Genomic DNA, 115,343 nt, shown 5'->3' with positions numbered 1-115,343 from the left:
AGTGGAATGCACAAATATGAAAATGTTAACTGTGGAAAACTTATCAAAATCATATGGAGAAAAACCGTTATTTGATGGATTATCATTTAGTATTGCAGAAGGACACCGTGCCGGAATTATCGGTGTAAACGGAACTGGTAAATCGACGTTATTAAAAATTATTGCAGGGGCAGAAATTCCTGATACAGGTGATATGACTCATTCTCGTGGGTATACAATTAGTTATTTATCACAGCAACCAGAGTTTGATGAACAACTAACAGTGCTAGAGCAAGTCTTCCATGGTGATACTCCTTTAATTCGTCTTCTTCGTGAGTATGAAAAGGCGCTATTACATATCGAAAAAGATCCAAGTAATGAAAAAGTACAGGAACAATTATTTGCAGTGCAGCAACGTATGGATGCAATGAGTGCATGGGAAGCAAATGCAAATGCGAAATCTCTTTTAACGAAATTAGGAATTACGGACTTCACTGCAACTGTTGGAAATTTATCTGGTGGACAGAAAAAACGTATTGCGATGGCGCAATGTTTTATTGAAACACCGGATCTATTAATTTTAGATGAGCCTACGAACCATCTTGATCATGAGACAGTGGAATGGTTAGAGGAATATTTAGCTCGATATAATGGCGCAGTATTACTTGTAACCCATGATCGTTATTTCTTAGATCGTGTGACGAATCGTATTTTCGAATTAGATAATGGAAAACTGTATAGTTATGAAGGGAATTACAGTACGTTTTTAGAAGCGAAAGCACTTCGTGAAGAACAAGAAATTGCGCAAGAATCAAAACGTCAAAACTTATATCGCCGCGAACTAGCATGGATCCGCCGCGGTGCAAAAGCCCGTTCAACAAAGCAAAAGGCACGTATTCAACGATTTGATGAGCTAAAGGGCCAAGAAGGGCCAGCTGCAAAACAGTCAGTTGATATTGCACTTAGCGGTAGCCGTCTTGGGAAAAAAGTACTTGAGTTAAAAGATGTGACGAAAAAATTTGGTGATAAAACGGTATTAAACAACTTTAATCATATCGTGAAACCAGGCGATCGCATCGGAATTATTGGAGCGAATGGAAGCGGGAAATCTTCGCTATTAAATATGCTTGCAGGTAAGTTATCTCCTGATAGTGGTGAAATTGAAGTTGGGCAAACTGTAAAAGTTGCTTATTATACGCAAGAAAATGAAGAGATGAATTTAAATCAGCGTATGATTGAATACATTAAAGAGATTGCAGAAGTTATTCATACAACAGATGGAAAAGTAATTGGTGCATCTCAAATGTTAGAACGTTTCTTATTCCCGACTCATTCACATGGTACACCGCTTGGTAAACTATCTGGTGGTGAAAGAAGACGTTTATATTTATTACGTATTTTAATGGGAGAACCAAACGTACTTTTACTTGATGAACCTACGAATGATCTAGATACACAAACATTAACAGTACTAGAAGATTATTTAGAAGATTTCCCAGGTGTCGTTTTAACTGTATCGCATGACCGTTACTTCTTAGATAAAGTAGTAGATGAACTGTTCATCTTTACTGGCGGAGGCGAAGTGCGTGAGTTCCTAGGTAGTTATACAGATTATTTAGAAATGGAAAAAACGAGAGAACTTATGGAGAAAGCGGAAGTTCAAAAAGAGAAAAAAGTAGTAGAAGAAGCTCCAAAACAACAACGTAAACGTAAACTTTCATACAATGAGCAGCGTGAATGGGAAACGATTGAAGATACAATTGCCGAACTTGAAGAAAAAATTGAGTCAATTGGAGAAGAACTTGCGAAAGTTGGATCTGACTTCACAAAGGCACAAGAATTATCTGAAGCACAGCAGAAAACAGAAGAAGAGCTAGAAAAAAAGATGGAAAGATGGAGTGAACTATCAGACATGGTTGAAGGATTAAAATAAAAACAAGCTGCATATATTGAAAAGTAAAGAGAAAAACTTTACACTATTGGTAGAACCTATTTTAGGAGGGAAAAAATGAGAACATCTAATCCAATGTTGAAAAAAGAGGCATTCCGTAAAGAGGGAGCAAGCGCTTCTGCGATGACAATTGGCGGAACAGTAGGCAAAACGTTCATTATGCTTATCTTGCTACTTGCAACGTCTGTCTATTCATACATACAGATGATGCAGGGGACGATGAAGATGCCAGTATTAATTGGTGCTTTAATCGTTGCGGCAATCATCGCATTTGCGTCTATGTTCTTCCCGCGTATTTCACCTTTTGGTGCACCAATCTATGCAGCGGTAGAAGGGGTTGTGTTAGGAAGTATTTCAGCAGTTTATACAATGAAATTTGGCGATTCTATCGTTTTAAATGCTGTATTACTAACAATCTCAATTCTATTTGCAATGTTAGTGTTATATGCAACACGCGTAGTAAAAGTAACGGATAAATTCCGTACAGGCGTTATGGCAGCAACACTCGGAATTCTGGTTATGTATTTAGTCGTATTCCTACTAAATATGTTTGGTGTAACTGTTCCATACATTCACCAAGGTGGTACAATCGGTATTATTATTAGTGCAGTTGTTATTGTAGTTGCTGCATTAAACTTATTACTAGATTTCGATTTAATCGAAAATGGTGTACGTAGTCAAGCTCCGAAATATATGGAGTGGTACACTGCAATGGGACTAATGCTTACATTAGTTTGGTTATACTTAGAAATTCTTCGTTTCGTTTCTTACTTTACGAAAAATGACTAATAAAAAAAACCTGCATGAAAAATGCAGGCCCTTTTTATTTTCAAAGATATATTGAACGTATGGTATAATATGGATGTTATCAACTTGAATTGAAGGAGATGGAATATGATGAAAGGGAAGAAGGGGATTATGAAAAAACTATTTTCTAAAAGTTTTTTCATAGAACTAGATGAAGCTTTAACGTATCCATCATCTGAAGTTATTACTTCAGCGATTGAAGGATATGCAACTGAATGCAATGAAAGACTAAAATTTGAGAGTAAAGTTAAACCGATTACTTTTTACTTAGAAAATGTAATGTACCGTGCTGAAATAAAGATGGCTCGCGGAGGATATTACATATCTTGTACTGAAGTGTAATAAATTTTGAAACCATACATGTTTGAACTATGTATGGTTTCTTTTTTTGTTTTGTAAGGCCTAAATTAATACTTTTTACTTACGGATACATCATTTTGTGCTTTTTACCATTCATCCATTTCTCCTTACAATGGAGAAAAATATGTGAGGTGGTATAACTTATGATGAATAGAGTTGTATTAATCGGTTATGAAAAGCTAGTGATTTGTACATAGATTAAGGGAATTATTGTTAATTTTTTTGTATAGTTTATACTTATGATAAGTGGAAGAATTGTTCAGCATGTTTAAACTACATAATAATAGTAGGGTGTTAAACCAGACAATGGTTAAAGGTGAGTACTGGGCATTTAAAATATATAGGGTTAATAATATTAATGCTTTTAGAGGAGGATGTAGTCCCGTAACGGTATCTGCAGAAAAAAAGTTCGAGGACCTTTAATTTAGGAGGAATCTATATGGGTGTTATTAGGGAAAAACAAACATCATTAGGAACTGTGTATGAACATTATGATAGCAATAATGATCTGATTCAGAGGTTTGGAGCAATTGGTTTTATAAAGAAATCAACAGAAAGAAAACTGACATATTTTATTGTTACTGACATTAATGGGAATTTAATAGAGGATGCCAATAAATATTTAAACAAAGAGATTGGTGATGCAAAGTATAAAAAAAGGGAAAAAGCTTTCTCTGCTTTAAAAGTTTTCTTTTCCTTTTTGCAACTGGTACATATTAATAATCCTACAGATTTAACAAACGATGATATTAGAGACCTTCGATTGTTTTTGGAAGGGGGAAAAAAAGAAGGTCAAACATGGGGTTTGGACTTTCAAGTTAGACGAGATAATCAAACATTTAACCACTATTTAAATGTGTACAGGGATTTTTTATCTAATATGTATGGTTTCTCAAACACAACGTTATTTGACACTATAAAAACAGGAGCATCAATTGGTAAGGGTTTTTTTGCACACGCAAAGAAAGAGACAACTGAACGGTACACGGCAAATAAAAATGTAGGTGACCCAGCAAAATCTGTCCCCAGATATATAAAATCTAACGAGTACAAAAAAATTATGGAAATCGTTGAGGAAAATTACGATTTGCGTGAAAAGGTTATTATCAACTTGATGTATGATTATGGACTGCGTTTAGGAGAGGTTTTAGGGGTTACTTTTGAAGATGTTGAGCCAACCAATAGTGGAAGTCATTATAGGCTTATTATTCGAAATAGAGTCTCTGACGAGCCTACACAGAGGGCTAAGGGAGTACTGGTTCCTAAAACCGTAGATGATTATAAAAGTCGCAGCTATAATACCGAAGGTAATGGTCTTGGATACCAAGTAGTTTTTATTTATGAAGATATGGCGGAACTTATCCAAGACTATATTGATGAATCGAGAGATGACATCGTATTAAGTCGAAGTTCTAAAAAAAGGGAAAACTTAAATAGGAAGGCAATTGCGGATAGGGTTGGAACCACCCTCCTTGTGAATGAGGAGAATCAATATATTTTTTTAAACCATCAACACTATACCCCATTATCTCAAGCAGGATGGAATTATATTCTTCGGAAAATTTTCGATGAAGCTGGGATTTCAATGGATAAAAACAAAAAAGAAACTAATTTAAGCCATAGATTTCGCCACGCTTTTGCCATGAAACTTGCAAAACAGGGTGCACATGAATACGAACTTCAAAAAGCACTTCGTCATAAAAGTCCAGAAAGCTGTAAAGCATACTATAATCCAGATGACGATGATAAGGTGGAACTATTAATGAAAAACAAAGAAAGGTCCTATTATAATGATTAGCACAAACAACTTTTATGATGAAAAAGAAATTAAGATTATTACAGTGTATATAGAGAAATATCAATTTGAAAATATACTAAAAATTCTTTTGTGGGAATGGCTACAAACAAGTGGAATGCAGAACATCCTGTTAGAAAGACCTTTTATAATGCATCCATCAAACAAAAAGGAAAATATAAAAGTTGCGATTATAAAGCGTTTTATAGAAATTTTGGGGAAGTTCATTCTTAAACAAGAGGACCTTACTTGGGGAAATTACTGTAGGATTATGCATGAAATACCACTTGGGAAAAGAAAAGGATTTCATTCACCTTTTAGGCAAATGACAAGAAGTTTTTATCTACATGCACTTGCTTCTGATACAATCACTAATTCACAAATTAAATCTTTTATTTCAAGGAATAGTAACCTTCTTTTAACTGAAGAATTTAAAAGAGTTGGGGACAAACAAAATTATACTCCTTATATAAATAATTGTATTCGTACTAATTTTCCAATTGATTCTAGTGCAGAACAAATTATTCAAGTGGAATATGTTCATAATGATGGTAGTGTACACCTTGCAAATTTTTATTTACCAACTCGTGGTCAATTTTTACTAAATACCATGAAAACATTCCTTGATCTTTTATCAAAAAGGAAACTAAATAAAGTCGATAATAGAATGATGGTTACTTTGTTTGAGAAAAGTTTAGGTGGTCAAAAAGTTAATAGATTCGAAGACTTTAATGAACAAACGTTTAAACAACAATTACTTTATTTTAATTCGTTCGTGGAATCCAATCATGTTCCCGTGCATGTATATTCTCGTCAATTTTTAGTCAAATTTTACAGATATATTGACGACATTTATTTAGGAGAAAATGGATTAAGATTATTCAATTCATTCTCATTCAATAGAGACCTTATTATTCATAAGCATTACTTTACCAGTATAGAGAAGGATTATAAAATTGTTAATCTTAATTCATTGGGAACCTACCCAAAATCGGATAAATGGTTTGTTGTTGCAGATGCGAATAAGCATGGTACTCATGTTGCAAACTCCAAAAATTCTCTAATGAATTTTGAATTAGTTCATAATATTGAGTTTAGAAATGTTTTAAAAGATTATATTTGGAAATCGGATTTGTCTTATATTAATATGTTTGGGGATTTTTGTATAATGATAGATTTTCTGAACGAAGCTGACACTTACTATCAACAGGAGCTACAAGTTCTACAATTAAATAATGCATTGTCAACTGATTTGAAGCCATTTTCAAGTAGATTTCTAATTTTCTACCATGCAGGTCTCGTGTCGAAAAAGAAATATACAGGATTTACTATTAATCATAATATCAAGGCTATTAGAAGCTTTATGAAGCGTATTCAACAGCAATATAATATTCCTGATATTACTATAGAACAATTTGTTACAATTGATGTGGATGATAAAGGTGGAACTCCAATTCCTCTTGAAGATTTCAAAGGAATACAAAAGGAATTTGAGAGGAAATTTAATAATGAAAATGAAATAATGTTAATTATTTTACAGTTGGCTATAGAAACAAAACTTCGTCCGGGTGAAATTTTTGCACTAGAAAGAGATTGTATTCTTTCGATTGATGATAGTAGGAAATTTGGAACTATTGAATACTACGCAAAGACATCAGGCAGAAAAAAGATAAAAGAAGTTCTTGTGATGGAACATATTAGATTATTACAAAAAGCTATAAAAATAACTCAATCATTAAATGAAATGGCAGAAAGCTCTTTAAAGAAATATATTTTTCTTTGTAGCCACTATCGTTATAAAAAACAAGTAATAGCAGCAATACATTCATTTAATAAAGCATTCACAACAATATCCAGGAACCTTTATGAGCAAGGGAAAATTAAATTCAAATATACACCTTATAATTTGAGACACACTTATATTGAAAAGGCTTGGCAAATGGTTGAGGATGGTCTTGTATCAACTTTAGAGGTTGGAGTTATTACAGGAAACTCAGCAGCTGTTGCTGCAAAGCATTATCGAAATAGGGAAAACACTAAACGATATGTAGAAGCACTTTATGGGGTTTCTATTTTGGATGATGAATTACCAGGATTTATCGTTGATAGCGAAACTGTTGAAAACCTCCCTCCTGTTCAAAGTGGTGCTGGTAACTGTGCAAGTGAATCATGTGTAAAGATTGATACAGACGAGGACAGCTTTTATAAATGCTTGACCTGTAAAAAGTTCGTAACAACAGTAGAACGAAATTCTATTTTTGAGCAACGAATGAAGATATACACGAACAAGAAAGAGAATTCTTCATCTGCTGCTGAAAGAAATTTTTATACTGGATTAATTGAGCTATATGGTAGCTACCTTGCTGAAATGTATGCCATTATGGAGGAAGAAGTATGACTATAACCACACCTACTGTAAAAAAAGAGATTGATTGGAACATCAATAATGCGAGTTTGTTAGTAGGAGAAGAATACTATCTAAAAGGTGATTATATTGATGAGCCTCCTCTTTTTATTACAACAGACATAAGATTCTCTGATAACAAATGGGATTTTTCCGATGAGGAACATAGAAATGTGGTAATAAATTTCTCATCTATTAAGTCAAAAATTTTCCGAGTGTTATCAAAAAAAGTAGCCCTTAGACAAATGTTCTTTGTAGGTAATAGGGGCATTACAGTCAGTCGGAAATGCTTACAAATAAATAGCTTTATTCGGTTTCTAGAGGAAGAAAAATATATGTATGATTTAAGATATTTAACACCTGAAATTATTAAGGAGTATATTGAAGGCTTTAAGAAAAAAGGTAGAACGAAGTTCACTTTGGTAAATAAACTGTCTCCGATAGGAGAGTTTCTTAAAGAGGTCGAAATGGCAGGATATGATATAGAGTTATCGCAATATCAAAATATTATTCGTAGCATTCCCTGGGAAGAAATAAAGGCTGAAATAGTTGCAAATAAAACACCAAATATTCCTATGAGAATTTTTAAGAAAGTTGTGCAGACCGCCTTAAAGGATATGGATGATGATCGCCTTACAATTGAGGACAGAATGATGGCTTGCTTGATTGTGATTTTATCCCATACAGGAATGAGAAAAGGAGAACTTCAGTTATTAGAAGTAAACAAATTACAAGATATTAGGATATTGAATAAAAAGGAAAAAGCCTATATTCTTGAATTTTTCACTTACAAAACAACTGGTAAGAAAAAAGGTCGTTGGACTAAAACGATTGCTTTTCCTAATACAATAAAAGCTTATCAAACTCTTGAAGAATTATCGGAAGAAAGAAGAATAAAAGGAAAAACCAATTACTTACTTCTTACTAAGAAGGGTAAAAAATATAGTGATACAGCCTTTGGAAATATGTTTGATTTCTTTTTTTATAGACATCAAGAATTATTCAATGGTCTAACGGATTTTGAACGAACCCAAGTTCATTGTCAGAAAGTAAGCTTATATTTAAGGAGCTACATAGAAAGAAGAAGATTTCCAAACAGCATAGGTGAAAATTTTTTTACTTTGAATTCTCATCAATTTCGGGTCGCGATTGCCAATGTTTTAAAGGACAAAGTGAGTTTACAATGGATACGGGAACACATGAATCACCTTGATGAAGAAATGACTAAACACTATTTTCGAGATGATGAAATTGTAAAAGAAACATTATATAGGCGGGCATCATCTGATGGAAACTCGTTAGAGTTGGATTCTGATAGTCAAAACAATTTTATAAAAAATGAACTATCGGAACTAGAACTAATAAAAGCATATGAGGAAATAAATAAATTTCTTAAAAAGAAAAAATTCAACATTTTCAAGGATATTGATCAAATTATAAACACCTTAAAATATAATCCATTGCGAGAAAATCTTGTTGGTGTTTGTACAAAACATCTGGGGATATTATGTGAGCGTCAATACCGTCTTGCGACCTTTGAAAAATGGTATTACCTTAGCCCGACTATTCCTAATATTGAATCCTTTGATTTTACCTATAAACGATTCTTAGACAAAGCTAAAATAGTTCAACATAATAAACAGTTAGTTCAAGAAGATTCAAAATACCAAAGAGATTATGAAAATGAATATGTTGCTTTAAATAAATTTTATCAGAACCGTCTTTTACCTGAATATGAGTTAGTCCTTGTTAAGTTGAAAGATGAAGGGAAAGAATCTCTCCTCTCTTCTTTTCCACAATTAGAAGGCATTATTTCCAATATAGATGAAATTGGTAAGGAGATTTCAAAATGGACATCTGCATTAACATTGAAGAATGTGTAAATGAAAACACTATTAAATTTGGGATTGGCGAATTGGAGGGAATTGGTAGTTTAACAGTTCAAAAACAGTTAGTTAAGATAGAAGAATTTCTACAAGATTTCTGTATGAATCAAAAACGATTGAGCGAACAATTAAAACAATTCAGCAAGCTGTCTATATCGTCAGTTTCAGCAGGAGCAAAGGTTCCGAGGAGTCAGATAAATTTAAATACCAATACTTTAAAGTTTTACATAGAAAACCGAATTATGGAAATTGAAAAGAAAGATATCTTCAACATAAAAAAACACGAAAGGCTTAAAAGTGAAAAGCGTGAACTTGAAACACACCTAGACGGTTTACGACAACAAATAGTGGATTCTTTTGAATTGAAGTTACGTCTTGAAATGTTAGAGTCTGAAAATAAACGACTTATTCTTCAAATGGAATCACGGCAAAAGGATGTTCAGAAACTTGAAGAAGAAAACAGCAAGCTACGCAAGGCTTTAAACGAACGGAACAAGAAAAAAATTGTGCCATTCAATTAAATAAATTGAAAAGGATCTAGAGTGTGATTTTGGATTATTAGTAGGTCGTGGATTTTCTTTATTTAAGCACCTAGTTATTTCTAAAATCACTGAGATAGATATGAATGAAAAGTTTAATATGAATCAGTATAAGAATAGGCTTTTCAGAGAAGGTGAGAACGGTATGATTTTTTACAATTAATACAGATAAAAAGGTGAAAAGCGTATCCGTATCATTGGGATATACCAGGATCTTGCAAAATTGTGCAGTCAGTTAGAAGTTTCCACTGGGGTACTGATGAGCCCAGAAGGACTGAATCAACGCTTTAATCCAGCAGCTGTCGCATTTCTTCGAGAAGTCTTTACTTCTCTTCTCACACAAAAACTCTGTTCAAATCACTCACTTTCTGCACACATGCTCTCTACTTTCAATCGCATCCGTATTTTAGATGCAACAGTGTTTCAACTGCCTGACCATTTCGCCACTGACTATCAAGGTTCAGGTGGGAGTAGTAATACGGCAGGTGTGAAAATCCAATTGGAATATGATTTACTTAGTGGTCAATTTCTTAACGTGCAACTTGGACCAGGAAAGAATAATGATAAAACATACGGTACCATCTGCCTTGAAACCGTAGAGGCGGGCGATTTGTGTTTACGTGATCTTGGTTACTTCGATTTAGGAGACTTACAAACCATTCATGATAAAGAGGCTTACTATATCTCTCGGTTGAAGTTAAATACACGCATTTATATCAAGAACCCAGAACCGGAATACTTCAACAATGGTACGTTAAAAAAACAAACAGAATACATCCAGCTTGATATGACACAAATGATGTCTGGTCTAACCCCATCGCCATCAAGCTAAGGTTTTAAAGTATCCCCTAAATGAAAATTTTCTTTCTCTACAGTTAGTTATTTTGAGAAGTCAGCTCATTTTTACAGGGAGATGCCAATTTTCTCATTTTGGGGTATTTGCTTTTCTTAGGTTGATGGCGATGTGGCGAGATCCCTGTTACAAGTTAGTACAAAATTTCGTTCTGAGGGTACTATAAAATTTTAGCTTGATGGGTATGTATGGTGACCCCTATTAGTGTGTAATTTACATTGATTTTTTTATAAAAAACAAACTTAAATATGCCAGATTACAAAAAAACCATCGTTTTCGATCTTTATTTCGATCTTTATATTGAATTTCTTTGGACATTCTTAGCGAAGTGCTACCCTTTTATTAATTTTTGTATTAACTCTTCTTTATCTTTTTGAGATTTGATAAAACATACTTTATCTTTATACGGTTCCAACTTTATAAGTAATTGTTCTCGCTCGTATGTTCGATAATCTTTTTCCCATTCAAACATATTTTTTAGTGCTTTTAAAGATGGTTTATATTTAGACTTCTCAAGCCCTAACTTTTGTTTAAGAAATCGCTTGATGATTTGGTAACGATTTTTCAGTTGAGAAACGTCTAGTACAATAATTACATCTGCTTCTTCAAAGCTATTATCAGACCATTTAAACTGTACACCTTCAATAACCCAATTATTTTGATTAACAATTTCTGTTAACAAGGCTAGCTTCTCATCCATAGGACGACGTGTATCTCCTTTTTGATCACGAATCCAATGGATATCATCTAGTTCATATCGAGGAATATTCAATTCCTTAGCTATTTTTTTAGAATATGTTGTTTTGCCACTCCCTGTAGATCCTGTAATGTGTATTTTCATAATTTAACTTCCTTTACATTAAAAATTCTTTTTAGGTTTAGTACCTAATAAACTGGGGTACAGACCCATCACAATCAGGCTAAGAAAAACAAATACCCCAAAACGAGAAAATATGTTAAATTCCCATAGATAACTATCTTATATTTAAGGGGGGGATTCAAATTGGTTAAAAACTTACCTTTACTAATAGTGATTTTAATACTAGGTGTAAGTTCTTCTACATTAAGTACGAACGGATACTTTTCTCCAGTTATAGAATGGTCTTTAATGATTATAAGTATTATTTTAAACATTACTGCAGTGATAGGTTTATCACTACACGTCCTTGTATATCAACCTATGAAAAGATTTGATAAAAATTTAAAAGAGACCTTCAAATAAAATAATTATATTTGAGGTAACACCACATCACCATCGAGCAAAAAAATGTATCCATAAAAAGAAAAAATACGCTATTCTTTCTGTAGAATCATAGGAAAGGATGGCGTTTTTTATGTCTGTTTCTGTGTCTGACGAATTGCAACTATTTGCTCAAGAGATTCAAAGTTCCCTATCTCCAAACACCTTACGGTCTGTTGCGCGAAGTGTTGGTTTTGTAAAGCGGATTAGTAAATATCAAGCACAAGATTTAGTCGCTTTATGTGTATGGATGAGTCAAAATGTCGCGACAACTTCTTTAGCTCAGCTATCTAGTTGTTTAGAGGCATCAACAGAAATACTTATCAGTCCTGAGGGACTGAATCAACGATTTAATCCAGCAGCTGTACAACTTTTACAACATATATTAGCTGAGCTCTTAAACAAAAAATTAACTTCATCTATGTCAATTGCTTCTCCATGTACTTCAATTTTTAAGCGTATTCGTATTCTAGATTCTACGGCTTTTCAACTTCCAAATATATTTTCTTCCGTTTATCCTGGTGCGGGAGGTTGCAGCCATACTGCAGGAATGAAAATTCAACTTGAGTATGATCTTTTAACATGATCGAACTTACGGTTCCCTTTGCGTACCCACTGTAAAAGAAGATGATTTGTGTATTCGGGATTTAGGCTATTTTCATCTGAAGGATCTTCAATATATACAGGATGAAAAGGCTTACTATATTTCTCGCATTAAATCTAATACACGTATTTATCAAAAAAATCCCAATCCTACTTATTATCAAAATGGAAAACTAAAGAAGGGAACAGAATATAAACAGGTAGATATGGAGGTAGTAATGAATTCTCTTCAACCAGGACAAACATATGAAATATATGATGCTTATGTAGGAATGGTCGATAAAGTACCAGCTCGTGTCATTGTTCATCGACTTACAGAAGAACAGCAACAAAAAAGATTGCGGGATCAAGCTATACGAGAAAAAAAGAAAGGAATGAAGTATTCTCCCCGTAGCAAACGACTCAGTGGTATCAATGTATATATGACAAACACGCCTATAGAGATTGTCCCGATGGGACAAGTGCATGATTGGTATTCTTTACATTGGCAAATCGAGATTTTATTTAAAACTTGGAAATCATTCTTTCATATTCACCATTGTAAAAAAATAAAACGAGAACGATTAGAATGCCATTTGTATGGGCAACTGATTGCCATTCTACTCTGTTCTTCTACTATGTTTCAAATGCGGCAATTACTTCTTATGAAAAAGAAACGAGAACTGAGCGAATATAAGGCCATATATATGATTAAAGATTACTTTCTTCTTCTTTTCCAAGCTATACAGAAAGACACCCAAGAGCTATCAAAGATTCTAATTCGCCTGTTCAACCTCCTACAGCAAAACGGGAGAAAATCTCATCGATATGAGAAGAAAACAGTCTTTGATATATTAGGTGTCGTTTACAATTGTACCATGTCTAATAATCAAGCGGCTTAATTCAAAAAAATGAAACCCGTTAGGGTTTATTTCGTATGCAAATCTTTAAATTCCTTACACATAACCTTTAGAAAAAAGAAACACTCTCTACTATAATTGACGTTGTATGAGCTTAGCTTGATAGCGATGTGGTCTAACCCCTGGTGATGGTGAAACGATGGAAATCCCGGAGGCATACATTGGCCAAAATCAGAAACTTCCAGCATGTGTTATTATCCATCATTTAACCGATGATCAAACACAAACACGTCTGAAAAACCAAGCGATACGTGAAAAGAAGAAAGGCATTGTCATGAAGGATAAAAGTAAACGTTTAATGGGCATGAATGTATATATCACGAACACGTCGCTAGAAGAAGTGTCGACGAACTACGTGCATTCATTGTATTCACTTCGTTGGCAGATTGAAATTTTGTTTAAAACGTGGAAGTCATTCTTTGAAATTGATGAATGTAAAAATATTAAAAGAGAACGCCTAGAGTGCCATTTATATGGACAACTCATCGGCATTCTCCTCTGTTCTTCTACGATGTTTCAAATGCGACAGTTTCTGCTTGAAAAGAAAAAGCAAGAGCTGAGTGAATACAAAGCGATTTATATGATTAAAGATTACTTTCCGTTACTGTTTCAAGCGATAGCCATTGGCACAAAAGAACTTTTAAAAATTTTGCATCGTCTTTATCTCCTGCTCAAAAAGAACGGTCGTAAATGTCATCGGTATAAGAAGGTGACCGTCTTTGATATTCTAGGGATTGTGTATAAAACGACGGTGAAGCATAAACAAGCTGCCTAACGAAAAAATCGCGTTTTCATAGGCTTCTTTGGCATGCCTACTTTTCTATCACTTGCTAGTTTTGAAACAAGGTTCATTTCGTATCTAGTAATTTACTTGGTTAGCTTGATGGGCATGGGGCGGTACCCCTATATGTTTAGTAGGATATGTTGTTGGGGCTTTCCTCTCATATTTCCGACACTCATAATTGATAGACCTGATGAAAGCGCGATTTAGTCAGGATGTTGAGAAGGCACAATGAATATTTAAGTACATTTACGGTTACGTTAATGAATGTTAAAAATATATACTTCTATTACTTAATATAAGATGAAAAGTTTATGGGGAAAGCTATTGAAGTTGCACTTCACGGAATTGTCGTCCTAGATACAAGAGGTGATGAAGATAATGATGAATTAGAAATTCGCCACACCCTTATTACACAGGCAGGATTTTCACCAAGCAATATTCAAGAAACACGTCAAATGTGGCATAAAGGGAATAATGATGGTGTAAGTATCGTTCAAGATGACAATCACGTACACCTAATTCGTAACTTCCAAACTATGGTTCTTAATGATTTTAAAGTATTAGTTATTGGGGGGCACATAGCGGAGGAAGATACATTCAACGCAGATAATTACATGGGACACAATTTCGTAACAATAACTCAGGATGAAATTGACAATTTCCATCCTACCGGAAAATATTTCCCTATATTTTTTTTAGAATCTCCCCAGCAAGTTCCAGTTAATTATACGGTAAAAAAGCTAAATCTTTAAGATATCCGTACATTTTTTTCAAAGAGAATAACATTTTCTTGCTTAACTACCATGAAAGAATAATGTATCCTTTCATACTGTGTGTTAGCTTCATGGGCAGCTAATGGGTGTGTTTGTATGACTGTTATCGCTAGCTTAAAAACTTGCCTTGCTAGTAAAAGGAGAGCTCAAGCAAGCCTAAGCTCTCTATCGTTAAATTCTACATACGATGAAGCAAAACGCGCACTTCATGAATGTATATTAGAAATGGACAGTGTCATCTCTGATTTAAAGGTTAGAGTTTCAATATTAGAACATGAAGAACCTTAATATAAAGGGTGTTAAGTAGATTGGAGGAAATGACTATGTCTCACCTACCCGAATGGACGCTTGTTATTCTCCGCTCTGTATTCATATTAATTGTTTTATTCACTATCACAAAATGTTTAGGAAAAAGGCAAATTTCTCACCTTTCCTTTTTTGAGTACATAGCGGGAATGACAATTGGTAGTATTGCAGCTCAAGTATCTACAGGGCTAGACCAAAAGTTTTTCCATGGCGTCTTTGCCATACTTACTTTCGCATCGTTACCTTTTTTTGTCGGAATTCTTTCTTTAAAAAACAAAACGGCTCGAGATTTTTTTGAAGGGAAGTCTACAGTTTTAATAAAGGATGGCAAAGTACTTGAAGATAATTTAAAGAAAGAAAAATATACGAGTGATGAGTTACTCGAACTTCTTAGAGGTAATGGTGCATTCAGTATAGCTGAAGTTGAATTTGCTGTCTTAGAACCGAGCGGAGAATTAAATGTGTTATTAAAGAAAGATTCTCAGCCACTTACTGCAAAAAATCTCGGTTTAAAAGTGCCAAATGAAAAAGAACCACAAAACGTTATTATGGATGGGAATGTACTAGATGAACCTCTTTCTGCAAGTGGGCATAACCGCGCTTGGTTACATTCTGAATTAGAAAAACTTGGTGTTGTCATTGAAAATGTGTTTCTCGGTCAAATTGACTCATACGGACAACTCACTATCGATATTTACAATGACAAACTCCAAATGCATTCTCCTCAAAACAAACCTTTATTATTAGCATCTTTAAAAAAATGTCATGCTGATCTTGAGCTATTTTCTTTAGAAACAAAATCGAAAAAGACAAGTGAAATGTATGCTAAAAATGCAAAAAAAATTGAAGCTATTATAAACAAGACAGCTTACCTTTTAAAGGAATAAAAAGGTAGGCTGTCATTTTTGTATATTTTAACGAATGAAAACAATATATAGGGAGAGTACCGCATGCACATCACGCTAATATTTTGAAGTGTCACCAAAAATGAAAATTTTATTGCTTTACAGTTATTTATGAGAATTTAACTCATTTTCTGCGTTTTGGGAAACTACTAGTTTCTTAAGTTTATGGGCATGTATGGTGACCCCTAATTGCGATGTGGAAGGCTAAAAAATACTAAAAACTAATACCATTCTTTTTAATAAGTTGATAACAAACATAAATCGTAATGATTATTATTTATTGCGAATTTCGAAAAGATGTATTATACTAGGTTCGCAAACTAAAACGTAATCATTACGTTTTGTGTCAAAACGATATTTTCTTCATAGAATTGGAGGAAATAAACTTGTAAAAAAGAAAAGAGGAGAATTTCATGCCAAAAAAATTAACTATGTTTTCATTCCTACTTATTTTTACTTTAATTTTTGCTGGATGTTCTAATAAAAAAGAAGGTGCAGTAAAAAAAGATGAGAAACTTTCTGTTTATACAACTATTTTCCCACTTGCTGATTTCGCAAAAAAAATCGGTGGTGACTATATAACTGTTAAAGCAATATATCCACCTGGTGCAGATTCTCATACATTTGAACCAAGCCAAAAACAAACAGTGAAAATTGCGAAAGCCGATTTATTCATTTATAACGGTGCAGAATTAGAACCGTTTGCTGAAAAAATGGAAAAAACATTACAAAAAGAAAATGTTAAAATTGTAAATGCATCAAAAGGCATCGAACTGCGCGCAGCAACCGAAGATGAACATCATGATCATGGAGATGGACATAAAGAAGATGAACATCATCACGATAAAGACCCACACGTGTGGTTAGATCCTATACTAGCGATGAAACAAGCTGAAAAAATCAAAAATGCTCTTGTAGAAATACAGCCTAATCATAAACAAGAATTCGAAAAGAATTTTGCAGCACTTCAAACTAAATTTACAGATTTAGATGATCAATTCAAAGCTGCTGTAGCAAATGCAAAAACGAAAGAAATTTTAGTTTCTCATGCAGCCTATGGTTACTGGGAAAAACGCTATGGTTTAAAACAAATTCCTATCGCTGGGATTTCAGCTTCTGATGAACCATCTCAAAAAGAGCTTGGTGAAATTACAAAAACAGTTAAAGAACACGGGTTAAAATACATCTTATTCGAAACGTTTTCTACTCCAAAAGTAGCATCAGTTATTCAGAAAGAAACTGGTACAAAAGTTTTACGCTTAAATCACCTTGCTACTATTTCTGAAGACGATGCGAAGAATAATAAAGATTACTTCACTTTAATGGAAGAAAATGTTAACACTTTAAAAGAAGCAACACAATTCGCATTAGTTGCAGAAAAACCTTCTGAAAAGCAAGAGCAAACAACTGAAAGTCATACACATGAAAATGAACACAATCACAATCACAATCACAGTCATAGTCATAGTCATAGTCATAGTCATGCTCATGATAAAGCAACAGAAAGAATTTATGAAGGATATTTTGAAGACAATCAAGTGAAGGATCGACCACTCTCCGATTGGAAAGGAGACTGGCAATCTGTATATCCGTATTTACAAGATGGAACGCTTGATGAGGTATTTGCTCACAAAGCGAAACATAAAGGTAAAATGTCAGCCAAAGAATACAAGGAGTATTATAATGAAGGATATCGAACAGATGTGGACCGTATCGTGATTCAAGGAGATACTGTAACATTCTACAAAAACAAAGAAAAATATTCTGGCAAGTATATCTATGATGGATACAAAATTTTGACATATGATGCAGGGAATAGAGGTGTAAGATACATATTTAAACTAGCAGATAAAACAGAAGGAGTTCCTCAGTATATTCAATTCAGTGATCATGGCATTTATCCGAATAAAGCTGATCACTACCACTTGTATTGGGGTGACAACCGTGAAGATTTATTCGATGAAGTTATACACTGGCCTACCTACTACCCATCGGATATGAATGGACATGATATTGCGCACGAGATGATGGCGCATTAAATTAGGAGTCACGATAATTACTTCTTTGAACAATATATAAAATTCAAATATTATCAATCTAGAATTATATTTTTATAGTAACAAATGATTTAATGAGATTAGGAGTATAAAATAACTAACTATTTAACGATAGTAAGAGCGTGTTTTAATAACAATTTTTAAAACACACTTTTTATTTACTCTGTTATTAAGTTTATTCCAGATGTATCATTTACGCTTGAAATGCTGCAAATTATTTTTTTATATTCAATCACTTTAGCAATTGTAGAGTAATTAGAATATAACTAATAGCATCTATCGTAAATGATATGACAGAACATTTGTGTATTTCGAATTCCTATAGAAAGTAACTTTTTGATTTTTTACAAAAGTTACCTATCTAACTATCCAACAGAGCAGCTAGTTAATAAAGCTAACTGCTCGTTGTACAAAAGAAACACTGCGCTTACAGAAATATTTTGTACATTAAAGTAGTTAAAGCAATTTGCTAATGACCTATTGTATAAAAATAATTAGCGCTTGAAAACAGTGAATTCTATCTTAAATTTTCAATTATAGAATAAAAGAAATTGGAAGAGTTATGTAGGAATAAGACTTAATAATAGCTTTATTCAAAAAGGGAGTGGTAATGAAAAAATTATATTTGTTCAAAGTGTTTAAAATGTTTTGTTGATCAATATGTAATGTACAGAATGATTTAGAGAATTTAGCTACAAACAATGTTCAGCAAATTATGTTAACGGAATGTTAAATTACAGAACCTAGTGATTAGTTTTTATGTATTTTGGAAAAATTAGCATACATTCTAGCTGGCATATAAATTGACTAATGTACTATTGGTGGAATTGTTATATTCTTTTCATTTCGCAAAGAAACATACAATTCAAGGTTGTAATTTACCGTAGCAAAAAAGATATCATTTATATTATTAACTCCTTGATCTGATAATTGTTGATTTAGCCAATCCTCGTTTAAATGTAATTTTTCTAAAATATTCAAACAAACTTTTCCTTCTAAGATAACAGGGAAGGAAATAGCAGACATTTTGTTTTGTATTTTAATATCTTCAAGTGTAATTGTATTTTTTGAGGGCTTTTTTAATACGCTTAATGCACCATTTGCTTCAATAATTGCTGTTTCAACATCATTAATATCAAATACGTTTTTTTCTCTTAACATCTGCAGAACATTATCGATAGAATAACGTATCTTTTTTAGATTTTTATCGAGAAATTTTCCGTCTTGAATAACGATTGTTGGTTCAAAAGTAAGTAATTTATCCAGTTTTCGATTTGATATTTTCCAACTAGCAACAATTTTTTGGAGAATACCCATTGCAATGATAGTTATTACCGTTGGGAAATGCTTAATACTAGGATCAGCTATATCAGCGCCAACGACAGCACCTAATGTAATAATAATGAGAAAATCGAATATAGGTAATTCACCAATTGCTCGTTTCCCCATATATAGAGTGACAAATAATAATAAAGGTAAGATGGTGATTATTCTTAATAGTACTAGTGATATTTCTTTAAAAAAATCAATCATAATTACACCTCTTTAGAAAACTTGTAATTGTGTTTGTGCTACTGTTATAACAGAGTATATATACTTGAAAATAGTGATCTGTAGCTAAATTGTAATAATCTTAATTTTGTGCAATAAAGCAATTAGTAAATGGAACTAACTGCTTTATTACACCTTACAACCCCACACTTACAGCAATGATTTGTAACTTTAAGTTACAAACTTACTATAAATCATATTAGAAATAGTATGGGAAATGAAAGTGGATTTAATGAGTATTTTATATCTTGTACTTCTATAGACAAAATATATTTATCATCAAATCATTTTTTTATTTTTTGTATAGACAGGGTGTACCTAATGGTAGTATTAAATATTTAATGAAATTGCATTAGCGATAGGATAATGCTTGTTTCCCTAATGCTTCCCACGATTGAATGAAAATCTCTTGGTTTACTTTGTGTGCTTTTTTCACAGTTAATGGGTCATTGATATAAATGTATTTGTCCTCCAAACCTACAATAACAACAGCGTGTAAATCCAAAGGAGCTGTAATTTTTTTGTCATCATGTTTCCAAGACTCCCATCTATCTGGAAGGCGATAATCTCCTGTAGTCCATACTAATACAGGTTTACCGAGCTTAATTTGAGCTAACACAGTATTAAAGGTTTTTCCTGTTAAGTTTACTGTGCGATTTGGTAGATAACGTTCCATCAATTCTTGTAACGGTTGAACGTGGACAGCGTACCCTTTATTTTTTCCAGTTATATCTCCGACAAAACCTTCTTTAGGATCTCCCCATTGAATGATGTCTCCACTTTTATTTGTAGACAGTGGAGTAGGATCTTTTTTTATCTCGTTAGCTAAATCCATTTTATTAACTTTAATGCCTGCATGCTGTAATACCATCGCTAAGCTTGTAACTTCGCATCCATATTTTAATTCTGGCTTTTGCGATATAAGTGGCACATCTAAAATTGTTTTTTTAGTGACTGGAGTGGGGGCTAATTGCAAAGATTTACTTTTGGGAATAGAATGTGTTGTATTTTGAATCAATTTGTTATCTTTTTGTTTAACTTGTAATTCATTCTTTTTAAGAGAGGGTGCTTTTTCAGAACATCCCGCTAAAATTAAAACTAAGGCATACAAAGTTAGAAACCTTTTCATAGCATTCACCTTTTTAATAGTACTTACTTGATACCATAATATTCTATTATCCGATATTTTTTAGATGTGTAGAACGTTTAATCAGCTTCCTTTTATGCAACAAAGTCCAACTAACTACGTTTAGTAAAAAGGAAGATCACGCGCACCGAGTAATAATTTGTGACTTTAAGTCACATTTATAGTATAAGCGAGTTGAGGTGAGCTATGCAGGGATAAAAAGTATTAGAAGCTTTATTGCAAAAATGACTGATGAACAAGGTATATATCTGTCTAAAATGTTTCGTTAATCAAAATGAACTTTTTTGAACAGTTTATGTTTTACGAAGAGAGAAATGTATATTGAATCCTTTCACAAAATAGGAAGTGAGTATATTTCTTTCTTTTTATACAAATTATTAATGGTGAAATACTTATGAAATCAGTAGCTTTTACTAAGAGATTATAAATTGTTGAGGTGATTCTATACATGCCAAAGTTAGCTGTAGAGGGATGTAGTCTTTACTACATAGTAAAAGGAGAAGGGACTCCTATCATTTTTATTCACCCGCCTACACTTACCTGTGAAAATTTTGAATATCAGATAGAAGAATTATCTAGAAATTTTAAAGTAATCGCTTTTGATGTTAGAGGACATGGAAACAGTCAGAGTTCAAGTCAGCCAATTACGTATTCACTAATTGCTAAAGATATAAAGAAATTACTGGAATATTTGGAAATTAAAAAGTCTTTTGTATGTGGGTATTCCACAGGAAGCTCAGTAGCCTTGGAATTTTTACTAACATATCCCGAAAATAGTTTAGGGGGAATTTTAATAGGTGGAATGTCAGAAGTGCGTAAAGGGTACTTAAAAAACAAGATTTCTCTTGGTGTCCAATTGGCGAAAGCAAGAGCAATTTCATTTTTAGCATTTGCCATTTCGTGGGGGAATTCTAATACAAAAAAAATATTTAAAAAAATGTTTCGAGAAGCTCGGAAAGGTAATGCCAAAAATATCGAACAATATTATCGTTATAGTTTGCACTATAATTGTACCAATCGCCTTAAAGACATTCATCTACCTATGTTATTGGTTTATGGACAAAATGACAAAACTTTTTATAGTCATGCAAACTTACTACATGAAGAATTGCCATATAATGAATTAAGATTTATTACTGGTACAAAACATCAAATACCAACAAAAGCGGCTACAGAGTTAAATCAAATGATTGAGCAGTTTGTTGGTACTCATTCTAAGGTGTCTAAAGAAGTTCTTAAATCATAAAGTATTATCTCAAATCTAAAAGGGATTTAAAATTAATATTTTCAAAAAGGATAACGGGATGAGTTTTGTTACCAACTTAAAAAATTATGATGAACAGTAGATCAATTAGAAATGAAATCGTGGAAACAGGGGATTTCGAAAATTAAAGGTAAAAAATTGACCATGAACCTAATGGACAATGAAGGTATGAGTTAGAAGATGTTAAAAAGTTAATTCGGATTACCATATCAAAAAAAGAAAATTGTACGTATTAAACCAGATTAGCCGATTTCCTTTAAAACAAGGAATCGGCTATCTGCTTTTTTATGGGGTTGTTGTCTTTTAATGGTGACAATTATTAGTTTGAATTACTTTGTTTCTTTTGTGTGTTAGGCGTAATTTCATCAGCAAACTCCATATTTGCCAAATTTACTTTGGATGGAATAAATGTTCTTGTTTTATTTTGAAAACCTTGAAACGTATGTTTTATAGGTCTTATCATACTTGAATTACGTGTTGCTAATACACCCAAAACTGTTCCTAGCCCTAATAAAGAACCCAAAATCCATCCTTTATTGTTCTTCTTTTTATTTCCGAATAACTCAAACATTTGTTGAGTTATTTTTTTAGAATTGAATAGTGACATCAAAAAGTTAAGGATATTCATTATTGTCCCCCCTGAAAAAAATGGTAAAAAGAAACACTCGTTTCAATTTCACATAATTTATAATGCGATATTTTATAGAGATTTATGATGCCAACTTATACTAATAATTCTTGTCTTTCAAACCAGGACTTTCTAATATTATCCAAGTGTTTTTTGCTGAAATAAGAAAAATAGTTTTATAAAAAAATCAAAAAGGAACTGAAAAGTTATGTATTATTAGATTGGAAATTTATCTATTCTTTTTCAATATTCGGTTATGTAATGTCGAAAGGGTGAGCAACGCAAGAATTGAGCCTACTAAGGCAAGTGACATATCCCATTGTGCATCCCATATATCGCCTTGCATACCTAAAAAGTCTTTTGCTGCTTTTCCTCCCTTTGCTATTTTAAAAGCTAACCATTCGATGATTTCGTATAATGCAGCAATAGCAAGTGAAATACTTATACTAATCGTAATTAACCAAAAGCCTTCGGTAAGTTGAGTTTTCCGTAATAAGATTTCTCTTATCACAATGATAAACAAACCTTTTATCAAATGTCCAAATCGATCATAGTGATTTCGTTTTAAATCCAAAACATCTTGTATCCAATTAAAAAGAGGCACCTCTGAGTATGTGTAATGACCACCGACAAACATTGTGATGGATAAGATTGTAATAATTATATAAGAGAGAGTGGTGAGATGAAATTTATTGTACGTTGCAATTACAATGGATAAACCGACAATAGCAGGAATAGCTTCTGCTGCCCATGTCGAGTATTTTGCGGGGTTAATAACAGACCATATAAAAACAGCGATAACAACCAATAATAAAAATAGGTGAATCACTGCACATTTGTTTCTTATCACTTTTTTCACTCCTATCGAAAGTATTTTAGCTTAAAGTATTTGAAAAAACACAATTTCGTATACAGAATAATTATGGTTGTTAACTGTATTTTCTATTTTAAGCTAGGCTTACGGATATCTAAGAATCCTGGTTTTTCGATAAATAGATTTAATTCTAATTGGATGTATAGGAAAAAAATACTGAAAAAACTTCAGCATATTCTCTTTTTAAAAGTAGATGATAATAGCATAAATACTTAACTGAAAGGAGCAATAATCCCATGAAGAAAAGAAAATATTTACTTGCTTTTATGTCTACTATTTTATCTGTAGGTTTGTTATGTGGTTGCAATGGCGTTGATGAAGATGAGCCAGATCCAACAGAAGAACCTTCTGAAGAAATTCGAGAAAATAATAATCAATAATAGGATATAATATAAGATTTATCATTAACGTACTGTTAGCTCATAAATATAAGATAGTCTACTTGAAGTAGAACACTATATATAGTGATTTAATGGAATAGAACAAGTAAAAAACACCTCTTACTATCGCATTTAAATAATACGATAGTAAGAGGTGTTTTTAGTTATAATAGTAGCATTTCAAAACTCGTGTACTTTTTGTTCTTTCTAACGATTATCATTCTACCATGCTATTTTATTATCATGATGGTACAACAAGAATTTTAATATAGACGCTACAGATTTTTCATTGTTTAAAGAGGATTGCTCATACGTAATTTTCAGAATTTGTATAATATTTCTTGGACATGTCGATAATGGGTATGGAATGAAAGGATGATAAACATGAAGTGGCTTGTAATTGGGATCGGAATTCTGTTATTGATTATTTTGTTTATGTTATTTTTGAAAATATCTTTGAAAGTTACTTTCTTATATACAGAAATAGAAAAACAATGTTTACTGCAAGTGAAAATATGGAAATTTAAATATACGTTTGATGTGTTAGAGAGAATAGAAAAGCAGAAAAAAAAGACTGAACAAAAAATTGAAAAAGCGGAAGAAGAGGGCGGTATTGAAAATAAAGTAATGGCACAGATTGATAGTATGGGAGAGATAGTAAAAAAGTTGCAAGAGATTCATTCTGTACTTAAAAAAAATCTAAAAAAAGTTAAAATCAATCAATGGAGATGGCATTCGCAAATTGGCACAGGGGACGCAGCTAGTACTGGAATTGTAACTGGTTTTGCGTGGTCAATAAAAGGAATGGTTGTCGGCGTTGCTGGAGAATATACGCATATTATTGATATACCAGAGCTTGAAATCACACCTGTATTTCAAGGGAAAGGTTTTGCATCTAGGTGTGAATTAACAGCGTCATTTCATATTTATCGTTCAATAATAACTGTACTTATGTTACTTATATTCATGAAAAAACAACAATCTGTTAGAACAGAAGAATCAGTTCAAACATAATGAGTGACAATAAAAAGGGAAAGTTACTTATCTCGTTCATTCTCAGCAACTTTTTAAATGTCTTTTACATTTAATAATTATGATAAGACTACATTTGAAAATGAAAGAGCACCTTTCAAGGTGTTCTCTGCAAAAAATTAATATTGAAAAAGAATATCACATGAATATTTCATATCTGCAATAAAAAAGTGTGTAGCTTTTGAATAAAGTTTGATTAAATTAACTTACTAAACCTTGATAAAAGAGCGAATAGAAAAAGCGTGTTTTGAAAAAAAAGATTGATCAAAACACGCTTTTTCTATATTCAATTGAATCATCCTTTTATAAAAAAGTTTGATAATTTTTGTGAACCTTACTCAATTAAAGCGCCCGATTGCGGAAAATATTTAACTTCCTTTTATATGTTGCTCCAAAGAAAGTAACTGAATTATTGATTTAAATCCATATATTATTTTCAGCAGTTTGTTTGGAGTTAGTTTCACCAGTGTTGACTACACCTTTAGGCTCTACCAGCATTATATGGCATTCCTTTTCAGCATAAGGCTTATGCTCCACACCTTTTGGTATCACATACATTTCTCCTTTGGAAAGTTTAACCTGTCCATCGCGGAATGAGATGGACATCTCGCCGTCTATCACGATGAATACCTCATCGGTGTCTTTATGCTCATGCCATACAAAATCCCCCAGAATCTTAACTAACTTAAACTGATAGTCATTCATTTCACCAATGACTTTGGGCGACCAGTGTTCACTGAATTTGGACAGTTTCTCGCTTAGATTAATAGCATTATAATTGATATAAATCCCCCCAGAACTATTCTTACCCTTATTTTACAACTTCGATAGATTAATTACTATTTTGATTAAGATTTCAAAAGTTTCTGCTGATCTTCCACAAAATGACCCGATTGTTGAACAAAGAAATACTCTACAAAACAGGTCTTTTTATCAATCTTTTTTATAAATTATCAATCTTTTTTAAAAATCATTGAACTTTATTACAAATTATCAAACTTTATTCTAAACCTACAAAGTGAACAAAAACGTTAGTTTGTACTTAATTAAATGGTGGTGTTTATTTAAATAATAAAGCAGCTAGTTCAATGAACTAGCTGCTTTATTGTTCAACAAGAACGATACCCACAACACGTTGTAACTTAAAGTTACAGCTATAGTATGAGCAGAAGCAAAAATGTTATACAAGAAAGTTAAATAAAAACTTTAGTAAGCTCAACAAAGCAGCTAGTTAATAAAACTAACTGCTCGTTGTACAAAAGAAACGCTGCGCTTACAGAAATAATTTGTAACCGATTGTTACAAAAATAGTGTATACGAGATTAAAAATGTTATGCAAGGTTATAACAAAATTACAGTTTACTAAATATTAAGTAAAGTATTAATTCGAGTAAACAAGGGAAATTTAAAATGGAGATTCTTTATTAGAGGGGGATTATATGAACTTTATTTGGGAATCATTTATTTTAATTTTGAGTGGTATTCTTTTATTACGAGTAGCAGGTAGAAAGTCTATTTCGCAGATGACATTAGCACAAACTGTAGTGATGATTTCTATTGGTACAATTATTGTACAACCTATTGTAGAAAAAAGTGTATTAAAGGCCGTTGTAAGTGCACTTATATTTGTCATTTCAGTAGTTATTATAGAATATCTACAATTAAAATCTAATGCATTTGAGAAGTTTATTACTGGTAAGTCTAAAACAGTGATCGAAAACGGTATTTTAAATGTTTCTAACTTGAAGAAAATGCGTTTAACAGTAGATCAATTAGAAATGAGATTACGTAACCAAGGAATTTCAAAAATTGGAGATGTAAAAACAGCAACTCTAGAACCTAATGGTCAAATAGGGTATGAATTAAAAGAGGATGCTAAGCCGTTAACAGTGGGAGACTTAAAAAGATTAATTCAACCTCAATTTTTGAATCAAAATATACTATCCAATAATCCAACAGATTTACAAGCAAAAAATAATAATTTAAATATATTTCAAGAAATTAATGCTCAATCTAATGTAAAACATCATGATTTGAAGTGAAAAATAAAAAGAGCAGCTGGCGAAACCTAACTGCTCTCACAAACACTGCAACAAAGGACTACTTTGGGGAAAAGTAGCTTGTACTTATCATTAACTGAATACTGAACTTTATTCAAAGAAATGAAAAGTTGAACTACTTCATAAAGTCCATGTACATACCAGTTCCTACGATTCCAATTAAAAAGGTAATCCCAATTATAAAGAAAAGAGTTTTAGGTATCGTAAATGTTACCTTCATTTTATTTACTCCTGTTAAAAATCAATAGAGCAGGCAGCAAAAACTAATTGTGCTCGCCATGCATGCCTATCAGGATAAGTTTGGATTTTCTATGAACTTTTTTTTGTATTGCCTATATACTTGTAATTATATTTATTAAAAAAATGATACCTAACTATGGTATACCCATTTTTAAAGGTAAATAGTGTTTGAAGATTTTTTAGTATGTGTAAACGAAAGTTCATATTGTTAAATATTTTATGTTTTATTATAAAAAACAATTTGTCGAGGTGACACTTCATATGGATCATATTGGGCAAATTACCATAGAACTTGTGGTTGGCTTTTTTGTACTATTAATTGCTGCTAAATTATTAGGAAAAACACAAATTTCTCAACTTACTCGCTTTGATTTTATTTCAAATTAACACGAAATACGGTTTTTTATTTTAGTTTTGATACAACCTTTCAGTTCAAGAATGTCCAAAATTTCATCCCTGTTTACTTGATGAAATTGCCGGATGTTAACACGCTTTTTGTCCAATTATAAAAAAACGGAATTCACATTACAAAAGGCTATTTATCAAGGGTTGATAGAATTTATACAAAAATACTACTTATCATAAAGTTGGTAGATTGACAAAGGAGCCAGAATTATACTACACAAAACAAGGCGTTGCTTATGCAAGAATATGTATTGCGGTGAATAGAGGATTTCGAAATAGTTTAGGTGAACAACAAGTCGATTTTATTAATTGTGTCGTTTGGCGAAAATCGGCTGAGAATGTAACTGAATATTGTAAGAAGGGATCACTTGTTGGGATTACAGGGCGTATTCAGACGAGTAATTACGATGATGAACAAGGCAAGAGAATATATAGAACTGAAGTTGTGATTGAGAGTATTACCTTTTTGGAGAGAAGGCGGGAGGGGGCATCGTAATAAAAGGTGATTTTAAGTAATAGCTACGGAAAAAATTGTGGAAAGTATTTTAATAAACTTAAAGAAGGAGTACCGCCAGCTTTTTTTGGAAAACAAGTAAAGAGTATACAAAATTTTATTACGTTTTTCGGCTAATCCAGTAACAATCGAGAACCGTAAAACCCATGCGAGGATAGGAATGTATAAAAAGAAGAATCGAGTGATAGAAAATAAAAAAGGGGATCCTTTCTGAGAGTAAGGAATCCCCCTTTTTATTGTTTCTTGCAAGTGAATTATTTAAATTCTTGTCTATATAATTTAAACGAATAAATAGCTCCAACGAAGAATACAAAGGCTTCAAATAATATGAAGATTTGACGGAAATTCTCAATATCTTTACCAACTAAAGAAATAAATATGCAATTCATTAGAATTTGAGTAGTAAACATACAAGAAATAATTTTAAAATGAATAGGAGTTGTTCTTTCATCTGGTTTACCAATTTTTTTGTAAATAATAATAAGTGTAATTACTGAACCCAAAAATAGAAGTGCTGTAAGTCCTACAACGATATTGAAATTTCCTGTACTTTCTAACATCCATTTATTTAATAAATCAATCATTATTATCTTCCTTTCCTACATAAGAGAATATTTCGTTCTTCTTTTTCACTATAATAAAAAAAGAAAAAGGAAAACATCGAACTTTCTTACAAATACTCGTGTATTCTTACAGTTTTGTCATTTTGCAAATGTATTCATCGCCTTGTCTTTCACTATTTTCTTTGGAAAACATAGTGAATTACGAGAAAGAGCGCTACAAGATCAACTTCCGAGAACGAAAAATATGTAAATAAGCTGTCTATATGGACAACTTATTATATTTTTTTGCTTAGCGTGTGTTTTTTTTAATACTGGCGGTACCTCAAGAAATGGATAAAAAATAAAAAGCATCGGAAACGAAAGCTTTTAAAACCTCATTCTTAATTTGAAATGTAAAAAGAATGAAATAGTATGGTAGCGGGAAGAAAGTAGTAAAATTAAGCATCCGAGTAGGAGTATAGAGTGATAACATGTTACAATACAGCTAAGAACACGCAATAAAGGAGAGTTTTTTACGTGAAGATTAAAGCAATTGAACCGACGCCAAGTCCAAATACAATGAAAGTTATTTTGAATGAAGTATTACCATCAGGAGCGCGTAATAATTATACAAATGAAAATAAAGAACAAGCACCAATGCAAGTGCAAGAAATTTTGAAAATTGAAGGCATTAAAGGTGTGTATCATGTAGCTGACTTTTTAGCAGTCGAGCGAAATGCAAAGTATGACTGGAAAGTATTATTACAACAAGTTCGTGCTGTTTTTGGCGAAGAAGTAGTGGAAGAAAGTGAAGAACAACAACTGTCTCATTTTGGAGAAGTGAAAGTGTTTGTTCAAATGTTCTTTACAATTCCAATGCAAGTAAAGTTAACAGATGGAACATCGGAAGAACGCGTTGGCTTACCAGATCGTTTCAAAGAATCAATTATGAAAGTACAAATGTCTGCACCAAACGTTGTAAAAGAGCGTAAATGGGTAGAACAAAGTACACGTTACGGTAATTTTGAAGAAATCGGGAAAGAAGTAGTAGAAGAGATTGTTGCTGCTTATTCAGAAGAACGTGTAAATGAAACGGTTAAAGAATTATTAAATCAAGCAGGTGCTGTTGAAGTAACGATTCAAAAGCGTGAGCCATATAAAGTAACAGAAGAGATGATGAAAGATTCTGACTGGAAAAACCGTTTTGCAGCATTAGAACAAATGGATCCTACTGAAGAAGATATTCCAGTGTTGAAGATGGCGTTAGATGATGAAAAAGTTTCAATACGCCGTTTAGCAACAGCGTATTTAGGTATGGTAAAAGGTGATGAAGTATTACCGTTATTATATAAAGCGTTGTTAGATCGCTCTGTAAGTGTTCGTCGTACTGCAGGAGATTGTTTATCAGATGTAGGTGATCCGGCTGCGATGTTCGTTATGATTAAATCTCTGAAAGATCCAAGTAAATTAGTACGCTGGCGTGCAGCGATGTTCTTATTTGAACTTGGAGATGAAAGTGCGATTCCAGCATTAAAAGCAGCGCAAGATGATTCAGAGTTTGAAGTAGCGATGCAAGCACGTCTAGCATTAGAGCGTATTGAAGGCGGAGAAGAAGCAAAAGGTTCTGTATGGAAACAAATGACGGAGTCTCGTAAAGGGGAATAATGTATGATTGTTTTCTATGATAGTTGGTGTCCGATGTGTACGGCCGTTGCAGAACGTACGAAAAAATTAGATAAAAAGGGTAAGATGAAATTTGTTTCATTTCGAAATGAAGATGTAGTTGAGAAATATAAGCTTTCTCAAGAACTACAAAGTAAAATGGAACAAAGACTGTATATTTTTAAAAATAATAAGTGGTATGACGGCATTCAGAGCATAGATGTATTAGCAAAGGCCGTTCCATCTTATTGGTTTGCAGTTCCTTTTATAAAGCTATCTATCGTACTTGGTTTTGGAAGTAAAGTATACGATTATATCGCTAATAATAGAAAACTTGTTCCAGTGGGACATTGCCGCGGTGGGGTTTGTGAAATCCCTACAAAAAAATGAAATCATCGTTATCTTTCTTTTGCACCTATTAATAGAGCGTGATATGATGAATTTGGAATGAAAGTTGAAGGAGAGATTACAAGATGTCAAATGCTTATGAAGAATACATGCGCCAAATGGTAATCCCAATGCGCCAAGAGTTAGTGCGTTCTGGGTTTGAAGAGTTAACTACAGAAGAAGCTGTAACAGAATTTATGGAAAATACATCAGGTACAACTTTAGTAGTTGTAAACTCTGTTTGTGGTTGTGCAGCTGGTTTAGCACGTCCATCAGCAGGTCAAGCGGTTGTTCGTGCTGAAAAACAACCTGATCATCTTGTAACTGTATTCGCAGGTCAAGATAAAGATGCTACTGCAAAAATGCGTGAATATTTCGGAGAAATTCCTCCATCTTCACCATCTATGGCATTATTAAAAGGAAAAGAAGTTGTTCACTTCATTCACCGTCATGAAATTGAAGGTGCAACTATGGACGAAATTATTACGAACTTAGAGCAAGCTTTCGAAAAGAATTGCTAAAGAAGGGGGAGAGTAAATCTCCCTCTTTTCTTTATATAGAGGTGAAACAATGATAGTAACAACAGCAGGAAGAACAAACAAAGAAATGACAGCATATGCAAAAAAGGTAGCAGAAGAATTAAATCGTTCTTTCATTTTACGTAATGATATACCAGTGCATAAATTACATGAGCAGTATGAACAAGATATACTTGTCGTAGGAAAGAACCGATTAGCTATTTATCCGAAAGGTACGGAAGAATCATTTTTCTTTCATCCGAACTCAGCGATGTTTCGTGTGAAAAGGTTAATGCGTGGAGAACACGATCCGTTTGTACAAGCTGCTAAATTAGAGAGCGGAATGACAGTGTTAGATTGTACGCTCGGGATGGCATCAGATAGTATTGTAGCTAGTTATGTTGTTGGTGAAAGTGGAAAAGTAACAGGACTTGAAGGCAATGAATCTATGGCTTATATCATGAGAAATGGTTTGAAAACATGGTCTTCATCTGTTTCTGAAATTGATGAAGCAATGCAAAGAATCCAAGTAAAGCAAACGGAGCATTTTTCATTTTTAGCGCAATGTGAAGACAATAGTTATGATGTCGTTTACCTTGATCCGATGTTTGAAGAAACTGTCATAGAATCTGACGGAATTAAAGGATTAAAACACTTCGCTTTGTATCATGATATTACTGACGAAACAATTGCGGAGGCAAAACGAGTGGCGAGAAAACGTGTCGTTTTAAAAGATCATTTTCGTAGTTCTAGATTTGAAAAACACAATTTTCATGTATACAAAAGAAAAAGTGCTAAGTTTCACTTTGGTGTAATTGACCCTTGCTAATTGTTTGAAAAGATGTATAATAAGCAATAATTAATTAAATATACTGTCTGTGATGAAGAGAGTAGTCTTTTTTAGAAGGAAAGCGAGCTAGGGATGGTGTGAGCCTAGTACGGAAGAAAAAGATGAAGCGCACTTCGGAGATGCTTCTTGAACGAATAGTAGAGAAAGCCGAGGCCCCCTGTCCTCGTTATAAACGGGAAAGTGGTTCGTAACGAACAACAAGGGTGGTACCACGGGTTCAAACTCGTCTCTTTTTTAGAGACGAGTTTTTTGTGTTTTAAAAAATAAGGAGGTTGTATCATGGATTATAAAATGGAGTTTGCGGAAAGTTTATCTAATATTTTCACGAATGAATTAACGCAAAAACAAATTTTAGATTTAATTGAAACACCGAAACAAGATGAATTTGGAGATGCAGCGTTCCCATGTTTTTCATTAGCGAAGCAATATAAAAAAGCACCAGCTCTTATCGCAAAGGAAGTTGCTGAGAAATTAAATGATCCGTTTTTTACGAAAGTAGAAGCCGTTGGTCCTTATGTAAATGTATTTTTCAATCGTGAAACTGTAAGTGATGCAGTATTAAAAACAGTTTTAGCGGAGAAAGAAGAGTTCGGTCAAAACCACTTTGGCTGTGAAAAAACAGTAGTAATTGATTATTCCTCTCCTAATATCGCGAAACCTTTTTCGATGGGGCATTTACGTTCTACAATGATAGGAAATTCGCTGAAACATATCGCTGAAAAATGTGGCTATGAAGTTGTAGGGATTAATTATATAGGAGATTGGGGAACACAGTTTGGAAAGTTAATTACGGCTTATAAAAAATGGGGAAATGAAGCAGTGGTGAAAGAGGATCCAATACGTGAGCTATTTAAGTTATATGTTCAGTTTCATGTAGAAGTAAAAGAGAATGATGAATTAGAAGAAGAAGGACGTGCTTGGTTTAAAAAGCTAGAAGAAGGCGATGAAGAAGCAGTTGAACTTTGGAATTGGTTCCGTCACGAATCATTAAAAGAATTTTCTCGTATTTATGAACTTCTCGGTGTGGAATTTACTAATTTTCAAGGCGAAGCTTTCTATAATGATAAAATGGAAGACTTTATTGGGATTTTAGAAGAGCACGACTTACTGGAAGAATCAGAAGGCGCATTAGTCGTTAATTTAGAAGAAGAAGGAATGCCGCCTTGCTTAATTAGAAAATCAGATGGTGCGACGATTTATGCAACGCGTGACTTAACGGCAGCTTTATATCGTCAAAACACTTATGGGTTTGATAAAGCGCTATATGTTGTTGGTCCAGAACAAAGCTTACATTTCAATCAATTTTTCACCGTATTAAAAAAACTTGGCTATACTTGGGTTGATGGTATGGAACACGTACCGTTTGGCTTCATTTTAAAAGATGGTAAGAAAATGTCAACACGTAAAGGAAGAGTTATTTTACTTGAAGAAGTACTCGAAGAAGCAATCGAACTTGCAAAACAAAATATTGAAGAGAAAAATCCAAACTTAAAACAAAAAGAAGTAGTAGCAAAGCAAGTCGGTGTTGGTGCAATCATCTTCCACGATTTAAAAAATGAGCGTATGCACAATATTGAATTCTCATTAGAAAACATGCTGAAATTTGAAGGAGAAACAGGCCCGTACGTACAGTACACACATGCACGTGCTTGCTCTATTTTAAGAAAAGAAAGTGTAGAATTTGAAACATGTACGTTTGCTTTAAAAGACGATCATAGCTGGAGTGTCGTAAAATTACTAAACAAATTCCCACAAGTAATTGAAGCAGCTTTCAATAAAAATGAGCCATCGATTATTTCGAAATATGTATTAGATGTAGCACAATCGTTCAATAAATATTACGGTAATGTTCGTATATTAGAAGAGAGTGAAGAAAAAGACAGCAGACTCGCATTGGTTTATGCTGTGACGGTTGTATTAAAAGAAGGATTACGTTTACTTGGGGTGGAGACTCCTGAGGAGATGTAGCATAAAAGGTGTATGTATCATTACAGATATGTATGCCTTTTTATTTGGTATAGGAGTCATGTAAGCAGTAATCTCACCTTATTAAAACCAATTTCTTGGGTAATTGTTAAAAATGTAGGAATGTTTTGTTAAATGGAGAATTGTAAGGGGTGTATATAAAAGGAGGCGTTAGAGGTTGGAAACATACGATTGGAACAGTAAACTAGCGTATTTAAAAAATACGAGAGATTTATATTACAATAGCGATTATGTAAGTTTTCTAGTGAATTCAGTTTGGAAGATTTCTGAGCCAGTCCATGTTGTTGATTATGGTTGTGGATATGGTTATTTAGGCTTATTATTAATGCCTTTACTTCCAGAAGGATCAAAGTATACAGGCATTGATAGTGGAGAAACATTATTAGCTGAAGCGAGAGAGTTGTTTCGTTCACTTCCGTACGAGTCAGAATTTCTGGAGGGAGATGCTATAGAAATTGAATTGAACGATACATACGATATAGCAATTTGTCATGCCTTCTTATTACATATGAGTTCACCAAAAACGATGCTACAAAAAATGATTCATTCAGTTAAAAGTGGCGGGAAAATAATCTGTTTTGAACCACATTGGATATCAAATATGTCTTCATACACTTTGGATGGAGAGAACCAATCGGAAATTATCCAGCTAGGCATTTTGCAGAATTTATTTGAAAGTGACACGCAGAGGAGTGGAAAAGATGGAAATATTGGTATGAAAATACCGATGTATTTAAGTGAATTAGGTGTGAAAAATATTGAGTGTAGAGTAAGTGATAAAGTGAACTTTTTAGATTCTAATATCCACCATAATGATAAACAAAGTTTGTATCATTCATTAAAAGAAGAGGGGATTGCAGGTAATCCGGGTGATAAGCAGCAATTTATAAAACGTTTAATAGACAGAGGATTAACATATGATAATGCGCTAGCTCAATATGAAGCTGAACTACGATTTTTTAAAATATTTCATGTGCATTCTTCTTTAGTGTACGCTCCGAATATGAAAATTACATTTGGTGATATAGTATGTTAAAAGATATGATATATAAGGATTGTCGTTTAATGTCGATAAGTCGATATTCGACATATAATCGCCGATAAATGTTAAGAATCGGTCGATATAATTTGAAAATCGCCGATATAATTTTATGTACTAATTTCAGCTTCTACAAGATTAAAACTGCATGTTACGTTATTCTATATAATTAAACAACATATGGAGAAAAACAATCATTTTTACTATATTTTGTTATGAATTTGAATAATATTAATTAATATCATCCATTATAAGAGATTTTAGTTGAATACATACTATATGGTGTGTAAAATCTAAGCAAGTAGCAGTTTAAATATAAATTCGAGGTGAATGCATGCTAGATTTTAAGCAGTTAGAAGCGTGTTTGAAAGATAAGAGATTTGTAGACGGATTACAGGAAATAAATAATGAAATTGCATATATAAAAGAAACGAATACTTTATCCTATGTGAAGAATTGGCTTGCTAATATTCCTTCGCATAAGGAGTTTGACATATTAATTCGCCTTACTGATGAAGGGCTTATGCACCAATACAGTTCATTCCTCATTCGCTACGCTTATAAAAAATTCCCAAATATGAGAACGCTCTCTTTATATTGTGATGAGCTAATTGATGAGCGAAAAATTCTTGAAGCAGAGCAGCTGTTAAAAGAAACTTTAGAAGAGAGTAATAAAGAAGAAATAGATGCAGATTTTTTAGCGAAAACATATTTTACGTTAGTACGATGTCTTTTAGAAATGAAAAGAAATGAAGAAGCGCTAATGTATATGCAAAAAGCAGAGGAGTACAGTACGCGCGTAGTGTTTGATAAATGGGGCTACGTTTATATGCATACAGGTGAATGGGAGAAAGCGGAAGAACAATTTATTGCTGGCATGCAGCATGAAGATTGTGAAGAGTTATCTACCTATTTATTATCACAATTGTATGCGAATAAAGGAGAACAAAAACGTGCGATACAGTTAATTGATGATGCGATTGTAAAGTTCCCACAAGTACCATATTTTCATTTTGAGAAGGTAAAGTATTTATTAGATTTAGAGCAATATGAAGAGATGTTAGCGGTAATAGATAACATAAATACTCAGCTGCCATATCATGCTTATAACACTTACTTTGTACATTTACGTGCAGAAGCGCTGTACAAAATGAATAAATTTGCAGATTTACAAAAGCTATTAAAAAAAGAAAAGAGTTTAAAAGAATCTTTATATCATAATTTAGAAAAAAATCCGGATGGAAAAAAGGTTCACTTGCCGATAGTTCCTATTGTACAAAAGGATAATTATTGTGTTCCGACAAGTTTAGAGATGATGTTGCGTATATGGGGAGAGACACGTACACAAGATGAAATAGCAGAGTTTATTTTTGATATGACAGGATCGAAGTTTTCAGATACTGTTTCTTATTTGGAAGAATTAGGTTATGAATATCGTTATTTTAAAGGGAATGAAGAGAATTATAAGAGACTGATTGATGAAGGAATTCCTGTTTTATTAAGTATAGATATTGAGCATGCTTCACACGTACAAGTTCTATCTGGATATGATGATACATTGCAAGCTTTCTATGTTCAAGATCCAAACTTTATAGAACCAGTTCTTGTAGAATATAGTAAATTACAAGAAAAATATCGTTATACAGGCTGTTTAGCAATCACGTTTGTTCCGAAAGAAAAGAAGGCGCAACTAGCGTTTCTAAGTGAGGAAGAAAATCGTTATTTTAAATCTATTTTTTCTCTTACGGATCATTTAGATGAACATGACAAAGAGGGAATTAGTAACTTAGTACAATTTTTAAAAGAAACGAGCGATAATCCAAATACGTGGCTATATACGATAAAGCACTTAGATGTTGAAGTAGATAAAGAATTTATTTTATATTGTATCGATAAGTTAATAGAAAAGTTTCCGAACTCGGACTTTGTTAAATTGCATGGTGCACAGTGTTTTATTCGTCTTCAGGAAGTAGAGAAAGCGGAGCAAATGCTGACAAGCGTTGAGAAGAAAAATAATCGTGCATTATATCATTTGATAAATGGAAGATATGCTTTTGAGCAGGAAAGTTATATAGAAGCGATTTCAAGCTTTCGTTCATCGTTACAATTAGACGCAGATCAGCCTATTGCTTGGAGTTTTCTCGCTTTATCCTATATGTATATTGATCAATCTGAAAAAGCATTGCAATACTCTCAAGTTGCGTTAGAGCGCAGTCCTGAAAGATTCACTTTAACGAATCACGGTTTAATATTAATAGATTTAGAAAGATATGAAGAAGCATATGAAATCTTTAATGACTTGTTAAAAGAGTATAAATATGAAGCACATGTATGGTATGAACGAGCGAGATGTGCACATCAACTAGGAAAATTATATTTAGCAATAAAAGGGCTTAAAGTAGCGATTCATTTGGATAGTAATGCACCTTACATTTATACGAAACTTTCGGAAATATACGAATCTGATTTGAAGGATGAGGAAAGTACGAAAGAAATTTTATTAAACGGTATTGAGAATTGTGATGATAAAGCACCTCTTTACGTAAAATTAGGTGACTATCATTTTCAAAATGATAGCTTGGAAGAAGCAGAAGTATTGTATAAGCGTGCTTTAGAAGAAAACGATGAGGATGTTTATTCTCACTTCGGACTTACACAAGTGTATATGGCAAGAGAACAATACAAGGAAGCAAAAGAATATATTCTTGGTCTTGAGAAGCAAATTGAAAAGAGCCAAGATTTCCTCATGAATGCAGGAATGGTTTTATGGGATGCTGAAATTGAACTTGGTGGAAATGAAGAAGGATTTAAAGTAGCGCTATCTAAGTTAGAAAATGGTATAAAGAAAAGTGATTATAATGTAGCAAGTGCGTTAGATGAATATGTGAATCGAATTAAAGGAACGGAATTTGTACAACGAGGTATAGCGTTTTTAAGAACGTTACACAAAGAAAGTAATGAAGTAAGTGAGTACGGTTGTTATGCAGGTATTTTATATGAATCTATTGGACAGTACGGCCAAGCGATGAAAAGATATAATAAGGCGATAGAACAAAAGGAAACGGCATTACCGTATTACCGAATTGGTGAAACACTTATGGCATTAGGGCAATTGACGGAAGCAAAACAAGCGTATGAAACATGTTTAGAGCTTGATGGGAATTTCGTAGGTGTACATTTACAGCTTGCGGAAATATACGAAAAAGAAGAAAATCGTTCTAAAGAACAAAGTCATATGGTTCAGGCGATGAAGGAAGAGCCGTTGCATATTAATATGGAATATTTGGCACAGCTTTCAGTAGATATGAATCTTCAGGAAGAATTGCTGACTGAACTAGAACAATTAGAGGAAGAAGTACCTGAAATATGGCGTTTAGATGCGATTGCATATGTGTACGGAGCGATGAATGAAATAGATAAAGAACAAGCACAGATTGAATACGCGCTACAATTAGATGGTGAGCATATAGAAGTTCTATATCATTATGCAAAAGTATTAGTGAAAAAAAGAAATGTAAAAGCAATTGAAGTTGCAATGAAAGTAATACAAAAAGATTTTGATAATGAACGTATATTTGATGTTTATGTAAAAGCAGTAGAGCAACATAAAAAATTGTCTAACATACGAGATTTTCTTCATACGTTAAAGGTGAAAAAAGCAGAAAGAAGTACAGCATTCATGTATGCTGCAGCTGCGGTTACGGAAATATGGATTGAACGTCAGCTGCATGAACAGCCAAAACGATCTATCATTACGAGAGCTTTTTATCGTATGAAAAATCGTGCCAAAGAAATTTCAATGGTTACTATGATAATTGATTTATATGAAATCTCTTTAAAGTTAAATCCGAAAAATAGTATGGCAGCACAGCGATTTGCGCTATTTTATGAGAATGTAGAGATGAATAAAGAAGCAATAGAGATTTTGCACACGTCACTAGAAAATAGATGGGATTATGAAGTAGCGAAGCAACTTGTAAATCTTTTCGTTGAGTGCGAGGAAGAAGATATGTTAAGAGATGCTTTGGAATTAACGAAGCAAATGGTTCGAGAACTACCAGATGATTATGATACACTTCTTCTGCAAGCACAAGTATTCTTTAAAGCAGGGGAAGAAAGAAAAGCAGAAAAGATGATCTTACAATTAATGGAGCAAACACCGTTCGTAAGTAGAGCATTTCTTGCTTTAGGAGAAATGTATCAAAGTCAAGAAAGGTTTGAAGAGGCAATTCATGTATTAGAAAATGCTTCTATACATCATCCAAATGAAACAGCAATTCTCCTTTCTTTAGCGTCTTCATATCATGGTGCCGGCCAAACACTAAAGGCAGAAAAAATAGCAAATGAAGTATTAACAATGGATGCAAGTGATTTGTTAGCAAGATATGATCGTGCTTGTTATTTAGCACAGTTAAATAGAAATGAAGAGGCGAAGAAAGAGCTTGAAATTGTCCTTCGTGAGGATGAATCGGGATTCTTTGCTGAACTTATTGAGGATGATGAAAATTTAGCAGCATTGCGAGAATTTGAAAAGTAATTGTATAAGAATAGGGGAAAAGATAAGGATATATTTTGAATTAGTTGACAATTAGTTGTCAAATGGCATAAAATAACTTTTAACAAAGTATATAAATCTGAAGACGAGAAAGAGTAAAATAGTGAACTGTTCTCCAGAGAGCCGGTATATTGCTGAAAGCCGGTGGGCAGACGTTATTTGAAAATCATCTCCGAGGAGCCGAGGCTGAAAGTGAGTAAGCCCGGACGGATGTCTACCGTTACAAAGAACACGTATGATAGTACGTTGCTAAGCGCTATTAGTGAAAAAGCTAATAGAATTAGGGTGGTAACGCGGGTAAACCCGTCCCTACTTCATAGGGACGGGTTTTTTGTGTGCTTTTAAAACATTCAAAGGAGTGATTGTAGATGAAGAAAGTAGATGTAAAAGAGTCAGCTGTAGGGAGAGAAACACGTATTCGTAAGCAGTGGAACGAACAAAGCATTTTTGAACAATCAATTCAGAATCGAGAAGGCGCGCAATCGTTTGTGTTTTATGAAGGACCACCAACGGCGAACGGTTTACCACACGTCGGCCATGCACTTGGTCGGGCAATTAAAGATTTAGTAGCAAGATATAAAACGATGGCTGGTTATAAAGTAGTAAGAAAAGCAGGATGGGATACACATGGTTTACCTGTAGAACTAGGTGTTGAGAAGCAACTTGGTATTTCTGGTAAACATGAGATCGAAGAATATGGCATTGAACCATTTATTCAAAAGTGTAAAGAGAGTGTTTTCACATATGAAAAGCAGTGGCGTGAATTCACTGAAAGTATTGGTTATTGGGTAGATATGGATGATCCATATGTAACTTTAAAGAATCCATATATCGAAAGTGTATGGCATATTTTGGGGACAATCCATGAAAAAGGATTGTTATATAAAGGACATAGAGTTTCACCATACTGTCCAAGCTGCCAAACCTCATTGAGCTCACATGAGGTTGCACAAGGGTATAAAACAGTAAAAGATTTAAGTGCAACTGTGAAGTTTAAAGTGAAAGATAGTGAAAATGAGTATTTCTTAGGTTGGACAACAACGCCTTGGACACTTCCAGCAAACGTAGCGCTTGCTGTACATCCAAATATGGAATATGTTAAAGCAAAACAAGAAAGTCATGTATACATTGTTGCGAAAGAACGTGTACAAGAAGTATTAAAAGAAAACTATGAAGTATTATCTGTTCATAAAGGCGAAGAATTATTAAACACATCTTATACAGCGCCATTTCCGATGAAAGAAGTTACAAATGGTTACCGCGTTATCGCAGCAGATTTTGTAACGGCAGATAGTGGTACAGGACTTGTTCATATTGCTCCAGCATATGGAGAGGACGATTATAGAGTTGTTCAAAGTGAAGGATTGTCATTCTTGCACGTTGTAGATGAAAAAGGTGAGTATACAGAAGCGGTACCATTTTTGAAAGGTAAATTTGTAAAAGATTGTGACGTTGACATTGTTCGTTATTTAGCGAAAGAAGGTTTGCTATATCATAAAGAAAAATATGAACATAGCTACCCACATTGCTGGCGTTGTGATTCACCACTACTTTATTATGCAGGAGAAAGTTGGTTAATCCGAACAACTGCAATTAAAGATACATTTTTACAAAATAATGATTCAGTTACTTGGTATCCGGATCATATGAAACATGGACGATTTGGTAAGTTTTTAGAAAATATGGTGGACTGGAATATTAGCCGAAATAGATATTGGGGAACGCCATTAAACGTATGGGAATGTGAAAGTTGTGATCATCAGTTTGCGCCGAAAAGCATTGCCGAATTAAGAAAGCATAGTACGAAAGAAACACCGGAAGATTTAGAATTGCATAAGCCTTATGTAGATGAAGTGCAAGTCCGCTGCGAAAAATGCGGAGGCACAATGAATCGTACACCAGAAGTGATTGATGTTTGGTTTGATAGTGGTTCTATGCCATTTGCACAATATCATTACCCATTTGAAAATAAAGAGTTATTTGAAGAGCAGTTTCCAGCGGATGTTATTGCAGAAGGAATTGATCAAACACGCGGCTGGTTTTATAGTTTATTAGCAGTATCAGCACTATATACAGGAAAAGTACCGTATAAACGAGTGTTATCACTAGGGCATGTTTTAGATGAAGAAGGGCAGAAAATGTCTAAAAGCAAAGGAAATGCACTAGATCCAGTTGATTTAGTAGATAAGTTTGGTGCAGATGCGCTAAGATGGGCTTTACTTGTTGATAGTGCCCCGTGGAATGCGAAGCGTTTTTCTGAAAGAACAGTACTGGAAGCGAAATCTAAATTTGTAGATACATTAGTCAATGTGTATAGTTTCTACGTTTTATATGCAAATTTAGATGAGTATAATCCGAAAGAAACGTATGATGTAAAGCTTACAAAATTAGACGAATGGGTATTATCAAGATTGCATAGTACAACGAAAAAAGTGAGAACTGCACTTGATGATTATCAATTTACGAATGCAGCTCGTGAAATTGCAGTACTTGTAGATGAAGTGAGTAACTGGTATGTAAGACGCTCACGTAATCGTTTCTGGGAATCTGGTATGAACGCTGAAAAAGCTGCTGCGTATGAGACACTTCATGAAGTACTTGTAACAATTAGTAAATTAATTGCACCATTCACACCGTTTGTCGCGGAAGACATTCATCTTAATTTAGAAGGAAGTAGCGTTCATTTAGCTGATTATCCAGTTGTAAATGAATCACTACTTCAGCCGAAATTAGAAGCGGAAATGGATGCTGTTTTACAAGTTGTTGAACTTGGAAGAAGTAACCGTAATCAGCATTCTTTAAAAGTAAAACAGCCGCTAGCAGAACTTGTATTACTTGAGCATAACGAGAATGATATGGATTGGGAATCTTATCGTGATATCGTTATGGATGAGTTAAATGTAAAAGCGTTCCATGTTGAACTCGATGAAACAAAATACACATCATATCAATTGAAGCTTAATTTTAAAACAGCGGGGCCGAAATTCGGTAAAAATGTGAATGCAGTGAATGGTTGGCTAAAACAATTATCACAAGAAGAAGTACAAAACTTTGTATCAACAGAAAGAGCAGTTTACGAAGCAACACCAGGAGAAGAAGTAGTTGTAACTGCTGAAGATGTGTTAGTTGAGAAAGTTGCAAAATCAGGATTCTCTAACACGACTAACGGACAATATACGGTTATGTTAGATACGAATGTAACGGAAGAATTGTTACAAGAAGGAGTAGCGCGTGAATTCATTCGTGCGGTTCAAGAATATCGTAAACAGTTGAATTTACCAGTTAATTTACGAGTCGATGTTATTCTTGATACAGAAGTAGAGCTACAACGAACGTTAACGAACCATAAAGATTTATTGGAAGAAAACTTACTCGTTAAACAATTTACATTTGGTCACTTAACGAACGAAGACGATGAACTTTCTTTAGGTGAAACAAAACTTAGAATTAAATTAAGTGCAGCTAATTAAAGAAAAAGGAAGTTGGAATGATTCCAACTTCCTTTTTTGTATGATTAGAATTTATTTGACTATACATTCGATAGGACCACTAGCAATTGTCTTTTTTCATAGCGTACCGAACACAATACTGTAGAAATATATTTCTAAAGTATTGTGTTCACTTTACACATAAATAGTGAGAAAATTTCACTTACCCTAAATGAAAAGGTAATAGAAGTGTTTATAGAGAATTACTCGTAGATTCAATTTTTATCCCCCCATTTTGTGGGGAATGATTGCCTAGTGGTAATGGGATAAGGTTGAGCTACTTTATTAGGGGGAGTGGTTCTATGTTTAATAAAAAAATGGTGGCGATGGCAATGACTGTACCGTTAGTAATGGGGACGATTTCTACGGTTTCGGCATTGGAAAAACAACAGCAAGTAAAGTTAGAAGCTTATTCGCCACAGAAAAAAGCAACTGAATATTTAAAAGAAAATGCTGCGCAGTATGGATTGAAAACAGACCTTTCAGACTTGCAATATATTTCTACAACAGAAACGTCAGTAGCTTCATATGTTAGGTTCCAACAAGTTGTTAACGGTGCGCCTGTATTTTCAAAACAAATTACAGTTACTCTTAATGGAGAGGGAAAGGGAGTACTCGCTGTTTCTGATTATCAGCCTGTTACAGGTGTGAAGGAAGTAACGACAAAAATTAGTGAAAAAGATGCAATACAAAAATCAATGGCGTATGTTGGAGAAGCAAGTGAGCAAAATTTATGGGCTCCTACAGATAAAGAGTTCGGATATATTGTTGAAGAAGGAATTGCTCGTCCAGTATATAAAGTTGTAGTCCATTCTAATAATCCATTTGGTGCATGGGAAACATTTATTGATGCAGAAAATGGAAAGTTAATTAAAAAGGTTGATATAAACCGAAAAGCTGAAGGGTCAGGAAAAGTATTTTTACCTAACCCAGTCGTATCTAGCGGTAGTAAAGTAGGCTTAAAAGATAATAACGATGCAGATTCAACAGCTCTAACGAACCAACTGAAAACTGTTACGTTAAAAGGTTTAGATGGAACAGGATTTTTAATTGGAGAATATGTAACGATTTCTTCAAAAGCGAAAACAAAATCTACGAATTTACAATTTAACTATACACGCGCAAATGATAGCTTTGAAGATGTTATGTCGTACTATCATATCGATACATTGCAACGTTACATTCAAAGTCTAGGTTTTAAAAATATTAATAACCGTTCGATAAAAGTGAATGTTAATGGTACAACTGATGATAACTCATTCTATTCTCCATCAACAAAAGCTTTAACTTTCGGTACTGGCGGTGTTGATGATGCAGAAGATGCTGGTATTATCGCACATGAATATGGGCATTCGATTCAAGATAACCAAGTTCCTGGCTTTGGTAGTTCAGCAGAAGGTGGAGCGATGGGAGAAGGATTTGGCGACTTCTTAGGTGCTACATATGAAGATGCAGTATCGACTACTGGATATGGTAAAGCATGTGTTGGAGAATGGGATGCGACAGCTTATTCTAGTTCAGATCCAACATGCTTACGCCGATTAGATACGAATAAAGTATATCCGAAAGATATAACGAATGAAGTGCATGATGATGGTGAAATTTGGGCTCAAGGTCAATACGAAATGGCACAAGCTTTTGGCCGTGATGTAGCAACGAAAATCATTTTACAATCACACTGGTCATTAACACCAAACTCTAAATTCAGTGATGGAGCGAAAGCGATTAAGCAAGCGGATGCTCTTTTATATGGCGGACAACATGCTGCTGATATCGATCGCATTTGGGCAGCGAGAGGCATTAGTACGAATTAATATAAAAAGTCGTGGCATTAAGCCACGACTTTTTAATTTGCTTACGAACTGGTACTAGTAAATAAAGCTATATCAATGTTAGTGTGAATATATCCGGATCCCATTTACTTTTTAGCTTCTTTAAAAACAAAATGCTCTTTAAATTTTCTAGATTCAACTTTTTGACCATTTCGCATCGATCGGAATGGGTGTTCTTGCCATGTAATAATAACATCAACCTCATCCGCTTTTGTAGCAACAGGTAAATTAGCGTGTTCAAATCCAGTTTTTCCACTTGCTAAACGACTTTCCTTTAGGGAAAAGAGTTCATATTTCGTTTTCTTATTTGGTTCGTTGCGGAATACTTCGACGTTTACGTTATATACCTCACTATTCCCAACATTCTTTACTGAAAAATGATATGTTTGAAATTCATCTTTTTTAGCTTGAAGCATATTCTTGTTTGTTTTTTTCGGTTTATCAATATTCACTTGCCATTGATCAGAGTTTTGAGAGATTGGTAAAGATTTTGGTGAATAGGCGTATGTTTCGTTTACTACAATTAGGCAAAACAATAGGAGAAAGAAACTAATTGCTTTTTGCATATACACACCTCGCTATAAAATTTTTTATTAATATGCGTAAATAAATTGGGTTTTATGTAAAAATTGGAAAAAGGTGACGATTTGATTCAACTACAATTGAATAAATTGGAAGAGATAGTAAATGGTGAAGGATTACAAGAATCATTTCATTATATAGAGATGCAAGGCGTCTGTATTGACTCTAAAAAAATTACGAAAGGGAATTTGTTTGTTCCGATTATTAGGGTGAAAGATGGACATGATTATGTAAAAGAAGCGATGGAAAAAGGTGCGGCTGCTTCTTTATGGAAAAAGTCTTACGGTGATCCTCCAAAAGGAATACCGATTATTTTTGTAGATGACACATTACTTGCACTGCAAAAAATAGCGCGATATTACCGAAAGACAAGTAATGTGAAAGTTATCGGAATTACTGGTAGTAATGGAAAGACAATGGTAAAAGATATAATAAGCACGATATTAAGTACAACTTATCGTGTGCATAAAACGAAGGGGAATTTAAATAGTCAAATTGGTTTACCACTAACGATTTTAGAAATGAAACAGGATACAGAGTTTTTAATACTTGAAATGGGAATGAGCGAAACGGGACAAATTCGAAACTTAGCACAAATAGCACAGCCAGATGTAGCGATCATTACAATGATTGGACAGTCACACTTAGAAACGCTTGGATCAAGAGAAGAGATTGCGAAGGCTAAATTTGAAATTGTAGACGGATTAAATGACGGTGGACTGTTCTTATATAATGGTGATGAGCCATTACTTTCTCAAAATATTAATATGCTAGGTATAGAAAGTAAGTCGTTTGGTGGAAAGTATACAAATGATTTGTTTCCAACGAACGTACAATTAGATGAATATGGTGTTCATTTTAAATTAAATCATTCAAAAATACAGTACGATGTTCCCTTACATGGAAAACATAATATTTTTAATACGATTGTCGGAATCGCTGTAGGTCAATTTTACAAAGTCCCTATAGAAAAAATACAAGAAGCATTGCAGCAAATAAACATTACACAAATGCGCTTTCAGTTTTTAACCGCTAAAACAGGTTTTACAATTATTAACGATGCATGGAATGCCAGTCCTTCCTCCATGAAGGCTGCAATTGAAACGTTGCAGAAATTAAATGCCTATAAGAAAAAAATTATAGTGATTGGGGATATGTTGGAGTTAGGCAAGAAAGCTGAAACATATCATAGAGAAATTGGTGAAATGTTAAATGAGGAGAGCATTCAATATGTATTTACGTATGGAGAGTTAGCCAAAATTGTAGCGGAAGAAGCAAGAAAGAACTATCATACAGGAAAAATAAAGTCATTTGATAATAAAGCCAAAATAGCAGAGGAAGTATTGAAAGTTATAACGAAAAAAGATGTTGTTTTACTGAAAGGTTCACGTGGAATGGCTTTAGAGGAGATTGTACAAAACTGGATGTGAAAAATCAAAATATATTTAAAAGTGCTTGCATTTTATAGGGTGAAGAGTTAGAATACTCTGTAAATATAAAAAGTGATGATCAGGAAAAGTACATGGTGCAAAGGTCTACAGAGAGCAGCCGGTTGCTGGGAAGGTTGCGATACCGCATGATGGAAAGACACCTGTGAGTGTTGCTTTGAACGTGATTATTAGTAAAAGCAAACGGTACCTACCGTTATCAGGGCTAAGATGGTCAGTATGACAATTTGGGTGGTACCGCGGAAAAAAATCCGTCCCTATTTATAGGGGCGGATTTTTGTATTCTTTGAAAGGGGGTGAGTGACCGTGGATGATGACGATGACAACAATAACGTAAATAAATATAAAATTACTGGAGGGAAAAATAATGGATTCAATAATGAAGCGTTCACTCACAAAAGAATGTACAAAGCAAAGTGGAAAGGTTGTATTACTTCAAGGATGGGTAAAAAAAATTCGGCACCTTGGAAATGTTAGTTTTTTATTATTACGGGACAGAACAGGAGTAATTCAATGTGTATTAGAAAATGAATTGGCCGGATATAAAGTTGATGTAGAAAGTGTTGTCCATGTAATCGGTGAGATAGTCGAGACGTCGAAAACGGAATTGGGTATTGAAGTACTTGCTCATGAAGTGAAAGTAATAAACGGTGCAGAGCCACTTCCATTTGAAATAAATAAAAAGAAGTTACAAGTTGGCTTAGATCAACTACTTAATGAGCGGGTAATATCATTAAGGCATGAGCGAACTGCAGCGATTTTTAAAGTGAAATCTACACTCGTTCAGAGCTTTAGTGAATTTCTAATAGAGAACGATTTCACACGTATATTTACTCCGAAAATTGTTTCACAAGGGGCAGAAGGAGGAGCAAATGTTTTTAAGCTTCCATACTTCCAAAAAGAAGCTTATTTAGCACAATCACCACAGTTCTATAAGCAAATGATGGTAGCGGGTGGCTTAGAACGAGTTTTTGAAATTGCACCTGTATATAGAGCGGAACATCATAATTCTTCCCGTCATTTGAATGAATATATATCGTTAGACGTAGAGCTTGGTTTTATTCATGATTTTTATGAAGTGATGCAACTAGAAACGGATGTTTTACGATATATGTTTCAACAAGTAGCGAAAAAATGTGAAATAGAACTACAACTATTACAAATAGAAGTACCTGTTATTACTGAAATACCTAAAATTACATTGTTAGAAGCACAAGAAATTTTGAAAAGTAAGTATCGTAAAGAATCTCCTGTAGGGGATTTAGATACAGAAGGTGAAAAGTTACTAGGGAAATATGTAAAGGAAACATATAATAGTGAATTTGTTTTCATTACACATTATCCGAAAGAAGCGAGACCGATGTATACGATGCAAAATAAAGAGAATCCAGCTATTACTGATTCATTCGACTTATTATATAAAGGGCTAGAAATAACGTCAGGGGCACAGCGAATTCATAATTATGAAATGTTACTCGCTTCGTTTAAAGAAAAAGGATTACACCCAGAGAAATTTCAATCTTATTTAAATACATTCCGATACGGTTGTCCCCCGCATGGAGGTTTCGGGATTGGGTTAGAAAGGATTGTATATAAAATATTAGAATTAACAAATGTACGAGAGGCTAGTGCTTTTCCGAGAGATTGTACTCGTCTTATACCATAATATTAAAACCCTTCTATGAATATAGAAGGGTTTTGTATATTTAAACATAAGTTAAAGAGAAGAAAAATATCTTTTTGTGTGAAAATATGTAAATTATATCGAGAACATTTTATAATAAATTGAGAAAAAGAAAATTCATAAGTTATAATGAAATGTGAATATAAAAAAAGTTCATATAATAATGTATGGAAGGGTATGAAACATGTTATATCAAACTCAAGCAACACAACAAACACCAGCTTATATAATCTATCTTCTTGATGTAAGCGCATCAATGAATCAAATGATGGATGTAGAGGGAGAAGAAAAAAGGAGAATTGACATTGTAACGGATGCTCTTTCTTTAGCAATTCGCCAAATGGTATTTCGTTCGACAAAAGGTAGTCGATTGCTTCCAAGATATAAGTTATCTATTTTAGCTTATAGCGATCAAGTTTTTGATCTTTTGGGTGGGGTGAAAACAATAGATGAAGTAGCAAGACTACGTCCACTAGAAAAAATTCAAACGCATCGTTTAACTGATACAGCAAAGGCTTTCTCTGTAGTGGAGAAGTTATTGCAAAAGGAATTACCGAATTTACAAGATGGGCCAGCTCCTGTTGTTTGTCATATGACAGATGGTGCTTCAACTGGCGAAGATCCAGAATTAATTGTGCGAAGAATTATGAATATGTCTGTACCTGATGGAAATGTACTAATTGAAAATATCTTTATTTCGGATGAAATTATGCAAGAACAAATTACTAGTATAAAGAAGTGGGAAGGGATTATGCCACATACAGAAATTACGGATGAATATGGTGCAAAGTTGCAACGACTTTCCTCTCCTATCCCTCAAAGTTATCGTGAGATGATGACTGAGTATGGTTTTCATATTGGGGATGGTGCAGTGATGATGTTTCCAGGTACAAATGCAGATTTAGTATCACTTGGATTTCAAATGTCTGCTGCAACGCCGGTTCGATAGGAGGGAGAAAAATAGTGAAGTATATCCTGTCGCAAGAAAAAGAAACAGTATTACAAGAGAAGAAAGGTGAAAATTTTACATATCGATATAGTTACGTAAGAGCTAAAGAAACGCAAGACTTAAATGAGAGTGGACAAGATTTTCTTATATTTCAAGATAATGGGACTAGTGTTACCTTTGCATTATGTGATGGTGTAGGAATGTCTTTTCATGGTGAAATCGCTGCGAAATTTCTTGGTATGAAGTTAGTAAACTTGTTTGATACATGTCAAGAAAGTGGACTGGATATTGCTACATTATTAAATGAACAGTTAAATAATTGGATAGAAGAAGCTTCAGAGGAAGTGAGTGCATTTCGCTTGCCAGAAGAAACACCGTGGTTACTACTTGATGTTTTGGAAGAAAAGCGAACAAAAGGTAGTGAAACGATGTTTATTGGCGGGAAAATAGAACTCATTCCAAATCAAGATAAAGTACAAATAACGATAGTTACACATGGTGATTCATTTGTACAATTGTTTCAAGATAAGGAGAATTGTTCGAATATAATGAAGTTTAATAGAAATATAGAGAAAAGATGGTCTACACAGCGAGGCATTATTGGTGGGGAATTGGCGGTTTTTTCAAAGGCATTATCTAGGCAAGAAGCTAATCGGATAGTTATTCACTCAGACGGACTTGTGCCGCTTATGCAGTATAATTTTGAGGAAGTGTTAAAAGAAATTGAGAGGGCACAGAACTCTCCGACAAGCGATGATATTTCATTTTTAGATGTTTCTTGGTAACAAACATGATGGAGAAAAAGGTGAATAAATGTGGAAGAGATTATTGTGACATACATAAAACAGTCAAATGAAGAAATTGATATTGCAATTCCAAATGACGTAAAAGTGGTGCAAATTATTGAAGCGATTTTACATCATGAAAAAATAGATGAAGCATTAAGCGAGATCTATGAAATTAGAGTGGCAAAAGATAAAGAAGAGTGGCATTCTATTCGAAATGATGAAACGTTACGCGATAATGATGTGTGGGACGGACAATATGTAATGCTACATAAAAAAGGAGCAATTATCCCTTCTTTTGAAATGATGCCAGCAGAAGAAGTTTATAATGAACCTGTTAAACAAGATATGTCTTCTAGTGAAGAAGATTATGTATGGAAAATCATTGAGTAATAGTTTTTGGATGGGGAAGGAGAAATGTTTTGTGCAAAAATCACCGTATTTTCAACGCTCTCCGCGTGTGAAAGTAGATATACCAACAGGGAATGTTATTATTCATGATCCACCGAATATACCGGAGGAGCCGAAATTTTCAATTGAAACGATGATATTGCCAGCGGCGATGACAATTTTGACGCTAGTATTATACTTTGTGATGATGAAGGTTATGAAAATGAATTCAAGCTATATGCCTCTTATGATGGTTTCTAGTATTCCTATGTTAGGGTCATATATATTTACATCGATGGGGCATTTACGTAGAAAGAAAGAACATCGTCAAATGGTTGAACAATTACAAACAAGATACTTAGAGCAAATTCAAAAGCGTCGAGTGGAATTAGATACGTTAAAGGTTGAACAAGCAAAGTATTTAATTACACAAAATCCAAGTCCATTAAAAAGTGTGCAAAGAATTGAAAATCAAGAAAGTAACTTATGGGAGCGAACACCCGAAAGCCCAGATTTTTTAGATATTCGTATTGGAACGGGGGAAAGGCCATTCCTTGTAGAGTTGAAAGTGCCTGAGCAGAAAGGCTACGAAGAAAATCCATTAGTTACAGAAGCACAAAATGTCAAAAGGGATTTTACTACAATTCCTAATGGACATATTTCAATATCTTTGAAAAAAAATGATGTAATTGGTGTAGTTGGAAATAAAGAGGATAGGTTGAACTTTATTCGAATTGTAACGACGCAAATTATGACACATCATGCGCCAAATGAAGTGAAAATAGCAGCCTTTTATCATGAGAAGGAGAAAAAACAATGGGATTGGATGAGATGGCTTCCTCATGTATGGGATGAGCAGAGGAGTATGCGTTTTCTATCTGAAAATCAACAAGACGCTCAGAAATTAGCTGAAGCGTTGTTCACACCACTTAATATGCGTAGAATTTATAATTCCTCTGCACAGGCGGATGCGAAAATACCTTTAATCCCAATGTATGTATTTTTCTTATCTGCGAGAGAGTTTTTAGAGGATGATCCTCTAATTCCAATGTTACTTAGAGAAGGAGAAAGTGTCGGAGCATCTACGTTTATATTTGCAGAACAGAGAGAACGATTGCCGATGGAATGTGATCTTGTTATTAGCTTAAACGGAGAAAATGGTGAGTTAGTAGAAACATTTTCAAGCTCAGCTGAAAATAGCGGGACAACGCGTGCTAGTTTTAAAGTAGACCGACTTTCATTCGAACGATGTGAATCAGGTGCGCGAAGTATTGCTCCTATTCGAATGAAAAGTTCTACAGCGGCTAACATACCGAAAGTATTAACTTTTTTAGATTTGTTTCAAGTGAAAAAAATGGAAGAGTTACAAGTGCTAGAGAGATGGGATAAAAATCGATATCCGACTTCATTGCCGGTTCCAATCGGTGTAAGAGAAGGAAGTAAACCTGTGTTTCTAAATATTCACGATAAAATTGAGAAGAAAGGACATGGTCCGCATGGTTTAATGGCTGGTACAACAGGTTCAGGGAAAAGTGAAGTGATTCAGTCTATTATAGCCGCATTAGCGGCTACCTATCACCCTCATGAGATGGCATTTATGCTTATCGATTATAAGGGTGGCGGAATGTCAAACACATTTGCAGGATTACCACATATTATCGCATCTATTACAAACTTAGAAGATCCGAACTTAATTGAGCGTGCAAGAATATCATTAAAGGCGGAATTAGAGAGAAGACAAAAATTGTTTATTCAGGCTGGGAATGTTCAACATTTAGATGAATATTATGAAACAAGCTGGCGTGAAAAAGAACCTTTGCCACATTTATTTATTGTCATTGATGAGTTTGCTCAAATGAAAAAGGAACAACCAGAATTTATGGACGAGCTAATTAGTGTCGCTGCAATAGGAAGGACATTAGGAGTTCACTTATTATTAGCAACCCAAAAACCTTCGGGGGTTGTAAATGACAAGATTTGGAGTAACTCGCGTTTTCGAATTTGTTTACGTGTCCAAGATGATGCGGATAGTCGTGAAATGTTAAAGATTCCAGATGCATCAAAAATCAATGTACCAGGACGAGGGTATCTCCAAGTTGGTAGCAATGAAGTATTGGAATTATTCCAATCAGCATGGAGCGGAGCACCTTATAATCCAGATGAAGAGAAAGTTCTTGATATTGTTGATTTTACAGAAGTTAAGCTCTCGGGTGAAAGAATAAAAGTGAAAAAGCGTCCAAAACCAATGACAAATAGTCCAAAGCAATTACAAGCTTTTATTCAATATGTACAGAACGTATCCGAAAAAGAAAATATTACAGCGTTGCCAGGACCTTGGTTAGCACCTTTACCAGAGAAACTATTATTAAATCAATTCTATGAAATAGAGAATTGGAATGCGGATGTATGGAAGCAAAGAGAAGATAAATTGCAGTTAACGGTAGGACTAATCGACGATGTGGCAAATCAAGCGCAGTATCCTTTGAAATTAGATGTTCAAGAGGGGCATTTAAATATTTACGGTATGCCAGGTACAGGAAAAACGACTCTATTACAAACAATTATTATGTCTCTGGCATTGTCTCATACACCAGAGGAAGTAAACTTCTATGTAGTTGATTTTGGTCGCATGTTTTTAGACTTTAGAGATTTACCACATGTGGGTGGAATTGTACAAGAAGACGAAGTTGAAAAAATGAAACGGTTGTTTAGCTTTTTGAAGAAGGAAGTCACATATCGAAAAGAATGTTTTTCTGATAGGGGAGCAAAATCTTTCGCGATGTATAACCGAATGGTAGAAACAAAGATTCCAGCTATTGTCGTAATGATAGATGGTTATATTAGGTTCCGTAGTGAGTATGAGAAGGAAAATGAAATTTTAGAGCAATTATTACGTGAATCAAGTACGTACGGTATTTCTTTTCATTTATCACTCAACCAAACAACTGATATGTTTGACCGTGTTCGTAACAATATTCCGATGGCAATTTCGTTTGAATTACAAGATAGAACAGAATATTATAGTTTAGTTGGAAGACCAAACTTCCCATTAATTGATGTACCATCTGGACGTGGTTTAGCGAAAGGGCAGCCCCCAGAACTATTCCAAGCAGCATTGCCTTTCATTGGAGAAAATGAATTGGAATATTCTAAGCAATTAAAAACAATTATTCAAAAAATGAATGGAGCATGGACTGGAGAGAAAGCAAAATCAATTCCAATGGTTCCGAAACAGTTGTTTATTGAAGACATGCTAGAGCAATCAGAATCGTCACAAATTTGTGTAGGTATCGAAACAGAAGATATTCGCTTGCAAAACTTTTCATTGGAGGAAATGACAAATATTTTCATTGGAGGAAGAATTGAAGGTGGTAAGACATCTTTATTACAAACACTAATTTTTTCTCTTACCTATCAACATGCACCTGAAGAAATTGAATTATTCATGATTGATTTAAGTGAAAAAACAACGGGTATTTTGGCTCTTGGAGAATTACCACATGTTAAAAAGCGAATTACAGATGGAATGCAATTAAAAGAAATGTTAGATGAGCTGCTAGAAGTAATAAATAACAGAGAAGTGGTCATGCCGTCTTTAAATCCAAATGAAAAAATGAAATTTCCATATTCAAGGATTATTATTGTTATTGATGATATTGATCAAATGCTGGCGTTATTATCTACTGATTTTGATGCGAAAAATAAAATAGAGCAAATTGTTCAAAATGGAAGAAATAAAGGGATCCATTTTGTTGCAGCTGCTACAACTTCAAGTGTAACTAATTATTCACATGAAAAATGGTTTGCGGAAATCAGAAAACGAAGCTGTAGTTATTTATTAGGCACTACGCAAAATAATGATGTGTATTTCTTTAATATAAAGCTCAAGCATACGGAAATGGATCAAGAATTCCAGAGTGGGGAAGGATATTTTGTACGCAGGAAACCTATGAAAGTAAAATGTGCTTTTACACCACTACATTTACTACATGATTTAACAAAAAAGATTGCTAGAAAATGGTTAGAATCGACAGAAAAAATATAAAACTGGGGTAATTTGCAAAAAAATACTATTTTTTTGTAAACTAACCCTTTAAAAATAGTGTGAATATAGTTTATAATCTAATTGTTATGATATTAATAGATTGAAAGGGGAAAAGCAGAATGGCAGAAATTAAAATTACACCTGAACAACTTGATCAAATCGCTGGACGCTTTACAAACGCAGCAGCTGAAGCTCAACAACAAATCAATAACCTAGGAAATGAAATTCAGAGTTTAGAGGGACAATGGTCTGGGGCAACACAAGATAAGTTCAGAGCGAACTTTGAAAGTGCTAGACAAGAAATGCAAAAATACATTCCGATTCTAGAACATATTTCTACTGATTTGAAAAACATTGCTACTAACTTCCGTAACGCGGATAGCTCATATTAATAGCAGAACAATTGCAAAAGACCAGGAGCTATTGTTCCTGGTCTTTTCTTTAAAAATCGTCATATGAGAGCAAGGGGATAAAATGGGATTCAGGCCAGAAGTAGGAGAAAAAATTATTTTAAATAAAGATGCGTATCATTTTTCAAAGCATCCAGCAGTTATGGGAATTGATATGCCATATGGGCAAGAAGGTAGACAAGGAACGGTATATCAGCTACAACATGAAAATAGTGTAGAACGAATAGCATTAAAAGTTTTTAAGGAACGCTATCGTGATGAAAAACATCAATTAGTATTTTTGAAACCACTTTCTTCCTTAGCGGGTCTTAAAGTATGTTCACGCTACATTGTTACAAAAGAAGAACATACATCTGTAATTGAAAAGTCAGAAGATCTTGCGAATAGTATTGTGATGCCTTGGATTGAAGGGCCAACTTGGGCTGATATTTTACAAGAGCAACGAATGCTATCAAAGCAACAATGTTTTTTTATTGCAGAGGCATTTCTAACAACACTTAAGATAATGGAAGAAAATGAGATTGCTCATAATGACTTGTCATCTAGTAACGTACTAATACCTTTTCTAAGTGAAAATCCTATTGAAGGTCAACACCGTATTGAGCTTGTTGATGTTGAGCAAATGTATGGCCCAAAAACGAAAAGACCTTCATTATTGCCAGCAGGTTCAGCGGGTTACGCACCAAAGTATTTGACAAGTGGAGTATGGCAAAAAGAAGCCGATCGATTTGCTGGTGCTATATTATTAGGAGAAATATTAAGTTGGTGTAGTGAAGAAGTTCGAAATAAAAAATGGACTGATGCAAGTTACTTTAAAACGGAAGAAATGCAGACAGAATGTGAAAGATATGCATTACTTCAGCAAGTATTACATAATCAATGGAATGGGGAAATTGCACAGTTATTTAAGCAGGCATGGAATAGTAAAACTTTTGCAGAATGTCCAAGCTTTGCACAATGGCACGATGCATTTAATAGTGCAAGAGAGATAATAAAAATTGATACAGAAAAGCAGTCAGAACAAGAACAGTCTCTTTTTGTATCGAAATGTTTGGAAATTGCAAGATTATTAGAAGAGAGAGGATTTAAGCAAGCGGCATTATATGAATATAAAACAATTTTCAATTCACTTAATCCATCAACTGCTCTAAAACAAGAACTCGCATATATCATTCAAACAATAGAGAGTCAAGAGCCTGGAATAAACTCAAAAAAGGTGCTACAAAGTTATTTGGAACTAGCTACTGAATTGGAGAGAGAAAACAATGCAGAATTTGCTTGTTTCGTCTATTCACGAATCGTACAATTTCCAAACATTGATCATGCGTTAAAAAAGGAAATTGAAAGCATTATTGAGGAGATAAAAGAAGAACAAGAAACATCATTTACGGAAGCAGCAGCTACAATTACAGTTCCAAATAGCATTCTACAGAGCCGAAAACAAACAAAAAAACAAGTTGAATATGATATAGATGATGAAATTTTAAATGCAAAAGCATCGAATCAACCTCTTACATTAACGCATGAACAAAAAGAACCGTCTGCCTTTTCAAAATGGTGGAGCAAAAATAAAAAACGTATTTTGATCATTGGTTCAATTACAATTGTCGTTATAGGTGGTGCTACGGCGTATTACTTCTATACAACGAATGCTAAATATCAACACTTTATGGAACAAGCAAGGCAAGCCTATCATGATAAAAAATATAAACTTGCAGAAGAGGCTGTTGGTCATGCAATTGCAGTGAAAGGAAAAGACGAAGCGCATCTTCAATTAGCAACAATTTACGTTGCTGAAGGAAAGAATAAAATTGCAATCGACTATATTACCAAATTAATAAAGGATAGAGAAATTGATAAAGAAAATAATGAAGCTGCCTATTTATTAGCTTCAGCAAATTTCCGCATTGGAAAATATCAAGAAGCAGTTCCGAATTTCGAACAAGCATTAGCGAATAATGCAAAAGGAATTGAACCGTATAAAAAAGATGCAATGAGAGATTTAGCTGTAAGTCATATGAAGATGAAAGAATTTGAAAAGGCGGAAGACGTTATCGTCAAAATGAGCACGAAAACAAATGAAGATAAGGCGATTGTTTCGTATTTAAAAGGACAACTAGCTACGGCAACTGTGCAGTTAGACAAAGCTGAATCGTTCTTTAAAGAAGCTATTACACAAGATTCAAAGAACGCTATATATACAATTGAACTTTCAAACTTATATGTGCTTTGGAATAAAACAAATTTAATTGATAGTGCGAAAAAAGAGGCGAATTATCAACAAGCATCTCAAGTATTACAAGCTGCAATCCAAAAGGATATGAAAAATATAGAGTTACTAAATCAACTAGGAATTGTATATTATGAAGCTGGTCAATTTTACGAATCGCGAGATGGTGGAAAAAGTAATGCTGCGTATCAACAAGCATTAGAAGCTTATAATCGAGTTGTCAACAGTGGGACCCGAGATACAAATACACTTGTGAATATAGGGATTTTATACGATAAAGTGGGACAAGGAAATGAAGCCGAGAAATTTTTCGCAGAAGCATATTCGCAAAATGATGAAGATCCACATGTGAATTTTGCATTTGGGATGTTCAAAATTAAACAAAAAAAATATGAAGAAGCGAACCGCTTCTTAAGAAAAACAGTACAAGCAAATGAAAATGAAGCTGAAGTAAGAGCAGCACAAGAAAAACTAACAGAAATGAAAACAAACGGCTGGATTCAATAAAGATGGGAAAAGGGGAAAATGCATGGAAGAGAACAATAATAATTTAGGGAAAAAAGTTGCTATATCAGTAATGTCAGCAGCTTTACTTGGAACATCAGGATATCTTGTGTATGACAAAGGATTTAGCACAGCAGGAAGAGAAACCGTAAAACTAGCAAGTAATACAGAAGAGAAAAAAGATGATCGTATTACAGGAAGCAATTTACAATCTATGTTCCCAAATTTAGTTGCTGATCCTGCAAAAAAAGATGACAAACCTGGCGAAAAACCAAACGTTAATTTAGCAGACCTAATCGGAAATAATAAATCACCAATTACACCAGTGACGTATAAGCCAGATGATGTGTCGGTGGAAAAGAAAGATCCACTAATCAAATTATCAGATGCACCAGCGCCACAAAAGCCGGAACTGCCAACTAATATGGGTGGTCCTATGGTGGAGCCGAGTAAAAATTTGCCGGATAGTTTGGTGGATACGGGTAAAACACCGGGTGATGGAAAGACGCCAGGTGGCGATAAAGAACCAGAGAAACCAAAACCAGGTGATGATAAAGAACCAGAGAAGCCAAAACCAGGTGATGATAAAGAACCAGAGAAGCCAAAACCAGGTGATGATAAAGAACCAGAGAAACCAAAACCGGGTGATGATAAAGAACCAGAGAAACCAAAACCGGGTGATGATAAAGAACCAGAGAAACCAAAACCAGGTGATGATAAAGAACCAGAGAAACCAAAACCAGGTGATGATAAAGAACCAGAGAAGCCAAAACCAGGTGATGACAAAGAACCAGAAAAACCAAAACCACCAGTTCCACACGATCAAATTACTGTATCCCCAATAACTGGAGATATTTTGGTGGAGTGGTATGCTGGGAATGGAGAAAGGTACTCGTCGGTATTTTTCAATGATTATTATGATAAAGGACAAAGTTCTGATACATTGAATAATAGGGCTGAATATTCCAAGGAAAATAAAGAGTTAACACTTATATCTCAATTGAATACATCTTCAAATGCAAAGACAATTGCTGATGATAGATTAACATTGGACAATTTGGGAGAAATTTTAGCTAATAAGGAGAATTATTCGAATCAAAGTGAATTATTTTATTTACGTAACCAAATGAATACACTTAAGAAAAAGGATAAAACACAACAAGAGTTACAAGCATATTTAAATGAAAATAAGAAAGAGTATATTCAATCTGTCGCAAAGTTAGTATACGATAAGGCTGTACAAGAGGAGAATGTTTGGTTAAATAACCCAAATGATATAGTTTCTTTAGAACAATCTTTAAGTAAATATTACTTAGTTACTTCGGTGCTTGAAAGTGTGGATCCTAAATTAGTAGAGGCTGTAAATCAACGTGTAGAAAAGATTTTCTACAAACTATTACAAGAAGAATTAAAAAATATTAACATTGAAACACCAGTAGTGACATCTAAAAATGATACAAAAGAAAACGTAAATCCAGAGAAAGCAACTGCAACTAGCAGTAATGGAGGACAAGCGGTTAAAGAAGATAATACGAATAAAACTGGGGCGTCAAAAATAGCTAGTGAGAAAGAGCAAAAAGATCAATTAATTGAAGCTAATAAAAACAACAAAGAAAATATGAAAGAAGTAAATCATAAAGACACAAATAGCAATGATACAGATGGTCAAATGAAACCAGAAAAACCAGAAAAACCAGAAAAACCGGAAAAACCGGAAAAACCAAATCCGATCAATCAAGCGATTGAGCAAATTGAAACATATTTAAATCCTGAAAGTCTAAACTATGAAAATGCTTTACTATTAGCAAATCAATGGATTGATGTCGCAAAAGATCAACCAAAAGAAAAATTAAATCAGCAATTTAGTATAGCTGTAGATGGACTTAGAGGACAGATGAAAGACCCTGAACTTTCAGTGGAAGATGCCTTAAAGAAAGCAAACCTATTAGCAAGTACGGCAAGGGTAGAACAATCTGTTCGAGATGAAGCAAATAAAATGTTAATGCCACTTATGTTTGAAAGAAAAGCAAATGAGGCTGCAAATAAAGGAGAATATTATACAGCTGTATTGAATATTGCCAATGCAATTCGCACAAACCATCCATTGGAGCGCTCCAGAGAAGAAATGGTGAATTATGCAAATAAACTATGGGAAAAAACAGAAGTCGAATGGGAGCAAATCAATGGAACACCAGATTGGCAAGAAAAGGCTGAGAAAACTGTACTTCCATCGTATACATTATTGGCACAGTTGAAAGATATCGATAAAACAATTGAAAAAATCGTTGGTATGAGTGTTATTGACAATGCGTCGAAAAAGATGGAGGGAATCCAACTAATAGAAGTAGCAAATACAAAAGCGAATCAGAACGGAAAGCTTTACGAAGCTTTACACTATTATGGACAAGCTTCCTATCGTGGGGTTAATGATAAAAAAGGATTTTCGGATGTCGCAAATCGCGTATTAAAAGAAGGGGGGAAAATTGAAAAGAGTAATTACCTATCAGCTTTAGAAATCTATCAAATTCTTTATAAAACACCGGGGATTGAAATGACTGGAGTGAAAGATAAAGCAAAAGTTGCCATTGAATATTTAAGTACATTTGATGCTGCTAATAAAAAGGCTACTCGTATAAACACTATTGAAGATTTAGCATCAGTAGTTGAGCTAACTCATCAAGCGATGAACTTAGGATATCAGCAGGCACCTGCAAAAGAATTTATGAAAGTTGTCTCTGAAAAAATGTTACAAACAGGTAAAGGGTATTTAGACAAAAATGACAACAATAATGCATATAAATGTTTTGAGTTTTTAACTCGACCACAATATGCAACAACGATTGATGGAGAATTGCGCCAAAAAGCAATGGAGAATTTAGAAAAAGTAAAAGCTATGGATGCTCAAAAATAAGTAGATAATAAGTTCGCCATCTTATTTCAAGTAAGATGGCGAATTTTATTCCAAATAAGGAGTGAAAGTTAATGAGTTTACTAGAAATTTGTCCATTAGATGAGGCGTTAGTGGAAGCTTTACAGAATGAAGAAAAAAGAGTTCGTTTCTATGAGATATTACAGAAATCAAATTTGTACGTTGTTGCTTCTGTAGAAGGAGATACAACTGTAGATGAAGAAGGGAATTTGATTTCAACTGATAATACACAATTGCAAATTCATTATTTTGAAATGGAAGAAGGATTAATGTTACCACTGTATTCTGATTTGAAACATTTAGAAATGGTTATTCCAGAAGAATGTCCGTATGTCTCTATGAATGCCATTGAATTATTAAAGACGATAGATTTAGAGGCAAATGTAATATTAAACCCAGGAACAAAATTTCAAAAATTATTTGTAAAGGAAGAAATTGAAGCGATTTGTGATAACAGTATTTTTGATGTTTTTTCTAAAGGGAATAAGTAAAAATTGATGCAGTTCTATTTCTTTTTGGTATAAAATAGAGGAAGGTGGGAGAAGGTTTGGAAATTAAGGTCAAACCTGAACAACTCGAACAAATTGCCAAAAACATATCAGAGATGCAAACACACAGCCAGACCATACAATAAAATCTCAATCAATCTATGTTTAGTATTCAAATGCAATGGCAAGGAGCAACGAGTCAGCATTTTTATGGGGAATATATGAGATCAATGAGACTCATGGAATCTTACATACGTAACTTACAAGTTACAGAAAAAGAATTACGGCGTATCGCTCAAAAGTTTCGTCAAGCAGATGAAGAATATCAAAAGAAACAAAATGAAAAATTGAAAGAAACCCATAAAAAAGAAAAGAAACATGAAAAATCATGGTGGGAAAAGGGAATAGAAGGAGCAGCTGAATTCATTGGAGTAAATGATGCAATTCGTGCAGTTACCGGTAAAGACCCTATTACAGGAAAAGAATTATCATCAAAAGAAAGACTCATCGCCGCAGGATGGACGCTCCTAAACTTTGTTCCTGTTGGAAAAGTGGCAAGTCTTGCTGGAAAAGGAATAAAGTATGTCGCTTCTAGCTTTGGGAAGACGATTGTAAAAGCAGGAAAAGGGCTAGGCGAAGGAATATCAATGGTGGCTGGAAAAGCTGGAAAAGCAGCTGTCGATGGCATAAAAACAGCCAGCCACAAAGTAAAAGAGGGTGTAAACTTTGTAGCCTCCACAGCAAAAGGATTTGCCGACAAAATCGGCAATCTATGGAACAAAGGTGCCACAACCGTAAAAACAACTTTCTTGCAGGGGAATGAAAAGATCCAGCACGCAGTAAAAAAATTACTGGAATACAAATGGATCCCAGGCGAGGGAAAAGGCTTCGCCATGGCTGGAGTAGGAAATGTCTCAGGAGGACAGTATTCTCTGAAAGAGGCTTATCAGTATATGGAGAGTAAGGTTGTTAAGGGTACGGGTGAAGGTAGTAAGATAGAGAATATATCTAAATTAACTACAGAAGATATCCCGACTGCAAAAAGTGGCAAATTTAATGATTTCTTTAATTCTCTTTCTAGTGCAGAATTGGATGGATTATGGAAAGATAAAAAGATTAGAAAGAAAATTGAACGTCAGCTTAGAGAACCTGGTGGTTTACATGAATGGCATTTAGTATCGAGGGCTCCACAATTCAAGTTTTGGGATATAAGTGCTGAAAAAATTAAAGATTTAAGAACAGCAATATCTGATGTTAAATTTGTAAATCCTAAAGGCGTTCATGGGGGATTAGGTTCTACAAAAGCACATAATGAATTATTGGCAATTATTGATACATCAAATGACTATAACACATTTATTAGAAGACTTAATAATTGGGCTTACTATAGATTAGAGGGTGGAATTTCATCATTGCCAGAAGGATTAAGATTAAAATAGGGGTGTGTTATTTATGGAAAAGCAAGGAATGGTTTCAATATGGTTAGGTAATATTAAAACACAAAACCAGTTAGAGAAATACGTCAATTTAACATACGATGAAGACGGAGAGTCTGTACCTTCTAAATTTTTTGTAGATTTCAATATTGATATGGATGAAACAGATGAGGATTTTATTGAAAAAGCGGTATTAGAAGAAAAGAGTGATAATATCTCTGCTTTATTAGAGGGGTGTTCATATGAGGAAATTATACTACCTAAAATTAGAGGATATGTTAACGTAAATAAGTTATATAACGCTGTTATTTTAATTTACAATTTTGAGTACGAGAACCTAGTTAACTCTTTTGAGGATTTTGATTATATTACTTCTACTAGTTACTTACAATAGTAATTTTTTGATTGAAATTTGAATAAACTGCTGAATAGTGAAGAGCGTTAATCTTATATTAATTTGAAACCTTGATGGGCTATATGCCTCTCAAGGTTTTTATAATTTTATGTTAAAATCAAAAGCTTATAGTAAAAAGAAAAGTGCATGGGATTGGTTACAATGACTTTATAAGTATTGCAACTACACTTACTACTTGATATATACTTTACATAAGAAAATAAAAAAGCTCGTGGTGTTAAAGTTTAAATATACATTAGCACATATACGAATGGAAAATAAAGTACATGTGAAGTGGATAGAAAAAATAATAGGGTGTTTGAGAATACGTACTCCATGATGGTTGTACCATCATGGAGTACTATGTGCAATGATAGAATAGAAAAGGAAGTATGAGCTTAGGCGAGATGACATTTTACATGGCGATGAATATAGACATATGGAATGTATATTAAACTAATGAACTCGTACAAACTCGTAAGTTTTAACGTAACACTTGTTGCGACATGTAAAAGGTGTCATACTTGTACTACAAAACTTACAAATTTATGCTACTTAAAAACATATGAATTTAAAGCACTTGATTGTCAATTAAAGGCAATAAGTGCTTTTTTGCGTTTTAGCATAGAAATTTAAAAGAGCATTATAATTTTATAAGTGCATTAAGTGTTAAATTTTTATTGTTGTTTTATAGATTGTAATGGCTATGTACAGTGTACGACGATAGTAGAGGAAAAAATAAAGGGTTGTGTTATTTTTTGAAGTCATCGTAAAGTACGTTTTAACGGATGGACGTTATGCATACGTTATCCGCAAAAAACGGGTAAACGTTACAGGGACTTTAATTGCTGTAACGGGAAGGGGCTCAATATGGGAGAGAAAGTAGTTGGTTATGTACGAGTTTCAACGGAAGGACAAGTGCGTGAAGGGTATAGCCTAACGTATCAAGTAGAAGAAATTGAAGGGTACTGCATCGAAAATAAACTACAACTGCTTCACATATACGAAGATTAAGGAATCAGCGGAGCGAAAGTAGATGAAGATGGATTAACAGTTGAACGTGAGGGATTAGAAGAGCTATTGTCGGATATGGCGTAGCAACAAGTGAGTCAAGTTGTTGTACTAAATACATCTCGTTTATGGCGCTCAGACATGGCAAAAGTGTTAATACAACGAGAGCTAAAGAAATATGAGGTAGATGTGAAAGCAATTGAACAACCAAATTATAGTATATACACGCATGACCCAAATGACTTTTTAGTAAATGGTATGTTAGAGCTATTAGATCAATATCAACGTCTTGAGATTGCATTAAAGCTAAGTCGAGGTAGAAAGAAGAAAGCAGAAAGCAGAACAAGGTGGATATGCGGGGGGCGGTGTGATGTTTGGTTATAGAGTAAAGAAAGGACAAAAAGTGTTAGAAGTAGATACGGAGAAAGCAGTGGTTGTACGTAGACTATTTGAGTTAAGACACTTTTTTAAACATTGGTCGCTGACTCAATTGGCAGAACGACTAAATAGGGAAGGGTATTGTACTGAGAAAGGAAAGTTGTTTACGAAAGTGCAAGTGAAACGTATGTTAGACCGAGAGAACTTTTATCGAGGGGTATATACATACGGGCAAATACAAACAATTGGGAAACATCCAGCAATTATTTTATAAATTCACTTAAAAAATTAGCTCATTTTACTATACATACTACTAGAGTTATGAAAAATGGATAGGCTTGCGTACCTATGCGCATCGGAAGATGAACGCTCGAACTAAGGTTGCCGACATTTTTATATATGACTAAATCATTGAATAGAGGGATGAGTTATGCATAATAGACAGAACTATTTGTATGTAGGAGTAGAGTTACATAAGGAGCATCATACGGCTGTTATTATTAATTGTTGGCAAGAGAAACTAGGAGAAATACAATTTGAGAATAAACCATCTGCATTTTCGAAGTTTTTATTAGAAGTAGAGACATATGTGAGTGCTGGGGTATCAGTTGTATTTGGTTTAGAAGATGTTGGTGGTTACGGAAGAGCGTTAGCGAAATATTTAGTAGATCATGAACAAGTAGTGAAAGAAGTAAATCCAGCTTTATCATTTTTAGAGCGAAAAAGCCATGTGACGACACAAAAAAGTGATAGTTGGGATGCGGAATGTGTAGCACGCATATTGGTAAACAAATTTAATCAATTGCCAGATGCAAAGCCAAAAGATTTATTTTGGTCGATACAACAATTGGTTTCAAGAAGGAATGCATTAGTAAAAGCACAAAGTGCATTAAAGAACCAATTACATATTCAATTAAACCACCATTATCCAAGTTATAAAAAGTTTTTCTCAGAGTTAGATGGAAAAACAGCATTAGCGTTTTGGCAGCAATATCCGTCACCCTCTTGTTTAGAGGGGGCAAATATAAAGCAATTAACAGCTTTTTTATTAGATGTTAGCAACAATACATGTTCAGTAAAGAAAGCAAGCGAAATATTAAAACTTGTAAAAGAAGATGGACATACAATGAAGGAATATCAAGAAACACGAGACTTTTTAGTAAGAAGTATTGTACGGGATATTGAGTTTAAAAAGACAGAAATTAAATACATCGAAAGAGAATTAAAACAGCTAGTAAAACTACTAGCTTATCAATTAGAAACGATGCCGGGAATAGAACTTGTGACGGCATCAGCATTAATTGCAGAAATTGGGGATGTAAGGCGATTTCCAAATGCCAACAAATTAGCACGATTTGCGGGGATTGCGCCTGTTTACTTTGGTTCTGGTGGGAAAGGTAAGACACACAAAAGCAAACAAGGAAACAAGGCGCTACACGCTTTATTTTATAATTTAGCAGTACAGCAAGTGCAAGTAGCAAAAGGCAGTAAGAAGCCACGGAATCCAGTGTTTCATGCATACTACCAAAAGAAATTAAAAGAAGGAAAAACAAAAGGACAAGCATTGGTATGTATTATGAGAAGGCTTGTAAACATTGTATATGGCATGATGAAATATAAAATAGCTTATGAGTTGCCGGTAGTGGAAGAAAAAGAAGTAGTTTAATAAGGTTTACATGGTTTGTTTTTTTGTTGTGAGGGTTTAAGATTACAACATAGGGTACGGGTGAAGTCAAGCATTTAGATGATATACCTAGGATAAAAGAAATTGAAGTGAAATTTAACTACAAAACAAAATTCGATTCAGAAGAATTTGCAAGACAGTTAAAGGATCAAGAAAAAGGTATGAATGAATTAACCGTACATGAATACCGGGAAAATCGAAATCGATTTATTGATAAAGGTAGGGCAATAGAAGGAAATGCATACCAGCAGGCAGCAAGAGAAAGAGCATTAAGAGATAAAATTGATGAGTTATTTGAACAAGGATTAACACTTAAAGAAGCAAAGACGCAAGCGAATGAATGGATGAAAACTCAAGCAGCACTTCATAATCCAGATCAGGTTGCGGGTGGAAGACCTGAAATAATAGGAGGGATGGGAGATAAGAGGGTTAATTTCTCTATAGGTAGTCAATGGCGGACTAGAATCAAAATTGTTGATAAACAAATCGAGGAAATAGCAAAAAACATGACATCAGAACAACTAAAAAATACTTATTTGAATGTCAAGTTAACACATTAAAGGAGGAAAAAAATTGCATAAATTAAAAATAATGAAGGAATTTAAACTGGAACAAAAAGTCCCTGAAAGTATAATTGAAAAATATTCTAATACACTTCCTGAATCATTAACTGATATTTGGAAAGAGTATGGATTTGGAACGACCTTGAATGGATTTCTTAGGTTAATTAATCCTGAAGATTATTTTGAAATTGTCAAAGAAACATATATTAGACACCAAAATACAATACCATTATTTACAACAAGTATGGGGGATATCCTTTTGCTTGAGAAATATGGTGATAAATCATATATTATTCAATTAAATTATCGTAAAGGGAAATCAAAAGTCATTGCTTCTAAATTTGAGCTATTTTTAAGGTTTCTTGAGGAAGAAGAATATTTAGAAGAAGACATGGAATGGAATCCTTATTCAGTAGCTATCCAAAATTACGGAATACCAACTTATAATGAGTGTTTTGGTTATGTTCCTCTTCTTGGATTAGGAGGGGCAGAAAAAGTAGAGAATCTGCAAAAAGTTAAATTGATTGAGCATATTTATTTAATTACTCAGTTTATGGGACCGATTGAATAAATAGAAAGAATAAATCATTGTAGACCAAGAGATTACTTAAAGGTAGTCTCTTTTATTTTAGATAATACCTATTGTAACACTATGGAGAAGAATTGGCAGAATCTATGATTCTTTTATTAGATTATATGATTTTGAGTACGATGGAGATATAGATGAAGTGAAATTTAATTTTAATTTATAAAGGATCAGTTGTATATGAGGAGTGGGATGAATAGTTTATAATAAATAATTTAAGAGGTTAAGCATATATGTAGATGAGTAAAAAATAAAGTATATTTGCAGTGAAAAGAAAAAGAATAGGCTGTTAGAAAGTACGTACTTCATGATGGTTGTACCATTATGGAGTACTGTGTGCAATGAGAGAATATAAAACGAAGTACGAGCTTAGGTGAGATGACATTTTACTAGGCGATGAATATAAACACATGGATTGTATATGAAACTAATGAACTCGTATAAATTCGTAAGTTTTAAAGTAGTAGTTTTTATGACATACAAAAGGTATCACATTTTTTACTGCAAAACTTACAAATTCATGCTACTTAAAAACATATGAACTTAAAGCACTTGATTGTCTATGAGAGGCAACAAGTGCTTTTTGCATTTTAAGATAGAAGAGAGGATAGTATAATAAATAATAAGTACATATGTTGTTTCAGCAAATAGTATAAGAAAATAGATTAGAAGGAGCAGCTGAATTCATCGGAATTAATGATGCAATTCGAGCGGTTACTGGTAAAGACCCTATCACAGGCGAAGAATCATCAACAAAAGAAAGACTCATCGCCGCAGGGTGGACCCTTTTAAACTTTATTCCCGTCAGGAAAGTTGCGAGCCTTGCTGGAAAAGGAATAAAGTATGTCGCTTCTAGCTTCGGAAAGACAATTGTAAAAACAGGAAAAGGGCTAGGCGAAGGAATATCAATGGTGGCTGGAAAAGCTGGAAAAGCAGCTGTCGATGGTATAAAAACAGCCAGCCACAAAGTAAAAGAAGGCGTAAACTTTGTAGCCTCCACAGCAAAAGGATTTGCCGACAAAATCGGCAATCTATGGAACAAAGGTGCCACAACCGTAAAAACAACTTTCTTGCAGGGGAATGAAAAGATCCAGCACGCAGTAAAAAAATTACTGGAATACAAATGGATCCCAGGCGAGGGAAAAGGCTTCGCCATAGCTGGAGTAGGAAAGGTCTCAGGAGGAGGACAGTATTCTCTGAAAGAGGCTTATCAGTATATGGAGAGTAAGGTTGTTAAGGGTACGGTTGGAGCTAATAACTTTAAATTTGGAGATAATGCTAAAAATCATTTGAAAAATGTTGAGAATATAAGCACTAAGAAAGGAGTTAGTGGTGGGCATAACATGGATGAATTTTACAATGCTTTGAAAAATCAGGGTGTTGATGTAGAAGACTTAATTATATCTAAAAAATCACATTCTTCAATTGAAGGGATTTATGAGATAGAATACAAAATACCTAGAAAAGATATGGCTGGAAATATTGCAGAACCTGTTTCGTATAAAAATATTAAGGAGCCTAAAACAATATACGATCCAGCAATGATTAGTGATGATAAGATATATCAGTGGGGAAAAGAAGCAATGCAAAAGGGAACAATAAATGGTAGGCTTGTTGAAGGTACTGCTTCAAATGGATTGAAGTTCAGAGGTTATTTAAATGATACTGGAGAGATAACTAACTTTTTCCCAATTCTAGACTGATATTATAAGATACAATGTTTATAGGAGGATAAAATGAATAGTAATTTTGAATTTATTGAAGATAAAGAGAAAAACGATGAATTAATGTCAATATATTTTAACTTTATAAACGGTAAGTACTTGGAAAGAGCTTTGAGTTTTTTTGTGAAAAAAGAGGGGTTTGGACAAGAAATAGTATTTGTTCATTTTCAGTCGGATTTAGATGAATTTGATATGTCACAGCTACCTATACCTTTAGATGATAAGCATGTGTTGGTTGAATTAGATTCTCCAGCTGTTGAGTCTGAACAACAAGTGTATTTGGACTTTGAAACTTTTTATAATTATTTGGAAGAACATGTGAAAAAAGAAGTGGAAAAAAATCCAGAAAGAAATGGATTAATGGATTTATTAGTGCAAGTTAAGCGTAGCTTAAATTTGTAATATCTTATAGCCATTTTACTAGATTCGAAGGGCAGAAAAAGAACTTTTTGAAGAACGCGTTTTTATTAGGATTTTATTATATTTCAATAAGGGAGATTGTCTGATATTGAATAAGTAAAGAGGAAGTTATAGATGAAGAAGACTTAACAAAAGAGACCTCATATTTGAGGTCTCTTTTGTTAAGTGTATTGAAAAAATCCCTAATTAAAAATTAGCGTGAGATCACAACTAAAAGGGTACGGGGAAAGTTGGAAAAGGGAATTCTGATCTACTTGATAATACCGGTAGGTTTAAAAATGCTGAGTTGCCAACGAAGTATGATGTATATTGTGAAAGGAAATACAACAATGGTGAAGCGCCTAAAGAGCCACTGGAGTGGAAAGAAGCAAGTGAAAAGTGGGCATCACTTAAAGAGCAGAGGCAAGAATTTTCTGATGAAAGTTTTAATCTATTTTCACAGCAGTATGAAAATGCTCAACGAGAAATAACCATTGTTACGCATGAAGGGACCAAGGTGAGAGTTGACGCAATTGCATCTGATGAATATGGGAATGTTATTATACAAGAATATAAAAGTTCCGCTACTGCTCCATATACTACTAATCAAGAAAAGGGATTCCCTGAATTGAAGAATTCTGGTGGGGCAGTCGTAGGTGAAGGAAAGGGAGATTTTTCAGGGGGATACGAAGTGCCTAGTGGAACACGACTGCAAATTGTTCGTCCTGAGGGGACAACTTATTTTGATGAATAAATGAGGTGAGAGACAAGTGTCGATATTAGACAAAAATAAGATAGATGGAATTGGCAAGAGTATGGGTGAAAATAAGTTAGCATTAATGATTGCAGATCATTTAGACTGGGAAAATGAACTTCAGCACTTAGCATTGTTACAAGATAAAATTAATGCCTATGTATCTTTTATTGAAAGTGGGCAAATCTATAGTGTATATCCGGATGCTAAGTTAGTAGATGGCTTTATATTTGATTTAAGATTTAAATATAAACCGACTGAAAATTGTAATAAATTATTAGAGGTTTTTAGGAAGAATACTCAAGATTTGAGGATTGAGTTTAAAACATATGAATCTTAGGTAGTTTGAATTGGAGATGTAAAATGAAAGCGAATAAAGTATTTGAGCGCGTATGTAATCTAATATCTGAAAAGTATTTAGATAATGGTTGGAAATATTCTAAGTCGGGTCATTGGATGAGTAAAAAAGATAAAAATTTCATTTATAAGGTATTCTTTTATACAAGTTGGAATAATATATCTGATAAAAATGTAGTATTTTATGGTGAATGCGCAATTCTTCCTTTAAAATCTAAAGATAAAATATTTCATATTAATACACGTCAGTGCAATGTACCAAGCAATCAGTTATATTGGAACATAGCAAATGAGGAAGAGTGGGAGCGGACAGTTAACGAATTCACCAATTGGTTAAATAGTGTATTTATGCCAATTGTAGAAAGGTGCACGAATGATTTGAACAACTTTGTAAAAGAGGTTGTTGAAAGGGGTTTTTATCCTCAAAAGGGTTATATGGTAGATATTAATTTTATATTAAAGCACGGGTCACGTGAATTGGCAGAGGAAGCTATCAAAAGATACTATGACAGTTTGGAAGAGTCAATAAAAAAAGAATTTAAAGATAACTATGAAAGTATGGTGTATGGTAATGAAGCAGTTAGTGCATATGGTAATAACATGATGAGAAATTACACCAATTTTAGAACTATCATAGATAATAAAATACGTGTTACTTTATAGTACATCAAATGGTTTGACTTAGTAAGCGATAATTGGTAATCCAATTATCGCTTTTGGTTTTAAATAAGGGTACGGGTAATAATTCTTCGAGTAAGGATGTTTATGGACCTTATTATGATGAGGCAAAAAAATTACACGAAACTAACCCTGATTGGTATCCTAATCCTGATGAATCTACCCTAGTAAAGGGTAAAGGGTAAAGAACTAAAGGAAACAAGAGCAGACTATCAAGCGTTGGTTAGAAGAGGGGAACTTGAAAAAGGTCACCATGTACAAGGTTTATCTTTTGGGGAAGAGAATGTAAGTTCAAATATAAAGAATACAGGAGAATCGACTATTCGTCGAGAGCAAATTGATGATTTGAATTTGAATTTTTATCATGAAATGGGTTATGGTAAAGAAAATGCTAAGGTACTAAAAATACATGAGAATGAAAAGGGGATTATTGTATTTGGTAATAATCCACAACATACTGAGGTTACTGTTTTTCAAAATAAAGTTCTGAAATGGCAACGAGAAAATGGAAAGAGATAATTTAATGAAAGTAGGTGCATTTATGGGAGAAACGAGAAATCTTATGAATAGTATATGGTTTGGAGAAAAAACAATTTTAGCTAAATCGGAAATAAAAGAAAAAATTTTAAAATCTTTAACAGAAACGGAAGTTTTATTTAACTTAATAGAATTATTTAAAACGGGGGATTTTACTCAAAAACCACTATTAGTTCAATTAATGAATCAGACTAAAGATGAAGCAGTTCTGAATTTATGTATTAGAGTATTTTTATCTGTCGCAACACATGAAGACTTAAGGGATTCAAATAATCTCCGTTTTCTTAGTGAGGTAACTGAAGAAACAGTAGACACTTTTGCATCAGCAGCCACAACCTCACTTTCTCTTGAGGTAATTCCATATTTATTGGCTTTACTTGAAGAGTGGGAGGAATTCAGTGATACACCTACTATTATAAGAGATTCAATTGATTCCTTTATTAATTTTGAAGATCAAATTGGTGAAGATGCAACTATAGATGAAATTGGAAATTTTTATTTTAAGTATTGTCAGGAGAAGGATACAAATAGTTATTATTTTCAACAGAATTTAGCTTTTCCTGAAGACTTAGCTAAAAAATTGATTCAGCGGGTTATGATTGCTGCTGATAATGAGGAGCAATTAAAAATGGAATTAATACCATCTTTATTATCAATTTGGACTGGTGAAAGAGTACCTGCGGATTACAACACTATTATTAGTGCAAGTAATTATAAAGATTTTATTGACTATATAAACGAACTTTCAAGTGAAAACTGGGAAAAGGGACAAAAATATTTTTATGGATATAAGCTTTAACTATAATAACCTATGAAAAACAAAGTATATGTGAAGTGGATAGGAAAAAATAATAGGGTGTTTGAAAATACATACTCTATGATGGTTGTACCATCATAGAGTATTATGTGCAATGATAGAATAGAAAACGAAGTACGAGCTTAGGTGAGATGATATTTTACTGGGCAATGAATATAAACACACGGTATGTATACTAAACTAACAAAATCGTACAAACTCGTAAGTTTTTACATAGTAGTTGTCACGGCATATAAAAGGTGCCATACTGTTTACTGCAAAACTTACAAATACATGTTACTTAAAAACATTTGAACTTAAAGCACTTGATTGTCAACTAAAGGAAACAAGTGCTTTTTTGCGTTTTAGGATAGAAATAGGTAGACACATTATAATTTTATAAGTGCACGAAGTATTAAATTTTTATAGATTGTAGTGGCGTTGTACAGTGTATAACGAGAGTGGAAGAAAAAATAAAGGGTTGTATTATTTTTTGAAGTCATCGTAAAGTACGTTTTAACGGAAGGACAAGTACGTGATGGACTACAAGCGCTATTGTCCGATATGGCGAAAGTATTAATACAACGAGAACTAAAGAAATATGAAGTAGATGTGAAGGCGATTGAACAATCTATAGTATTTACACATGATCCAAATGACTTTTTGGTGAATGGCATGTTAGAGCTATTAGACCAATATTAACGTCTTGAGAAATCTTTTTCGACAAAAAAATAATATATCCCTTGACAGTTACAAATATAACCGATATACTTCATATTAATTTCAAAAGAAAATATATTCTAAATATTAAAATGTGTTGAATAGGAGTAGTAAGGTCATGTATTTGTACAGAGAGCTATGGGTTGGTGCGACATAGTCAAATGACATCCTGAACTCGCCTAGGAGCAGTAAGGTGGAACGGAATCACATTCTTAGTAAATCTTAACGGTTAACCTTCGATATTAGGTTTGTAATCAAACGATTACTACTAAGGTGGATTCATAATGGAATCAATAAGGGTGGTACCGCGTTAAGTAAATGGCTTAGCGTCTCTTTAAATAGAGATGCTAGGCCATTTTTTTATTATATGGAAGAAGAAATGGAGGGTTTATTTGGATAGGTCTATAAAATTTATTTATTTATATAAAAAGATTTAATTAGGAGGAAAATGAGATGAAACAGACGGAGCAATGGACTTCGAAATTAGGTTTTATAATGGCAGCAGCCGGATCAGCAATTGGACTTGGTGCGATATGGAAGTTTCCTTATATCGCTGGGAAGAGTGGGGGAGGAGCGTTCTTTTTAATCTTTATATTATTTACTGTTTTAATTGGACTACCGCTACTTATAGCTGAATTTATGATTGGACGCAGTACGCAGAAACAAGCAGTTGGAGCATTTAAAAGCATCGCACCAAATACAGGATGGCACTGGATCGGACGCCTTGGCGTTGGAACGTGTTTTATACTACTTTCGTTTTATAGTGTTGTAGGTGGATGGGTATTAATTTATTTATTCAGAGGAATAACTGGACAACTGATTACTCCAGGACAAAATTACGGTGCGTTATTTACTGAAACAATTGGGAATCCCACTTGGGCTATTATGGGACATTTCGCTTTTATGTTCATTACGATATGGGTTGTATCAAAGGGTGTACAAAACGGAATTGAAAAAGCAAGTAAATATATGTTGCCAGCATTGTTCGTTTTATTTGTCGCTCTTATTATTCGTTCGTTAACACTTGATGATGCAATGAAAGGTGTGAAGTTTTTCTTACAACCAGATTTCTCAAAGATTACTTCGGAAAGTATTTTGTTCGCAATGGGGCAATCATTCTTTGCAATTAGTATCGGGATTTCAATTATGGTTACGTATAGTTCCTATTTAAATAAAAAAGAAAGTTTACCAAAATCAGCAATAACAATTGTTGGATTGAATTTATTTGTTTCTTTATTTGCGGGTCTTGCCATTTTTCCGGCCGTATTTTCATTAGGAATGGAGCCGACAGAAGGACCTGGATTACTATTTATCGTATTACCATCTGTATTTAGTCAAATCCCATTCGGTGGATTTTTCTTAACAGTATTCCTTGCACTATTTACATTTGCGACATTAACATCGGCATTTTCTCTACTAGAAACTGTTGTTTCAGCATTAGCAAATGGTGAACAAGAAAGAAGAACGAAACTATCATGGATCATTGGTTTCTGTATTTTCTTAGTAGGTATACCATCTGCGTTATCATTTGGAGTATGGAGTGATATTACGATTTTTGGAAAGAATATTTTTGATGCGGTAGACTTTTTATCTAGTAATATATTAATGCCACTTGGAGCACTATTTATTAGTATTTTCGTTTCATTCAAAATGGAGAAGAAGGTACTAGAAGCAGAGTTTTTTGTAGGTGGTAATTATGGAAAGAAAGTATTTACTTGTTGGGCATTTTTACTTCGATTTGTAGCACCACTTGCAATAATTATCGTCTTCTTAAATGTAATAGGGATTATTTAACATTAAATGTTATAATATTCAGTAAAAAAGGGGAGGTGATGATCATAAAGGCAAATTTGATAGAAGCAGGGAGATACATGAATATTAGAGGGAAAAAGCTATACGTTGAAACGCATGGAAATCCTAAAGATAAACCAGTCTTATATTTGCATGGTGGACCAGGAGAGAGTTGTTATGATTTTTCATTTCATCAAGCGGAACGTTTAAAAGATTCTCTATATGTAATTATGATAGATCAAAGAGGTGTTTGTCGTTCAGAAAAAATTACTGAGGACGAAGCTTTTGGATTAAATGATTTGATTGAAGACTGTGAGGAATTAAAAAAAGTATTACAAATTGAGAAGTGGTCTATAATTGGACATTCTTTCGGTGGATATGTAGCATTGCTTTATGCGTCGATATATCCAAGTTCAATAGAGAAAATAATATTTGAAGGACCAACTTTTGATTTTGCATTAACAAGTAGAGCTTTGTTGCAAAAGACAGGGCATTTATTAAAAAAATATGGAAAAGAAGAAGTAGCAGAAGAGTCTCTTGCTTATTCATCTAGCAATGCTAGTTCAAAAGAGTTGTTAGAAGCTTATATAAGACTAAGCAATGAATTAGAAGAAAAAAGAATGGAGATTTACAATAATAAGGAAGATAGGACAGATGAGAGTTTATACAGTGATGAAGAGTGGGAAATATTTTCAAATCGTTCTCAAATTCATTTTAATAGATTAAAATTAGAGGGTGCATGTCATAAATCATTATTATATAAAATAAAAGAAGTACAGAATCCAATGTTATTAATTGTAGGAAAACATGATGTAGTAACGTGTGAAAAACAAATTGAAACATTTAATAAAGATGCTCAAAACGGTAAGTGTATCGTATTTGAAGAGAGTGGTCATTCACCTCACTATGAGGAAGCAGATAGATTCGCAGAAACAATTATTCATTTTTTGAAATGAAGAAAAGGGTGCTTCTATAAATGAGGGGCACCCTTTTTATATTTCTGGATAAGCGATTGTTATGTTAGGCCATTTAATTTGCCAATTCTTTTTTATAACTCTATTTTTGTACATATGTATACGTTCTTTTGTTTCAAGAAAATGAGCTGTTGGTTTCACTTGTAGTGAAAGTACATCTTCGATTCCGCATGGAGATGCTAATATAATATTGTTTTGGTCATCTAATGTAACTCCTAATGCCGTTGCTGTTTCAGGAAATTTAGAAATAGCATCAACAGAAGAAGAATATGGCGGCATGTTATTCATTACATGCATACGAGCTTGATTTTTTATTGACCAAGGGATAGTGGCATCCATATTCATTAGTTTCGTTTCTAATAACTTTTCATATGTTTCGTCTTTATGTAGACAATCGTAATAAATAACATCTACATCAGGCGTATCTGTTCTTATTTCGTAGTCGTGTAAAGTATCCCAAATTTTAGAACGAACAAAGCCGGCACAAACCCACCAATCAGGTAGCTCTAGTGATTTTGCCATTTGTAATACAGTCATCATCCATTCGTCGTTTTCTATTAAGCGAATGATATCTTGTTCTGTTTGTATAGTCATTTGTTATCTCACCTGCTTTTTTTAGAGTGTGGATTTAATTCATAAGCTTTATAATCCATGTGATCCAGTAAGCACCTGGTATGAATAACAGTTGAGCTAGTAATGTACCAAAAAGTCTAGAAATCATTAGCCAAGCATACATTTTACTCATTGCTTCAGCACCTTCTTCTGATTGAAGAGCTCGCTCTGTTAAAAGAGCAATACGTGGATCTAGTAGCACTGTTAATAAAATAGTAGCAAAACCATTAATAAGACCAGAAGCTGTAGTGGCTTTTGTTGCGAAAGCTGGAATTAAAAAAGAAGCATATAGTGCGGAAAGAACCCCCGCTGTATAAATTGCAGTAGCGAACATGTTAATAAGCATTATACGCTTTGGAATACCGCCGATACGCAGTCTATGAATCATTTCTAACTTTGGAAAGCGGACATATTTTTTTGTGTACTTTAATTTTTGAATGTTATTCGTTTTCATCATTCGAATGAAAGAACCGTCTGTTTCAAAGTTTTGAATGACATATCCAAATAGTTTTGTCAAAGTTGGATACAGTATAATCGCAAGCAATGTACCGATAGAAGCAGATAATAGTACAAGACGTATAATATGCTCTAAATCAATAGAAGGATCTAGTTTTGCTTCGTCCACAATCCCGCCAAGTAAAAAGGCTTGTAGTAAGTTTGACGTTCTTGAAATGAGTAATACGATTCCTACGACGGATAATGCGACAGCAATCTTCTTTAAACGAACCCCCGCTAATCGAATACTATAAGAGCTTGTTTCAACTGCGTGGATTACAATTGTGAAAGCCATTATAAAAATTAACGTAATTGACATTTGTTTCACCAGTTTCTATTAAAATAATTGTAACTTTTTTACTTTATCATATCTATCGTATTTTGTAACTGAAAGTATGTGACATATGGAAATTGATTTTTCGAAAAAATAGATAATGATAGTATAATAGGGAGAAGTGGAAGAGATGTTAGCAATTATTTATACAGCAAATTAAGTGGAGGAATGAAACATGTATAAAACATTTCTATTTGATTTAGATGGAACTTTAACGGATCCGAAAGAAGGGATTGTAAATTCGGTTTTGTATGCGTTAAAAAAAGTAGGAATTGAAGAAGTACATATAAGTGAGTTAGATTCATTTATAGGTCCTCCTATTCAGCAATCATTCGTAGAGAGATATAATATGAGTGAAGGAGAGGTTGAACGTGCAGTTTTTTACTTCCGTGAGTATTTAAAGCAGCGTGGATTGTTTGAAAATAATGTATACGAGGGGATTCTGAAGCTGTTGCAACAATTAAAAAGTTCAGGAAATCGCATATTCGTAGCTACTTCAAAGCCCACTGTATTTGCGAAACAAGTTATAGAGCATTTTCAATTAACGAATTATTTCGAAGATATCATTGGAAGTAATTTAGATGGTACGAGAATAAAAAAAGAAGAAATAATTGCTCATATTTTACAAACAAATGAAGAACTAAATAAAGAAGAAATGATAATGATTGGTGATAGAAAGCACGATATAATAGGTGCGAATCAGAATGGAATTGCTTCAATTGGTGTTTTATATGGCTATGGCTGTGAGAAAGAACTGACTGAAGTTAGTGCGACTTACATAGTGAAAGATGTTGAAGAACTGTATCATTTTTGTGTAGAAAAAAGTTTAATAAATTAGTAAATATAGATACTAGCAATCCCTTTATAACGTATGATGAGGAATTCGTTTCTGTTTAAAGGGATTTTTCATATGTAATCGAATATTTATAATTAGACATTTTTAGCATGAAAAAATTGTATGAATAAGAGGAGGGATGTCAGAATTAAAAGATTAGTAGAAGTTTATCAATAAATTTTAGAATATTCTGTTTAATGGAGGGGTAAAATTGGAGTTAGTTATTATATTATTAGCACTAAGTTTACTTATGTTCGTAGCATACAGAGGCTTTTCTGTTATTTTATTCGCACCGATATTTGCATTATTTGCAGTATTTTTGACAGAACCTAGTTATGTATTACCTTTCTTTTCTAATATCTTTATGGAGAAAATGGTTGGTTTTATAAAGCTATATTTTCCTGTGTTTTTATTAGGAGCAATATTTGGAAAAGTAGTGGAAATGTCAGGAATTGCGGATTCTATTGCAAAAACGATTATTGAGTTAGTCGGTGAAAAACGTACTATATTAGCGATTGTATTAATGGGGGCTATTTTAACGTATAGTGGTGTTAGTGTGTATGTAGTAGTGTTTGCTGTTTATCCGTTCGCAGCTAAGTTGTTTCGACAAGCTAATATTCCAAAACGTTTAATCCCTGGAACGATTGTTCTTGGAGCAGTAACGTTTACAATGGATGCACTACCTGGATCACCACAAATTCAAAATGTAATACCTACAACATTTTTTAAAACGGATATTTATGCTGCACCGATACTTGGGATTGTAGGAGCAATTTTTGTTCTTACATTAGGTTTACTATATTTAGAGAGTAGACGTAAGAAGGCAAAAGCGGCAGGTGAAGGATATTTTGGTTTTAATGACGGAAATACTGAAATGGCAGCATCTTTGCAATTAGAACAAAAAAATATGCCATTAATTAATAACATTGAAATCACAAGAGCACAACAACTTATTGCATTTATACCACTTATTTTAGTAGGTGTAATGAATAAAGTGTTTACTATTATGATACCGAAGTGGTATCCAAGCGGTTTTGATTTTTCTGCAATTGGTATGAAAGCATTTGGAAAAGTAGAATTAAGTGCAGTAGTAGGAATTTGGTCTGTAGAATTGGCACTTATTATAGGGATCTTAACAACGTTATTATTATATTGGAAGCGAGTAGTAACAGGTTTCCAAGCTGGATTGAATACAAGTATTGGTGGAGCGCTACTTGCAACGATGAATACAGGAGCTGAGTTTGGATTCGGTGGTGTCATTGCAGCACTTCCAGGCTTCGCAATTATGAGAGATGGTATCTCTGCTACTTTCACAAATCCGTTAGTGAATGGTGCAGTAACGACGAATATTTTAGCTGGAATTACAGGCTCTGCATCAGGAGGTATGGGAATAGTATTAAGCGCAATGGGAGATAAATTTATTGCAGCGGCCAATCAATTTGATATTCCATTAGAAGTTATGCACCGTATCGTATCAATGGCATCAGGAGGAATGGATACACTACCGCATAACGGGGCTATTATTACTATTCTTACAGTAACAGGATTAACACATAAACAGTCCTATAAAGATATATTTGCTATCACAATTTTGAAAACGGTTGCTGTATTTTTAGTTATCGCGTTCTATACTTTAACAGGACTCTATTAAACATTCGAATCGTAAAGATTCATCAAATCGATAATTTATATCATAAAATATTAATTAGGATAAGAAGGGGTGGAGTACTTGCAAGAAGTTTCTGAGTTTCGTATGCCAAAGTCGGTATTATATGGAAGGAATTCGCTTGAAAAACTGGGGGAACAATCAAAAAAGTTAGGGAAAAGAGCTTTTATAGTTACTGATACAATTATGGAGAAATTAGGATATGTTGAAAAGTGTATACAACAACTAAATAAGAAAAGTATTACTGTTAGTACATATAATAAAGTAGATGCTGAGCCTACAAATATACACGTGTTAGAAGCGTTATCTCTTTGTAAAGAGGAAAAGTGTGATTTTATTATCGGTATTGGTGGTGGAAGTTGTATTGATGCTGCGAAAGCAGTAGCGGTTTTATATACAAATGGTGGAGAAGTTGAGGATTATGTCCAAAAGGATATTGAAATAGAAAACAATCCACTACCACTTATTGCAATTCCAACAACTTCTGGTACTGGATCGGAAGTTACAAGTGTAGCAGTAATAACGAATAAAAAAACAGATGTAAAAATGATGATGAAGCATCCTAGTTTTATACCGAAAGTAGCAATTATAGATCCAGTTTTGACAAGTTCATTACCAACACAAATTACGGCAGCAACAGGAATAGATGCATTATGTCATGCGATTGAAGCGTATATTTCTAAAGTTTCACAACCACTTACAGATGTACTTGCTCTTTCAGCTATTGAAAGTATTATGAAATATTTACGTATAGCATATGAAGATGGACGTAATATGGAGGCAAGAGAAGCGATGATGATTGCTTCCTTACAAGCTGGAATTGCATTTTCTAATGCATCAGTTACATTAGTTCATGGAATGTCAAGGCCAGTGGGAGCATTATTTCATGTACCGCATGGAATATCAAATGCCATACTATTACCTACAGTGTTAGAGTTTACAAAAACAAGTGCAATGAAAAGGTTAGCAAAAATTGGACGTAGTTTAAATAAGGATTTGTATTCGAATTCTGATGAGGAAGTAGCAGACTACACGCTTGGTGAAATAAAAAAACTTTGCTTTGATCTTCGTATTCCAAATTTAAAAGAATACGGAATCGATGAAATTGAATTTGAAAATGCTATTTCTAAAATGGCATCAGATGCAATTGAAAGTGGTAGCCCAGCTAATAACCCACGTGTTCCATCATATGATGAAATCAAAGAGCTGTATCGAGAGTGTTTTAATTATAAGTATAAAGAATTCATAAAAAAATCAGATTATTAATTTCAGAATATTCTATAAAAATTTCCTTGGAAATGAAAGTAGAATTATTCTTTATTATTTCCGTATTTTCCGTTAAAACAAGACTTTATATTCCAAACTTAAAGTCTTGTTTTATTATGTATAATATACATAATAAAACATTGTTATTAGTTTTATAAAAATAGTTTAGGTAGGTGTTTGTATGAAAACGATAGGTCTTATAGGTGGTATGAGTTGGGAATCAACTTCTGAATATTATCGAATTATTAATGAAGAAATAAAAGAGAGATTAGGAGGGCTACATTCAGCAAAATGTTTGATTAATAGTGTGGACTTTGAAGAGATTGAAAGATTCCAGTCTAGAGGAGATTGGAATGGAGCAGGTGAAGTTTTAGCGAATGCGGCGTATTCATTACAGAAGGGAGGAGCAGACTTTATAATCATTTGTACAAATACAATGCATAAGGTAGTTGGAAAAATAAAGGAGAAAATTGATATTCCAGTCTTACATATTGCCGATGCAACTGCAAAAGAAATTAAAAGAAAAGACATTCAAAAGGTTGGTCTGCTTGGAACTAAATATACAATGGAGCAAGATTTCTATAAGTCACGTATTGAAGAGCATGATATAAAAGTAATAGTACCATCAGAAAAAAATAGAAAAGAAATAAATAAAGTAATATATACAGAATTATGTTTAGGAAAAATAGTATCTCAATCTAGAGAATATTATAAAAGAGTCATCGAAGAGTTAGTGCAAAAAGGAGCACAGGGAATCATATTAGGTTGTACAGAAATAGGGTTATTAATAAAGCAAGAAAACGTATCTGTCCCGATATTTGATACGACTCATATACATGCAATTGAAGCAGTCAAGATAGCTCTAGATAAATAGATTATAATTATATTATGTAAACTTAATTCATATATCTGGAAAACATTCAGAAAATATTTTATAATGTAAGTGGTTACATTTAAGGGGGAATGCGTATGTTTTCAGTTCAACCAATCGCATTTGTACATAATGAAAGAAAGGAAATAAAAGATGATGAGTGGGGAGAAGTAAGATCCCGTATAACTTTAACTGAAATGTATGCAGAAGAAAGTATACAAGGGATTGAAGATTTTTCCCATATTGAAGTTGTTTTTTATTTTCATAAAGTAACTGACGAGCAAATTCAGTATTTTGCTAGACATCCTAGAAATAATAAAGATTATCCTGAAGTAGGTATTTTTGCACAGCGCGGAAAAAATCGCCCGAATCGCATAGGTGTAACAATTGTAAAGGTGATTAAAAGAGAAGGTAAATCAATTATTGTTGAGGGATTAGATGCTATTAATGGTACTCCTATATTGGATATAAAACCAATAATGAAAGAGTTTATGCCGAAAGAAGAAATACACCAGCCTAAATGGGCAACGGATATAATGAGACAGTATTGGAAGGGGAATGGAGTAAAATGAGAATATATGAGGCAACAATTGCAGATTTAGATGGACTAGCATCAGTTTTTAATAACTATCGCATGTTTTATAGGCAGGATTCTGATTTAGAAGGTGCAAAAGTATTTTTACGAAATCGAATTGAGAGAAAAGAGTCCGTTATTTTCGTAGCAGTTGAAGACGGCGAATATATTGGGTTCACACAACTATATCCATCATTTTCTTCCATTTCAATGAAAGAATTATGGATTTTAAATGATTTATTTGTACAAGCGGCGAAGCGTGGAGCCGGAACAGGTAAAAAATTATTAGAAGCTGCTAAAGAATACGCATTAGAGAATGGAGCAAAAGGTGTAAAATTGCAAACAGAGATTGATAATTTATCAGCACAACGATTATATGCTGAAAATGGTTATTTGAGAGATAATCGTTATTTCCATTACGAATTAACGTTTTAAAAAATTAAGTTGAAAGAGACATTTTCAAGAAAAAGAATTTCTTTGTAATGAGAAATTCTTTTTTATTTTTGCCTAAATTAAACATGACGAAAACGATATTTATTTATTGTTAAACGATAAACAATATGATAAAATTATGTTATCATTAAAAAAATGAGGTATTGTAAATGAATCTTAAACGAAGTTCAACAACGTTCTTAAAAGTAATTATTTTTCTTGTTGGAATTGCAGTACTTGCTTTATGCATATTTTTAGTGCCGGAAATGGCGAATTTCGCAGCAAATTTGTATCCTAATATTGCTCCGATGAAATATCTTGTTTTCATTGTGATGTATGGAGCAGCTGTGCCTTTTTACGTTGCTCTTTATCAGGCTTTCAATCTTTTACAGTACATTGATGAGAACACAGCGTTCTCGGAATTATCTGTAAAGGCGTTAAAGAATATAAAGCGCTGTGCAATTACAATCAGTGGTTTGTATGTATTAAGTTTGCCACTTTTTCATTTTATAGCGAAAAAAATGGACCCTCCTATTGGGTTAGTGGGACTTATTATCGTTTTTGCTTCGCTCGTTATCGCTGTTTTTGCTGCTATTCTTCAACGCCTTCTACAAGAAGCAATTAACATAAAATCAGAAAATGATTTGACGGTCTGAGGTGGCGGATATGACAATTATTATTAATATTGACGTCATGTTAGCAAAACGAAAGATGAGTGTAACGGAACTTTCGGAGAAGGTTGGAATTACGATGGCGAATCTTTCTATTTTGAAAAATGGGAAAGCAAAAGCGGTTCGTTTTTCAACATTAGAAGCGATATGTAAAGCTTTGGAGTGTCAGCCAGGGGATATTTTGGAGTATAAAAACGATGAGAATACTCAATAAAAAAAGATAACAAATGTAAATAATAGAAGTCAATAAAGAAGGGATAGCCACTAAGCTATTCCTTCTTTACGTTAATTGCTGTTACTAATAAAAAATAAAATTTGAATTGCAATGTTTGCTTATCAAAAGGGAACTTGCTACCTTTTGAGGTAATCCGTTTTGTGGAAGACAATTATTTGCCAAAAAGGCTATTTTAACTATGTTTTAAATTATTTTGAGTGCATCAAAATCTTCATTTGTATTATAGTTGATTTAAAACCCAGTTTGTTGCATCTTCAAAGTTATCTGCAATGTAGTTTGGTTCAATATGTGCCCATTTGTCTCGGTACGTATGCAAAGCATCATACCCAGCGCCTGTTCGGACTAGAATCGTAGTTGCATTTACTTTTGCTCCTGCAACAATATCAGTCCAGCGATCACCAACTACAGCACATTGTGTTAAATCAAGCCCATGTTTTTTTGCTGCTTTAAGCAGCATGCCTGTACTTGGTTTACGGCATTCACAACCATCACCGTGTTTATGAGGACATACATAAATATCATCAAAACCGAAGCCTTCTAATTCTTGTACAAAATCGGCTACAGTTGCTATTCCATCTGCGATACCAGGTTGATTTGTGAAAGAGAAAATTTTTATATTTTTAGCTTTTAGTTTTTGCAAGGATGTTTTTGTGAATGGAAATAATGTAAAAGATCCTGGATAATGTATTGTAGTGTCACCACCAATTGTACCGTCACGATCAATGAAAATTGCTTTAATGTTTGTCATAGTTATAGTCCCTTCAATTATAAGTAGTTTAAAAATGTTTTACAAATCGGTAGCCATTTACTGCATATCCTAATTTTTTGTAAAAAGGATGAGCTTCTACTCTTTTTGTTCCACTAACTAGCCATGTGCCAATGCAATTATGTTTCTTTGCTAATTGCTCTGCATAATCCATCAATACTTGTCCAATGCCTTTCCGTCGTATGTTAGAATCGACGCTAATAATTGAAATCTCTCCATAACGTGTTACATCTTCTAAATTTTCACGTATACGAAATCCAAGTAATCCAAATATAGCTTCTTCTTCCTCGTAAACATATAAAAAATCAAACGGACTCATTTGTACGAATTGTAATCGATTGTTCATATCTTCATAGGAAATAGAGGAACCTTTTAATTCTTTCGTTAAAGAACAAAGTGCGTCTATATCATCTATCGTTGCTTCACGAATTTGAAAAGACATATTATCCACCCCAATAAAATGTAATCAAACATTTAATATTCTGTTAAAAAATGTTTTTTCCTGCTATGAAAATAAATATTTTATAATGATATATAGATAGTTATATGTTATTCTTTTCCTTGATTGTATTGGAAATGGAAAGAGGGGAAATGCATGTTAGAAGTAAATATCCGCTCAGCCGGATATGAAATAGGCGAAAAAACAATTCATGATATAGCTTTTTCTATCGAAAAAGGTGAACTAGTTGCTCTTATTGGAGCAAATGGTGCTGGGAAGAGTACGACGATAAAAACGATGCTCGGATTACTTGTAAATATGGACGGTGAAATATCATTCGGTGAAAAGAAAAATCCGTATGCATACGTGCCAGAACATCCAACATACTATGATTACTTGACGCTCTGGGAACATATTGAATTATTAATGGCTGCTCGTGGAAGTGAAATGGGAAGCTGGGAAGAACGAGCGGAACAATTATTACATACTTTTCGAATGGATAAGCATAAACATGAGTATTTATCAAAGTTTTCAAAAGGTATGAAACAAAAATCGATGCTAATATTGGCGTTTTTAACTGAGCCAGATTTTTATATCATTGATGAACCCTTTATCGGTTTAGATCCAGTAGCTACGAAAGAGTTTTTAAGTTATTTATATAAAGAAAAAGAGCGCGGAGCAGGAATTTTACTTTGTACGCACGTATTGGATACTGCTGAAAAAATTTGTGAAAGATTTTTACTCATTTCACAAGGTACATTAGTCGCAGATGGACATTTAGAATCTATTCAAATGTTAGCGGAAATGCCGGGTAGCTCATTACTAGACTGCTTTGATGTAATCGTAAGGCGTGAACAACATGATTAAACAACAATTTTATAAAAGATTACGCCATGAGCTTCAGCGGAAGTGGAAGTCTATACGTTCGGTAACAGATTGGACAGTCGCATTATATATTATTATACCAGCACTTATATTTATGGGAATCTATTATAGGTCACTATGGATAAATGAATTATCAACGGAAGAGACGATTTATTTCGGATTAGGATTACTCGCATTTTATCTAGTAACATATCCGAGAGGAGTTCGTTCATTTTTTGAGCAAGCGGATAGTTTATTTTTAATTTCGTATGCAACACATATGCAAAAATTAGTCCAGTATGGCATGATGTACACATTTGTTCGAATAGCGATAACGAATATAATATTAGTCGTTATTATGTTACCGGTGTTGATGAAAAGTATCGGAGTAACAGAGATACAAGTCCTATTATTTTGGGTATTCTTTACTATATTTCGATTTATGATGTCGTTGTTAACGAGATTTATTCATGTACATGCGGAGAAACGATGGGTTTTATGGATTGTAAAAAATGTAGTATTTTCTATGAGTGTGTCCTTTTTTGGAATTAGTTTATTTTTTATTTATAAAAATCCATTTTATTCAATTCTATTTATCGGTTTAGTAATTTTCTTAAGTAGTGTATTAGTAAAAGCGAAAATGAATTATAAAAAGTTCTTTTTTAAAGAAATTGAGAAAGAAAAGGAGGAAAGCATGCGCTGGACGAGCGGAATTATGCAAGTTGGTGGTCATGCGGCTAAACCGAGTAGTTCGAATAAAAAACCGTGGATGTTTCCGTACTCTAAAAGACTTTTAGGAAAAAAAGCTGATTCTCGTATTGTCGAATCTTTTTTGAAAGAATTTTTCCGTACAAGTACTGCACGAATATTTTATATTCAAATTGTATGTATCAGTACTGCAAGTATAATTATGACTCCTAGGTGGATTGCAGCTATTGTTCTCGTATTTGCTGTAGTTGCAATTTCTCGCTATGCACGTGATTATTGGAATGAATTTACGAATAAGATGTTTCTTCATTTATATTGTGATGAAGGGAACTTACTTTTGTTAAGATGGAAGGCAAATCGTTATTTACTACTACCAGCAATACTTTTGTATGGAATAGTTATACTTGCCCAGTTTTATTTATTGCCAGCTGTGATTGGTGGCATTATTTTTATTTTATTAATTGTATGGATTGTATTTTTACCATTAAAAAAGAGCCATTGACGGCTCTTTTTCTAGTCTGTAACACATTGATAAATAAAATATACTAAAACGAGTATGCTTACGGCGGAATACATGACATCTAAAGTCATCTGATCGCCTCCTTATTATTGTTGTATTTTTATTGTATGAAACCTTACAATTTCATATTCAAGTGAAAAATATGTGAACGTTAACAAAATTGTAAAGTGCAAAAATTACAATCATTTTGTATAATAGAAGAAACCACCGTTATATAAAAAAATAATGAGTGAAAGGGGAGGGAACATAAATGCCAAATTGGTTTAGAAAAACCTTAGTCGCATTAATTACCGTATTTACATTTGGTTTAGTGACGCCTCCTTCCATATTACTTGATAATGGCAAAGCTGCGGACAAGCCTACGAGCACAGCTGGGCAACAAAGTTTGGAGAGCACGTCCTATACATATGAAGAAACGAATGACAGGTTAACCACCGATACTTTTATTACTTATGCAATGCAAGAAGCAGAAAAGCAGTCGATGCAAAAGTTTGGTACTAAAATTGGTCCAGTAATTGAAGATGAGTTTAAAGATGTAATATTACCGAAAATTGAAGAGGCAATTGCTGAGCTTGCTAGTGATGTACCAGAAGATTCACTACAATCATTAGCGATTTCTCAAAAACCAGCTGGTGGAAATAATGAAAAGATTTTTCACGTCTACGATACGAAATCAGGAAATGATTTATTGCGTTTCCATGTAAGAAGAGATCATCCGCCGCAAGATGGTTATTATTTTAATTTCCATTATCACCGTTTTGATGATGGATACTCTGGACATCATGAGTTAGGAAATATTTATTGGAATACGAATGTACCGCCGAAATGGTTGTCTTAAAAAGAACAAGAGAAAATCTTGTTCTTTTTTATTTTTATAGAAGGGACAGACAACTATGTTGTTGAATAACATAGGTTTAGAAAAAAGAAGCAAAAGGAGTATGGAGATGCAAAAATATATTGTTTTTGACTTTGATGGCACATTAGTAGATTCACAAAATATATTTGTACCGATTTATAATCAACTTGCTGAAAAACATGGGTATAAAGCAGTAAAGGAAGACGAAATTGAACATTTACGTAAATTAACGATGACAGAGAGATGTAAACAACTCGATGTACCACTGTATAAATTACCGATATTAGCTTTGGAATTTTATAAATTGTATCAGCCTGCTATAAAAAATCTTGTTTTATTTCATGGGATGAAGGATGTATTAGATGAACTACATAAAACAGGATACGGTATTGCGGTCATATCATCTAACTCAGAAGAGCATATTCGGGCGTTTTTGCACAATAATGGTATCGAAAATATTCAAGAAGTGTATTGTTCTAAAAATTTGTTTGGTAAAGATAAAATGATAAAAAGATTTTTAAAATCGAAAAAGATAACAGAGCAAGATATGTTATACATTGGTGATGAACAGCGAGATGTAGCAGCTTGTAAAAAGGCTGGGGTGAATGTAATTTGGGTATCTTGGGGATATGATGTTATTGAAACAGTGAAAAAAGACGCACCCGATTATATGGTTCATAAGCCGATGGAAATTGTGCAAGTAGTACAAGGAGTGTATTCATCATATTGAATTTTGAGTAGCAAATTTAGAGGAATCCATTTCTTTTTATAGTAAGCTGTTTTCAATAATTGGATGGAGAAGATTAAATGAAGTAGCATATAGCACGGGAGAAAGTGAAATATAATTTAAAGAAGTAGATGAGGAAATCGTAAGGACGTTAGGTCCTAGACATATTTGTTATCAAGCTATTCATAGAGAAGTAGTTGATGAAGTAGTAGATTTTCTTTCTAGTACGAAAGTGAAGGTAATACGTAGTCTAATTGAAATGAATCATTATTCAGAAGGGTACTATACGATTGATTTTTACGATCCGAATGGATTTATTGTAGAAGTAGCCTATACACCAAATGCAGAAATATAAGGGGAATAGATATGAAGATAATTACAGCACGGCAAAACAATATACAAATTGTAAAAGATGCAGCGAATATTGAAGAAATTTCTAAAGGTTTCTCTCCAGATAAGAAATATGTAATTACGAATGCAAATAATGAAAAATATTTATTTCGGACAGGAGATATAAAAGAGTATGAAAGAAAGAAAATAGAGTTTCAAATTTTAAATGAAATGGTAAAACGTAACGTACAGGTACAAAGGCCAATTGAAATAGGTATATTGGAAGAAGGTGTATGCTATAGTATTTTTTCATATTTAGAAGGGGAAGATGCGAAGAAGCTATTGCCTACGTATTCACCAAAAGAACAATATGATATTGGCATAGAGGCAGGAAAAGATTTAGCAAAAATGCATACATATGAAGCTCCTAATGATATACTTCCATGGCATGAAAGAGCAATGAAAAAACATAGTAAATATGTAGAAGCATACAAAACATGCGGAATAAAAATAAAAAATGATGATAAGATTATTAAGTTTATAGATGAAAATGAAATGTATGTAAAGGATCGCCCAAATCGATTTCAACACGATGATTTTCATTTAGAAAATATAATTGTACGGGATGGGAAATATGTAGGTGTAGTTGATTTTAATGGTTATGACTGGGGCGATCCACTGCATGATTTCGTGAAAATTGCACTATTTGCAAGGGACATTAGTATTCCGTATTCAATCGGACAAATAGAAGGATACTTTAATAGGAGAATACCAGAGGAGTTCTGGAAATTATATGCGGTGTACGTTGGCATGACAGTTTTCTCATCAGTTGTCTGGACATTAAGAACAGCACCACATATGTTGGATGATATGTTAGAGCGTCTTCATATTGTATTGGAAGATCATAAAAACTTTGAGTTATCAAAACCAAGTTGGTTTCAACCAGATAAGATTGATATGAAATAGAAAAGGTAGGTGTGATTCGCACCTACCTTTATTTTTTACCATCAAAATACTTATTTAATTTTCTTAAATGTAAGTGGCTGAGTACTTAATGTGGCTGGTACATGTAACTGAAGGGATGGGAATTCACCTCTTATATTCATTTCATAAGCGAATAATAAACTCATTTTCATTTGGAATAAGTCAACTTTTGCAGAGAAGATGTCGTAATGATGATGCCCTAATTGAATATCCATTTCCATAAATTGTACATATAACGAATCATCGCGTTTGTATACTTGTAATGTTCCATATGCAGGATGTTCAAAAGTACCAGTATAGTCCTCTAACTTGTGCGAAGGTGTAGTCCCTTTAATTTGTTCAGGGAGGGATTCAGTTGCTTCTTTCATCATTTCCTTCATTTTTTCAGTATCTTCTACAGCACGTTTATGCCAATCAATGGATTCAAATTCAAGTAATTCATCATAAATTTGATTAGCCAGATAAGTAGGAAGTAATGTTCCTCCAGCATTCGTTAAAATGACAAGGCCTATGTTTTCTATTGGTATGAATGAAACAAGCGCTGAAAATCCATCGATATTACCGCCATGATGAATCACTTTTTTACCACGATAAGCGCTAATAAACCAACCAAGGCCGTAACTATTTAATGGAGATTCAGGGAGTGATAAAACCGGTTGGTCTGGAATTGAATTGTGTGGTGTATACATTTGTTGTAATAATTCAGAGGAGATTAATTCATGATCTCCAAATTTTCCTTCATTTAAGTGGAGAAGTACCCAATTTGCCATATCTTCAATTGTAGAATTAATACACCCAGCAGCGCCGACTGTATCGATGTTGCGGAATGGAACTGCTTTTATTTCACCGTCATTTTCAATGTAAGGTAAAGCATAATCATCTGTAGTTTGTGAATCGTTAACAGAGAAGTTTGTATGTCTCATATTTAAAGGTTCTAAAATATGTTCTGTAGTGTATTGCTCCCACGTTTGATTTGTAATGTTTTCAACAATGTAGCTAATTGTTGCATACATTAAGTTGTTATATAGAAATGCAGTCCGGAACGGTGCATCAAGTGGTAAATGTTTTATTTTTTCAACGAGATCTTTTCGAGATAACGAAGAACTGTACCAAAGAGCCTCATGACGACTCACTCCAGTTCGATGAGAAGCTAAATCTCGTCCTGTAACTTGTGAGCTAGCAAGTAGTTCAGATAAAGTAAAGTTAGGTATATAAGACTGGATAGGGGTATCCCAATTAAACTTTTTTTGCTGTGCTAACAAGCTTAATGAAAGTGTGCCAAACGCTTTCGTTGAGGAACCGATTGCGAATCGAGTATTCGGTGTAACAGCCTCTTTTGTTTCTATATTACGATAGCCGAAACCTTCTGAAATAATAACTTCACCGTCTTTTATAACAGCTACAGCAGCACCAGGAACATTTAAATCCTTCATCATTTTTTCAACCGCTGTTTGTAAAGAAGTCATAACAGGCGTTTCAATTTTAGACATACTTCTAACCTCCAAATATAAATTTTGTTCTACCGCACTATACTTTCGGTAATAGAAAATGAAAACCTTTTTAAATTTGGAAAGTTAATAATTTTGTAAGAATTAGCGGAAGAAATTTTATTAATTAGGATTATTAAATTTACCATTTTTCATGTTATGATAAATTGCATATACGATTGAAAGAAGGTTTTCCTACATATGAAACATGCTGAAAATGAATACTTAAATTTATGCCGCCATGTAATGGAACATGGTACGAAGAAAGAAGATCGTACAGGGACAGGAACTGTATCTGTATTTGGATATCAAATGCGTTTTGATTTGAGTAAAGGATTTCCTTTATTAACGACAAAAAGAGTACCATTTCGCCTTGTAGCAAGTGAACTACTTTGGTTTATGAAAGGTGATACAAATATTCGCTATTTATTGCAGCATAATAATAATATTTGGAATGAATGGGCGTTTAAGAGCTGGGTAGAAAGTGATGAGTATACTGGTCCTGACATGACGGATTTTGGTCTTCGCTCACAACAAGATGAAGAATTTAAAGTACAGTACGATGAGCAGATGGAATTGTTTAAAAAGAACGTTTTAGAAGATGATGATTTCTCAAATAAATATGGTTATTTAGGAGACGTTTACGGTAAACAGTGGCGAGCTTGGAAAACGACAGCTGGTGAGACACTTGATCAATTAAAAGATGTAATTGAAATGATTAAAAAAACACCAGACTCACGTCGTTTAATCGTTTCTGCTTGGAATCCTGAAGACGTACCAAGTATGGCATTACCCCCTTGTCATACATTATTCCAGTTTTATGTAGCGGACGGAAAGCTTTCTTGTCAGCTATATCAAAGAAGTGGTGACATATTCCTTGGAATACCATTTAACATCGCAAGTTATTCACTACTAACACATTTAATTGCACACGAATGTGGTCTTGAAGTAGGGGAATTTGTTCATACAATTGGTGATGCACACATTTATACAAATCATTTTGAACAAGTAGAAAAGCAATTGGCACGTGAACCACGTCCGTTCCCGAAACTTACATTAAATCCAGATGTGAAATCTGTTTTCGATTTTGAAATGGAAGATTTAACGATTGAAGGATACGATCCGCATCCAGCAATTAAAGCACCGGTTGCAGTATAATTGTAGAGGAGATGAAAAAATGATTGTTTCATTTATGGTCGCAATGGACGAAAATAGAGTAATTGGTAAAGATAATAATTTACCTTGGCGTTTACCGAGTGAATTACAATACGTGAAGAAAACAACGATGGGTCACCCGCTTATTATGGGAAGAAAGAACTATGAAGCGATTGGTAGACCGCTGCCTGGAAGACGTAATATTATTGTAACTCGTAATGAAGGATATCACGTTGGAGGATGTGAAGTTGTTCATTCTGTAGAAGAAGTATTCGAACTATGTAAAAATGAAGAAGAGATTTTTATTTTTGGCGGAGCGCAAATTTACGATCTCTTTTTACCATACGTAGACAAGTTGTATATAACAAAAATTCATTATGCATTTGAAGGAGATACATTCTTCCCAGAAATGGATATGACAAATTGGAAAGAGATTTTTGTAGAAAAAGGTTTAACAGATGAAAAAAACCCGTATACGTATTATTACCACGTATATGAGAAACAACAATAATAAAGAAGATTGATGTGAGAATTCGCATCAATCTTTTTATTTATATTCACCAATATAAGTTTATAGATGAGATTCGATAGTGCTATAATGATAGGTAGCATGTAAAAATGCTAAAATTTTCAAAAGTACTAATATAGAAAGAGGAGGAGAATCGATTGAGAAAGATATGGGGGATTCTTTTTCTTTGCTTAACATTCATGTTAGTTGGATGTGGTAAAGAAGAAAAACCACAAGAAGCGTTTGATACATATGTAAAAGCGTGGAATAAACAAAAATTTGCAGATATGTATGATCAACTATCAAAAAATGCAAAAAAAGATATTTCAAAGAAAGAATTTACTGAGAAATATGAAAAAATTTATTCTGGTATCGAAGTGAAAGACTTAAAGGTAGAAACAGGGGAAGTAAAAGAAGATAAAAAAGATGAAGGCCCTGTTCCTTTTAAAGTAAGCATGGATACAGTTGGTGGTAAAATTACTTTTGGCCATGAAGCAAAAATGGTGAAAGAAAAAGATGGAGATAAAGAATCTTGGAAAATAGATTGGACTCCTGATTTTATTTTCCCTGGCATGACGAAAGATAGTAAAGTGCGTATGCAGACAACACAGCCAAAACGTGGTGAAATATACGATCGTAATGGAAAAGGTCTTGCAACAAATGGGAAAGCTTCTGAAATCGGATTGATTCCTGAAAAGTTAGGCGATACTGCTCCGCAAACGAAAGAAACAGTAGCGAAGTTATTAAATATGTCTGTAGAAGAAATTGATCAAAAATTAGCTGCTAAATGGGTAAAACCAGGGTATCTCGTACCAATTGGAATTTTGCCTGAAGGGGCAACGCAAAATACGTACATTGATTTACCAGGTGTTTCAACAAAACCTGTAAATGTTCGTACATATCCGTTAGGGGAAGCGGCAGCTCATCTGACTGGTTATATTGGAAAGGTAAATGCTGAAGATTTAAAAACGCTACAAAAGAAAGGCTATCAAGCTGATGACCCAGTTGGTAAAGCTGGTTTAGAGCAAGTATTAGAGGAAAAGCTACGCGGTAAAAAAGGTGGCCGTGTCTTTGTAGAAGATGCGCAAGGAAAAGAAATTAAAAACTTGGCAAAAACAGATGCTGTTGATGGAGAAAATGTAACTTTAACTATTGATAGTACTGTTCAAGAAAAAACGTATAATGAAATGAAGGGCGAAGCTGGTTCAAGTGCAGCAATCAATCCGAAAAGTGGAGAAACAATTGCACTAGTAAGTAGTCCAGCATATGATCCTAATTTAATTGCACGAGGAACATCGAAAGCGCAACGCGAAGCTTGGAATAATGATCCGAAAAAACCGATGACGAATCGCTTTACACAATTATCGGTACCAGGTTCTGTATTTAAACCAATTACAGCTGCAATTGGTCTTGAAACGAAAACAATCGATCCAAAAGAAGAGTTGAAAATTGAAGGATTAAAATGGACAAAAGATTCTTCTTGGGGTAATTATTATGTAACGCGTGTGAAAGATGCAAATCCGATTGATTTTGATAAGGCGATGAAATACTCGGATAATATTTACTTCGCACAAGAAGCTTTGAAAATCGGAAAAGACAAGTTTATGAGTGAAGCGAAAAAATTCGGATTCGATGAGAAACTACCAATTGAATATGGATTCCCTGCTTCTAAAATTGCAAATGACGGTATTAAAAATGATATTCAAATGGCAGATACAGGATATGGACAAGGACAAGTATTAATGACTCCTCTTCATTTAGCTTTAACGTATGCGCCAATTGTAAATGATGGAATGATTCCATCACCGTATATTATTAAAACAGATAAACAACCAAAAGCTTGGAAAGAAAATGTAATTTCTAAAGGAAATCAGGATATATTAAAAACTGCTATGACGAAAGTAATTAATGATCCGGATGGTACAGGGAAAATTGCTAAGATTGATGGAATGACTCTTGCTGGAAAAACAGGTACAGCGGAATTAAAAGTATCTAAAGAAGCCGAAGGAAAAGAACTAGGCTGGTTCGCTGCATTTGATTTGAATTCGCCAGATATGGTCATTACAATGATGATTGAAGATGTAAAAAGTAGAGGTGGAAGTAACATTCCAGCTGAAAAAGTAAAGCATGTTTTTCAAAAATAATATGTAATAAAAGGCTATCTCTATAATTTATAGAGGTAGCCTTTTTGTATGAGAAGTCTTAATATCTGTATACTAAATTTTAGAGAAACAAAATAAATCATTAACTTACGAAAAAAAAGTAGCTATTTTTTATTGACATTGAATAAAACTTTTTGTATTATACTTACATAAGGTAAGTTATTAACTTTTAAAAAACAAATCTTGAATTGAAGATAAAGAGAAAAAAGGGAGAGAATACAATGACAAAAGTACTATTTATCACAGCAAATCCAAATTCAGCAGAAGGTTCTTTCGGAATGGCAGTAGGGGAAGCTTTCATCGAGGCTTATAAAAACGAGCATCCACAAGACGAAGTTGTAACAATTGATCTATTCAATACTACTGTACCAGCAATCGATGCAGATGTATTTGCTGCTTGGGGTAAATTTGCAGCAGGTGAAGGCTTTGAAACTTTAACGGAAGCTCAACAACAAAAAGTAGCAGCAATGAACACAAACTTAGAAACATTTATGCATGCAGATCGTTATGTATTCGTAACTCCAATGTGGAACTTTAGCTATCCACCAGTAGTAAAAGCATACTTAGATAACGTAGCAATCGCAGGTAAAACATTCAAATATACTGAAAATGGTCCAGTCGGCTTATTAGAAGGTAAAAAAGCACTTCACATTCAAGCAACAGGTGGCGTATATTCTGAAGGAGCATACGCAGCTGTAGACTTCGGACGCAATCATTTAAAAACTGTATTAGGATTTGTCGGTGTAAATGATACTGATTATATTGCAGTTGAGGGTATGAATGCAAACCCTGAAAAAGCACAAGAAATTAAAGAAGCGGCAATTGCTAATGCTCGTGAATTAGCAAAACGTTTCTAATATAGAATGCTTAAAAAGTCCAAACACTTGCTGTTTGGACTTTTTTTCTTCTTTTTCCTTCGTTTGTCTAGTATAATGAAGGTCGGAATGATAATAGGTGGGGGTTCTGTATGATTCAAACGTTTTTTAAAATCTTTTATTTAATTTTAATTGTAATTGCGATTACACCGAGAATGTGGCGTCTTAAAAGACAAGTAAATACGATGGCGCCAAAAGAAAAAGATAATGCTGTGTATAAAACGACAAATTGGTTTGGTAAGAAAATGGTACGTGTAGCTGGAGGGACAGTAGAAGTGAAAGGGCTTGAAAATGTTCCGAAAGACAAGCCGGTACTAGTTGTAAGTAATCACCAAAGTAATATGGATATCCCTGTTTTACTAGGTTACTTAAATAAACCAATTGGATTCGTGTCAAAGGCAGAGATTAAAAAGTTCCCAGTTGTACCAACTTGGATGGAACTTATGAATTGTGTATTTATGGATCGTAGCGATCGTCGTCAATCTCTTAAAGCAATTAAAGATGGAATCGAACTATTAAAGAATGGACATTCTATCGTAATTTTCCCAGAAGGAACGAGAAGTAAAGGTGGCGAAGTTGGAGAGTTTAAGGCTGGTAGTTTCCATCTTGCAGTAAAATCAAGTGTAGCAATTTTACCTGTAACGTTAGATGGTACATATAAGATGTTTGAAGCGAATGGAAATCGTATGAAGTCAGCTCATGCAACAGTAACAATTTCTAAGCCGATTACACCTGAAGAGTATGCGAATATGGATATTAAAGAATTAACGAAGCATACACAGGAAGTTATCGCATCACAATTACATAAGTAATAAAAAAGGTTTCAGCTTATAGTAAGCTGAAACCTTTTTTATTATGCTGTAGGTAAGACATAAAAGAGTACACAGAAGAACATCATCGTACTACCACCTAAAACGAACAGGTGCCATATGGCATGGTTGAAAGGTAGCTTTTCCCAAAGGAAGAATATAGCTCCGACAGAATATAAAATTCCACCTGCTAAAAGTAGTGAAAAACCATGTCCAGTTAGATTTTCATAAAGTGGTTTAATGGCAACGATTATGAGCCAGCCCATAATGATGTAACATAAAGTTGATGCCTTTATAAAGCGACGTACAAAGAAGATTTTGAAGACGATACCTCCGATTGCAAGTGTCCAAATTATAGCAAGCAACGTCCATCCTAATGGGCCACGAAGTGTAATAAGTAGAAAAGGAGTATACGTGCCAGCAATCAATAAGTAAATGGCTGAATGATCTAAAATAGTAAATATTTTTTCTACTTTAGGATGATGAATGCTATGTAGCAATGTTGAAAACAAGTACAGTAAGAACATGCTTACACCATAAACAGTAAATGCGACTACAGCTGATGCGGTACCGTGCTTAGAAGCATGAATAATCAATATGATTAAGGCAGGGATGCTTAAAATGGCACCGATACCATGTGTAATTGCATTTGCAATTTCTTCTTTTACAAATTGGGTCATTCGTGTCATTTTTTCAGTCATAATGCAAATCCTTTCTACTATCATAAAATAATATGTCATTTCCCTTACCATATCATACACAAGAGCAATAGAAAATGAAATTTGTATAATTGATTATATTTTTGAATTTTTTTGACAAAAGGTAATGGATTTGTTGACGTTTTCAAACTTTTTTGACAAAATAAAATTATGTAATAGTAGGACAAGTAAACTACTAATAAAGGGGATGGGGAAATGTTTTCAAATATTGGCTTTCCAGGGTTAATTTTAATTTTAGTAGCAGTACTCATTTTATTTGGACCTAAAAAATTGCCGGAAATCGGGAAGGCTTTAGGGGAAACGTTAAAAGAGTTTAAAAAATCAACGAAAGAATTGACAGATGACGCATTTCAAGAAAAGGAAAAGAAAGAAAAACTGTAATGTATTTTCCTTGTAATGGATAAATAAAGTGTGGTGAACGAGATGGAAGATCGGGAAATGAGCGTAGTAGAACATATTGTTGAGCTTCGAAAAAGAGTAATATATACGGTGTTATCCTTTGTACTATTTTTAATTATTGGATTTACTTTTACAAAGGATATTTATTTTTGGCTTGTAAAAGATTTACCAATGAAATTAACTGTTCTCGGTCCAAGTGATGTATTGTGGATTTTTTTCTCGATTGCTACAGTATTTGCTATCGTTTGTACAATTCCTTTTGCTGCTATACAAATTTGGTTATTTGTAAAACCGGGTTTACATCCAAATGAACAAAAGATGACAATAATGTATATACCGGTATTGTCTATATTATTTATCGCAGGTTTATGTTTTGGATACTTTATTGTAATGCCGTTTCTATTTCACTTTTTAACTACTATAGGTAATGAAATGTTTAATACGATGTTTACGACAGAAAAGTATTTTCATTTTGTACTTAATTTAACAGTTCCATTTGCTGTGATTTTTGAATTGCCAGTCGTTGTAATGTTTTTAACTAGTATTGGAATACTTACGGCGGAATTTTTAATAACAATAAGAAGGTATGCTTACGTAGCGTTGATTATCATTGCATCTTGCATATCACCGCCTGACTTTTTATCTCATAGTTTAGTTGCGGTGCCGCTTATTTGTATTTATGAAGTAAGTATTGCTTTATCAAAGGTTGTTAGTAAGAGAAAAAAGAAAAGAGAAGAAATGCAGTCGAAAAGTGCCTCGTTATAAAGGCACTTTTTTATTTATTTGTTATACTATAGCTATAAACGTATACAATATATAGAAGAAAAAAATTATAGAATCTCCAAAATTTAGACAAACTTTGCGCTTTTATAAGCTTATACTAAATGTATTAAACAATTGATGGGTAATGAGGTTCCCGTCTCAGGGATATTTAGGACGGGAAGATGGATTAGGTGGAGATGAATAGAGTATAAATCTTCTAGCCATAAGGACTACAGAAATCATATAAGTCTGATTTTACTCCACTTTAAACAACGTCTTACAGCGCAAAGTAGAGGAAGTTCAAAAATCCAATGAAAAAGAGGATTGATATTGTGATTACGAAAAGTTTTTATTTCACTCATTCAACAGGGGATTGTATTAAAATATTTGAAATCCCTGTCCTACAGGCACAGCATCCATTATCGTTTCTAATTCAGTCTCGTCTTCAATTATTTATTGCAAAAATTCAAAAACAAAAACATCCAAGATTTTCATATTCTTTCCGTGAATATTTACAAAATTGTTTGAAGTGGAATGATTATTTAAATGTATATAAAACAAATACTCTTGAAAAAAATGCATGATATAGAGTAGAGACAGGGTTAGGAGCTCTGTCTTTTTCATTTTAGATATAAAAATATAATTAATTTGATGAAATTTCGTTCCAAATTGTTGAAAGCAATGGGAATACTAGTATAATAACAAGGAGAGCGTATTGGAAAGGGAAGAATATAATATGCAAAAAATTAAAATTGTAACAGATTCAACAGCAGATTTATCACAAGAGGTAATCGAGAAGTATGACATTCATGTTCTACCATTATCAATCTCTGTAAATGGACAAACATATTTAGATCGCGTTGATCTACAACCAGATGAATTTATTGAAGAAATGCTTAAATCAGAGGAACTACCAAAAACATCACAACCAGCAATGGGTACATTTGTAGAAATGTATGACAAGTTAGGTGAAGATGGAAGCGAAGTACTTTCCATTCATATGACAAGTGGAATGAGTGGTACTGTAGCAACTGCAAATAGTGCTGCATCAATGACCGATACAAAAGTAACAGTTGTTGATTCTCAATTTATTACACATGCTTTAGCATATCAAGTAATTGAAGCTGCAAAAATGGCAAATGAAGGACGCTCACTAGAAGAAATTTTAAAACGTGTAGATGAAGTAAGAAAGAATACTCGTTTATATGTAGTAGTAGATACATTAGAAAACTTAGTGAAGGGTGGACGTATCGGTAAAGGAAAAGCGTTTATCGGTTCGCTACTTAATATAAAGCCAATTGCTAGTCTTGAAGACGGTGTTTATAATCCTGTAACGAAAGTTCGTAGCCAAGGCCAAATTGTAAAAACATTAGCTAAGTTATTTGAGCAAGATACAGCTGGAAAAGTTGTAAAGGCTGTTGCAATTCCGCATGCGAAAGCAATTCCTTTAGCTGAAAGTATGAAAGCGGCGGTTGAAAAAGTGAGTGGGTTTGCTCAATCAGAAATTTTCTATACAACGCCTATAATTAGTACTCATACAGGTCCAGGTGCAATCGGATTTATGTATTTAGCAGAGTAATAAAAAAGCTACTTGAAAATATATTTCAAGTAGCTTTTTTATGTAAATAGAAAGTAAGAAATAAGAAGAGCTATACAGGCACTACCGCTAATGATATAGCGAGTCTGTAAATATTCATTCATAGATAACACCCTTTATCCTGCTATTTGCGGACAGTAAAACTCCCACCTCAAAATTTAGCTGGAGCAAAGAAGTTAGGTGGCGGGCTGTCCGTAAAAGCCCGATTGGTGAAGGTTAATAATCAGTGGGGATAAAGAAACTCCCACTGATTAAAATTTCATTATAGGATTTTCTATATTATATGTTGGATATAGAAAATCAGTCGTTACGTTACACATGTAAAGTTTCAATTTTTTCATTTACTTGCTTATCATTTGTTGCGTTACTATAAATAAAAGTTTGGCCTAAAAAGAGTACATGCAGTTGTTCCCATGGTAACATGCGCAAATTCCAATTATTTCGAAGTCTAGTTATTGCTTCACGAGGTGTTTCATCGGCGAGTGCAAAAGCTCCGTAATGCATCGGTATAAAATGCGTAGCGTTTAAATCTAAATAAGCTTGCACAGCTTCTTCGGGTGAAACATGAGATACTTTCATAAACCATTCTGGTTCATAAGCGCCAATGGGCATAAGAGCAATATCAATTAAAAAGCGTTCACCGATTTCTTTGAAACCTTGGAAATAGCCACTGTCGCCACAAAAATATATGGTTTCCATAGTCGTTTCATTATCAATAATCCATCCGCCCCAGTGAGACGTATTCATATCAAATAAGAATCTTCTCGTCCAGTGCTGAGCAGGTACGAAGTGAAAAGAAACTTCGTTAATTATCGTACTTTCCCACCATTTATACTCTTCTACATGTTTAAATTTCTTACGAGTAAATAATTTTTTTAATCCGATAGGTACAAGATATAGAACATCATCATTCAACTGACGAAGAGTTGAAAAATCTAAATGATCATAATGACCATGTGAAATAAGGACAATATCAATTTTAGGCAGTGCTTCTATAGAGAGTCCAGGTTCTGTAAGTCTTGTAACTAGCTTTAATTTATTGGCCCATACTGGATCTGTTAATATATTAAGTCCATTCGTTTGGATAAGAAAAGTAGAATGCCCAATCCATGTGACAGTCGTTTTTTTTACATTACTTTGCAAAAATGCACTTTGTTTAACGGGTGATTGTTCTACTAAGAAAGAAAAATCTTTTTTGTTTTGCTTTCGTTCTTTACGCCAGCGTAAAAAAGAGCGAATTGATTTTTTTGTACTAACATTATCCATATTTTCATAGCGCTTTGCCATGAACATCACCTCATTTACAATCGTTGTATTTGTATTGTACCGAAATGTTGTTAAGGAATACAGTGTAAAACATGGATTAATGTTTAAGGAATTGTTAAAAAATAGGGAGAGGTATTTACAAAAGTAACAATAAAATTAGTTTTATCAATTCTATTTATAGAAATAATAGTAAAAAAATATATTTTGTCTAGTAATTCGCTTGAAATAAAGACGTAACATACGTAAATTCGTACGATTTCGTGAACAAATGTAGTAAACAATTTTCTCGTAGTGTTAACTTTTGTTATTATAAACATAACCTATTTAAATTTAGGATAGAGAAAAGAGGTTTATAAATGAAGCGTTATCAAAAAATAATTGGTCTTATGGTTGTATTTTGTCTCTTTGTACTTGCTGGATGTAGTGAATCAGGTTCAAAGCTTCGTAAACCATTAAATTGGGATTTAGAAACTTTCCAATTTACAAATCAAGATGGAAAGCAATTTGGTACAAAAGATTTAAAAGGGAAAGTTTGGGTTGCAGATTTTATGTTCACAAATTGTCAAACAGTTTGTCCACCAATGACTGCAAATATGGCCAAGCTGCAAAAGATGGCAAAAGAAGAGAAGATAGACGTTCAGTTTGTTTCATTTAGTGTAGATCCAGACCTTGATAAGCCGGAAAATCTGAAAGCTTTTATTCAAAAGTTTACAGAGGATACTAGTAACTGGAATTTATTAACGGGATATTCGTTAGAAGATATTACGAAGTTTTCAAAAGATAATTTCCAATCACTTGTAGATAAGCCGGAGAATGGTCAGGTCATGCATGGTACATCATTTTATTTAATTGATCAAAACGGAAAAGTAATGAAAAAGTATAGTGGAATTAGTAATACGCCATATGAAGACATTATACGTGATATGAAGCGATTAGTGGATTAAAAATAAGGGTGCTATGCACCCTTATTTTTTTTGCATTAGTCTATGGATAAAATGTCATGTTGTTGGGGAAGTTTCGGCGCCCGAATTTCTAATACGCCGTTTTGATAAGAAGCTTTTGCTGCTTTTTTATTAATTGAATACGGCAACTTAATCAATCTTGATGCTTCTGAAATGGAACGTTCCCGGCGATAATAGTTATGGGATGTTTCTTCTTCTTCTTCGAGTATTTCTTCTTTTACAGAGACTTTTAAGTATTCACTTTGTATTTCAATTTGAATTTGCTCTTTTTGTATACCTGGTAGTTCAGCTGTAACAACGAGTTCTTCACCAACTTCATATAAATCTACAGGGAATGTTAATAAACGGTTTCCTTTTTGGAAAAAATGATTTAAATCAGCGATTACATTGCGAAGAGGTGTTTGCTCGAAGAAATCATCAATTTGCTTTAAGTAATTACGAACCGGTGGGCGAGAAGAATCTTTTTTTTCTTCACTCATGGTATTCCCTCCTAGAAATCAATTTGCAATATCATATGACAAAAGCGGAGAAAGGTGAGTGCCTAGTTTTCATGTTTTCATAAAAAATTGTTAAAAATGTGAAATGGAGTGATTTTTTTATAGTTTTTGGTCGCCATATTCAGTTGATTATGCTAGTATAAATAGGGTTGATATAGTAGTATAGAAACAGAATGAAAACCGAAAGAGGGTAAGAAGTATGTGTGGTTTTGTAGGATGTTTATGTGAAAACCCTAGAGAGTTTTCAGAAACAGAAAAACATCAATTTGAAAATATGAACACGATGATTTTCCACCGTGGTCCAGATGACGAAGGATATTTTCGTGATGAACATGTACAATTTGGCTTCCGCCGTTTAAGTATCATTGACTTAGAGGCAGGACATCAGCCGCTAACTTATGAAAATGATCGATATGTAATTATTTTTAATGGTGAAATTTACAACTATGTAGAATTACGTGAAATGTTACTTGAAAAAGGTGCAACGTTTGCAACACAATCTGATACAGAAGTTATCATTGCATTGTATGCACATATGAAAGAAAAATGTGTAGACTATCTTCGTGGTATGTTTGCATTTATGATTTGGGATCGTGAAGAGAAGAAACTTTTCGGTGCACGTGACCACTTCGGTATTAAACCTTTATACGTCGCACAACAAGGTGATACTACATTCTTCGCATCTGAGAAGAAAAGTATTATGCATGTGATGGAAGATAAAGGAGTTAATCCAACGTCACTACAACATTACTTTACGTACCAATATGGTCCAGAGCCAGAAACATTAACAATTGATGTTAATAAAATTGAGCCTGGTCATTATTTCGTAAAAGAAATCGGTAAAGAGATGGAGATCCATCGCTACTGGAAACCTTATTTCAATGCTTCAAGCGCAACGAAAGAGGAGCATATCCAAGCAATTCGTGATGTGTTATACGATTCAGTAAAAGTGCATATGCGCAGTGATGTACCAGTAGGTTCATTCTTATCTGGTGGTATCGATTCATCTATTATCGCTTCTATCGCAAGAGAAATGAATCCAAATCTTTTAACATTCTCTATTGGTTTTGAACAACGTGGTTTCAGTGAAGTTGATGTTGCCAAAGAAACTGCTGAGAAATTAGGCGTTAAAAACCATAACGTATTCATTTCAGCGAAAGAGTTTATGGATGAGTTCCCAAAAATCATTTGGCATATGGATGATCCTTTAGCAGATCCAGCAGCTGTACCATTGTACTTCGTTGCAAAAGAAGCACGTAAGCATGTAACAGTTGTTCTTTCAGGTGAAGGTGCAGACGAGCTATTTGGTGGTTATAACATTTATCGTGAGCCAAACTCACTAAAAATGTTCTCTTACATTCCTAGCCCAGGTAAGAGCGTTCTAAAAGCATTAAGTGGTGCTCTTAAAGAAGGATTTAAAGGTAAGAGCTTCCTAGAGCGTGGATGTACGCCAATTGAAGAGCGTTACTATGGAAACGCGAAAATCTTCCGTGAAGAAGAGAAAGTTGAATTAATGAAGTATTACAATGAAAGTGTTAACTATATGGATATCACGAAACCATTGTATAACGAGATTAAAGATTATGATGATGTAAGCAAAATGCAGTACATTGACATGTTCACATGGTTACGTGGTGACATTTTATTAAAAGCTGATAAAATGACAATGGCAAACTCATTAGAACTTCGTGTACCGTTCTTAGATAAAGAAGTATTCGATGTTGCATCTAAAATTCCAACTGAATTTAAGATTGCTAACGGAACTACGAAAGCTATTTTACGTGAAGCAGCACGCGGAATCGTTCCAGATCACGTATTAGATCGTAAAAAACTTGGATTCCCAGTACCAATTCGTCACTGGTTAAAAGACGAAATGCATGATTGGGCTATCAATATTATAAACGAGAGTAAAACAGAGCATTTAATCGACAAACAGTATGTATTAAACTTACTGGAAGCACATTGTGCAGATAAAGGCGATTATAGCCGTAAAATTTGGACTGTCCTTGCGTTTATGGTATGGCACCAAATTTATGTTGAGCATAAATACGATACGAATAAGTTCCATGAAGAAACAAAACGTGCGTATAGCTTAGTTTAATTAGAAAAACCTTAAGATCGCATACGGTCTTAAGGTTTTTTTCATAAATAGGAAGTATTATTGATACAATAATAGTAAAAGGATGGACGACATATGATTACGTTTGAGAAAGTTACTGTAGAAAATGAAAGCGTTGTTAAAGAAATGTTTAAATCGCATAGTTTAGGTGAGAAAAAGGTACAGTACTGTGTGAAAGTTGATGATACATATATTGGTGTAATAGATTATAGTGTTCAAGAGGAACGAGCTGTTTTATCACAGCTAATTATTCATTTTGATTACCAAGGTTACGGTTATGGTGCAAATACGTATTTTACATTTGAAGAAATGATGAAACAAAGAAATGTGAAAGAAATAAAAGTGCTACAAGAGGAATTAACAGAAAAGGCGAAGTCTTTCATAGAGAGTTTTGGTTTTACTTCAGAAGATGAAGAGTATGTAAAGAAAATATAACGATGATTACTTATGCGATAAAATAAATATAAGGCAGGTGGATGTATGACGATGACTTCTGGTCTTGTATTAATTGGAGGGTGCTTTATAGTAGCAGAATTATGTCATATACTCATTCGGAAAAGAATGAGTAAGAAAAAAAACCCGTATGAATTACAATACGTCCCTGTCTTTTTCATTATGTTTTGTATGCTTAGTACATTACAAAATCTAATGAACTTTCCACCACTTGTGAATGTTTTTTTAAAGTTCGGTTTACTTTATAGTGGTGCTGGAATAACACTTTTATTTATTTTATTTTGCATACGTTATGTTCACTATCAATCGTATATATTTATTTTAAATTGGTTAAAGCAAGATGATAGAAAACGCCTTACATAAGGCGTTTTTTTTATTTGTAATTGTAACAGAACTTGTACATTTCACATAAAATAGGACGAGTAGCAATGCAAACATATTACAAGAAAGGGGCGGGGCAATAAAATGAAACTTGTTATAGACGCAGGGCACGGTGGATATGATTCTGGTGCTGTTGGTAATGGTTTAGTAGAAAAAAACTTAACACTTCAAATTGCTAGACGCGTTCGAGACATTTTAACGGTAAATTACCCAATTACAATTAAAATGACACGTGATAGTGATGTGTTTATTTCTTTATCGGAACGTGCTAATATTGCCAATGCTTTTGGTGCGGATTATTTTATTTCATTTCATATTAATAGCGGCGGGGGTACAGGTTTTGAAAGCTATATTTATAATGCGTTATCCAACAGCAGCACTGCATATGCAAAGCAACAAAAGATGCATACAGCAGTAAATCCTGTATTAACAAAATACGGTCTTCGTGATCGAGGAGCAAAAAAAGAAAATTATGCGGTATTAAGAGAAACCACAATGGATGCAATTTTAACTGAGACTGCCTTTATTGATACAACGTTTGATGCAAATTTATTAAAAAATCCACAATTTATTGAAGATCTAAGTCAAGCGTATGCGAATGGAATAGCGGCTATTTTTGGAGTAGCTTCAAATCCACAACCTCCTAACCCACAACCGACACCTCAAACGAAGGGAATCGCTTATATCCTTGGGAAAAATGTAAATTTAAGAAATGGTCCATCAACTTCTTCCTCAGTTATTCGTCAATTAAATTCTCCAGAATCTTACGTTGTATATCAGGAAAGTAACGGGTGGTTAGCTTTGGGGAATGGACAATGGGTGTATAATGATCCTTCTTACATTAATTTTGTAAAGACAAGTAATAGTGATGGAAGTCCGATTGGGGTTGCATATATACAAGGGATGAATGTAAATTTAAGAAGTGGTCCATCAACTACATCTGCAGTTATCCGCCAATTAAATTCTCCAGAATCTTATTTAGTATATATAAATGAAAATGGTTGGTTAAACCTTGGTGGAAAGCAGTGGGTATATAATGATCCATCTTATATTAAGTATACTCAATATTAGCAATTAAAATGATAATGCAATATGGATGCGTATCTTTGTTATGTATAACAAGGGTACGCATTTTAATAACAACATTTATTTTCATACTTATGCACTATGTTTTAAAAAGAAACATTAGAAAAGCGGATAGAATCTAAATAGTATATATTAAAAAAGTTTTCTGATATACATTGACAATGTATGTAGGATACATTAATCTTTAATTGTTAATGATAATCGATTTCATCTAGGGAGGACATATGATACATACTAAAAAACTAATTATATTCTGCATTATGATACTCATGGTTGTAATTGCAGGATGTAGTAAAGAAGAGAAAAAGGAAAATGATATATCAGCGAAAGCAAAAGATTCATATACGGTAAAGCATGCAATGGGCGAAACGACAGTAAATGGTACACCTAAAAAAGTTGTTGTTTTAACGAATGAAGGTGCAGAGGCTCTTCTAGCTGTGGGCGTAACTCCAGTGGGGACTACAAAACCACGTGCTGGTGATGAATGGTATCCTCATGTAGCGAAAGAGTTAAAAAATACGGAAGTTGTAGGAACTGAACGTGATATTAATTTAGAGGCTGTAATGAAGCTTAAGCCAGATTTAATTATCGGAAATAAAATGCGTCACGAAAAAATATATAATCAGCTAAAAGAAATCGCACCAACTGTTTATGCAGAAACATTACGCGGTGATTGGAAAGAAAACTTTACGCTTTATACAAAAGCTGTAAATAAAGAAAAAGAAGGGCATAAAGCTCTTGATGATTATAAAAAACGTATTGAAGGAATGAAAGAGAAGTTAGGCGATAAATTGAATTCTAAAGTTTCTATTATTCGTTTCGTGCCAGGTGATGTTCGTATTTATCAAAAAAACTCATTCTCGGGAGTTGTGTTAAATGATATTGGGTTTAAACGACCACCATTACAAGATAAAGATGATTTTGCGATAAAAGGAATTACAAAAGAGCAAATTCCAAATATGGACGGAGACTACTTATTCTATTTCACGTCTGATAAAGATGCAGATAAGAATAATGAAGGAAATTCGTTAGCAAAGGAATGGACAGAAGATCCACTCTTTAAGCAACTACAGGCTTCTAAAAATAATAAAGTATTCCAAGTAGATGAGGTAATCTGGAATACAGCAGGCGGTATTAAAGCTGCGAACCTTATGTTAGATGATATTGAAAAATATTTCCTTAAATAAATGATAAAATACATCACTTTTACGAAGTGATGTATTTTTTGTTTGTGAAAATACAGAAAATTCCTTCTTTCGGGGTGACATAAGTTGTACAATAAAATCAATCATGTGATAAAGGAGTGGGGAAGAATGAAAGCTACTCATAAAGATTGGATCTTGTTTAATGGGAGAATGATTAATACGAAGGAAGAACAGCCGATGGTCGCATTAGAAGAGCGCGGTTTCCAATTTGGTGATGGTATTTATGAAGTATTTAGACTATACGATGGCAAGCCTCATTTATTAGATTTACATTTAGAACGATTCTTTAACTCTATGGCAGAAATAAAACTAATTCCACCATTTACGAAGGAAGAATTAGTAGAAGAGTTATATCAAATGATTGAAAAAAATCAATTTCAAGAAGATGGGAATGTATATTTACAAATATCAAGAGGTGCACAACCGCGCAATCATGTATATGAATCAGATTTACAACCGACATATTTTGCAAATCTTGTTTCGTTCCCAAGACCAGTTGCTTCAATGGAGGCAGGGATTAAGGTAACAGTAGAAGAGGACATCAGGTGGAAGTTTTGCCATATAAAATCTTTAAATTTGCTTCCTAATATTATGATCAAAAACAAAATAAATGAACAAGGATATCAAGAAGCAATATTAGTACGGGATGGCATTGTGACTGAAGGGTGTCATTCCAATTTCTTTATTGTGAAAAATAATAAGTTAATTACACATCCAGCGGATCATTTCATTTTACATGGTATTACACGTCACTACGTGATTACATTAGCGAAAGAGTTACATATCGAAGTAGAAGAACGAGAGTTTTCGTTACAAGAAGTATATGAAGCTGATGAGTGCTTCTTTACAGCGACGCCACTTGAAATATTCCCAGTCGTTCAAATTGGTGATGAACAGTTTGGAGCTGGTGAAAGAGGACCAATTACGAAAAAATTACAAGCTGCATATGAAGAGAGTATTCGTTTGTTTAAAGTGACAAATTAATCATGAAGAAAAAAGCTGGTATTCTTCCGGCTTTTTTTCATGATATAATTCAAGCATAGGACAAGTTTTGAAAACGCTGTAAAAAGGGGATTTAATATATGAATTATGAAGATTTTAAAGAAGTAATTCACGGAAGACGAAGTGTTAGAAAGTTTAAAGATCAAGAAGTATCTACTAATGATATAAAAGAAATAATTGATTGTGCGCGTTACGCACCGAGTGATACGAATTCACAAACGTGGGAATTCTTAGTTATCATGAATCGAGAGAAGATTAAAGAAATTGAACAAATGACATGGGATGCATTACATAAACTTGCGGCAAAAGCAGCAGAAAATGGAGAAGAGAAAGCAGGGAAATTACTTACACGTTCTTTCGGACCATATGCAACAGCTTTCTCGGAGGCACCAGTATTAATCGTATGTTTGGCAACACCATATGAATCAAAGTTCCGTGAAAAGATATTTGATCCAATTGCTTTTGTTCCAGATTCAGTTTGGGAAGAAGAAGGGATTAAGAGTAGCTGTTTAGCGGCACAAAACTTAATGTTAGCTGCACATGCAAAGGGACTTGGTACTTGTCCAATGACAGGGCCAGTATTGCTAGCTCAAGATGAACTGCGCCAATATTTACAAATTGAGCCTGAAAAACAAATAAATATGGTTATTTCACTAGGATTTCCGAAAGATAAGCCAAAAAAACTTCCAAGAAAAGAAGTAGAAGAAATCACAACATTTGTTTTTTAAAGTGCTACATAGAAAAGACATTGGACATATCAATGTCTTTTTATTTTTGAGCGGGTATTATATCGATTTGTTGGGCTAAAATGATAAATAAGAAGGAATTACTATTTATTTCATAAAAAAAATTAATGTTCTATTAAGGAAAGTATGATACATTAATCGTGAGCAAGCTTCTATATGTTCATAAAAGTTTTAAAAGTTGTCTTAAAATTTAAAAGTTATTTTTGTATAATAAATTATAATCAAATGACAGGGGGGATGAATTTTGAAAAAATTCATAATCACTGGATTGTCTGTATTGTTATTAGTAGGTTGCGGTGCTCCACAGGAAAAAGAGGACGCGCAATCAAAACAGGAAGAACAAGTTGTAAACGCAAGTGATGAGAATATGGTTGTATTTCCTGAAGGTGCAATGTCAATTGGAGAAGGGAAAGTAAAAGTTATTACTCCAGATGGTACTTCTGAAAATGGCAATATACCGACTGTATTCATTAAAAAGGATACTTTAATTCAGCAAGTTGAATTAGAACTTTCTAATTTTCAAAGTGATAAAGAAACCTTCATATTTGTAGATCAAATGTATACAGATAGACATCAAGTAACTAGTACAACGCAGACAACAGTACAATTAAAAGAAAAGACGCTTGAAACAGGTAGTCATACGATTACTGCAGTTCAGTATGAAAACAATGACCCGAAAGGAAAGGTTATTAGTTTTAATCAAGCAACATTTGAGACAAAGCCTGCGTCTTAATAAGAATAAAAAGTACATTACTCAAAAAAGTAGTGTGCTTTTTTATTTGGACTAGAGTGTGCAAGAGTGAATAACTTGTTTCGTTTTCTAATACGATTAAATAGGAAGAAATCACTTGCTACTACTATGACAGAGAAAGAGGTTGAAGATGTGAATCGGTGTATTCGTATCGTCTTGATTAGTATAATGATGGCAGTAATTTGGTTTACGATACAAGAGGTGATTCAAATTACGTTTAATTACCAAATTCATGACTTAGTAATAGGAGCTAGTTGTTTTACCATTGTGTATCTATTATATCCCGCATTAATGGGCAGTAAGACCTCGCCTTAAAAATCGGTATATGTGAGGAGATTAGGTGGGAGATCAACTGTCCGATTGGTTTAACTAATAATCATTGGAGATGAACAAACTCTCCAATGATTAAAGTTTCACTTTATGATAAACTCGAATTAAGGTGAGTTTTACAAGAAAAATGTAGGTATTTCATTTGAAATGTCGAATAGTACATACGATGTCGTAATAACAAATTTTCTATTGTTTACTGTGAAACAGAAGAAGGAGAGATAGTAGTTATGAAACGAGCTCTTATTAATATTGATTATACATATGATTTTGTAGCGGAAAAAGGTGCTTTAACTTGCGGAAAACCAGGTCAAGAAATTGAGAAGGAAATTGTACATATAACGACGCAATATATTGAAAATGGAGATTACGTTGTCTTTGCGATTGATAAACATGAAAAAAATGATGTATATCATCCAGAATCAAAATTATTCCCACCCCATAATATAGCTGGTACAAGTGGAAGAGATTTGTTTGGGGAATTACAAGATGTATACGAAACATATAAAAATGCTGAAAATGTATATTACATGGATAAAACACGATATAGTGCATTTGCAGGAACCGACTTAGAAATGAAGTTAAGAGAAAGAGGAATAGAAGAAGTTCATCTTGTAGGTGTTTGTACTGATATTTGTGTTCTTCACACAGCAGTAGACGCTTATAATAAAGGATTTAAAATTGTTGTTTATGAAAAGGCAGTTGCATCTTTTAATGCGCAAGGGCATGAATTTGCACTTGGACATTTTAAATCTTGTTTACATGCAGAAGTGAAATAAAAGAGGCCTTTAAAAAGGTCTCTTTTTTGCGTTTAAACTGAGACGACATTTTGTTCAATTAATTTTTTTATGAATGGGCTAATATTTTGTGGTAGCTCATTTAAATTAAAAAATTGTACATGTAATGATTCGACTCCATCAGCTTTTAGCAAGCCACCTGTAATATCTTTGCAAAGGTAAGCAATTGTTATAGGGTAAAATTCATCTCCGTTCGTTAATTTCACAAAAAATTATTTACCTGAAAATACAGTTGCTAGCTGAAGTGTACCAATTTCGATTCCGGTTTCTTCAAGTACTTCTCGTTTTCCAGCTGCTTCTATAGATTCACCAAGTTCTACAAAACCTCCTGGAACGCCCCACATGCCATTTCGCCTTTGTTGTAGTAGTATTTGTCCTTGTTCATTGAAAACAGCTACCGCAACGCCTGCTAAATTAAGCGGTCTTGATCCAACAACGTCTCTTAGTTCTTCAATATATCCCATTGCTTGCAACCTCCGTGAGTAATAATATTTTCAAATGAACTATTCGATATTATGTAAATGTTTTCCTTTTATTTGGATGGGTAGTGTAGTCTTAAAGTAAAGTCATAAAAAAATTCAATTGTCAGCTCCCTTTAGGTTATGAAAAAGGGTATATTTATAGAAGAATGTCTAATGAATTTTAAAAATATAGCAGCTTTGTATAGAATTTTTATTAGTTAAGGAAGTGGATGAATGAGCTTATTAACGTATACTGAAGAATTTTTTAATTATGTAAGGGAGTTTTTACTTTTAAGATTTTTACTATTTGCTTTAGTTTTAATCATTATTTCATTTGTAATAAATCGTATTATTGATTGGTTTTTTAGGAAATCAAGCTTTTTTGATGAAGAGGTAGAGCAGACGATTCAAAGTGTAATTCGATCTATTTTTAGATATATCATTATCATCAGTCTTATCATATATTTAATTAGCCAATTTGTAGATATAAAAAGTATTATTGCAGGTGCAGGGATAGCTGGAGTTGTCATCGGTTTTGCAGCACAACAGATGCTAAAAGATGTTATATTAGGCTTTGCAAGATTAGCGGACAAAGAGTTCCGAGTTGGTGATTTTGTAACTTTTAACGGAACAAATTCAGGAACTATTGAAGAGATTAGTATTCGTTTTATGCAAATACGTGAATGGTCAGGAAAACTACTTACCATCCCGCACGGAGAGATTAGAACGATACAAAATTTTAATAAAGGATGGATGCGTGTAATTGAACGCATCACGGTAAGTTATCAGGAAGATCCAACAAGAGTGAAGGAATTGTTAGAAGAAGTATGTGTTATATGCAATGAAAAATTGAATCAAACTCTTTATAGAGTAGAGGATGACGCTGTTGAACCATTTAAATACGTCGGTGTTACAGACTTAAATCCTAACTTGAAATATGTTGGCTATGAATTTTGTATTACAGGTTTAATAAAGCCAGAAGATTATTTTGAAACTTCTAGACAAGTAAGATTTGAATTAATGTCTATGTTTCATAAGAATCAAGTGCAAATGCCAGCAGCGAATATGGTTGTTACTACTGAAGGTTTACAGCATATCCATGGTGGACAATCTTTATCGGAAAGCTAAAGTGGAATCGTTTGTTAACAAAAATTCTGATTCCAACATTGGATAGAATAACAATAATAAAATGATTGATATAAAGAAAGGGCTGAAGGGATTCGGTTCTTTTTTTATTTATAGAATTTAGAAATTTCTTAATGTTATAATTGTAGTTGGTGATGAGAATGAACTTTGAAGAAAAAGAGATGCATCGTTTAGAAGCATTAAAAGAAATTGCTGAATTATTAAATGAAGCAACAAACTTACAGGATATGTTAGAAAAAGTGTTGCATACATTGTTACAAGTAATGAATTTACAAACAGGGTGGATATTCTTTATTGATGAAAGTGGAAAGCATAGCATGCTTGTAGACGAAAATTTACCAGAGGCTCTTACGTGGCAAGAGAAGAAGCCGATGTGTGAAGGAAACTGTTGGTGTGTAGAACGTTTTGTGAATGGGAGATTAGAAAAAGCGACTAATATTATTGAATGTAAGCGAATAGAAGATGCAATTGAATGTAATTGGGGAGAGACAGAAGATGTTACACATCATGCGACAATTCCGCTTAGGTCTGGATCAGAAAAATTTGGTCTACTAAATGTGGCTGCGCCTCATAAGACTCATTTTTCAGAGGAAGAGTTAGCATTATTAGAATCAATTGCATTTCAAATTGGAACAACAATACAACGTATTCAGTTAGTTGAGAAAGAACGTAAATATGTAGTGGTAGCGGAAAGAAATCGACTTGCACGTGATTTACATGATTCAGTAAAACAATTGTTATTTTCTATTATGCTAACAGCGAAAGGTACTTTGAATATGACGCAAGATAGAGAATTGCAAGAGATGTTAAGTTATATTGGAGAATTATCACAAGAAGCATTACAAGAGATGACTCTATTAATTTGGCAATTAAGACCTGAAGGATTAGAGAAAGGGTTAGCAGAAGCAATTCAAAATTACGGGAAGTTATTAGGAGTTCAAGTGGAAGTTCGAATTGATGGGATGGTTTCAATTGGGGATGAAATAGAAGAAGTTTTATGGCGTATTAGCCAAGAGGCGCTACATAATTGTAAAAAGCATGCTTCGTGTGAAAAGGTACATGTTCTTTTGAAAATAGAAAATAACCAGTTACATTTTTACATAGAAGATAATGGAATAGGATTTATACAAGAGCAAGTAAGGGAGTCAGCACTTGGCCTGAAAAG

General features: G+C 33.6%; 101 protein-coding genes, 12 pseudogenes and 4 other annotated features (2 of these 117 cut by a window edge). Of the genes and pseudogenes, 96 read left to right on the top strand and 17 right to left on the bottom strand.

Translation table 11 applies throughout. The features are described 5' to 3' along the window. The 9 genes and pseudogenes from ACO6VI_RS14355 to ACO6VI_RS14315 all read left to right on the top strand — a co-directional run. Positions 1 to 20, top strand: partial view of an HD domain-containing protein gene (locus tag ACO6VI_RS14355; protein ID WP_000165961.1) — the 3' portion only. 628 nt of this gene lie to the left of the window's left edge; 20 of the gene's 648 nt are visible here — the last part of the coding sequence; its start codon lies beyond the left edge, outside the window; the stop codon is at positions 18 to 20. Then, on the top strand, positions 17 to 1,912 hold the full coding sequence (locus ACO6VI_RS14350; RefSeq protein ID WP_000783192.1) for an ABC-F family ATP-binding cassette domain-containing protein: 1,896 nt from the start codon (positions 17 to 19) through the stop codon (positions 1,910 to 1,912). Before ACO6VI_RS14355 ends, ACO6VI_RS14350 begins: the two co-directional genes overlap by 4 nt. Positions 1,913 to 1,987: 75 nt before the next feature. Then, complete coding sequence (locus tag ACO6VI_RS14345; RefSeq protein ID WP_023521797.1) at positions 1,988 to 2,719, top strand: Bax inhibitor-1/YccA family protein; 732 nt, start codon at positions 1,988 to 1,990, stop codon at positions 2,717 to 2,719. 105 nt (positions 2,720 to 2,824) lie between these two features. Continuing rightward, on the top strand, positions 2,825 to 3,079 hold the full coding sequence (locus tag ACO6VI_RS14340) for a DUF4318 domain-containing protein (RefSeq protein ID WP_053564643.1): 255 nt from the start codon (positions 2,825 to 2,827) through the stop codon (positions 3,077 to 3,079). A 457-nt stretch (positions 3,080 to 3,536) separates the two neighbouring features. Then, positions 3,537 to 4,895 (top strand): tyrosine-type recombinase/integrase, encoded by a 1,359-nt coding sequence (locus ACO6VI_RS14335; protein ID WP_088020899.1) that lies wholly within the window; start codon positions 3,537 to 3,539, stop codon positions 4,893 to 4,895. Further along, a complete protein-coding gene (locus tag ACO6VI_RS14330; RefSeq protein ID WP_087971335.1) occupies positions 4,888 to 7,290 on the top strand; it encodes a hypothetical protein in 2,403 nt (800 codons plus the stop codon). The genes ACO6VI_RS14335 and ACO6VI_RS14330 overlap by 8 nt, the downstream gene beginning before the upstream one ends. Next, positions 7,287 to 9,179 carry a tyrosine-type recombinase/integrase gene (locus tag ACO6VI_RS14325; RefSeq protein WP_087971334.1) on the top strand — a complete coding sequence of 631 codons (1,893 nt, stop codon included), beginning with the start codon at positions 7,287 to 7,289 and terminating at the stop codon, positions 9,177 to 9,179. The genes ACO6VI_RS14330 and ACO6VI_RS14325 overlap by 4 nt, the downstream gene beginning before the upstream one ends. Continuing rightward, positions 9,146 to 9,703 carry a hypothetical protein gene (locus ACO6VI_RS14320; RefSeq protein ID WP_087971333.1) on the top strand — a complete coding sequence of 186 codons (558 nt, stop codon included), beginning with the start codon at positions 9,146 to 9,148 and terminating at the stop codon, positions 9,701 to 9,703. Before ACO6VI_RS14325 ends, ACO6VI_RS14320 begins: the two co-directional genes overlap by 34 nt. A 232-nt stretch (positions 9,704 to 9,935) precedes the next feature. Then, positions 9,936 to 10,538 (top strand): annotated as a pseudogene (locus ACO6VI_RS14315) (IS4 family transposase); the annotation flags it as partial. A gap of 367 nt (positions 10,539 to 10,905) precedes the next feature. Here the strand turns inward: ACO6VI_RS14315 and ACO6VI_RS14310 are convergent. Next, on the bottom strand, positions 10,906 to 11,415 hold the full coding sequence (locus tag ACO6VI_RS14310) for a hypothetical protein (RefSeq protein ID WP_000690728.1): 510 nt from the start codon (positions 11,413 to 11,415) through the stop codon (positions 10,906 to 10,908). 162 nt (positions 11,416 to 11,577) lie between these two features. On the opposite strand from ACO6VI_RS14310, the gene ACO6VI_RS14305 reads away from it, so the two are divergent. From ACO6VI_RS14305 to ACO6VI_RS14270, 8 genes and pseudogenes are all read left to right on the top strand, one after another. Then, positions 11,578 to 11,796 (top strand): hypothetical protein, encoded by a 219-nt coding sequence (locus ACO6VI_RS14305; protein ID WP_000240391.1) that lies wholly within the window; start codon positions 11,578 to 11,580, stop codon positions 11,794 to 11,796. A gap of 112 nt (positions 11,797 to 11,908) precedes the next feature. Beyond that, positions 11,909 to 13,298, top strand: a pseudogene (locus ACO6VI_RS14300) (IS4 family transposase). Between the two features lie 148 nt (positions 13,299 to 13,446). Continuing rightward, positions 13,447 to 14,091, top strand: a pseudogene (locus ACO6VI_RS14295) (transposase); the annotation flags it as partial. Between the two features lie 320 nt (positions 14,092 to 14,411). Next, positions 14,412 to 14,852 (top strand): hypothetical protein, encoded by a 441-nt coding sequence (locus tag ACO6VI_RS14290; protein WP_087971332.1) that lies wholly within the window; start codon positions 14,412 to 14,414, stop codon positions 14,850 to 14,852. A gap of 117 nt (positions 14,853 to 14,969) precedes the next feature. Further along, a complete protein-coding gene (locus ACO6VI_RS14285; RefSeq protein ID WP_088020903.1) occupies positions 14,970 to 15,161 on the top strand; it encodes a DUF1657 domain-containing protein in 192 nt (63 codons plus the stop codon). A gap of 35 nt (positions 15,162 to 15,196) precedes the next feature. Continuing rightward, positions 15,197 to 16,066, top strand: coding sequence for a DUF421 domain-containing protein (locus ACO6VI_RS14280; protein ID WP_087971330.1), 870 nt, complete (start codon positions 15,197 to 15,199; stop codon positions 16,064 to 16,066). 431 nt (positions 16,067 to 16,497) lie between these two features. Beyond that, positions 16,498 to 17,442: pseudogene (locus ACO6VI_RS14275) on the top strand (metal ABC transporter substrate-binding protein); the annotation flags it as partial. Continuing rightward, a pseudogene (locus tag ACO6VI_RS14270) lies at positions 17,434 to 18,123 on the top strand (metal-binding protein ZinT); the annotation flags it as partial. The pseudogenes ACO6VI_RS14275 and ACO6VI_RS14270, both read left to right, overlap by 9 nt. Positions 18,124 to 18,948: 825 nt before the next feature. On the opposite strand, the gene ACO6VI_RS14265 reads toward ACO6VI_RS14270, so the two are convergent. Together ACO6VI_RS14265 and ACO6VI_RS14260 are read right to left on the bottom strand one after the other, a co-directional pair. After that, positions 18,949 to 19,674, bottom strand: a complete 726-nt coding sequence (locus tag ACO6VI_RS14265) for a DUF421 domain-containing protein (RefSeq protein WP_087971328.1) — start codon at positions 19,672 to 19,674, stop codon at positions 18,949 to 18,951. A gap of 370 nt (positions 19,675 to 20,044) precedes the next feature. Further along, complete coding sequence (locus ACO6VI_RS14260; protein ID WP_088020906.1) at positions 20,045 to 20,821, bottom strand: C39 family peptidase; 777 nt, start codon at positions 20,819 to 20,821, stop codon at positions 20,045 to 20,047. A gap of 466 nt (positions 20,822 to 21,287) precedes the next feature. Here ACO6VI_RS14260 and ACO6VI_RS14255 point away from each other — a divergent pair, with 466 nt between their 5' ends. Then, positions 21,288 to 22,085, top strand: coding sequence for an alpha/beta fold hydrolase (locus ACO6VI_RS14255; RefSeq protein ID WP_087971326.1), 798 nt, complete (start codon positions 21,288 to 21,290; stop codon positions 22,083 to 22,085). A gap of 337 nt (positions 22,086 to 22,422) precedes the next feature. On the opposite strand, the gene ACO6VI_RS14250 is transcribed toward ACO6VI_RS14255, so the two are convergent. Both ACO6VI_RS14250 and ACO6VI_RS14245 read right to left on the bottom strand, forming a co-directional pair. Further along, a complete protein-coding gene (locus tag ACO6VI_RS14250; RefSeq protein ID WP_161519895.1) occupies positions 22,423 to 22,731 on the bottom strand; it encodes a hypothetical protein in 309 nt (102 codons plus the stop codon). A gap of 229 nt (positions 22,732 to 22,960) precedes the next feature. After that, positions 22,961 to 23,581, bottom strand: coding sequence for a DUF2238 domain-containing protein (locus ACO6VI_RS14245; RefSeq protein WP_140157201.1), 621 nt, complete (start codon positions 23,579 to 23,581; stop codon positions 22,961 to 22,963). A gap of 260 nt (positions 23,582 to 23,841) precedes the next feature. On the opposite strand from ACO6VI_RS14245, the gene ACO6VI_RS14240 reads away from it, so the two are divergent. Continuing rightward, entirely contained in the window at positions 23,842 to 23,985 is a 144-nt protein-coding gene (locus ACO6VI_RS14240) for a hypothetical protein (RefSeq protein WP_168176185.1), read from the top strand. A 375-nt stretch (positions 23,986 to 24,360) separates the two neighbouring features. Beyond that, positions 24,361 to 24,999 carry a DUF2953 domain-containing protein gene (locus ACO6VI_RS14235; protein ID WP_161519896.1) on the top strand — a complete coding sequence of 213 codons (639 nt, stop codon included), beginning with the start codon at positions 24,361 to 24,363 and terminating at the stop codon, positions 24,997 to 24,999. 435 nt (positions 25,000 to 25,434) lie between these two features. Here the strand turns inward: ACO6VI_RS14235 and ACO6VI_RS14230 are convergent, their stop codons facing one another. Then, positions 25,435 to 25,800 carry a cupin domain-containing protein gene (locus ACO6VI_RS14230; RefSeq protein WP_075307295.1) on the bottom strand — a complete coding sequence of 122 codons (366 nt, stop codon included), beginning with the start codon at positions 25,798 to 25,800 and terminating at the stop codon, positions 25,435 to 25,437. Positions 25,801 to 26,456: 656 nt separating this feature from the next. Here ACO6VI_RS14230 and ACO6VI_RS14225 point away from each other — a divergent pair. From ACO6VI_RS14225 to ACO6VI_RS14215, 3 genes and pseudogenes are all read left to right on the top strand, one after another. Further along, on the top strand, positions 26,457 to 27,059 hold the full coding sequence (locus tag ACO6VI_RS14225) for a DUF421 domain-containing protein (protein ID WP_087971322.1): 603 nt from the start codon (positions 26,457 to 26,459) through the stop codon (positions 27,057 to 27,059). A gap of 519 nt (positions 27,060 to 27,578) precedes the next feature. Next, positions 27,579 to 27,698, top strand: a pseudogene (locus tag ACO6VI_RS14220) (DUF421 domain-containing protein); the annotation flags it as partial. Between the two features lie 214 nt (positions 27,699 to 27,912). Next, complete coding sequence (locus ACO6VI_RS14215; protein WP_000159730.1) at positions 27,913 to 28,218, top strand: single-stranded DNA-binding protein; 306 nt, start codon at positions 27,913 to 27,915, stop codon at positions 28,216 to 28,218. A 272-nt stretch (positions 28,219 to 28,490) separates the two neighbouring features. Here the strand turns inward: ACO6VI_RS14215 and ACO6VI_RS14210 are convergent, their stop codons facing one another. After that, positions 28,491 to 28,820: a 6-aminohexanoate hydrolase gene (locus tag ACO6VI_RS14210; protein ID WP_065483389.1), complete on the bottom strand. Its 330-nt coding sequence runs from the start codon at positions 28,818 to 28,820 to the stop codon at positions 28,491 to 28,493. 139 nt (positions 28,821 to 28,959) lie between these two features. Between ACO6VI_RS14210 and ACO6VI_RS14205 the strand changes: the two are divergent. From ACO6VI_RS14205 to ACO6VI_RS14160, 10 genes and pseudogenes are all read left to right on the top strand, one after another. Next, a pseudogene (locus ACO6VI_RS14205) lies at positions 28,960 to 29,081 on the top strand (transposase); the annotation flags it as partial. A gap of 234 nt (positions 29,082 to 29,315) precedes the next feature. Continuing rightward, a complete protein-coding gene (locus ACO6VI_RS14200) occupies positions 29,316 to 30,443 on the top strand; it encodes a conserved virulence factor C family protein (protein ID WP_000692587.1) in 1,128 nt (375 codons plus the stop codon). Between the two features lie 3 nt (positions 30,444 to 30,446). Continuing rightward, on the top strand, positions 30,447 to 30,830 hold the full coding sequence (locus ACO6VI_RS14195; RefSeq protein WP_000634891.1) for a thiol-disulfide oxidoreductase DCC family protein: 384 nt from the start codon (positions 30,447 to 30,449) through the stop codon (positions 30,828 to 30,830). 83 nt (positions 30,831 to 30,913) lie between these two features. After that, positions 30,914 to 31,348, top strand: a complete 435-nt coding sequence (locus ACO6VI_RS14190) for a BrxA/BrxB family bacilliredoxin (RefSeq protein ID WP_000063706.1) — start codon at positions 30,914 to 30,916, stop codon at positions 31,346 to 31,348. 49 nt (positions 31,349 to 31,397) lie between these two features. Beyond that, a complete protein-coding gene (locus tag ACO6VI_RS14185) occupies positions 31,398 to 32,174 on the top strand; it encodes a class I SAM-dependent methyltransferase (protein ID WP_161519897.1) in 777 nt (258 codons plus the stop codon). Between the two features lie 40 nt (positions 32,175 to 32,214). Then, positions 32,215 to 32,429, top strand: a binding site (T-box leader). 45 nt (positions 32,430 to 32,474) lie between these two features. After that, positions 32,475 to 34,163, top strand: coding sequence for an arginine--tRNA ligase (gene argS / locus ACO6VI_RS14180; protein WP_161519898.1), 1,689 nt, complete (start codon positions 32,475 to 32,477; stop codon positions 34,161 to 34,163). A 175-nt stretch (positions 34,164 to 34,338) separates the two neighbouring features. Beyond that, positions 34,339 to 35,217 carry a class I SAM-dependent methyltransferase gene (locus tag ACO6VI_RS14175; protein ID WP_000451279.1) on the top strand — a complete coding sequence of 293 codons (879 nt, stop codon included), beginning with the start codon at positions 34,339 to 34,341 and terminating at the stop codon, positions 35,215 to 35,217. Between the two features lie 337 nt (positions 35,218 to 35,554). Beyond that, a complete protein-coding gene (locus ACO6VI_RS14170; RefSeq protein ID WP_422423520.1) occupies positions 35,555 to 39,757 on the top strand; it encodes a tetratricopeptide repeat protein in 4,203 nt (1,400 codons plus the stop codon). Positions 39,758 to 39,848: 91 nt separating this feature from the next. After that, positions 39,849 to 40,089, top strand: a binding site (T-box leader). 54 nt (positions 40,090 to 40,143) lie between these two features. Next, complete coding sequence (gene ileS / locus ACO6VI_RS14165; RefSeq protein ID WP_088020914.1) at positions 40,144 to 43,245, top strand: isoleucine--tRNA ligase; 3,102 nt, start codon at positions 40,144 to 40,146, stop codon at positions 43,243 to 43,245. A gap of 320 nt (positions 43,246 to 43,565) precedes the next feature. Continuing rightward, complete coding sequence (locus ACO6VI_RS14160) at positions 43,566 to 45,077, top strand: M36 family metallopeptidase (RefSeq protein WP_000482274.1); 1,512 nt, start codon at positions 43,566 to 43,568, stop codon at positions 45,075 to 45,077. A 104-nt stretch (positions 45,078 to 45,181) separates the two neighbouring features. Here ACO6VI_RS14160 and ACO6VI_RS14155 read toward each other — a convergent pair whose 3' ends face one another. Then, the gene (locus ACO6VI_RS14155) at positions 45,182 to 45,661 is read right to left on the bottom strand and encodes a hypothetical protein (protein ID WP_001167912.1); all 480 of its coding nucleotides are present in this window, start codon (positions 45,659 to 45,661) and stop codon (positions 45,182 to 45,184) included. 81 nt (positions 45,662 to 45,742) lie between these two features. Here ACO6VI_RS14155 and ACO6VI_RS14150 point away from each other — a divergent pair, with 81 nt between their 5' ends. From ACO6VI_RS14150 to ACO6VI_RS14020, 27 genes and pseudogenes are all read left to right on the top strand, one after another. Continuing rightward, on the top strand, positions 45,743 to 47,107 hold the full coding sequence (locus ACO6VI_RS14150; RefSeq protein WP_065483398.1) for a UDP-N-acetylmuramoyl-tripeptide--D-alanyl-D-alanine ligase: 1,365 nt from the start codon (positions 45,743 to 45,745) through the stop codon (positions 47,105 to 47,107). A 66-nt stretch (positions 47,108 to 47,173) separates the two neighbouring features. Beyond that, positions 47,174 to 47,387, top strand: a binding site (T-box leader). 105 nt (positions 47,388 to 47,492) lie between these two features. After that, the gene (gene aspS, locus ACO6VI_RS14145) at positions 47,493 to 48,791 is read left to right on the top strand and encodes an aspartate--tRNA(Asn) ligase (RefSeq protein ID WP_000377339.1); all 1,299 of its coding nucleotides are present in this window, start codon (positions 47,493 to 47,495) and stop codon (positions 48,789 to 48,791) included. A gap of 202 nt (positions 48,792 to 48,993) precedes the next feature. Beyond that, positions 48,994 to 49,758 carry a vWA domain-containing protein gene (locus tag ACO6VI_RS14140; protein ID WP_000966848.1) on the top strand — a complete coding sequence of 255 codons (765 nt, stop codon included), beginning with the start codon at positions 48,994 to 48,996 and terminating at the stop codon, positions 49,756 to 49,758. Between the two features lie 11 nt (positions 49,759 to 49,769). After that, complete coding sequence (locus ACO6VI_RS14135; RefSeq protein WP_024927870.1) at positions 49,770 to 50,543, top strand: hypothetical protein; 774 nt, start codon at positions 49,770 to 49,772, stop codon at positions 50,541 to 50,543. Positions 50,544 to 50,573: 30 nt separating this feature from the next. Further along, positions 50,574 to 50,936 (top strand): EsaB/YukD family protein, encoded by a 363-nt coding sequence (locus ACO6VI_RS14130; protein WP_000391139.1) that lies wholly within the window; start codon positions 50,574 to 50,576, stop codon positions 50,934 to 50,936. A gap of 31 nt (positions 50,937 to 50,967) precedes the next feature. Then, entirely contained in the window at positions 50,968 to 54,978 is a 4,011-nt protein-coding gene (gene essC / locus ACO6VI_RS14125) for a type VII secretion protein EssC (RefSeq protein ID WP_063547146.1), read from the top strand. 119 nt (positions 54,979 to 55,097) lie between these two features. Further along, entirely contained in the window at positions 55,098 to 55,370 is a 273-nt protein-coding gene (locus tag ACO6VI_RS14120; protein ID WP_000807833.1) for a WXG100 family type VII secretion target, read from the top strand. An 82-nt stretch (positions 55,371 to 55,452) separates the two neighbouring features. Beyond that, entirely contained in the window at positions 55,453 to 58,125 is a 2,673-nt protein-coding gene (locus ACO6VI_RS14115; RefSeq protein ID WP_000506911.1) for a tetratricopeptide repeat protein, read from the top strand. A 22-nt stretch (positions 58,126 to 58,147) separates the two neighbouring features. Next, on the top strand, positions 58,148 to 61,033 hold the full coding sequence (locus ACO6VI_RS14110; protein WP_063547147.1) for a hypothetical protein: 2,886 nt from the start codon (positions 58,148 to 58,150) through the stop codon (positions 61,031 to 61,033). Positions 61,034 to 61,104: 71 nt separating this feature from the next. Further along, entirely contained in the window at positions 61,105 to 61,542 is a 438-nt protein-coding gene (locus tag ACO6VI_RS14105) for an SseB family protein (RefSeq protein WP_029438092.1), read from the top strand. A gap of 56 nt (positions 61,543 to 61,598) precedes the next feature. Next, positions 61,599 to 62,978, top strand: a pseudogene (locus ACO6VI_RS14100) (WXG100 family type VII secretion target). A gap of 13 nt (positions 62,979 to 62,991) precedes the next feature. Further along, the gene (locus ACO6VI_RS14095) at positions 62,992 to 63,369 is read left to right on the top strand and encodes an immunity 22 family protein (protein WP_000414798.1); all 378 of its coding nucleotides are present in this window, start codon (positions 62,992 to 62,994) and stop codon (positions 63,367 to 63,369) included. Positions 63,370 to 64,239: 870 nt separating this feature from the next. Next, a pseudogene (locus ACO6VI_RS14090) lies at positions 64,240 to 65,032 on the top strand (recombinase family protein). 156 nt (positions 65,033 to 65,188) lie between these two features. After that, on the top strand, positions 65,189 to 66,424 hold the full coding sequence (locus ACO6VI_RS14085; RefSeq protein WP_422423514.1) for an IS110 family transposase: 1,236 nt from the start codon (positions 65,189 to 65,191) through the stop codon (positions 66,422 to 66,424). 107 nt (positions 66,425 to 66,531) lie between these two features. Then, positions 66,532 to 67,002, top strand: coding sequence for a polymorphic toxin type 15 domain-containing protein (locus ACO6VI_RS14080; protein ID WP_000671527.1), 471 nt, complete (start codon positions 66,532 to 66,534; stop codon positions 67,000 to 67,002). 31 nt (positions 67,003 to 67,033) lie between these two features. Further along, complete coding sequence (locus ACO6VI_RS14075; RefSeq protein WP_029948785.1) at positions 67,034 to 67,576, top strand: T6SS immunity protein Tdi1 domain-containing protein; 543 nt, start codon at positions 67,034 to 67,036, stop codon at positions 67,574 to 67,576. Between the two features lie 701 nt (positions 67,577 to 68,277). Continuing rightward, positions 68,278 to 68,373: pseudogene (locus tag ACO6VI_RS14070) on the top strand (pre-toxin TG domain-containing protein); the annotation flags it as partial. Between the two features lie 330 nt (positions 68,374 to 68,703). Continuing rightward, on the top strand, positions 68,704 to 69,294 hold the full coding sequence (locus tag ACO6VI_RS14065; RefSeq protein WP_043924782.1) for a CdiA family toxin C-terminal domain-containing protein: 591 nt from the start codon (positions 68,704 to 68,706) through the stop codon (positions 69,292 to 69,294). Between the two features lie 33 nt (positions 69,295 to 69,327). Then, positions 69,328 to 69,717 (top strand): hypothetical protein, encoded by a 390-nt coding sequence (locus tag ACO6VI_RS14060; protein WP_001087573.1) that lies wholly within the window; start codon positions 69,328 to 69,330, stop codon positions 69,715 to 69,717. Between the two features lie 304 nt (positions 69,718 to 70,021). Further along, on the top strand, positions 70,022 to 70,468 hold the full coding sequence (locus ACO6VI_RS14055) for a hypothetical protein (protein WP_023521818.1): 447 nt from the start codon (positions 70,022 to 70,024) through the stop codon (positions 70,466 to 70,468). Positions 70,469 to 70,484: 16 nt separating this feature from the next. Next, complete coding sequence (locus ACO6VI_RS14050; protein WP_000025254.1) at positions 70,485 to 70,808, top strand: DUF6572 domain-containing protein; 324 nt, start codon at positions 70,485 to 70,487, stop codon at positions 70,806 to 70,808. 23 nt (positions 70,809 to 70,831) lie between these two features. Beyond that, on the top strand, positions 70,832 to 71,488 hold the full coding sequence (locus tag ACO6VI_RS14045; RefSeq protein ID WP_023521819.1) for a hypothetical protein: 657 nt from the start codon (positions 70,832 to 70,834) through the stop codon (positions 71,486 to 71,488). Between the two features lie 234 nt (positions 71,489 to 71,722). Further along, positions 71,723 to 72,022, top strand: coding sequence for a hypothetical protein (locus tag ACO6VI_RS14040; RefSeq protein WP_043924650.1), 300 nt, complete (start codon positions 71,723 to 71,725; stop codon positions 72,020 to 72,022). Between the two features lie 4 nt (positions 72,023 to 72,026). Continuing rightward, entirely contained in the window at positions 72,027 to 72,839 is an 813-nt protein-coding gene (gene imm47 / locus ACO6VI_RS14035) for an Imm47 family immunity protein (RefSeq protein ID WP_043924651.1), read from the top strand. A 561-nt stretch (positions 72,840 to 73,400) separates the two neighbouring features. Beyond that, a complete protein-coding gene (locus ACO6VI_RS14030) occupies positions 73,401 to 73,538 on the top strand; it encodes a hypothetical protein (RefSeq protein WP_001151344.1) in 138 nt (45 codons plus the stop codon). A 106-nt stretch (positions 73,539 to 73,644) separates the two neighbouring features. Continuing rightward, positions 73,645 to 73,893: a binding site (T-box leader), on the top strand. A gap of 116 nt (positions 73,894 to 74,009) precedes the next feature. Then, positions 74,010 to 75,350, top strand: a complete 1,341-nt coding sequence (locus ACO6VI_RS14025; protein ID WP_023521821.1) for a sodium-dependent transporter — start codon at positions 74,010 to 74,012, stop codon at positions 75,348 to 75,350. 38 nt (positions 75,351 to 75,388) lie between these two features. Then, positions 75,389 to 76,303 (top strand): alpha/beta fold hydrolase, encoded by a 915-nt coding sequence (locus ACO6VI_RS14020; protein WP_094194508.1) that lies wholly within the window; start codon positions 75,389 to 75,391, stop codon positions 76,301 to 76,303. A 36-nt stretch (positions 76,304 to 76,339) separates the two neighbouring features. Here ACO6VI_RS14020 and ACO6VI_RS14015 read toward each other — a convergent pair whose 3' ends face one another. Continuing rightward, complete coding sequence (locus ACO6VI_RS14015; RefSeq protein WP_065483400.1) at positions 76,340 to 76,915, bottom strand: nucleotidyltransferase family protein; 576 nt, start codon at positions 76,913 to 76,915, stop codon at positions 76,340 to 76,342. 34 nt (positions 76,916 to 76,949) lie between these two features. Then, on the bottom strand, positions 76,950 to 77,747 hold the full coding sequence (locus tag ACO6VI_RS14010) for a lipid II flippase Amj family protein (RefSeq protein WP_000028911.1): 798 nt from the start codon (positions 77,745 to 77,747) through the stop codon (positions 76,950 to 76,952). 190 nt (positions 77,748 to 77,937) lie between these two features. Between ACO6VI_RS14010 and ACO6VI_RS14005 the strand changes: the two genes are divergently transcribed. The 8 genes from ACO6VI_RS14005 (at position 77,938) to ACO6VI_RS13970 (ending at position 84,291) form a co-directional block, all read left to right on the top strand. Continuing rightward, positions 77,938 to 78,600, top strand: a complete 663-nt coding sequence (locus tag ACO6VI_RS14005) for an HAD family hydrolase (protein WP_088020926.1) — start codon at positions 77,938 to 77,940, stop codon at positions 78,598 to 78,600. A gap of 208 nt (positions 78,601 to 78,808) precedes the next feature. Then, positions 78,809 to 80,248 (top strand): GntP family permease, encoded by a 1,440-nt coding sequence (locus ACO6VI_RS14000; RefSeq protein WP_000424326.1) that lies wholly within the window; start codon positions 78,809 to 78,811, stop codon positions 80,246 to 80,248. A 78-nt stretch (positions 80,249 to 80,326) separates the two neighbouring features. After that, a complete protein-coding gene (locus ACO6VI_RS13995) occupies positions 80,327 to 81,529 on the top strand; it encodes an iron-containing alcohol dehydrogenase (protein WP_001158667.1) in 1,203 nt (400 codons plus the stop codon). A gap of 181 nt (positions 81,530 to 81,710) precedes the next feature. Then, entirely contained in the window at positions 81,711 to 82,403 is a 693-nt protein-coding gene (locus ACO6VI_RS13990) for an aspartate/glutamate racemase family protein (RefSeq protein ID WP_000848576.1), read from the top strand. Positions 82,404 to 82,498: 95 nt separating this feature from the next. Next, positions 82,499 to 82,972, top strand: a complete 474-nt coding sequence (locus ACO6VI_RS13985; RefSeq protein WP_000493252.1) for an SAM-dependent methyltransferase — start codon at positions 82,499 to 82,501, stop codon at positions 82,970 to 82,972. After that, entirely contained in the window at positions 82,969 to 83,409 is a 441-nt protein-coding gene (locus ACO6VI_RS13980) for a GNAT family N-acetyltransferase (protein WP_023521824.1), read from the top strand. Before ACO6VI_RS13985 ends, ACO6VI_RS13980 begins: the two co-directional genes overlap by 4 nt. A gap of 167 nt (positions 83,410 to 83,576) precedes the next feature. Beyond that, a complete protein-coding gene (locus ACO6VI_RS13975) occupies positions 83,577 to 84,062 on the top strand; it encodes a DUF2975 domain-containing protein (protein WP_023521825.1) in 486 nt (161 codons plus the stop codon). Positions 84,063 to 84,072: 10 nt separating this feature from the next. After that, entirely contained in the window at positions 84,073 to 84,291 is a 219-nt protein-coding gene (locus tag ACO6VI_RS13970; RefSeq protein ID WP_000152534.1) for a helix-turn-helix domain-containing protein, read from the top strand. Between the two features lie 241 nt (positions 84,292 to 84,532). Here ACO6VI_RS13970 and ACO6VI_RS13965 read toward each other — a convergent pair whose 3' ends face one another. Together ACO6VI_RS13965 and ACO6VI_RS13960 are read right to left on the bottom strand one after the other, a co-directional pair. After that, positions 84,533 to 85,060, bottom strand: coding sequence for an HAD-IIIA family hydrolase (locus ACO6VI_RS13965; protein WP_000181782.1), 528 nt, complete (start codon positions 85,058 to 85,060; stop codon positions 84,533 to 84,535). Between the two features lie 28 nt (positions 85,061 to 85,088). Further along, positions 85,089 to 85,520: a GNAT family N-acetyltransferase gene (locus ACO6VI_RS13960; protein WP_000009775.1), complete on the bottom strand. Its 432-nt coding sequence runs from the start codon at positions 85,518 to 85,520 to the stop codon at positions 85,089 to 85,091. Between the two features lie 153 nt (positions 85,521 to 85,673). Between ACO6VI_RS13960 and ACO6VI_RS13955 the strand changes: the two genes are divergently transcribed. From ACO6VI_RS13955 to ACO6VI_RS13930, 6 genes and pseudogenes are all read left to right on the top strand, one after another. Then, the gene (locus ACO6VI_RS13955) at positions 85,674 to 86,384 is read left to right on the top strand and encodes an ABC transporter ATP-binding protein (protein ID WP_000895234.1); all 711 of its coding nucleotides are present in this window, start codon (positions 85,674 to 85,676) and stop codon (positions 86,382 to 86,384) included. Next, on the top strand, positions 86,377 to 87,591 hold the full coding sequence (locus ACO6VI_RS13950) for an ABC transporter permease (RefSeq protein WP_000595455.1): 1,215 nt from the start codon (positions 86,377 to 86,379) through the stop codon (positions 87,589 to 87,591). The genes ACO6VI_RS13955 and ACO6VI_RS13950 overlap by 8 nt, the downstream gene beginning before the upstream one ends. A gap of 268 nt (positions 87,592 to 87,859) precedes the next feature. After that, entirely contained in the window at positions 87,860 to 88,447 is a 588-nt protein-coding gene (locus ACO6VI_RS13945; RefSeq protein WP_422423506.1) for a YpjP family protein, read from the top strand. Positions 88,448 to 88,553: 106 nt separating this feature from the next. Beyond that, a complete protein-coding gene (locus ACO6VI_RS13940; RefSeq protein WP_001174995.1) occupies positions 88,554 to 89,195 on the top strand; it encodes an HAD family hydrolase in 642 nt (213 codons plus the stop codon). Between the two features lie 28 nt (positions 89,196 to 89,223). After that, a pseudogene (locus ACO6VI_RS13935) lies at positions 89,224 to 89,547 on the top strand (topoisomerase IV). A gap of 11 nt (positions 89,548 to 89,558) precedes the next feature. Next, positions 89,559 to 90,488, top strand: coding sequence for an aminoglycoside phosphotransferase family protein (locus ACO6VI_RS13930; RefSeq protein ID WP_161520145.1), 930 nt, complete (start codon positions 89,559 to 89,561; stop codon positions 90,486 to 90,488). A gap of 50 nt (positions 90,489 to 90,538) precedes the next feature. Here the strand turns inward: ACO6VI_RS13930 and ACO6VI_RS13925 are convergent, their stop codons facing one another. Then, positions 90,539 to 91,996, bottom strand: a complete 1,458-nt coding sequence (locus tag ACO6VI_RS13925; RefSeq protein WP_088020928.1) for a serine hydrolase — start codon at positions 91,994 to 91,996, stop codon at positions 90,539 to 90,541. Positions 91,997 to 92,194: 198 nt separating this feature from the next. Between ACO6VI_RS13925 and ACO6VI_RS13920 the strand changes: the two genes are divergently transcribed. From ACO6VI_RS13920 to ACO6VI_RS13900, 5 genes are all read left to right on the top strand, one after another. Beyond that, on the top strand, positions 92,195 to 93,151 hold the full coding sequence (locus ACO6VI_RS13920; protein WP_000679600.1) for a thymidylate synthase: 957 nt from the start codon (positions 92,195 to 92,197) through the stop codon (positions 93,149 to 93,151). 19 nt (positions 93,152 to 93,170) lie between these two features. After that, complete coding sequence (locus ACO6VI_RS13915) at positions 93,171 to 93,659, top strand: dihydrofolate reductase (protein WP_088020929.1); 489 nt, start codon at positions 93,171 to 93,173, stop codon at positions 93,657 to 93,659. Positions 93,660 to 93,814: 155 nt separating this feature from the next. Next, the gene (pbpC, locus tag ACO6VI_RS13910; protein ID WP_161520146.1) at positions 93,815 to 95,800 is read left to right on the top strand and encodes a penicillin-binding protein 3; all 1,986 of its coding nucleotides are present in this window, start codon (positions 93,815 to 93,817) and stop codon (positions 95,798 to 95,800) included. 239 nt (positions 95,801 to 96,039) lie between these two features. After that, positions 96,040 to 96,675, top strand: a complete 636-nt coding sequence (locus ACO6VI_RS13905; RefSeq protein ID WP_000170028.1) for an FMN-dependent NADH-azoreductase — start codon at positions 96,040 to 96,042, stop codon at positions 96,673 to 96,675. A 110-nt stretch (positions 96,676 to 96,785) separates the two neighbouring features. After that, positions 96,786 to 97,505: a lysophospholipid acyltransferase family protein gene (locus tag ACO6VI_RS13900; RefSeq protein WP_088020931.1), complete on the top strand. Its 720-nt coding sequence runs from the start codon at positions 96,786 to 96,788 to the stop codon at positions 97,503 to 97,505. A 41-nt stretch (positions 97,506 to 97,546) separates the two neighbouring features. Here ACO6VI_RS13900 and trhA read toward each other — a convergent pair whose 3' ends face one another. Beyond that, entirely contained in the window at positions 97,547 to 98,203 is a 657-nt protein-coding gene (gene trhA / locus ACO6VI_RS13895; protein WP_000136890.1) for a PAQR family membrane homeostasis protein TrhA, read from the bottom strand. 213 nt (positions 98,204 to 98,416) lie between these two features. Here trhA and ACO6VI_RS13890 point away from each other — a divergent pair, with 213 nt between their 5' ends. The 4 genes from ACO6VI_RS13890 to ACO6VI_RS13875 all read left to right on the top strand — a co-directional run bounded on the left by ACO6VI_RS13890 (position 98,417) and on the right by ACO6VI_RS13875 (position 100,961). Further along, on the top strand, positions 98,417 to 98,602 hold the full coding sequence (locus tag ACO6VI_RS13890; RefSeq protein ID WP_000492442.1) for a twin-arginine translocase TatA/TatE family subunit: 186 nt from the start codon (positions 98,417 to 98,419) through the stop codon (positions 98,600 to 98,602). Between the two features lie 42 nt (positions 98,603 to 98,644). Beyond that, positions 98,645 to 99,385, top strand: a complete 741-nt coding sequence (tatC, locus tag ACO6VI_RS13885; RefSeq protein WP_023521829.1) for a twin-arginine translocase subunit TatC — start codon at positions 98,645 to 98,647, stop codon at positions 99,383 to 99,385. 329 nt (positions 99,386 to 99,714) lie between these two features. Continuing rightward, a complete protein-coding gene (locus ACO6VI_RS13880; RefSeq protein ID WP_000629012.1) occupies positions 99,715 to 99,966 on the top strand; it encodes a DUF2535 family protein in 252 nt (83 codons plus the stop codon). A gap of 152 nt (positions 99,967 to 100,118) precedes the next feature. Next, entirely contained in the window at positions 100,119 to 100,961 is an 843-nt protein-coding gene (locus tag ACO6VI_RS13875; RefSeq protein ID WP_021036079.1) for a DegV family protein, read from the top strand. A gap of 330 nt (positions 100,962 to 101,291) precedes the next feature. On the opposite strand, the gene ACO6VI_RS13870 is transcribed toward ACO6VI_RS13875, so the two are convergent. Next, a complete protein-coding gene (locus ACO6VI_RS13870; RefSeq protein ID WP_001129640.1) occupies positions 101,292 to 102,266 on the bottom strand; it encodes an MBL fold metallo-hydrolase in 975 nt (324 codons plus the stop codon). A gap of 335 nt (positions 102,267 to 102,601) precedes the next feature. Here ACO6VI_RS13870 and ACO6VI_RS13865 point away from each other — a divergent pair, with 335 nt between their 5' ends. Beyond that, positions 102,602 to 103,189, top strand: coding sequence for an SCO family protein (locus tag ACO6VI_RS13865; protein WP_000833332.1), 588 nt, complete (start codon positions 102,602 to 102,604; stop codon positions 103,187 to 103,189). Positions 103,190 to 103,224: 35 nt separating this feature from the next. Here the strand turns inward: ACO6VI_RS13865 and ACO6VI_RS13860 are convergent, their stop codons facing one another. Then, a complete protein-coding gene (locus ACO6VI_RS13860; protein WP_001288086.1) occupies positions 103,225 to 103,686 on the bottom strand; it encodes an Hsp20/alpha crystallin family protein in 462 nt (153 codons plus the stop codon). Positions 103,687 to 103,903: 217 nt separating this feature from the next. Between ACO6VI_RS13860 and asnB the strand changes: the two genes are divergently transcribed. From asnB to ACO6VI_RS13810, 10 genes are all read left to right on the top strand, one after another. Then, the gene (gene asnB, locus ACO6VI_RS13855; RefSeq protein WP_000333826.1) at positions 103,904 to 105,805 is read left to right on the top strand and encodes an asparagine synthase (glutamine-hydrolyzing); all 1,902 of its coding nucleotides are present in this window, start codon (positions 103,904 to 103,906) and stop codon (positions 105,803 to 105,805) included. 93 nt (positions 105,806 to 105,898) lie between these two features. Next, complete coding sequence (locus ACO6VI_RS13850) at positions 105,899 to 106,258, top strand: GNAT family N-acetyltransferase (protein WP_000627519.1); 360 nt, start codon at positions 105,899 to 105,901, stop codon at positions 106,256 to 106,258. Between the two features lie 51 nt (positions 106,259 to 106,309). Next, positions 106,310 to 106,639: a hypothetical protein gene (locus tag ACO6VI_RS13845; RefSeq protein WP_088020933.1), complete on the top strand. Its 330-nt coding sequence runs from the start codon at positions 106,310 to 106,312 to the stop codon at positions 106,637 to 106,639. 102 nt (positions 106,640 to 106,741) lie between these two features. Further along, positions 106,742 to 107,728 (top strand): N-acetylmuramoyl-L-alanine amidase, encoded by a 987-nt coding sequence (locus tag ACO6VI_RS13840; protein ID WP_422423501.1) that lies wholly within the window; start codon positions 106,742 to 106,744, stop codon positions 107,726 to 107,728. A gap of 239 nt (positions 107,729 to 107,967) precedes the next feature. Continuing rightward, a complete protein-coding gene (locus tag ACO6VI_RS13835) occupies positions 107,968 to 108,930 on the top strand; it encodes an ABC transporter substrate-binding protein (protein ID WP_161520148.1) in 963 nt (320 codons plus the stop codon). A gap of 126 nt (positions 108,931 to 109,056) precedes the next feature. Beyond that, positions 109,057 to 109,932, top strand: coding sequence for a D-amino-acid transaminase (gene dat, locus ACO6VI_RS13830; protein WP_000648385.1), 876 nt, complete (start codon positions 109,057 to 109,059; stop codon positions 109,930 to 109,932). A gap of 98 nt (positions 109,933 to 110,030) precedes the next feature. Further along, positions 110,031 to 110,678 carry a nitroreductase family protein gene (locus ACO6VI_RS13825; RefSeq protein ID WP_001105280.1) on the top strand — a complete coding sequence of 216 codons (648 nt, stop codon included), beginning with the start codon at positions 110,031 to 110,033 and terminating at the stop codon, positions 110,676 to 110,678. 262 nt (positions 110,679 to 110,940) lie between these two features. Further along, on the top strand, positions 110,941 to 111,429 hold the full coding sequence (locus ACO6VI_RS13820; RefSeq protein ID WP_000713495.1) for a hypothetical protein: 489 nt from the start codon (positions 110,941 to 110,943) through the stop codon (positions 111,427 to 111,429). Between the two features lie 126 nt (positions 111,430 to 111,555). Beyond that, entirely contained in the window at positions 111,556 to 111,762 is a 207-nt protein-coding gene (locus tag ACO6VI_RS13815) for a hypothetical protein (protein WP_015406474.1), read from the top strand. A gap of 242 nt (positions 111,763 to 112,004) precedes the next feature. Next, the gene (locus ACO6VI_RS13810) at positions 112,005 to 112,553 is read left to right on the top strand and encodes a cysteine hydrolase family protein (protein WP_000816771.1); all 549 of its coding nucleotides are present in this window, start codon (positions 112,005 to 112,007) and stop codon (positions 112,551 to 112,553) included. 32 nt (positions 112,554 to 112,585) lie between these two features. On the opposite strand, the pseudogene ACO6VI_RS13805 reads toward ACO6VI_RS13810, so the two are convergent. Continuing rightward, positions 112,586 to 113,035, bottom strand: a pseudogene (locus ACO6VI_RS13805) (NUDIX hydrolase). Between the two features lie 231 nt (positions 113,036 to 113,266). Here ACO6VI_RS13805 and ACO6VI_RS13800 point away from each other — a divergent pair. Together ACO6VI_RS13800 and casK are read left to right on the top strand one after the other, a co-directional pair. Continuing rightward, positions 113,267 to 114,160, top strand: a complete 894-nt coding sequence (locus tag ACO6VI_RS13800) for a mechanosensitive ion channel family protein (protein WP_000055430.1) — start codon at positions 113,267 to 113,269, stop codon at positions 114,158 to 114,160. A 179-nt stretch (positions 114,161 to 114,339) separates the two neighbouring features. Continuing rightward, positions 114,340 to 115,343, top strand: the 5' portion of a protein-coding gene (gene casK / locus ACO6VI_RS13795; protein WP_170925745.1) for a two-component system sensor histidine kinase CasK. The gene runs 94 nt beyond the window's last position; only the first 1,004 of its 1,098 coding nucleotides appear in the window; its start codon is at positions 114,340 to 114,342; its stop codon lies off the right edge, out of view.

The sequence above is a fragment of the Bacillus sp. PSXD-155 genome (assembly GCF_049310765.1).
Classification (GTDB): domain Bacteria; phylum Bacillota; class Bacilli; order Bacillales; family Bacillaceae_G; genus Bacillus_A; species Bacillus_A cereus.
Note: the sequence above shows the minus strand (reverse complement) of the source record. Positions and strands in the feature narration are given on the sequence as shown.

Coding starts and splice junctions, on each gene's coding strand:
- ACO6VI_RS13915 (WP_088020929.1), top strand. CDS start 93,171: ATGATTGTTTCATTTATGGTCGCAATGGACGAAAATAGAGTAATTGGT.
- ACO6VI_RS14330 (WP_087971335.1), top strand. CDS start 4,888: ATGATTAGCACAAACAACTTTTATGATGAAAAAGAAATTAAGATTATT.
- ACO6VI_RS13990 (WP_000848576.1), top strand. CDS start 81,711: ATGAAAACGATAGGTCTTATAGGTGGTATGAGTTGGGAATCAACTTCT.
- ACO6VI_RS13980 (WP_023521824.1), top strand. CDS start 82,969: ATGAGAATATATGAGGCAACAATTGCAGATTTAGATGGACTAGCATCA.
- ACO6VI_RS14160 (WP_000482274.1), top strand. CDS start 43,566: ATGTTTAATAAAAAAATGGTGGCGATGGCAATGACTGTACCGTTAGTA.
- ACO6VI_RS13975 (WP_023521825.1), top strand. CDS start 83,577: ATGAATCTTAAACGAAGTTCAACAACGTTCTTAAAAGTAATTATTTTT.
- ACO6VI_RS13825 (WP_001105280.1), top strand. CDS start 110,031: ATGAATTATGAAGATTTTAAAGAAGTAATTCACGGAAGACGAAGTGTT.
- ACO6VI_RS13890 (WP_000492442.1), top strand. CDS start 98,417: ATGTTTTCAAATATTGGCTTTCCAGGGTTAATTTTAATTTTAGTAGCA.
- ACO6VI_RS14045 (WP_023521819.1), top strand. CDS start 70,832: ATGAAAGCGAATAAAGTATTTGAGCGCGTATGTAATCTAATATCTGAA.
- ACO6VI_RS13845 (WP_088020933.1), top strand. CDS start 106,310: ATGACTTCTGGTCTTGTATTAATTGGAGGGTGCTTTATAGTAGCAGAA.
- ACO6VI_RS13970 (WP_000152534.1), top strand. CDS start 84,073: ATGACAATTATTATTAATATTGACGTCATGTTAGCAAAACGAAAGATG.
- ACO6VI_RS13875 (WP_021036079.1), top strand. CDS start 100,119: ATGCAAAAAATTAAAATTGTAACAGATTCAACAGCAGATTTATCACAA.
- ACO6VI_RS13925 (WP_088020928.1), bottom strand. CDS start 91,996: ATGTCTAAAATTGAAACGCCTGTTATGACTTCTTTACAAACAGCGGTT.
- ACO6VI_RS14020 (WP_094194508.1), top strand. CDS start 75,389: ATGATCATAAAGGCAAATTTGATAGAAGCAGGGAGATACATGAATATT.
- ACO6VI_RS13905 (WP_000170028.1), top strand. CDS start 96,040: ATGACAAAAGTACTATTTATCACAGCAAATCCAAATTCAGCAGAAGGT.
- ACO6VI_RS14335 (WP_088020899.1), top strand. CDS start 3,537: ATGGGTGTTATTAGGGAAAAACAAACATCATTAGGAACTGTGTATGAA.
- ACO6VI_RS13815 (WP_015406474.1), top strand. CDS start 111,556: ATGACAGAGAAAGAGGTTGAAGATGTGAATCGGTGTATTCGTATCGTC.
- imm47 (WP_043924651.1), top strand. CDS start 72,027: ATGAAAGTAGGTGCATTTATGGGAGAAACGAGAAATCTTATGAATAGT.
- ACO6VI_RS14285 (WP_088020903.1), top strand. CDS start 14,970: ATGACTGTTATCGCTAGCTTAAAAACTTGCCTTGCTAGTAAAAGGAGA.
- ACO6VI_RS14310 (WP_000690728.1), bottom strand. CDS start 11,415: ATGAAAATACACATTACAGGATCTACAGGGAGTGGCAAAACAACATAT.
- argS (WP_161519898.1), top strand. CDS start 32,475: ATGGATTATAAAATGGAGTTTGCGGAAAGTTTATCTAATATTTTCACG.
- ACO6VI_RS14195 (WP_000634891.1), top strand. CDS start 30,447: ATGATTGTTTTCTATGATAGTTGGTGTCCGATGTGTACGGCCGTTGCA.
- trhA (WP_000136890.1), bottom strand. CDS start 98,203: ATGACTGAAAAAATGACACGAATGACCCAATTTGTAAAAGAAGAAATT.
- ACO6VI_RS14155 (WP_001167912.1), bottom strand. CDS start 45,661: ATGCAAAAAGCAATTAGTTTCTTTCTCCTATTGTTTTGCCTAATTGTA.
- ACO6VI_RS14235 (WP_161519896.1), top strand. CDS start 24,361: ATGATAAACATGAAGTGGCTTGTAATTGGGATCGGAATTCTGTTATTG.
- dat (WP_000648385.1), top strand. CDS start 109,057: ATGAAAGCTACTCATAAAGATTGGATCTTGTTTAATGGGAGAATGATT.
- ACO6VI_RS14280 (WP_087971330.1), top strand. CDS start 15,197: ATGTCTCACCTACCCGAATGGACGCTTGTTATTCTCCGCTCTGTATTC.
- ACO6VI_RS14060 (WP_001087573.1), top strand. CDS start 69,328: ATGAATAGTAATTTTGAATTTATTGAAGATAAAGAGAAAAACGATGAA.
- ACO6VI_RS13950 (WP_000595455.1), top strand. CDS start 86,377: ATGATTAAACAACAATTTTATAAAAGATTACGCCATGAGCTTCAGCGG.
- ACO6VI_RS13960 (WP_000009775.1), bottom strand. CDS start 85,520: ATGTCTTTTCAAATTCGTGAAGCAACGATAGATGATATAGACGCACTT.
- ACO6VI_RS13955 (WP_000895234.1), top strand. CDS start 85,674: ATGTTAGAAGTAAATATCCGCTCAGCCGGATATGAAATAGGCGAAAAA.
- ACO6VI_RS14110 (WP_063547147.1), top strand. CDS start 58,148: ATGGAAGAGAACAATAATAATTTAGGGAAAAAAGTTGCTATATCAGTA.
- ACO6VI_RS14075 (WP_029948785.1), top strand. CDS start 67,034: ATGAAGGAATTTAAACTGGAACAAAAAGTCCCTGAAAGTATAATTGAA.
- ileS (WP_088020914.1), top strand. CDS start 40,144: ATGAAGAAAGTAGATGTAAAAGAGTCAGCTGTAGGGAGAGAAACACGT.
- ACO6VI_RS13860 (WP_001288086.1), bottom strand. CDS start 103,686: ATGAGTGAAGAAAAAAAAGATTCTTCTCGCCCACCGGTTCGTAATTAC.
- ACO6VI_RS14185 (WP_161519897.1), top strand. CDS start 31,398: ATGATAGTAACAACAGCAGGAAGAACAAACAAAGAAATGACAGCATAT.
- ACO6VI_RS14210 (WP_065483389.1), bottom strand. CDS start 28,820: ATGATTGATTTATTAAATAAATGGATGTTAGAAAGTACAGGAAATTTC.
- ACO6VI_RS13870 (WP_001129640.1), bottom strand. CDS start 102,266: ATGGCAAAGCGCTATGAAAATATGGATAATGTTAGTACAAAAAAATCA.
- ACO6VI_RS14005 (WP_088020926.1), top strand. CDS start 77,938: ATGTATAAAACATTTCTATTTGATTTAGATGGAACTTTAACGGATCCG.
- ACO6VI_RS14115 (WP_000506911.1), top strand. CDS start 55,453: ATGGGATTCAGGCCAGAAGTAGGAGAAAAAATTATTTTAAATAAAGAT.
- ACO6VI_RS13940 (WP_001174995.1), top strand. CDS start 88,554: ATGCAAAAATATATTGTTTTTGACTTTGATGGCACATTAGTAGATTCA.
- ACO6VI_RS14015 (WP_065483400.1), bottom strand. CDS start 76,915: ATGACTATACAAACAGAACAAGATATCATTCGCTTAATAGAAAACGAC.
- ACO6VI_RS13900 (WP_088020931.1), top strand. CDS start 96,786: ATGATTCAAACGTTTTTTAAAATCTTTTATTTAATTTTAATTGTAATT.
- ACO6VI_RS13930 (WP_161520145.1), top strand. CDS start 89,559: ATGAAGATAATTACAGCACGGCAAAACAATATACAAATTGTAAAAGAT.
- ACO6VI_RS14025 (WP_023521821.1), top strand. CDS start 74,010: ATGAAACAGACGGAGCAATGGACTTCGAAATTAGGTTTTATAATGGCA.
- ACO6VI_RS14350 (WP_000783192.1), top strand. CDS start 17: ATGAAAATGTTAACTGTGGAAAACTTATCAAAATCATATGGAGAAAAA.
- ACO6VI_RS13920 (WP_000679600.1), top strand. CDS start 92,195: ATGAAACATGCTGAAAATGAATACTTAAATTTATGCCGCCATGTAATG.
- ACO6VI_RS14290 (WP_087971332.1), top strand. CDS start 14,412: ATGGGGAAAGCTATTGAAGTTGCACTTCACGGAATTGTCGTCCTAGAT.
- ACO6VI_RS14085 (WP_422423514.1), top strand. CDS start 65,189: ATGCATAATAGACAGAACTATTTGTATGTAGGAGTAGAGTTACATAAG.
- ACO6VI_RS13865 (WP_000833332.1), top strand. CDS start 102,602: ATGAAGCGTTATCAAAAAATAATTGGTCTTATGGTTGTATTTTGTCTC.
- ACO6VI_RS13850 (WP_000627519.1), top strand. CDS start 105,899: ATGATTACGTTTGAGAAAGTTACTGTAGAAAATGAAAGCGTTGTTAAA.
- ACO6VI_RS14190 (WP_000063706.1), top strand. CDS start 30,914: ATGTCAAATGCTTATGAAGAATACATGCGCCAAATGGTAATCCCAATG.
- ACO6VI_RS13840 (WP_422423501.1), top strand. CDS start 106,742: ATGAAACTTGTTATAGACGCAGGGCACGGTGGATATGATTCTGGTGCT.
- ACO6VI_RS14345 (WP_023521797.1), top strand. CDS start 1,988: ATGAGAACATCTAATCCAATGTTGAAAAAAGAGGCATTCCGTAAAGAG.
- ACO6VI_RS14105 (WP_029438092.1), top strand. CDS start 61,105: ATGAGTTTACTAGAAATTTGTCCATTAGATGAGGCGTTAGTGGAAGCT.
- ACO6VI_RS14265 (WP_087971328.1), bottom strand. CDS start 19,674: ATGATTGATTTTTTTAAAGAAATATCACTAGTACTATTAAGAATAATC.
- ACO6VI_RS14255 (WP_087971326.1), top strand. CDS start 21,288: ATGCCAAAGTTAGCTGTAGAGGGATGTAGTCTTTACTACATAGTAAAA.
- ACO6VI_RS13810 (WP_000816771.1), top strand. CDS start 112,005: ATGAAACGAGCTCTTATTAATATTGATTATACATATGATTTTGTAGCG.
- ACO6VI_RS14250 (WP_161519895.1), bottom strand. CDS start 22,731: ATGAATATCCTTAACTTTTTGATGTCACTATTCAATTCTAAAAAAATA.
- ACO6VI_RS14260 (WP_088020906.1), bottom strand. CDS start 20,821: ATGAAAAGGTTTCTAACTTTGTATGCCTTAGTTTTAATTTTAGCGGGA.
- ACO6VI_RS14340 (WP_053564643.1), top strand. CDS start 2,825: ATGATGAAAGGGAAGAAGGGGATTATGAAAAAACTATTTTCTAAAAGT.
- aspS (WP_000377339.1), top strand. CDS start 47,493: ATGGATTCAATAATGAAGCGTTCACTCACAAAAGAATGTACAAAGCAA.
- ACO6VI_RS14095 (WP_000414798.1), top strand. CDS start 62,992: ATGGAAAAGCAAGGAATGGTTTCAATATGGTTAGGTAATATTAAAACA.
- ACO6VI_RS13965 (WP_000181782.1), bottom strand. CDS start 85,060: ATGACAAACATTAAAGCAATTTTCATTGATCGTGACGGTACAATTGGT.
- ACO6VI_RS14225 (WP_087971322.1), top strand. CDS start 26,457: ATGAACTTTATTTGGGAATCATTTATTTTAATTTTGAGTGGTATTCTT.
- ACO6VI_RS14240 (WP_168176185.1), top strand. CDS start 23,842: ATGAAGAAAAGAAAATATTTACTTGCTTTTATGTCTACTATTTTATCT.
- ACO6VI_RS14030 (WP_001151344.1), top strand. CDS start 73,401: ATGGCGAAAGTATTAATACAACGAGAACTAAAGAAATATGAAGTAGAT.
- tatC (WP_023521829.1), top strand. CDS start 98,645: ATGGAAGATCGGGAAATGAGCGTAGTAGAACATATTGTTGAGCTTCGA.
- ACO6VI_RS13945 (WP_422423506.1), top strand. CDS start 87,860: ATGCCAAATTGGTTTAGAAAAACCTTAGTCGCATTAATTACCGTATTT.
- ACO6VI_RS13985 (WP_000493252.1), top strand. CDS start 82,499: ATGTTTTCAGTTCAACCAATCGCATTTGTACATAATGAAAGAAAGGAA.
- ACO6VI_RS13835 (WP_161520148.1), top strand. CDS start 107,968: ATGATACATACTAAAAAACTAATTATATTCTGCATTATGATACTCATG.
- ACO6VI_RS14010 (WP_000028911.1), bottom strand. CDS start 77,747: ATGTCAATTACGTTAATTTTTATAATGGCTTTCACAATTGTAATCCAC.
- ACO6VI_RS14320 (WP_087971333.1), top strand. CDS start 9,146: ATGGACATCTGCATTAACATTGAAGAATGTGTAAATGAAAACACTATT.
- asnB (WP_000333826.1), top strand. CDS start 103,904: ATGTGTGGTTTTGTAGGATGTTTATGTGAAAACCCTAGAGAGTTTTCA.
- ACO6VI_RS14170 (WP_422423520.1), top strand. CDS start 35,555: ATGCTAGATTTTAAGCAGTTAGAAGCGTGTTTGAAAGATAAGAGATTT.
- ACO6VI_RS14325 (WP_087971334.1), top strand. CDS start 7,287: ATGACTATAACCACACCTACTGTAAAAAAAGAGATTGATTGGAACATC.
- ACO6VI_RS13800 (WP_000055430.1), top strand. CDS start 113,267: ATGAGCTTATTAACGTATACTGAAGAATTTTTTAATTATGTAAGGGAG.
- ACO6VI_RS14140 (WP_000966848.1), top strand. CDS start 48,994: ATGTTATATCAAACTCAAGCAACACAACAAACACCAGCTTATATAATC.
- ACO6VI_RS14120 (WP_000807833.1), top strand. CDS start 55,098: ATGGCAGAAATTAAAATTACACCTGAACAACTTGATCAAATCGCTGGA.